This is a genomic window from Pseudobacteroides sp., from assembly GCF_036567765.1.
GTDB lineage: Bacteria > Bacillota > Clostridia > Acetivibrionales > DSM-2933 > Pseudobacteroides.
This window is the reverse complement of sequence record NZ_DATCTU010000118.1, coordinates 1-92323: the sequence shown is the minus strand read 5'-3', so window position 1 is coordinate 92323 and position 92323 is coordinate 1. Positions and strand designations below refer to the sequence as shown.

At 37.1% G+C, this 92323-nt stretch carries 89 protein-coding genes, 2 tRNA genes, 1 other RNA gene, 2 pseudogenes and 1 riboswitch; of the genes and pseudogenes, 10 read left to right on the top strand and 84 right to left on the bottom strand.

Annotated elements, in window-relative coordinates; translation table 11 throughout:
• Positions 1–307: 307 nt before the first annotated feature.
• The 13 genes from VIO64_RS19680 to VIO64_RS19620 form a co-directional block, all read right to left on the bottom strand.
• Positions 308–460 (bottom strand): hypothetical protein, encoded by a 153-nt coding sequence (locus VIO64_RS19680; protein ID WP_331921446.1) that lies wholly within the window; start codon positions 458–460, stop codon positions 308–310.
• A 52-nt stretch (positions 461–512) separates the two neighbouring features.
• Positions 513–1265, bottom strand: coding sequence for a hypothetical protein (locus tag VIO64_RS19675; RefSeq protein WP_331921444.1), 753 nt, complete (start codon positions 1263–1265; stop codon positions 513–515).
• Between the two features lie 123 nt (positions 1266–1388).
• Entirely contained in the window at positions 1389–1514 is a 126-nt protein-coding gene (locus tag VIO64_RS19670) for a hypothetical protein (protein ID WP_331921442.1), read from the bottom strand.
• A gap of 101 nt (positions 1515–1615) precedes the next feature.
• Complete coding sequence (locus VIO64_RS19665) at positions 1616–2713, bottom strand: DUF5991 domain-containing protein (protein WP_331921440.1); 1098 nt, start codon at positions 2711–2713, stop codon at positions 1616–1618.
• Between the two features lie 204 nt (positions 2714–2917).
• On the bottom strand, positions 2918–3547 hold the full coding sequence (locus tag VIO64_RS19660; protein WP_331921438.1) for a WG repeat-containing protein: 630 nt from the start codon (positions 3545–3547) through the stop codon (positions 2918–2920).
• Between the two features lie 117 nt (positions 3548–3664).
• Positions 3665–3964 (bottom strand): hypothetical protein, encoded by a 300-nt coding sequence (locus tag VIO64_RS19655; RefSeq protein WP_331921436.1) that lies wholly within the window; start codon positions 3962–3964, stop codon positions 3665–3667.
• Between the two features lie 167 nt (positions 3965–4131).
• Positions 4132–4701 carry a 2-phosphoglycerate kinase gene (locus tag VIO64_RS19650; protein ID WP_331921434.1) on the bottom strand — a complete coding sequence of 190 codons (570 nt, stop codon included), beginning with the start codon at positions 4699–4701 and terminating at the stop codon, positions 4132–4134.
• A gap of 404 nt (positions 4702–5105) precedes the next feature.
• Positions 5106–5449: RNase P RNA component class A (rnpB, locus tag VIO64_RS19645), an RNA gene on the bottom strand.
• A 58-nt stretch (positions 5450–5507) separates the two neighbouring features.
• Positions 5508–6611: a Nif3-like dinuclear metal center hexameric protein gene (locus tag VIO64_RS19640; protein WP_331921432.1), complete on the bottom strand. Its 1104-nt coding sequence runs from the start codon at positions 6609–6611 to the stop codon at positions 5508–5510.
• A gap of 33 nt (positions 6612–6644) precedes the next feature.
• Positions 6645–7337 (bottom strand): class I SAM-dependent methyltransferase, encoded by a 693-nt coding sequence (locus VIO64_RS19635; protein ID WP_331921430.1) that lies wholly within the window; start codon positions 7335–7337, stop codon positions 6645–6647.
• A 76-nt stretch (positions 7338–7413) separates the two neighbouring features.
• A tRNA-Ile gene (locus VIO64_RS19630) sits at positions 7414–7487 on the bottom strand.
• 6 nt (positions 7488–7493) lie between these two features.
• A tRNA-Asn gene (locus VIO64_RS19625) sits at positions 7494–7566 on the bottom strand.
• A gap of 211 nt (positions 7567–7777) precedes the next feature.
• Entirely contained in the window at positions 7778–8011 is a 234-nt protein-coding gene (locus tag VIO64_RS19620) for a ferritin family protein (RefSeq protein WP_331921428.1), read from the bottom strand.
• 455 nt (positions 8012–8466) lie between these two features.
• On the opposite strand from VIO64_RS19620, the gene VIO64_RS19615 reads away from it, so the two are divergent.
• Positions 8467–8652, top strand: a complete 186-nt coding sequence (locus VIO64_RS19615; protein WP_331921426.1) for a hypothetical protein — start codon at positions 8467–8469, stop codon at positions 8650–8652.
• A gap of 123 nt (positions 8653–8775) precedes the next feature.
• Here VIO64_RS19615 and VIO64_RS19610 read toward each other — a convergent pair whose 3' ends face one another.
• The 5 genes from VIO64_RS19610 to VIO64_RS19590 all read right to left on the bottom strand — a co-directional run bounded on the left by VIO64_RS19610 (position 8776) and on the right by VIO64_RS19590 (position 16094).
• On the bottom strand, positions 8776–10641 hold the full coding sequence (locus VIO64_RS19610; protein ID WP_331921424.1) for a CotH kinase family protein: 1866 nt from the start codon (positions 10639–10641) through the stop codon (positions 8776–8778).
• Positions 10642–11362: 721 nt separating this feature from the next.
• On the bottom strand, positions 11363–12442 hold the full coding sequence (gene rpoD / locus VIO64_RS19605; protein WP_331921422.1) for an RNA polymerase sigma factor RpoD: 1080 nt from the start codon (positions 12440–12442) through the stop codon (positions 11363–11365).
• A gap of 30 nt (positions 12443–12472) precedes the next feature.
• Positions 12473–14284, bottom strand: coding sequence for a DNA primase (dnaG, locus tag VIO64_RS19600; protein WP_331921420.1), 1812 nt, complete (start codon positions 14282–14284; stop codon positions 12473–12475).
• A gap of 273 nt (positions 14285–14557) precedes the next feature.
• The gene (locus VIO64_RS19595; protein ID WP_331921418.1) at positions 14558–15556 is read right to left on the bottom strand and encodes a deoxyguanosinetriphosphate triphosphohydrolase; all 999 of its coding nucleotides are present in this window, start codon (positions 15554–15556) and stop codon (positions 14558–14560) included.
• Positions 15557–15782: 226 nt separating this feature from the next.
• Positions 15783–16094 carry a DUF6514 family protein gene (locus tag VIO64_RS19590; RefSeq protein ID WP_331921416.1) on the bottom strand — a complete coding sequence of 104 codons (312 nt, stop codon included), beginning with the start codon at positions 16092–16094 and terminating at the stop codon, positions 15783–15785.
• 350 nt (positions 16095–16444) lie between these two features.
• On the opposite strand from VIO64_RS19590, the gene VIO64_RS19585 reads away from it, so the two are divergent.
• Complete coding sequence (locus tag VIO64_RS19585) at positions 16445–16717, top strand: hypothetical protein (protein WP_331921414.1); 273 nt, start codon at positions 16445–16447, stop codon at positions 16715–16717.
• A gap of 36 nt (positions 16718–16753) precedes the next feature.
• Here VIO64_RS19585 and panD read toward each other — a convergent pair whose 3' ends face one another.
• From panD to VIO64_RS19510, 16 genes are all read right to left on the bottom strand, one after another.
• Positions 16754–17143 carry an aspartate 1-decarboxylase gene (gene panD / locus VIO64_RS19580; RefSeq protein ID WP_331921412.1) on the bottom strand — a complete coding sequence of 130 codons (390 nt, stop codon included), beginning with the start codon at positions 17141–17143 and terminating at the stop codon, positions 16754–16756.
• A 2-nt stretch (positions 17144–17145) separates the two neighbouring features.
• Positions 17146–17991, bottom strand: coding sequence for a pantoate--beta-alanine ligase (gene panC / locus VIO64_RS19575; RefSeq protein ID WP_331921410.1), 846 nt, complete (start codon positions 17989–17991; stop codon positions 17146–17148).
• On the bottom strand, positions 17991–18833 hold the full coding sequence (gene panB / locus VIO64_RS19570) for a 3-methyl-2-oxobutanoate hydroxymethyltransferase (RefSeq protein WP_331921408.1): 843 nt from the start codon (positions 18831–18833) through the stop codon (positions 17991–17993). Before panB ends, panC begins: the two co-directional genes overlap by 1 nt.
• Positions 18834–19194: 361 nt before the next feature.
• Entirely contained in the window at positions 19195–20142 is a 948-nt protein-coding gene (gene secF / locus VIO64_RS19565; RefSeq protein WP_331921406.1) for a protein translocase subunit SecF, read from the bottom strand.
• The gene (gene secD / locus VIO64_RS19560) at positions 20135–21466 is read right to left on the bottom strand and encodes a protein translocase subunit SecD (protein ID WP_331921404.1); all 1332 of its coding nucleotides are present in this window, start codon (positions 21464–21466) and stop codon (positions 20135–20137) included. Before secD ends, secF begins: the two co-directional genes overlap by 8 nt.
• Before the next feature lie 181 nt (positions 21467–21647).
• Positions 21648–22991 (bottom strand): thioether cross-link-forming SCIFF peptide maturase, encoded by a 1344-nt coding sequence (gene scfB / locus VIO64_RS19555; protein ID WP_331921402.1) that lies wholly within the window; start codon positions 22989–22991, stop codon positions 21648–21650.
• A 137-nt stretch (positions 22992–23128) separates the two neighbouring features.
• On the bottom strand, positions 23129–23269 hold the full coding sequence (gene scfA / locus VIO64_RS19550; RefSeq protein WP_081927002.1) for a six-cysteine ranthipeptide SCIFF: 141 nt from the start codon (positions 23267–23269) through the stop codon (positions 23129–23131).
• 174 nt (positions 23270–23443) lie between these two features.
• On the bottom strand, positions 23444–23737 hold the full coding sequence (gene tnpB, locus VIO64_RS19545) for an IS66 family insertion sequence element accessory protein TnpB (protein WP_331921450.1): 294 nt from the start codon (positions 23735–23737) through the stop codon (positions 23444–23446).
• Between the two features lie 192 nt (positions 23738–23929).
• Complete coding sequence (locus VIO64_RS19540; protein WP_331921397.1) at positions 23930–25051, bottom strand: anti-sigma-I factor RsgI family protein; 1122 nt, start codon at positions 25049–25051, stop codon at positions 23930–23932.
• 2 nt (positions 25052–25053) lie between these two features.
• On the bottom strand, positions 25054–25779 hold the full coding sequence (locus VIO64_RS19535; RefSeq protein ID WP_331921395.1) for a sigma factor: 726 nt from the start codon (positions 25777–25779) through the stop codon (positions 25054–25056).
• A 160-nt stretch (positions 25780–25939) separates the two neighbouring features.
• Positions 25940–26986 carry a copper amine oxidase N-terminal domain-containing protein gene (locus VIO64_RS19530; protein ID WP_331921393.1) on the bottom strand — a complete coding sequence of 349 codons (1047 nt, stop codon included), beginning with the start codon at positions 26984–26986 and terminating at the stop codon, positions 25940–25942.
• A 317-nt stretch (positions 26987–27303) separates the two neighbouring features.
• The gene (locus VIO64_RS19525; protein WP_331921391.1) at positions 27304–27717 is read right to left on the bottom strand and encodes an AI-2E family transporter; all 414 of its coding nucleotides are present in this window, start codon (positions 27715–27717) and stop codon (positions 27304–27306) included.
• Positions 27718–27882, bottom strand: a complete 165-nt coding sequence (gene tnpA, locus VIO64_RS23165) for an IS66 family insertion sequence element accessory protein TnpA (protein WP_414705316.1) — start codon at positions 27880–27882, stop codon at positions 27718–27720.
• Positions 27883–28358: 476 nt separating this feature from the next.
• On the bottom strand, positions 28359–29123 hold the full coding sequence (locus tag VIO64_RS19520; protein ID WP_331921389.1) for a MerR family transcriptional regulator: 765 nt from the start codon (positions 29121–29123) through the stop codon (positions 28359–28361).
• A 258-nt stretch (positions 29124–29381) separates the two neighbouring features.
• Positions 29382–30125 (bottom strand): ABC transporter permease, encoded by a 744-nt coding sequence (locus tag VIO64_RS19515; RefSeq protein WP_331921387.1) that lies wholly within the window; start codon positions 30123–30125, stop codon positions 29382–29384.
• Positions 30112–30846 (bottom strand): ABC transporter ATP-binding protein, encoded by a 735-nt coding sequence (locus VIO64_RS19510; protein ID WP_331921385.1) that lies wholly within the window; start codon positions 30844–30846, stop codon positions 30112–30114. The genes VIO64_RS19515 and VIO64_RS19510 overlap by 14 nt, the downstream gene beginning before the upstream one ends.
• Before the next feature lie 413 nt (positions 30847–31259).
• Here VIO64_RS19510 and VIO64_RS19505 point away from each other — a divergent pair, with 413 nt between their 5' ends.
• The gene (locus VIO64_RS19505; protein WP_331921383.1) at positions 31260–31421 is read left to right on the top strand and encodes a hypothetical protein; all 162 of its coding nucleotides are present in this window, start codon (positions 31260–31262) and stop codon (positions 31419–31421) included.
• Entirely contained in the window at positions 31349–31660 is a 312-nt protein-coding gene (locus VIO64_RS19500) for a transposase (protein ID WP_331921449.1), read from the top strand. Before VIO64_RS19505 ends, VIO64_RS19500 begins: the two co-directional genes overlap by 73 nt.
• A gap of 498 nt (positions 31661–32158) precedes the next feature.
• Here the strand turns inward: VIO64_RS19500 and VIO64_RS19495 are convergent, their stop codons facing one another.
• The 40 genes and pseudogenes from VIO64_RS19495 to VIO64_RS19305 all read right to left on the bottom strand — a co-directional run bounded on the left by VIO64_RS19495 (position 32159) and on the right by VIO64_RS19305 (position 76057).
• Entirely contained in the window at positions 32159–33466 is a 1308-nt protein-coding gene (locus tag VIO64_RS19495) for a bifunctional lysine ketoglutarate reductase /saccharopine dehydrogenase family protein (RefSeq protein ID WP_331921381.1), read from the bottom strand.
• 75 nt (positions 33467–33541) lie between these two features.
• A complete protein-coding gene (locus tag VIO64_RS19490) occupies positions 33542–34864 on the bottom strand; it encodes a saccharopine dehydrogenase C-terminal domain-containing protein (RefSeq protein ID WP_331921379.1) in 1323 nt (440 codons plus the stop codon).
• Positions 34865–34941: 77 nt separating this feature from the next.
• Positions 34942–36399: a B12-binding domain-containing radical SAM protein gene (locus tag VIO64_RS19485; protein ID WP_331921377.1), complete on the bottom strand. Its 1458-nt coding sequence runs from the start codon at positions 36397–36399 to the stop codon at positions 34942–34944.
• A 193-nt stretch (positions 36400–36592) separates the two neighbouring features.
• Entirely contained in the window at positions 36593–37744 is a 1152-nt protein-coding gene (locus tag VIO64_RS19480; RefSeq protein ID WP_331921375.1) for a hypothetical protein, read from the bottom strand.
• Positions 37745–37930: 186 nt separating this feature from the next.
• Positions 37931–39112 carry a nucleotide disphospho-sugar-binding domain-containing protein gene (locus VIO64_RS19475; RefSeq protein ID WP_331921373.1) on the bottom strand — a complete coding sequence of 394 codons (1182 nt, stop codon included), beginning with the start codon at positions 39110–39112 and terminating at the stop codon, positions 37931–37933.
• A 48-nt stretch (positions 39113–39160) separates the two neighbouring features.
• Positions 39161–40588: a radical SAM protein gene (locus tag VIO64_RS19470; protein ID WP_331921371.1), complete on the bottom strand. Its 1428-nt coding sequence runs from the start codon at positions 40586–40588 to the stop codon at positions 39161–39163.
• A gap of 318 nt (positions 40589–40906) precedes the next feature.
• Positions 40907–41761 carry an FkbM family methyltransferase gene (locus tag VIO64_RS19465; protein ID WP_331921369.1) on the bottom strand — a complete coding sequence of 285 codons (855 nt, stop codon included), beginning with the start codon at positions 41759–41761 and terminating at the stop codon, positions 40907–40909.
• Between the two features lie 108 nt (positions 41762–41869).
• Positions 41870–43498, bottom strand: coding sequence for a B12-binding domain-containing radical SAM protein (locus VIO64_RS19460; protein ID WP_331921448.1), 1629 nt, complete (start codon positions 43496–43498; stop codon positions 41870–41872).
• A gap of 131 nt (positions 43499–43629) precedes the next feature.
• Positions 43630–44322, bottom strand: a complete 693-nt coding sequence (locus tag VIO64_RS19455; RefSeq protein WP_331921367.1) for a hypothetical protein — start codon at positions 44320–44322, stop codon at positions 43630–43632.
• A 68-nt stretch (positions 44323–44390) separates the two neighbouring features.
• Complete coding sequence (locus VIO64_RS19450) at positions 44391–45095, bottom strand: RibD family protein (RefSeq protein WP_331921365.1); 705 nt, start codon at positions 45093–45095, stop codon at positions 44391–44393.
• A 37-nt stretch (positions 45096–45132) separates the two neighbouring features.
• Entirely contained in the window at positions 45133–46293 is a 1161-nt protein-coding gene (locus VIO64_RS19445) for an FAD-binding oxidoreductase (protein ID WP_331921363.1), read from the bottom strand.
• A gap of 171 nt (positions 46294–46464) precedes the next feature.
• Entirely contained in the window at positions 46465–47670 is a 1206-nt protein-coding gene (locus VIO64_RS19440) for an electron transfer flavoprotein subunit alpha (protein WP_331921361.1), read from the bottom strand.
• Between the two features lie 18 nt (positions 47671–47688).
• Positions 47689–48483 carry an electron transfer flavoprotein subunit beta/FixA family protein gene (locus VIO64_RS19435; RefSeq protein WP_331921359.1) on the bottom strand — a complete coding sequence of 265 codons (795 nt, stop codon included), beginning with the start codon at positions 48481–48483 and terminating at the stop codon, positions 47689–47691.
• A gap of 15 nt (positions 48484–48498) precedes the next feature.
• Positions 48499–48672: a hypothetical protein gene (locus tag VIO64_RS19430; RefSeq protein WP_331921357.1), complete on the bottom strand. Its 174-nt coding sequence runs from the start codon at positions 48670–48672 to the stop codon at positions 48499–48501.
• A gap of 116 nt (positions 48673–48788) precedes the next feature.
• The gene (locus VIO64_RS19425; protein WP_331921355.1) at positions 48789–48917 is read right to left on the bottom strand and encodes a hypothetical protein; all 129 of its coding nucleotides are present in this window, start codon (positions 48915–48917) and stop codon (positions 48789–48791) included.
• Between the two features lie 36 nt (positions 48918–48953).
• Positions 48954–50099, bottom strand: coding sequence for a DegT/DnrJ/EryC1/StrS family aminotransferase (locus VIO64_RS19420; RefSeq protein ID WP_331921353.1), 1146 nt, complete (start codon positions 50097–50099; stop codon positions 48954–48956).
• A 46-nt stretch (positions 50100–50145) separates the two neighbouring features.
• The gene (locus VIO64_RS19415; RefSeq protein WP_331921351.1) at positions 50146–51375 is read right to left on the bottom strand and encodes a thioester reductase domain-containing protein; all 1230 of its coding nucleotides are present in this window, start codon (positions 51373–51375) and stop codon (positions 50146–50148) included.
• 38 nt (positions 51376–51413) lie between these two features.
• Complete coding sequence (locus VIO64_RS19410) at positions 51414–52553, bottom strand: DegT/DnrJ/EryC1/StrS family aminotransferase (protein ID WP_331921349.1); 1140 nt, start codon at positions 52551–52553, stop codon at positions 51414–51416.
• 37 nt (positions 52554–52590) lie between these two features.
• Complete coding sequence (locus tag VIO64_RS19405; protein WP_331921347.1) at positions 52591–52854, bottom strand: phosphopantetheine-binding protein; 264 nt, start codon at positions 52852–52854, stop codon at positions 52591–52593.
• A gap of 132 nt (positions 52855–52986) precedes the next feature.
• Complete coding sequence (gene uvrA, locus VIO64_RS19400; protein ID WP_331921345.1) at positions 52987–55575, bottom strand: excinuclease ABC subunit UvrA; 2589 nt, start codon at positions 55573–55575, stop codon at positions 52987–52989.
• Between the two features lie 16 nt (positions 55576–55591).
• Complete coding sequence (locus VIO64_RS19395; RefSeq protein ID WP_331921343.1) at positions 55592–57361, bottom strand: hypothetical protein; 1770 nt, start codon at positions 57359–57361, stop codon at positions 55592–55594.
• Positions 57362–57383: 22 nt separating this feature from the next.
• Positions 57384–57662 carry an acyl carrier protein gene (locus tag VIO64_RS19390; RefSeq protein WP_331921341.1) on the bottom strand — a complete coding sequence of 93 codons (279 nt, stop codon included), beginning with the start codon at positions 57660–57662 and terminating at the stop codon, positions 57384–57386.
• Between the two features lie 61 nt (positions 57663–57723).
• Positions 57724–59535, bottom strand: a complete 1812-nt coding sequence (locus tag VIO64_RS19385; RefSeq protein ID WP_331921339.1) for a hypothetical protein — start codon at positions 59533–59535, stop codon at positions 57724–57726.
• 17 nt (positions 59536–59552) lie between these two features.
• The gene (locus tag VIO64_RS19380) at positions 59553–59825 is read right to left on the bottom strand and encodes a hypothetical protein (RefSeq protein ID WP_331921337.1); all 273 of its coding nucleotides are present in this window, start codon (positions 59823–59825) and stop codon (positions 59553–59555) included.
• 24 nt (positions 59826–59849) lie between these two features.
• Positions 59850–61019 (bottom strand): peptidase U32 family protein, encoded by a 1170-nt coding sequence (locus VIO64_RS19375; protein WP_331921335.1) that lies wholly within the window; start codon positions 61017–61019, stop codon positions 59850–59852.
• A gap of 27 nt (positions 61020–61046) precedes the next feature.
• Entirely contained in the window at positions 61047–61913 is an 867-nt protein-coding gene (locus VIO64_RS19370) for an FkbM family methyltransferase (RefSeq protein WP_331921333.1), read from the bottom strand.
• Between the two features lie 22 nt (positions 61914–61935).
• Positions 61936–62178, bottom strand: a pseudogene (locus VIO64_RS19365) (HesA/MoeB/ThiF family protein); the annotation flags it as partial.
• A gap of 171 nt (positions 62179–62349) precedes the next feature.
• Positions 62350–63249, bottom strand: coding sequence for an NAD(P)-dependent oxidoreductase (locus VIO64_RS19360; RefSeq protein WP_331921331.1), 900 nt, complete (start codon positions 63247–63249; stop codon positions 62350–62352).
• Positions 63246–64730, bottom strand: a complete 1485-nt coding sequence (locus VIO64_RS19355) for a class I adenylate-forming enzyme family protein (protein WP_331921329.1) — start codon at positions 64728–64730, stop codon at positions 63246–63248. The genes VIO64_RS19360 and VIO64_RS19355 overlap by 4 nt, the downstream gene beginning before the upstream one ends.
• A gap of 22 nt (positions 64731–64752) precedes the next feature.
• The gene (locus tag VIO64_RS19350; protein ID WP_331921327.1) at positions 64753–65511 is read right to left on the bottom strand and encodes a hypothetical protein; all 759 of its coding nucleotides are present in this window, start codon (positions 65509–65511) and stop codon (positions 64753–64755) included.
• 92 nt (positions 65512–65603) lie between these two features.
• Complete coding sequence (locus VIO64_RS19345; RefSeq protein WP_331921325.1) at positions 65604–66398, bottom strand: B12-binding domain-containing radical SAM protein; 795 nt, start codon at positions 66396–66398, stop codon at positions 65604–65606.
• A 41-nt stretch (positions 66399–66439) separates the two neighbouring features.
• Positions 66440–68071, bottom strand: coding sequence for a B12-binding domain-containing radical SAM protein (locus VIO64_RS19340; protein ID WP_331921323.1), 1632 nt, complete (start codon positions 68069–68071; stop codon positions 66440–66442).
• A 24-nt stretch (positions 68072–68095) separates the two neighbouring features.
• Entirely contained in the window at positions 68096–69682 is a 1587-nt protein-coding gene (locus VIO64_RS19335) for a B12-binding domain-containing radical SAM protein (protein WP_331921321.1), read from the bottom strand.
• Between the two features lie 59 nt (positions 69683–69741).
• Positions 69742–71217 carry a class I adenylate-forming enzyme family protein gene (locus tag VIO64_RS19330; RefSeq protein WP_331921319.1) on the bottom strand — a complete coding sequence of 492 codons (1476 nt, stop codon included), beginning with the start codon at positions 71215–71217 and terminating at the stop codon, positions 69742–69744.
• Positions 71218–71254: 37 nt separating this feature from the next.
• Positions 71255–71392, bottom strand: a complete 138-nt coding sequence (locus VIO64_RS23160; protein WP_414705317.1) for an ABC-2 family transporter protein — start codon at positions 71390–71392, stop codon at positions 71255–71257.
• A 108-nt stretch (positions 71393–71500) separates the two neighbouring features.
• Positions 71501–72622, bottom strand: coding sequence for a DegT/DnrJ/EryC1/StrS family aminotransferase (locus tag VIO64_RS19325; protein ID WP_331921317.1), 1122 nt, complete (start codon positions 72620–72622; stop codon positions 71501–71503).
• A 38-nt stretch (positions 72623–72660) separates the two neighbouring features.
• Positions 72661–73584: a hypothetical protein gene (locus VIO64_RS19320; RefSeq protein WP_331921315.1), complete on the bottom strand. Its 924-nt coding sequence runs from the start codon at positions 73582–73584 to the stop codon at positions 72661–72663.
• Positions 73585–73628: 44 nt separating this feature from the next.
• The gene (locus VIO64_RS19315) at positions 73629–74330 is read right to left on the bottom strand and encodes a hypothetical protein (protein WP_331921313.1); all 702 of its coding nucleotides are present in this window, start codon (positions 74328–74330) and stop codon (positions 73629–73631) included.
• Positions 74331–74438: 108 nt separating this feature from the next.
• Entirely contained in the window at positions 74439–74966 is a 528-nt protein-coding gene (gene loaP / locus VIO64_RS19310) for an antiterminator LoaP (RefSeq protein ID WP_331921311.1), read from the bottom strand.
• Between the two features lie 890 nt (positions 74967–75856).
• On the bottom strand, positions 75857–76057 hold the full coding sequence (locus VIO64_RS19305) for a hypothetical protein (protein WP_331921309.1): 201 nt from the start codon (positions 76055–76057) through the stop codon (positions 75857–75859).
• Between the two features lie 721 nt (positions 76058–76778).
• Here VIO64_RS19305 and VIO64_RS19300 point away from each other — a divergent pair.
• Positions 76779–77405, top strand: a pseudogene (locus tag VIO64_RS19300) (transposase).
• Positions 77406–77721: 316 nt separating this feature from the next.
• Here VIO64_RS19300 and VIO64_RS19295 read toward each other — a convergent pair.
• The 5 genes from VIO64_RS19295 to VIO64_RS19275 form a co-directional block, all read right to left on the bottom strand.
• Positions 77722–78159 (bottom strand): TIGR04086 family membrane protein, encoded by a 438-nt coding sequence (locus VIO64_RS19295; protein WP_331921307.1) that lies wholly within the window; start codon positions 78157–78159, stop codon positions 77722–77724.
• Between the two features lie 65 nt (positions 78160–78224).
• A complete protein-coding gene (yajC, locus tag VIO64_RS19290) occupies positions 78225–78497 on the bottom strand; it encodes a preprotein translocase subunit YajC (protein WP_331921305.1) in 273 nt (90 codons plus the stop codon).
• A 39-nt stretch (positions 78498–78536) separates the two neighbouring features.
• Positions 78537–79661, bottom strand: coding sequence for a tRNA guanosine(34) transglycosylase Tgt (gene tgt, locus VIO64_RS19285; protein ID WP_331921303.1), 1125 nt, complete (start codon positions 79659–79661; stop codon positions 78537–78539).
• Positions 79662–79709: 48 nt separating this feature from the next.
• Positions 79710–80735 carry a tRNA preQ1(34) S-adenosylmethionine ribosyltransferase-isomerase QueA gene (queA, locus tag VIO64_RS19280; RefSeq protein ID WP_331921301.1) on the bottom strand — a complete coding sequence of 342 codons (1026 nt, stop codon included), beginning with the start codon at positions 80733–80735 and terminating at the stop codon, positions 79710–79712.
• 130 nt (positions 80736–80865) lie between these two features.
• A complete protein-coding gene (locus VIO64_RS19275; RefSeq protein WP_331921299.1) occupies positions 80866–82590 on the bottom strand; it encodes a SpoIID/LytB domain-containing protein in 1725 nt (574 codons plus the stop codon).
• Positions 82591–82816: 226 nt separating this feature from the next.
• Positions 82817–82990: riboswitch (Lysine riboswitch) on the top strand.
• Positions 82991–83159: 169 nt separating this feature from the next.
• Here VIO64_RS19275 and VIO64_RS19270 point away from each other — a divergent pair.
• From VIO64_RS19270 to VIO64_RS19255, 4 genes are read left to right on the top strand one after another with little or no spacing between them, the layout of a single operon-like run.
• Positions 83160–84158, top strand: coding sequence for an aspartate-semialdehyde dehydrogenase (locus tag VIO64_RS19270; protein ID WP_331921297.1), 999 nt, complete (start codon positions 83160–83162; stop codon positions 84156–84158).
• A 31-nt stretch (positions 84159–84189) separates the two neighbouring features.
• The gene (gene dapA, locus VIO64_RS19265) at positions 84190–85068 is read left to right on the top strand and encodes a 4-hydroxy-tetrahydrodipicolinate synthase (RefSeq protein WP_331921295.1); all 879 of its coding nucleotides are present in this window, start codon (positions 84190–84192) and stop codon (positions 85066–85068) included.
• Between the two features lie 20 nt (positions 85069–85088).
• Positions 85089–85850, top strand: a complete 762-nt coding sequence (gene dapB, locus VIO64_RS19260) for a 4-hydroxy-tetrahydrodipicolinate reductase (protein ID WP_331921293.1) — start codon at positions 85089–85091, stop codon at positions 85848–85850.
• A gap of 49 nt (positions 85851–85899) precedes the next feature.
• Entirely contained in the window at positions 85900–86373 is a 474-nt protein-coding gene (locus tag VIO64_RS19255) for an ACT domain-containing protein (RefSeq protein WP_331921291.1), read from the top strand.
• 90 nt (positions 86374–86463) lie between these two features.
• On the opposite strand, the gene VIO64_RS19250 is transcribed toward VIO64_RS19255, so the two are convergent.
• From VIO64_RS19250 to VIO64_RS19240, 3 genes are all read right to left on the bottom strand, one after another.
• Complete coding sequence (locus tag VIO64_RS19250) at positions 86464–87402, bottom strand: dipeptidase (RefSeq protein ID WP_331921289.1); 939 nt, start codon at positions 87400–87402, stop codon at positions 86464–86466.
• A gap of 176 nt (positions 87403–87578) precedes the next feature.
• Positions 87579–87722, bottom strand: a complete 144-nt coding sequence (locus VIO64_RS19245) for a hypothetical protein (protein ID WP_331921287.1) — start codon at positions 87720–87722, stop codon at positions 87579–87581.
• A 13-nt stretch (positions 87723–87735) separates the two neighbouring features.
• Complete coding sequence (locus VIO64_RS19240; RefSeq protein ID WP_331921285.1) at positions 87736–88221, bottom strand: hypothetical protein; 486 nt, start codon at positions 88219–88221, stop codon at positions 87736–87738.
• Between the two features lie 76 nt (positions 88222–88297).
• Between VIO64_RS19240 and VIO64_RS19235 the strand changes: the two genes are divergently transcribed.
• Positions 88298–89206: an AraC family transcriptional regulator gene (locus VIO64_RS19235; RefSeq protein ID WP_331921283.1), complete on the top strand. Its 909-nt coding sequence runs from the start codon at positions 88298–88300 to the stop codon at positions 89204–89206.
• Positions 89207–89303: 97 nt separating this feature from the next.
• Here the strand turns inward: VIO64_RS19235 and VIO64_RS19230 are convergent, their stop codons facing one another.
• Both VIO64_RS19230 and VIO64_RS19225 read right to left on the bottom strand, forming a co-directional pair.
• Positions 89304–89951 (bottom strand): GDSL-type esterase/lipase family protein, encoded by a 648-nt coding sequence (locus VIO64_RS19230; protein ID WP_331921281.1) that lies wholly within the window; start codon positions 89949–89951, stop codon positions 89304–89306.
• Between the two features lie 233 nt (positions 89952–90184).
• On the bottom strand, positions 90185–92323 hold a 2139-nt coding region (locus tag VIO64_RS19225; RefSeq protein ID WP_331921279.1), incomplete at its 5' end, for a glycosyl hydrolase family 8.

The window sequence follows — 92323 nt, the reverse complement described above, 5'->3', positions numbered from 1 at the left end:
CATGCCCTTTTTTATTTGCTCTGTCGTAACAATATACTTTTTTCAAAGTTCAATAAGGTTTTTTACCTTGTTTTTTATGAATCAAACCTGAATTTTTGTTTTCAAGCCAATTACCAGTTACTTTTCGAAACTATACTAATTATAAATATTTAGATAATAGTGTTAGAACAGGTGACTTCGCACTCGTCTATCCATTAGACTTATTCGAAATCAAATTTACTTTTGAGTTCGGAATTTTAAAAAACACACTTATAAACTTTTTAAAAGTTTATAAGTGTGTTATCACAAATTGCAGGCTAACTTGTATTTACAATAAATAGCACACATATCCAGGTTGTTTAGGATTTTCCTCATCAGGCCCAAACTCTATTGGATCTCTACCCATGACTATTAAATTCTTATTATCATTTGCAACACCAATAATTACTTTTTCTCCAAAAGGAGCACCTGAACAAGACAATTGATCAAGCTCTTAACTTCAATTTTAATCCCTCAAATGATTCTATCATTATCTATTGGCTGCTTTGTTCAAATCTATAATCACTGATTAGAACAAAGGTTACTTCATTCATCTCGTTTATTAAAAAGGTTAGGACAAAAACATCTGTATCCTTTGCAGAAGCTGGTTTTTTTCTGTACTCCTGAACATCCAGTGATACCATTTTGTTATTCTCTCTTTTTGCATAATAAGTAAGAAATTTATCGTCGCCAGACTTGATTTCAATCCCTTGACCATATGCTTTCTTAATATCTTCAATTCCATCCTTTAAACCAATGAAACGTTTTGTATAATATTGATTTGAATTTTTTGTAAACTTTTCTATGTAAAAAGCAGCAACTTTATTATTTCTGAAATAGACCTTGAGTCCATTATAGTTAAGGAATTCCTCATTATATTCATTTTTCAATGGTTTACCAAGAATTTGCTCGAGACCTTTTCTTGTTATCCCCATTTTTATTTCTTTTTTGTTTTTAGCAGCATAAACATTAAAATCATTGGAATCAAATTCAATTTGAGTATCCTGTGGTGACAGAAAATTATCATCAATATATGTGATGGTAGATTCAGCAGGCGAATCTACTATTATCTCAGTTGAAGACGTTTTTATTCTAGTTGGATTTGGGGTTGGGGTTATGGCAGAAGCTGAAGTATTTGTGTTTTGTGTTTTTGAAGGTTCCTTATTTCCACATCCTGCTAAAGTCACTATAAGTATTCCTACAGCTAGTGTTAGGGTAATTATTTTTGATGTTTCACGGAGTAACATATAAGCATCATCCTTTCTTTAAATCTCACAGTAGCATAATGACAAAAAAATTGCTTACAGGGGCAAATAGCTCAAACTATATATAGAGATTGATTCTTCTTCGTTAATTACTCTGCTATGATGTCATTCATAAAAACATTCATTTAGTACTTTTATACTATTGCTGTTCATTGCATCCATAAAATCCATCTTTAACAAGGTTTCTTTTGGTATTTCAATAATTCCATCATCATACCTCATAGAATTCAAAGCAGTTTTATATCTTCCCGACCCTTATAGATGTTTTCACCTGCCTTCCTTGTCACATAACAGTCTGAAACTATTACATATTGACCATTTGGCAATTTACACTATGGCATAAACTCAAAATAAGGACTTCCAGACTTTTTATTGTTTTTATCAATCGCTTCAATCTTTCCCCAGAAAGTATCCAAATCGGACCCACTTTTTTCAAAACTTAATAGGATGTCTCCAACTTCGTAAGGCTCAAATCTGTTGTCAGGCAAATACTTATCAAACCTCAGCTTTATTGAATTTTTATTACCATCAACTTTTGCCCTTAATCTTTCAATTGTTTGAAATCCATCGATACTTATATCAGCATAATAATTTCCCTCTTCTTTGAATATTGAAATTCCATAAATCATGTTTTGGTCTGGAGGGACAAACTCTGAAAACGAATAACCCCCAACCCATGTTTCTAACGAGGATACATCCGACTTTTGTGCAATAGGTGTAACATTAATTAATTGTATCTCAATTGAATCTCTTTCAGCACCATATCCACTTCGATAATTTATCAATCCTTTATCTTTCTCCCAAGCAAACGATTCATAATATCCTGTTTCAACCAAATTATTAAAAGAGTAATATTCCCTCTTATCTCCATCTGCTTTCAGATAGTGGTGCCATCCAGGCTCATCATCGCTTAAAGTATCTTTAATTTCTGTATCCTGACAAACAATAATGCTATCATTTGCAATTTCTTTATTGCTTTTAAACTTGTTTAGATTTTCTTCAGTTGGCTCTATTTTATATATTTTATCTTTCTTAACATAAAAATACCCTAAAATCAAACGCTCCTTAGGAACACCATCTATTGAATCAAGTTTAAATTCATATATTCTTCCACTATTTCCAGATGTCACTTCATTAATATAAAGTTTTATTTCTTTTTCAACTGATTCGCCAAATAAAAACCTTCCATTATAATTCAACTCCGATACACTATCTTTAAAGAAAAACGCGTTATCTACATTTTCTTTATCAGTATTGTTATACTTTATATTATCAGAATCTGCCTTTTTAGTATTCAACTCACTTTGTTCTTCTCCTAATCCACTTGGATTAGTATATGGCTGGGATAAATTTGAAGAATCATTTGTTTTTCTACACCCTGAAGCAACTATCAATCCAAGCATTAAAATAAAAATCAGTATTTTTTTCATATAACCCCACTATAAAAAATTCGTAATTTTATAATTCATCTCAAGATAGCAATAAGTACTCCTCGACAAGACATACGACATCCATCTTTCATTATTAGCACCTATCGATATGCTCAATTTTATATCCATCAAGATATTCTTTTAGGTCACAGACCATATTTGCAGGATATGAAGCATTTCTAACAAACACCACCTTCATTGGACTTACTTCGACGGTTTCCAAACCCAATTGCCATTTATGTTGATATAACCATACTTACCGTCTATTTTGACTACTGAAAGGTCATCCTCACCTGTAAAACAATTGGCAGAATCAAATATAGGCTCAAAAATAAACTTCCCAGACCTATCAATAAACCCAAATTTCCCGCCTAATTTAACCCTTGCAAGTTTGTCCCAGAATCTTGACACCTGTTCAAAAACAGGCTCTATAACAGCAGTCCCAGAGCAGTTGATGTATCCCCATTTACTCTCTTTAAATTCAGCACCTGCCAATCCATTAACAAAACTATCTACATTGATATATATAGGATTAATTACTACTTTTCCGTTTTTACTTATAAACCCCCACTTATCATCAATTAAAAATGCAGCAAGTCCTTCTTTAGAAAATAATTTCAAATCATCATATAGTGCCTCAACAACAATATTTCCCATTCTATCAATGCAACCTAATTTTTTATTTGAAATATAAAATGTGTAATCCTCATCATCACAAAAATCACATGCACCTTCATATTTAGGCTCAATAATAATTTCCCCTGTTCCATTTATATATCCAGTTTTCCCATCCATTCTGAAAGAATATAACCTTTCTTTAATAGTCTCATTCATAACTCTTACCCCCTTTCTTACTTATTCCTCCTGAATCTAAGACCGGTAACAATTTTGCACATTTAAACTGTTTAAAAATTATACTCAACAATAATCCATGGAAGCCAAAGTACTGGTTCAGCACTTACAGTGTCCTATACCCACAAGGAGTAAGCCCTGAACGTTATAAAGAAAATTCAAATAGAACTCCCTGGCCGATTTTAAATTATTAAAAACATGGGGAAAACCAAAATCCCAAGAGTTGGTTTTGTCATTCATCCATTCTATTAGATTATTAAAAGTAGTGTTTGGAATGTTCAAACTCTGCATATATTTATCTTTTTCTGAAGTGCTCCAAACGGAAGATATATCAGGGTAAATGCCACATATGCAGCTACTTGCTGATAGAATAGTCTCAGGCATTATTTGATTATTCATGTATTCTGCCCTCTGCGTAGGTTTAACAATATAATATCCACCTAAATGATACTCACTAATGTACATTTTAGCCCTCACCTTCTCCTTTCTTCTCGTTGCGACTTCATCCTTTTTGATATTAATATTTATATATACATCAAACTCCTTGTTGAACTTCCACAGCCTTACTATGTATGAAGCCGCTTAGATTCTATCTCTTTATCTATCCATCTATATATTTTGTACATTTCTTTCTCATATTTATCGTTGATTTCAAAGAATTTTGCATTATTATTCCAACAGAGCTCTTTAAGTCGTGAATGGAGTGCTATAAAATTATCTTGGTTCATATAGTCATCACAAATTCTTTGTTCTATCTTACTCATATGTTCGACGATTCCCGAAATAAAGTTCTTCTCAATATAATACTTTGAAAATCCTATATATAAAGAAATTATTTGCTTTAAATAATCAGGGTCAAAATCGCATATTTGTTCTGGAGGTAAATAACACCCCTCTATAATAATATGTTGTCCATTCTCTATATTGGTCATAATAATGCCCTTTATAACTGGCCAAAGTTTATTTGTAATTTCATTATCGCTGTCAGTAGCAGAAAAATCGCAATATTTATTTCCCCGAATTAATCCCATTTTTATATGGTCTATCGACAAATACGGAATCTTATACTTTTCAAGTAATCTCTGAGCCATTACTGTCTTTCCAGTACAACTAACGCCACCTATTAAAATAACCACTGTTGTCTCCTTAAGTTTTATAAATGGACTATATTAAATATATTACCATATTTGAGCACCAATATTGGAATTATACTATTCATAAATTCTTTTTTTGTATAAAATATCCTGCCAAACTACCTCATTATAATATTTTTTGTTTATTTATATCCATTCTGGCATGCTTAGGTGTAAATCATAGAAAAATCATAGTAAGAATCGCATTACTTATTATAAGTATAATGCTAGCATTGTTTTTACTGTGTCTCTTGTATGCATTATCAGAAATTAGTGGTTCTCATGTCCATTAAAGACCTGGCTGATACTCACAGGAGGCATAATCAAGATGATCACACCATATTACACCCCAATTTCTAGACATACACAAAAACACCCGCCATGTAAGCGAGTGTTCTTGATATATTTGAATGAGTAAGTCTATAAGCCGGGTTCTGTATTTGATGATCATCTATCTAGGCCGTACATTTCTGTACAACTCAAGCCACCTCTCGGGACTGGCGGGCAACCAATATGTCCCTATACGGTGTTGCTCCAGATGGGGTTTACATAGACCGACAAGTCGCCATGTCGCTGGTAAGCTCTTACCTCACCTTTCCACCCTTACCTCATAAATGAGGCGGTATATCTCTGTTGCACTTTCCTTGAAGTCACCTTCACCGGGAGTTACCCGGCACCCTGCCCTATGGAGCCCGGACTTTCCTCGTGTAAGACCTTTCGGCACTTTACACGCGATCATCTGGCTTACTCATATTAAATTTTGAATTTATAAACAACACTATATATACTAATATCTTAATTCAAAAAAGTCAAGTAACTTTAATTGGGTCCTTTTCCACTTTGCTAGGATATATTGATATACTTGAAAACTTATCAGTAAGTACACGGCTTAGTTCATCAACAATAATTCTTTCGGTTGCGAAATGTCCTGCATCAATAACACACAAGCCCAACTCGGAAATATCAAGTGCTGTGTGGTATTTAACATCCCCAGTCACAAGTATATCCAGTCTTTTTAGTGATGATATTACGGCTTCATCAAAACTTCCACAGAAAACCCCAACCTTTTTAATTTTTTCACTTGTGTTGCCTATAACCCTTAAGTTTTGTATATTCAGGCTATTCTTTACACCGGAAATGAATTCGTCCAGACTTACTGCCTGTTCCAATTCACCAACCTTACCGAAGCCATATTCTTTACCTCCCTGAACTAGAGCGTATATATCGTATGCAGGTTCTTCATAAGGATGGGCTGCAAGCATTGAATCTATAACCTTGTTTAAAAGCTCTTCTTTTACGATTGTTTCTACCCTGTATTCGCTGACTTTTTCCAGTTGACCGGTACTGCCGATAAAAGGATCACTGCCCTCCAGAGGCCTGAAAGCACCTGTACCCTCCAAAGTAAAAGAGCAGTCGCTGTAATTGCCTATCCATCCCGCTCCAGCTCCAGTCATGGCACCTGTCACCTTTTCACCGTATTCACAAGGAACAAAGACCACAATTTTAAATAGTCTTTCCTTTTTGTGAGTCTTAAGGTTTTTGATGTTCTTTAACCCCAGTGATTTTGCAAGTGTGAGATTTAGCCCGTTGTCCGCAAAATCAAGGTTTGTGTGAGCACTAAAAACGCAAATATCTTCCTTGATAAGTTTGTAGATCAATTCTCCCTTTGGCTCCTCAGCAATTATTCTTTTTATTCCCTTAAATAAAAATGGATGGTGGGATATGATCATATCTGCTTTAAGGCTTATTGCTTCCTGTACAACACTTTTAGTTATATCAAGGCATATCAGTATTTTCTCTATTTTTTTGCTTTTACTGCCTAGCATAAGACCCACATTGTCCCAATCTTCACTCAAATTCGGTGGTGCCAGTTCCTCCATAAAGCTTATTATGTCTTTACAAATGGTACTCATAAGTATATTGCCTCCCTTAGGTATGTAATAATACTATTTCAGCCTCGATACAAGCTTTTCAAACCCCTCCAGCAAGTATTGGTAATGCTCCCTTAATACTGCCTTATCAGGCTCCAGATTATCCATTTCCTTTACTATTTTGCCAAAGGTCCATATTTTCTTCTCTATGAAGGTCTTTAGAAGAGGATCGTTTCTCTCAAAAAGCTTCTCTCCAAAATGGTAGTAAACCTCATCCCTGGTAGAAGGTTTTCCAGTCCATTTTGTGGTAATAACATTATATATCTTTTCTCCCTCATTTGTAAGCTCTTCGTCTTGGATTTCAAAGCCGTTTTCATAAAGCCACTTTCGTAAGCACTCAGCTTCGTTCATTGGTTGAAGCACTATATTATCACAATTCTTAACCTTACTAATACCGTCACTTATAATCCTGCTTATAAGGTAACCGCCCATTCCGGCGATAATTACTACATTTGCCTCATTTTCCTCTATTGGATCAAGACCGTCACCCAATCTGGCATCTATAAATTTTGATAGCCCAAAATAGCCTATATGCTTTTTGGCAGCCATAATAGGGCCCGGTTTGACATCACATGCTATTGCCTTTTTGCATATGTTGTTTTCTACAAGATAAATGGGAATGTATGCATGATCGGTACCCACATCACACACCGTATCGCATTTGACTGTTTTTGATGCTATGAGCTTCAGTCTGCCTTTTAATTCCATATAACTCCACCGATACATAAAATAAATTTTCTCTACAAAATAAAATAAGAAGCTTTTACAAGCTTCTTATTTTTAGTGGGCCTTCAGGGACTCGAACCCCGGACCAACCGGTTATGAGCCGGTTGCTCTAACCAACTGAGCTAAAGGCCCGTTTAGCTCCTCAAGTAGGACTCGAACCTACGACCCTGCGGTTAACAGCCGCATGCTCTACCGACTGAGCTATTGAGGAATGTTATCGCGTCATGTCTCAGACACGTATTATATTATAATCACGGATAGGTCTCAGGTCAAGACGCATTTAGCTCATATTTGAGGATTACTTACTTTTATATCCCTAATGCTTAATATTACTTTAAATTTCTACTCTATTCTTGCTATTTCTAAAATGTGAATTTTAATCTAATTGACGTCTTTTCTTCATATTTGCATGTACTCTATTTTTACTGGTTATCGCCGTGGTTTTCATAGTTTAGCATGAGCTCTCTGAGCTTGGTAGCATGCATTCCCTCATCTTCAGCAAACTTCTTGAAAACCTCTTTTATTTCTTCATCCTCAATCCTTTTTGAATACATTTCAAAATCCCTAACCATCTCTTTTGAGTTTTCCCAAGCCCTTAAAAGTCTATCATAGGTAGTCATTTCCACTTCATTTTTGTTTTCGCTGCTAAATCCCATATTTAATCTCCTTTTATCAAAAGTGTTTTAGTCAGTATTTTTCTTTATTTTTACCTGGATATTAATAAAATATTCTGTATTATTAAATGAATATCTATTTTAGTTTTTTACATAAAATGAATAATACCCAAGAAAACTTTACATCTAAATCCACCCATTGACAAAGTACGTAATTTTGTATTATCACAATATTGTGGTTATAAATATCCTTTTTAACGGTTCTTAAGGATATTACCTATCATTTCACTTGATAATACTAGTATTATAGAAAAACTCTAATTTTTTCCCTTAACTATATTAAAAGTGTTAATTATCTTAGATTTACGGCAGACAAATGTAATAGAATTATCACTTTTAATATAATTATCCAGCTGAGTTAGCCTTTTCAAGTTTGGCAGAATTTCACAAGCGGTACCCATAGTTTTTCACTTCGTGGTTGTTCAAATAACTCCAACATGGCCAGAGTCGACTTAAAAATCGGCGGAGTTACAAAGGGTACCTTCTATTTCGGCGGGAATTATCCCGCTGTATATACAATAAACAATGTCAGCCATGGAACTGGAAATCAAGAGATCCAGCTCGTTTGTACATCTGATAATGGACAGTGGGATGTTTACTTGGATTATTTGGAGATCAAGTAAAATCCAAATCAATTGTATGAAGTACAAACTATAATACCTTAGACACAAAAATCCCGGCGGTATTTACTCCGTCGGGATTTTTGTTGATGTCTAGTTTGTCATGAGACACTAAAAAAGACTTAATTAATTGCTTGCTACCTTACCAAATTTTGTTGCGATAATGACTACATCCAGCATATTTATAGCTCCATCCTTACTCAAATCATATGCAAGTTTATATTTCTCGCTTCCGGTTATTGAGTTGAAGGAAGTTGCAATAAGTATGATATCGGCCATATTTACCGTTCCGTCATTGTTAAGGTCTTCCGGTAATGAAGACGTTGTTGGAGTAGACGTAGGCTTTTGAGTTGGAGTAGGTGTAGGAGCCTTTGTCGCAACCGGAACAGGTGATATGGAAACTGTCTTAAGGTAATTTGTAACCTCTGTTTGTCTTGTCTTAACATGGCTTATAATAGCGGTACATGCTGTATTAAACGCACTTTCCCCTCCAGAAAGAAGAGTTGTATCGCTGGTCTCTCCTTCAGGCCCAATAATATATGGTTTTATTAAAGTTTGGTAGGCCTGTACCTTTGCAGAGATTTTATCAGGAATAAGGCAAGTATTCAAAGACTGCTGCATTTCATAATGGTACACATTTTTATAAATAGGGTCATCCATAAGCCTTCTAATCAAAGGCCACTTGTCTGTAACTTCATTTAATGATAAAGTGGCAGTTCTTCCCCCCATCATGCTTTGAGACATGGAAAGATTATGATCCCATGTGATCCATATTAATCCAGCATTATTTAACACATCATTGTACAGATAATAGTTATGTGCCATTTGTCCATAGCAATCCCAGTTTACAATAGCAGTATTGATTGCCAGCCATTTTAGAAAGCTTCTTGAATTAAAATTCTTTTCGAGGTTTGCTCTCCATACTGCAGCGTCGGTTTTTGTTGCAAATAACGCCTGGTGAGCTCCCCTCACATCGCTCCAGTCAGCTGCCTCTTTATTGTTTTTCTTAACAAAGGCTTCCTGCCTGAAGGGAGATGACCAGTCAGCACCAGTACCCTCAGGCTTGTAACAGTTTCCGCTGTCATCTCCAAACTGTACCTTTAACATGGCATCAGAAACATCCTCAGTCATTGTATAGAGTCCCCAATACTTAGGTCCGCTTCCTGTGTCAATAAATACTCTGCAAAAAGAACTTTTTGCTGCCGGTACACCGCCGTCTCTAAAAATTTCACCTGTAAGCTTTTCTTTCATAAAGGAATTGTCGTTCCAATTGTTACCAAATGTCATGCATGAGAATCCGTAAAAATGCTGGTCATCTATTTCTGGATTCTGAGCTTCATATTCATCGAAGTTTAGTCTGAATGGAAGCTTGGTTTTACTTTTCAAGTTTACAAGAGAACTGTTGCCCTTATACCTGAAGCCTACATTCCACCATGTTTTTCCTTCAAAATTAACTGTAGAAGGTACATAGATAGGTTCTCTTGTAGAGTTCAAGGTTATGTTCTGCAAGTCAGCCCTGATTTTCTGATAATCGGATGAACTTATTTTTATATCCATTCTTAAAACTTTATCGTCCGGAAATAAAAGCTTATAGTCGGGATCGGCACTTTTTGAATGGGTTTTTTCCGTCCAACCCTGAGGTCTTCCAATAAATACCCTTTTCTTTTTTGTGTCGGTGTTACCAGCTGCATCTTTAACTGTCAGCGTAACATTATAATCATCTACTATAGAAAATGAATGAGTTACGGTGACCCCGGTAGCTTTTGTCCCATCCTTAAAATCCCACTCGTAGCTCACTATTGCCCCCTCCGCATCACTTGAAGTCGATGCATCAAAGGTGATAGCTTGATTTAGTGCAGGCGTAACATTTGAAATTTCAAATTTTGCCTGCGGCGGATTGGTATCTGCAGCATAATTCACAGAAAAGATGCTACTAGCAATAACAGTTGAAATAATAAAAGGAATAATAAGCTTGCTTTTTCTCTTTAACATAACATAAACCCCATAGTAATATTTACAATACTAATACCCCAAAATAAATTATCTATTATTGACAAAACTTTTAAAATAAACCTCCTTTACTTGTATTTTATAAGTCTATAGCATTTATAAATGTCTAGGAAATTATGGTGTATTCTACGCCACAATTTCTCATGACAACGTCAAAGTTGATTGCCTTTTATAAAGTTTACTTTTATAAATTGTGCAATTATGTGTTTTATATTTAAAAATTTATTCTTAATCTGCATAAAGTCTTGAATTGCATTCAAATTTCATTTTAATATCCTTCACAATGCGTTTATCAAACAATAAGGCTTTATCCGTAATGCAAACAAAGCATAGTGATGGGAAGCCTGTCCCTGTATAACATATAGCAGCTCCATACTATTGTGTCAGTGCCTGGCAGGATAGCCCAAACAATGTATAAAACAGTGCATGGGAATAGTGCTCCCAAAATCTATAATTTCATGCCTTTCATAAAATAAGTAACTGTTTCTATACTAAAGGTGTTAATACTCACTTTTAATATATATGTGCAAATGACCTCTACTATAGATTAAAAAGTAAAGGTCATTTTTTGTACCATATTTAATGAATTTTAATCAAAATTTTCTTCTATTGTATTATAAACGCACTATAATTTCTTAGACATAAACAAAATCATGAAATGATTTTGTTTATGTCTAAGAAAAAAACTCGATTTTTATCGAGTTTAATCCAAATAGTCTTTTAATTTTTTGCTTCTGCTCGGATGCCTTAGCTTTCTTAAGGCCTTAGCTTCAATCTGACGTATTCTTTCCCTAGTAACGTTAAACTCTTTCCCTACTTCTTCAAGGGTGCGGGCTCTGCCGTCATCCAGACCGAAACGAAGTCTTAGTACCTTTTCTTCCCTGGCTGTGAGTGTATCCAGGACATCTATAAGCTGCTCTTTCAATAAAGTAAAGGCTGCAGCTTCAGCAGGTGCAGGAGCATCATCATCAGGTATAAAGTCTCCTAAGTGGCTGTCTTCTTCTTCACCTATAGGTGTTTCCAAAGAAACAGGCTCTTGAGATATCTTCATAATTTCTCTTACCTTGTCGACAGACATTCCCATTTCTTTTGCTATTTCTTCAGGTGCAGGCTCTCTTCCAAGCTCCTGGAGAAGCTGCCTCGATACCCTTATAAGCTTGTTTATGGTTTCAACCATATGAACAGGTATTCTTATGGTACGTGCCTGATCCGCAATAGCTCTTGTTATAGCTTGTCTTATCCACCATGTGGCGTAGGTACTGAACTTATAACCCTTGGTATAATCAAACTTTTCAACTGCTTTAATAAGCCCCAGATTACCCTCCTGGATCAAATCCAGAAACAGCATACCTCTTCCCACATATCTTTTGGCTATGCTTACAACAAGCCTCAGGTTTGCTTCGGCTAATCGGCGTTTTGCTTCTGCCTCTCCTTTTTCCATCCTTCTGGCAAGATCAATTTCTTCATCTGCCGAAAGTAGAGGAACCTTACCTATTTCTTTAAGATACATCCTTACAGGGTCATCTATGCTTATACCCTCAGGTATTGAAATATCAAGATCCTCTTCGGTCAATTGAATGTCTTCTATCTCAGCGTCTATATCCCCAACAACATCTATACCTACATTTTCTAATGTTTCATATATTTTTTCTATCTGATCAGGCTCAAGATCAATTTCTTCGAATGCATCCATGATTTCCTTGTATGTCAGCATTCCTTTTGCCTTACCCCTGTCGACCAACTCTTTTAATACTGTTTTCCTGCTCTCATTGTTTGGTTTCAACAGTTACCCTCCCTTCAACACAACTCATATTTAAAGGCTTTTTTGCTTCAGTAACAACAGCTTTAATTCCTCTTTTAATTTTTCAACATCTCCTTCTATTAAATCGTTTTTACCGCTTAGCAGTTCCAAAATTTCTTTACGTCTTTTTTCAAGTTTGATAAGATCAATCTTTTTTAATATATCTAAAACAGCCTTTCTATTGTCTTCAAAATTGCATTCTTCTTGAATTATTCTTGAATACTCATTTGCTGCCTCTGTCCCTATTACACTAAATAGCTCTGCAGCTACAATGCCCTTATTATTCTCAAGCTTATCCAACACAATTGAAGCAATTTGCCTGTTTTCCTCTACGAAATAATCCCTGCTTATTCTGTCTTTAATAAATCTATAAACACTGTTGTCAATTGAAAAGAGCATTATTAGCATTCTTTCCAAATGTACAAGCTTTCCCAAATCTTTATTGTCACTATTATTAACGCTTTTGTTATCTTTAAAACCTTTTATATCAATTATTGGTTTTTTTATTTCACCTTTAGGCTTGGTTCTCTTCATAACTTCGGCATATAGAGATTCCTCCGTTATACCATATTCTTTAGAAAGCTTTTTAATATTTATTTCTCTTTCAAGCCTATTGTCAACTTTTGTGAGCACATCTGCAGTTCTATTTAAAAATTTTAATTTACCTTCTGTGGTTTCCACATCCACCTGACTCTTTAAAAACTTAATCTTGTACTCAATTAGAGACAGTGAGCCTTCAATAAGCTTTCTAAAGGCGACCTGGCCATTTTTTTTGATGAACTCGTCCGGATCTTTTCCATCCGGAATTGTCAAGACTTTAACATTGCATCCAATATCGTTCAACAGGTCAAGACCTCGCATCGCTGCTGATTGACCGGCCATATCCGCATCATAACAGATAATTATCTCTTCAGCATATTTCTTTAAAATTCTGCCCTGACTTTCCGTAAGTGCTGTACCAAGAGAAGCTACTGTATTTATTATGCCATTCTGGTGTAAAGATATTACATCCATATATCCCTCAACTATAAGGAGGGTATTGTCACCTGAATTTTTAGCATAGTTTAATGCATACAGACTTCTTCCCTTATTATAAACTACGGTTTCAGGAGAGTTCATATACTTAGGCTCTTTATAACCCATATTATCGGTTTTTGCATCATCTATAATTCTTCCGCCAAAACCTATCACATTTCCTCTTAAATCAAATATCGGGAAAATAACCCTTCCTCTGAACCTGTCGAAATAACCGCCGTTTTTATTTGGAATCAATAAGCCGCTTTCTTTTAAAGCTTCACTAGAAAACCCCAAATTGCTTAAATGTTTGTGCAATAAGTCCCAATCATCTAGGGAATAACCGATTCCAAACTTTCTAATTGTACTTTCACTAATTTTTCGGTTATTTAAATACTTTAATGCTTTCTCGCCTTTTGGTGAATTCAATTGCTGATGAAAAAAACGAGCTGTTTCGACATTAATCTTTAAAATTTCCTGTTTAATTTTAACGATCCTTTTTTCTTCTTCACTATCACCTTCCGGTAACTGTATTCTAGCCCTATCAGCCAGTAGCTTGACTGCTTCTATAAAATCAAGGTTTTCAGCGTTCATTATAAAATGAAATACATTTCCGCCTTTGCCGCATCCAAAGCATCTGAACATCTGCCTTGAGGGCGTTACACTAAATGAAGGCGTTTTTTCCTTATGGAAAGGACACAATCCGAAAAGATACTGACCCTTTCGCTCCAATCTAACGTATTCACCTATTACATCAACTATATCATTATTAATTCTTATTTCTTCTATCTGTTCATCGCTTAAACGCATATTACAACCTCAACAACCATATATACCATATATAAAAAACACTAATTTTTCAAGTCCTAATTTAATAAAAAGTCTTATTTATAAGTATTTCTTCGACATATTTATAAATATTCCTTCTTTTTTTCATTATTTTATATATTTTAATTTAAATATATTTTTTCTTTATTTTTACAATCGTATACCTTTCATCCAAATTTATTTATAAAATATTAAAGTTTGGCCCCCTTAATCTTTATTCCACTAAATAACAATAACCACTGGGAGCTCATATAATTAAAATCTCCAGGACTCAGGAATGAATATGTCATGGAATTTTTTTACTGCGTATCTATCCGTCATACCTGCCACATAGTCGCATACAACTCTGTCAATACCGTATTTATCAAGCCATTTTGCCGTTTCTTTGGGTATAAGCTCAGGTGTTTTTACAAGATAACGATATAACTCAGCTACAATATTCTGTGCTTTGATTTCGTCCTTCTTAACAATGGACCCGACATAAACATTATCAAACATATATTGCCTCAGTTCATCCTTTGCCTTTTGAAATTCATCGCTCATTGAAATCCTGTCTTTGTTGGTGCTGTTTTCTATTATATTTATAATCATATTGTTAATTCTCTTGCTTGAGCTTTTTCCTAAAACCTTGACACATTCCTTAGGAAGCATATCCTCCATAAGCACCTTTCCCCGTATAGCATCCTCTATGTCATGATTTATATATGCGATCCTGTCTGCAAATTTGACCAACTGGCCTTCTAATGTGGAGGCTACATTTTTACCGGTATGATTCCTAATGCCGTCCCGAACCTCCCATGTAAGGTTGAGACCATCTTCTCGCTCCAAAATATCAACAACCCTAAGGCTTTGCTCATTATGCTTAAATCCATGTGGACAAACCCTGTCCAAAACCATTTCACCTGAGTGCCCGAAGGGTGTGTGCCCAAGATCGTGTCCTAATGCTATAGCCTCAGTGAGGTCCTCATTAAGCCTCAAGCTTCTTGCCAGTGTACGTGCTATCTGGGAAACCTCAAGGGTATGGGTAAGCCTTGTTCTGTAATGATCACCTTCGGGTGATATGAAAACCTGTGTCTTATGCTTTAGTCTTCTAAATGCCTTACTGTATACAATCCTGTCTCTATCCCTCTGAAAATCTGTCCTTACAGTACATTTGGGCTCTTCCTTTTCACGGCCCCTTGACTTACAGCTTTTTGTAGCAAACTCAGATAAAAACTTATCCTCAAAGGATTCGTAATCCTCGCGAATTGACATAAAACACATCTCCTCTTTAAGGTATATTGTGTACAGCTGTAATATGATCAATAAAAATTATTATATACTATACCATTTTATGCTTTGAAATTCAAGTTATTTGCCATTTTGCTACGGTTTTAGAGACATTAAAAAACGGCCCCTCACTCAGGACCGTTTGTTGTGCTCAATATTTAATCGATATGTAAGTAGATTAAAAGACTTTTACTTTTAATGTAGATTAATATCATACTCCGATGAGATCATCCAAGACAAATGGCATACCTACAGGTGTTACTGAGTTTTTTACCATTTTATCAAGTATAATATTGACACTGTCTACACTCGTTGATAGATTTCTAACAAATTCAGATTCAATGTTCACTTCTTCTGTCTTTTTAATAATTTCAATTCCGTAAACCTTTTGCCCATAAGCTGCATCCGATCCTGAACTTTCACTTTCCAATAAATAATACTCTATTTCCATACCCTTATTTATTTCTTCATTTGTATTATCAGTGTTAATGTTGATTTTCCTCTGCAAATATTTTTTAATCATTTGTGTTCCTCCTTTGTAAAATATGTACCATGTATAACTACAATTAATAAAACCACTAAATAAATTATATATCATTCCTAATATTTTTTAAACAAAAACATTTCGCTCAAAAGCCTCTTATTTCAACACTTTACGCCTAATCACATATAAAAATTCGACAAAAAATATTAATTCGTCAAAACTCCTATTTCCAGTGATAATAATAATTTACATTAATAAAATACAATATTATGCCGATAAAGTATCATAACTTTTATTAATTACGTTTTATATTAGGAAAATATTAATCATTGAAGGGCCTTTAGATATTATGTTAACATAAAGTAGATATTTCATTTGGGGGTCATACAATGTACTTTAATTTGACAAAAAACATAAAAAAAATAATTTCTGAATTTAATAATTTAGGAAAATATACTAAAACACTTTTAAAGGTAGGTTCCATAGTATCCTTTATTTTACTTATTCTAGGTGCTTTGCTTGTAATAGTAAACCACTTTTTTATGAGCAAAGATCTTTTTTATGAACTTGTTGCTAGAACATTAGTCAAAAACAGCTTCACAATATTGGCAGAGGCAATAATCGGAAGCTTGGTTTTGGACTACTTATTTAAAAAATCTTAAGTTCTTTTAAGTCATATTTACCAGCAGTTATTATGACTAAGGCTGGTAAATATGACCATGTTCTTCTTCTCCCTTTATTTCTTTAACATTATTATTCTCATCCACAAAAATGATTTTTGGAGTAAATTCTGCCGCTTCTTTTCTGTCAAACATGCCATATGAAATTATTATCACGATATCGCCTGGGTGTACAAGCCTTGCGGCAGCACCATTTAGACATATCATTCCGCTTCCCCGTTCACCTGGTATTACATATGTCTCGAATCTTTGACCGTTGTTGTTATTTACTATCTGAACCTTCTCATTTTTCATAAGATCGGCAGAGTCCATAAGATCTTCATCTATTGTTATGCTTCCTACATAATCCAGATTTGCCTCAGTTACCTTTGCACGGTGTATTTTTGATTTCATCAAAGTAATAAACATTTTTACACCTCCACTACTACATTATCTATCAACCTAGTTTTACCGAACCTTACAGCTAATGCTATCAGTACCTTTCCATTTATCATTTCCACTTCTTCCAAGTTTTCTGCATCTGTAATTTCTACATAGTCAATTTCCGCAAAATCTACTGTAGATATTCTTTCAGATATATACTTTATCAATTTGGAAGCATCTCTCTCCCCGTTTTTTATAAGTTCCTTCGCCTCAAACAGTGATTTTGATAAAATTACTGCCGCTTTTCGTTCTCCAGTTGACAGGTATGAATTTCTTGAGCTCATTGCAAGCCCGTCATATTCCCTTATAATAGGGCATATAACAACCTCCAGGTTCATGTTGAGGTCCCTTACCATCTTTTTTATTACAATTACCTGCTGGGCGTCTTTCTGTCCAAAATAAGCCTTGTCCGGTTCAACTATATTAAAAAGCTTTGCCACAACGGTTGTTACTCCTTTAAAATGTCCGGGACGTGTTTTACCGCATAGTACCCCTGTTATATCCTCCACCTCTATATAAGTCTTATAACTGTCAGGGTACATCTCTTCTCTTGTGGGTGCAAATATTATGTCAACACCAGCTTCTTCTGCCATTTTGCTATCTCTTGCCATATCCCTCGGATACTTTTCGAAGTCTTCGTTGGGCCCGAACTGAGTGGGATTAACAAAAATACTCATAATTGTAAAATCGTTTTCATCCTTTGAAGCCTTAACCAATGAGATATGCCCCTCATGAAGGTAACCCATTGTGGGAACAAAGCCTATTATTTTGCCAGACAGTTTCTGCGATCTTATAACAGCTTTCAAATCACTGATTTTTTCTATAACTCTCATTAAAATTCTCTCCTTATTATGTCTATTACCTCGTCATCAATTTTAAACGAATTGCCTGTTGTTGGAAACAACTTACTTTGTACATCATTTATATAGTCTTTTGCTGACTGCTCTATAAGATCGCCTACATTAGCGTATTTTTTAACATGCTTTGGCGAAAAATCCCTGAACAATCCTACAGCATCGTGGGTTACAATGACCTGACCGTCACATTCCATTCCTGATCCTATACCGATGGTGGGAATGCTTAATTTTTCACTTATGAAGGCTGCAAGTTTCATCGGAATACACTCCAATACTACAGCAAATGCACCTGCCTCCTGGACAGCCAAAGCGTCCCTAATAATCTTTCTTGCTCCTTCAATGGTCTTGCCCTGTACCTTGTGGCCTCCGAATATATTTATAGACTGGGGCGTATAACCCAAATGTCCCATAACCGGGATACCGGCCCTTGTAATTGCTCTGATTTCATCTTTAAATTCTTCCCCGCCTTCAAGTTTAACAGCCCTACAGCCGCCTTCCATTACCAGTCTTGCAGCATTTCGTACGCTGTCACCTACGCCGGTATGGTACGAAGTAAAAGGCATATCCCCAACAACCATTGCATGTCTTGTTCCTCGCACAACCGCTTTTATATGGTGAATCATATCCTCCATTGTAACTTTTGTGGTGTCCTGATACCCAAGCACCACCATTCCAAGAGAATCACCGACCAGTATACAGTCAATCCCCGCCTCATCAAGTATCTTGGCTGTAGGATAGTCATATGCGGTTAGAACTGTTATTTTTCTTCTGTCTTTTTTGGACCTTATAAAGTCTGCTGTAGTAAAATTGTTATCCATAGTATATCTCCTGTATATTTTTACAAACTAAAAGCCATTCCTAAAAAGAGAATGGCCAAATAAACGTTATTTAAAATTTGACCTGTCTCCGTCCCTAAGGGCTCAAAGCAGTTTGTAAAAATTAAGATTATTTATCCCGTGCAGTTCATTTGTATATTAAAAGTATAACTATTACACTTTTAATATAGATACCGCCGAATATAGTAATAACAATAACACAAATATTAAATTATGACAAGGTTATAAGAACAAAATAAATCAGAATTTAGGATACGCCATGATTTCCCAGACATTAAAAAATGCCGATCATAGGATCGGCATTTTTATACTTTAAAATTTTTTTAGGTTATTTTCAACACAACTATGCATTTGAAACAGTTGGCTGCTTTGCTTTATACTGCTTCCACATTACCCATAATGGGCTTGCTATAAATATAGATGAATAGCAACCGCTTGCTATACCAACTAATAGAGGGAATGTAAATTCTTTTACTGAAGCAATGTCGTAGTATGCAGCAAAACCATAAACTGTTGCTATACTGATTAAAACTGTCAATACTGTGTTGATTGATCTTCCAAGTGTCTGTATAATACTCTTGTTAACAAGTTCTGCAATAGGCACTTTTCTCATAAGTTTGGTGTTTTCTCTTATTCTGTCATATATTATGATTGTATCACACATTGAGTAGCCGAGTATTGTCAATATGGCAGCAATAAATGACTCATTCACAGGTATATTGAATATTGTATATACCGCGATCATTACTGCAGCATCATGCAGCAAACCTACTACACCGAATACCCCAGCCGACGGTCCTGACATAGTTCTGAATCTGAACCACAGATACAAAATTATAAGTATGCATACTATGGCCGCAGCTTTCATAGCATTACCCAATAACTCCTGACCAATAAATGCAGATACATTTCTTATTTCAGGCTGAGTATCCTTTTTAACCTTGAAATTCTTTTTTATAGCATCAAGAGTTTTTGAAACCTCTTGGCTGGATAAATTCTGTGACTTCTCAGCTACGTTTAAAACCAGCATGTGTATCTTTTCCTTAGTGGTCGGATTAGTCATTTCCGACTTTTGTGCAGATACTTTTTTATTTATTGCCTTTGAAACTTCACTAGCTGCCTTTTCGGTATCAAACTTGTTGTCTTCCATTTGTAATGAGACTATAGCTCCGCCTTCAAACTGAATATCAAGGTTGAAGCCTCCATGTACAAAATAACCGATAATACCTGCGATAAATATTAAAATGGATAATCCGAAAAATATAAACCTTTTTCCATATAAATCAATCATTCTGTTCTTTCACTCCTTTCACACCGTAAAGCCATCTGTGCTTTGCAATATTCATGCCGGCTACCGACTTCAGCATTATTCTTGAAGCAGTTACGGCTGTAAGGAAGTTAAGAATAACTCCAACGATGAGTGTATATGCAAATGACTTAATAGGCCCTGTACCAAAGTAAAGAAGTACAACAGCTGAAATCAAGGTAGTTATATTACTGTCTAAAACTGCACTGAATGCTCTTTTAAAACCTAAATCAATTGCCGAACGTAATGTTTTACCGTTTCTAAGCTCTTCCTTAACCCTCTCGAATATGATAACGTTAGCATCAACACCCATACCTATTGAAAGGATAAGACCTGCAATACCAGGTAATGACATAGTGATGTTAAACCATGAAATAAACAGTATCTGTATTACAGTATGTCCTAAAAGAGCTACACAAGCAAGTATTCCTGGCAACCTGTAGAATAAAAGCATGAAAAGGCAAACCAGTAAAAATGCCACAATACCTGATGTAACACCTACGCTAAGAGCATTTGATCCAAGTATAGGGCTTATGGAGCTTGTACTTTCAGCAACAAGCTTAAATGGCATAGCACCTGACTGTATGTCCTGAGCAAGCCTTACAGCATCTTCGAGAGAATCCTGACCCTCTATGACACATTCTCCATTGGTTATAGCCACTCTAACATTCGGTGCAGACAAAAGCATTTCGTCCATATAAATACCGATTCTTTTGTTTATTAGCCTAGCTGTAGCTTCTGCAAACTTCTTTGTTCCTTCACTATCTAAAACAAGTGCAACATCGTGGCCGCCAGTCTGTGGATTTTGCTGATACTTTGCACTTTTAACGTTTTTACCTTCTAATATCGGATCGCCACTTACAGGAACTACCGGACCAGTTGCGGACTTGGTTTCGTCTATTTCTCTGAATGTAAGCAATGCCATTTTACCAAGGTCATCTATCGTACTTCCTGGATCTTCAATTGTTGTACCCTTTTTCAAAGGAATCTGAACGGTAATTCTTTTCTTGACCTGATCTACTGCAACAACTCTGTCCATGACACCTTTGGCATCAAGCCTGTGCTCAATTACTGATTTGGCTTGTTTGAGTTCTTCAGTCTTTGCTGCATACGTTTTTCCATCTTTGTCCTTTGGTGCTAATACTGCATCAATACCACCCTTTAAATCCGCAGCTTGACGTATGTCGTAAGCACTTGGTATTGTTCCTATATTAGGAATCTCAGTACCCTTAGGATTAAAAGCTAAAAAGGTCAATATTGCTATTACAGCAACAACTGTAAAGAACTTGACCGCGTCCTTACCTCTCATCTGTAAAATTCCCCCTTTTAAACTTGTCCGCATGACGATATTATATAATTTAAAAAGCACGCTCGTCAATACTTTTTGAGTTATTCGACCATGTAATTATAGGATTTACAAAAGTTTCTAGCATATTTTAACTTTCATAAGTTAACTATCATAGGAATATATCTTTCTTAACATTAAAACTTTAAATCTGAGTTTTGATCCAGAGTGCACATTCCACTCTCTTTTTCTCAAGCTCACAACCTATCTTATAAGGTAGATTGATATCACCGTTAAACTGGTATGCATTGGCAGCACATCCTCCGCTGCAATAGAATTTTGCCCAGCAATTCTTACAATCGTCCTTTGTATACACATTGGACTTCATAAACTGCTTCTGGGTATCTTTGAATATGTTTTCATCGTATACATTGCCCATTTTGAATTCTTCCATCCCGACAAACTGGTGGCAAGGATAAATATCCCCCTCAGGAGTTATAGACATATACTCATGTCCTGAACCGCACCCTCTTAATCTTTTTGCGATGCAAGGTCCCTGCTCCAAGTCTATCATAAAGTGGAAAAAGTTAAACCAATTACCGTCCTTACCGCGTTTTACATATTCATAAGCAAGTTTTTCATATTGATCATAAAGAGTATCAAGGTCCTCTTCACGTATATCATAACCGGTATCCTTTGCTGCAACCACTGGTTCAACCGATATCTGCTTAAAGCCTTCATCCGCAAGATGAAGCACATCATTGGAAAAATCCAGATTTTCTCTGGTAAATGTACCTCTGACGTAGTAGTTATCTTGGTTTCTTGAATCAGCCATGTCCTTTATCTTGCCGATAATGTCCTTGTATGAGCCGGTTCCGTCTACCTTGTACCTCATCCTGTCGTTTGTTTCTTCCCTGCCATCAATACTTAAAACTATGTTTTGAATATTATTATTGATAAACTCCTTATGTTCTTCCTTCAGCAGCAATGCATTTGTAGTAAGTGTAAATTTGAAATTCTTGTTATGTTTGGAAGCAATACTCTTGGCATACTCAACTATTTCCTTAATGGTATTAAAATTCATCATCGGCTCTCCGCCAAAGAAATCCAACTCAAGATTTCTCCTGCTGCCTGATTCTCTTATTAGAAAGTCTATGGCTTTTTTACCGGTTTCAGGGCTCATCATTGATCTCTTTCCCCCAAAATCACCGGTAGAAGCAAAGCAATACTTGCATCTTAAGTTGCAGTCATGAGAAATATGAATGCACAATGCTTTAACTACAGGCTCCTTATCCCAGAGAGGTATATATTCCTCGTATATGTCAGGAGAGTACAAAAGCTCCTTTTTGCAAAGTTCATCTATTTCATTAATGGCTTCCCTTATATCTTCCTTCGGATATTTTGAGGACAGCTTGTCCACAATTTCTTCTGTGGAAAAATCCCTGTAATAGTCAAGTACATCGTATGATATGTCATCAAATACATGAACAGATCCGCTGTTCACATCAGAGACAATATTAGTTCCAAACATTTTAAACCTGTGAATCATAAAAATAAATTCAACCCCCGCCCAAACTTTTCTCTCACCTTTACATTCAAAAAGTGGAAAGTGAGATAATATATCACCTTCCACTTAAACTGAACATACCGATGTCTCTAAATCATAAATAATCGGCCTGCTGTGTACTATTGTTTTTGACAGCTTTGATTAGCTACTGTGCAGGATGTCTTGCATGCAGATTGGCATGAAGTCTGACATTCTCCACAACCGCCATTTTTAACACTGTCTTTTAGGTTAGAACCGTTAAGCGTTTTAATGTGTTTCATCAGTTTTCCTCCTATGACTTTTTTACTCTTTTGTATTCTAACACATTTTAATTTTGTTGAGAAGTTTTTTTTATAATTGTTTTCATTTTATTATTCTTTTAATCTTCATCATAGTTCTTTAGGAGCACGTATGATATTGTCGCATTTGCTATCCGCACAGCCATATACATATACCTAATGTTCCTCCCTTTCAACGCGTGCTGGGACAAACCTGAGATAGCTGGTTTTTTCTTTTGTAATAACTTTAAGTAATTTACCGCATTCACTGCAGATTCTTTCTTCATCAGAAAGTTTATGTTCAATATGTAACCATCGAAGTTCTTTAATAGATACTTGCGTTACATCAGATGCAGTCATGGGCCATCGAAAATCTCCTTTATCCAGTCGCTTCATTAAAAGCCATAGACCTGTCCCATCCCACTGAATTATTTTTATAAGGTTATGATTTCTATTACAAAATACAAACAGACACTTTATATATCATGGGATTATTTAGCTTTGAATCACATAAATTATGGTAGTTTTTGTGTGTAGAATTTTAAAACACTGAGCACTTTTTGTATGCGGTTTTGCCTCCGAGAGAAGACATGCCTACAGGGTAAGTTCGTCTTCCTAGGTGGGTTCAGGAAATTTATGTGTGTCAGTGGAACCATTATCATCCTAGTCATTATCATCATCTATCTGGGTAAGTTCGTCTTCTTCCTGGGTCAATTCGGAAGATTTGCCTGTGTCAGTGGAACTATTTTTATCCTGGTCATTATCATCACCTATCTGAACAGGTTCGTTTTCTTCCGGATCATCATTGTCATCAATTGGTTCAGATGGCTCATCTGTATCAGTTGGATCATTTCCGTTTAAATTATTAGCGTCAGGCGTATGAATGTACTTTCCTTTCTCAGGAGTAGATGTATTTGTATTGTTAGTTATATTACCGTTTGTGCCATTCGGGGGAATGGTGTTTTTACTTTCATATGAATTTGTAACTGAATTATTGTAGCCGTTACTATTTCCACCTGTTTGAGGTTGATTTATTTCACTGTTTCTATTTGATTTAAATTTATTTTCCAAACTGAGCAAATCCTTCAATGTTTTATTTTTTGTCTCATCTAGTGTAATATTTATTCCCCTATCCTTTAATTCTTTATATATCCTGTACTTATTTATAGAAATTGAAAATTTATGTGCCTCTTCAATAATTTCTTCTTTTCCGGTAAATACATTTATGGTTGCAGAAGTATAATGACTGGAGAGGGATTCATTTATAGTATTTTCAACTTCAATTTCCTTGATTTTATTGAATTTTTGAAGCGGTATGATTGTTGTTGTAATTAAATTGGCCTCATGCTGTTTTAAATAGTTTTGCTCAATGCATTCAGCTATAATAAGCTCCATGGTTTCCTTATAGTTTTTATTTTTATAATTGATGTTTTTTATAACATTATCTCCATCGGTATTAAGAGAAGTTAATTCGGTAATAATAAGGTCTTTGCTTATATGCACCTCTATGCTCGGATTGATATCCATTGCTATAAGATATGCAGATTGGGAATTCCCGGTATGAAAAAGTCCAAACAAGGAAACTACTAAAGCAAGCATGCAAGCTACAGCTGCAATTTTTACAAATCTTATTTTTGGTGTGTTTTGTTCGGAATACTCAAAGTTTTCTCCGATTAAAGGAATCTGTTTTTGAGAGCAGCAGACATTTTTAAATGAGCCATCAATTGTATTTAATAAAACAACCTGATTATTTTTTACTTTTACAACAACCCATGTTTTTTCCAATGTCAACCACTCCTTTCTGATTTATTGCTTATATAAGTTAATAAATGTGTCCACTCGGGATGCAGCGAAATGATGATTAATGTAATCAGGTATTTACGGTGTCGCTCTATTGTTTTTACGGAATAGCCGGTTTTCTTCACAAACAAGGCTGCAGGGAACCTCTTTTTCTTTATCAGTTCATCAATTAAATTCTTGTCTTTCAGAAAATTTTCTACCATTCCATCGATCATAATTTTTGTATCCTTGTGTTTCGGTGAAAAAGATTCCAGTTCTTCAAATACAATATCATAGTGGGAGATTTCCTCTTCTAATTCTAATATCTCTTGTACAAGGTCACTGTTTTGAACTTTTTCCTCATAATATTGAATTGATTTTTCTATTTCTATTGCTGTCAAATTTGAGTCTTCACTATTTGAAATATAGTCCAAGGATAAATACTGCTCACCTTTTTGGTTTTGATGAAAAAAATTTATTAAATTCCGATTAATTATAAAATACGCATAACTGAGGAATGCCCGGCCTTTTGATGATTCATAAGTGTCAATTGCCTTATTGAAAGCTAGCAGTCCGATACTGGACTCTTCATCACTCCAAGTAATAAATCTTTTGCATATGTGACTTACAATATTGATAATGTAGGGCTTATATTGATTTATTATTTGTTGGCGTACAAGCTCATTTCCATTTGCTACTTCTAATATTTTCTGATTTATTTGTGAGTCATCCATAAGTTCACCTCTAATAAAAAGTCTAATTTTATTTTCGGCAAATCAGTTATATTTCTTTACCTGTAGCAGAAATTAGCGAAAATACATTTAGAGGTTGACATTTTCAGTGTTTTAAGAAAGCATCCACCAATATTCCCGGTGGATGCTTTCTTAACTTAAATTAATAAATAACAACTGTCTGTGATACCGGTTCCCAGTTTACGGTAGAACCATATGCCTCACTTATAAAGCGCACCGGTATAAGGGTTCGGCCGTCGATAATTTCAGCAGGAACATCAAGCTTGACTGAGTTGTTATTGATATAAGCAATCTCCTCACCGATAACTAATTTTATCTCCATATTATCTTTTTTAAGAGTTATTGTTTTTTCTTCTGCATTCCATTCTACCTGAGATTTAAGTGATTCGGCAATTGCACGGATAGGGACCAGGGTCCGGCCCTCTTGAATCAATGGTTTTACATCATAGTTTACCATTTCACCGTTGACAAAAGTTCTAATACCTTTTTCTCCTTTTTTATCTAAATCCTCACCAAGCTTCTTATATGCTTTTAAGTCCTGGAAATTAGACTTGATAGCTTGTTTTTGCACCTCAATGGCTCTTTCCAGTTCTCCTACCTTATCATACAAATCCGAAAGTTTCTGTAATGAATTGTATAGGTCGTTAAAACTCTCTTTCTGAGTTTCAATATTATCATACATTGTATCCGCATATAATTCCAGGTCATCATCAGTCATATTTGCAGTTTCTTTATTTTCAGTAATTTTGACCAGGGCTTTTAAAATATCGTCCATCGATATATTCTTGCCCTTAAGTAATGCTATAACGTCTTTGGGCTGCTCTGCAGCTTTGCCATAAACAGCATCAGTTACATTACGCAGTGTTTGTTCGTCTATTTCATCTTCGTCTTCATCATCTTCTTCATCATCGTCATCCTTATATACGCTGCCGGTAACACTTTCATCTTCGTCATCATCTTCATCATCGTTATATACACTGCCGGTAACAGTTTCGTCTTCATCCTCGTCTTCATCCTCGTCCTCATCCTCGTCCTCATCATCAATGTTTAACTTCGTTTTATCTGCTGTGTTCTTCTGATGATCAGAAACAAGTGTACTTTTGGATGGTAAATTGATTGCTGCAGATGGTATTACCCAAACTAAACCAAACATAAGAATTACAATTATTGATAATATTTTTTTTATCATGGTAGATTTCTCCTTTCATAATTACAAATTTTCTAGGCTAATAAAATTAGTTACAAGGTAGACAATTTTACTCATTATAAAAGCAGTAACTGTCAAGCTTTCGTGATACTTATAGTTTTTTGCCACCACCTTTCAATGGTTTTACCTTTATAGCGGATATTTCTTTTCACTTATCTATACAAGGGCAATTAAATTTTTAAGGGGGATTTTATAGAAATTGAAACACTTTTTATAGCGAAATGCTGAAGAAAGGTCTTCCTTTGTTTGATGTTAATTTACACAATCGGCATAACGATGAGGATGCGGGGAGGGTCTCCCTATATTTTCCCGCTCCTCCATATCTTCAAAATACGTATTCCGCCTGCGGCAACAACCTTGAATGCTGCACATGTCGGAACAGCAATAAGCATGCCTATAAAGCCATACAGCGACCCTGCAGCCAGGAAAAGTGCGATACTTGTCGAAAGGCCTACAAAGCAAGCCGGGACAACTCCTATGACAGCACCGAACATAGGTATAAATGATGTTATCACTACAAAAAAAGAAAGAATAAAAGAATACTTGAATCCGATAATTAAATACCCTATATAAGACAGTACTCCCAAGATTAACGCAATGAGTGCCTGCCCTGTTATATATGTGGAAAGCGTTTTATTGGTATCCTTGACGATATCCATAATCGCATTTTTATATTTTACCAGTCTCTTTGCATAGGGAAATAAGCTGCTCATTTATTTTTCCGGAGAACAGTGCAACCAGTAGTAATATGATTTGATTTTTACATTGTTCTGTTCGCACCAACCGACAACCGTCATACTACTGGATTGGCACGCCTGGACTATCTGGGTCCACTGCTTGAGCCGGAATTCAGTTTTAGCATCTGTTATTTTATCCACTTTGGGATAGCCTCCTTTGTGGCTTTAGACTTTTCAGACAGCATCTTAAGAATAAAAAATTCTTTGGAACAAGCTTTAGTGCCATACTAATCCAGATATATTCCGCCCTTATACTGTTCTGTCTTCTAAGGATTATCCGTTTGCCATACGGAGTTGGGAGAATAATTGGGATGTATTAAGCCCATTCTACAAGTTTCCAGAAGAAATCAGGAAAATCATCTATACTACTTATACCGAAAAAGTAATTATGCCGATATTTTATGAAATCCCAGAAAATAAAAGGATACCAGAAAAAATATTGGCATAGTTTTTTTATATAATGTATCTTCATCTTAAAGGAGCCGTTGACACAAAGCTCGGTCGAAGAAATCGAATGATTATGATACTCGGTTATGATGCCGGATTGCGTGCTAGTGAACTTATAAATTTGACGGTATCATCTCTTCACTTAGATGCAGAATTCTTTTATTTTCCCCCTACTTTTCAGATAGTGTTGAAGCAGTATTCCGTTCTAACATGTCTTTAAGTTTTATTATTAAATCTATGGAATTTTTCTCTAATTTTAACAAAGTTGAAATCCATCGATCAGTAGCACTTTTTAAATCTTCTTCATGTGAAGAAAAAGCCACTGCTATTATACTATCCAAATTACCATCTTCAACATATTTTATCATACGTAGTATAGACATCATGCTATAGTTGGCCATTCTTAGGGTTCTAATTACCTTTAACATGGTAATTTCTTTTGGACCATACACTCTATTATTTTGGGCATCATGAGGTATTATTATCAAGTTATTTCGTTCCCAGTTTCTAAGAGTATCAATAGAAATATTTAAAAATTTTGCTACTTCTCTTCTCTTTCGAAAAACAATATCATCCGTATTTATATTTCCACTAATCCACTTTTGTATCATATTCAGTGCATCTAAAGCTTTTGCATACTCAATTTTGATATATTCTAAATATTCATAAGCTTTGTCTAATGCTTCATTTAACTTTTCATTTGCAGCTGTTTTGATTATATCAACTGTTTTATCTCGTATTTCTCCTTCCATGAATTCACCACTAAATGCAATTCTTATTAGTTGAACCTGCTCCAAATGCCTATTTGTATAAAGACGATAACCATTTTCACCTCGTGGTACTAGCGGCAACAAACCATACTTTTCATAAAGGCGTATAGTATTTGGATGAACACCCACTGCTTCGGCAATTTGTGAAGTTTTTAAATATTTCATTACAGTCAATCTCCTACTGTATTATCATTTAGAAGCAAATAATTATAACATATATTGTCAACTTAAAATAGTACCCATCGCTTATCAAGATTAGGACCATTCCATATTCTTACTGCAAATCCTATAATGTTCGAGAAATATTTATAGTTAATTATGAACCTTGAAAAGTTGGTAATTATGGATTACAGTTATCAAGTTTACACGAAACTTAGCTACTGAATAGTCCCCCTAACCCCTACATTAAGATTTAAAGAATTCTCACTCCCATTTAAAAAACCGAATGGATATGATGATACAAACTACAGCAAACATAGCCATCAAGCAGACTTGAAAAAACACGTTATTTAGTGGCAAGTTCAAGGATACTGCCTTTAGTAGTTTAATTCCTTGTGTAAGCGGTAAAAAATCCATTATCTTTTGTGCACCAGTTGGCATAATCTCATAGGGGATTGTTGCACCTGAAAACAAAATCATCGGAAAATAAATCAGTGTGCAGAGCAAGTTAGCTGTTTTTATGTTGGGAGACACGCTGGAAAGCATCATTCCAATCCCATAAATTGCAATAAGCACAAGGCCGTACGCAAGCAAAAACATCCCAAGGGATCCTGCCATTTTATATTGGAACAGTAGGGCACATATCGTATAAACACACAAGAGTGAAATAAGTGAAATTACAAGGTTAATGACACATTGCACAAGCAAAATAATAGCAGGACTTACTGGTGTTACCTGAAACCGCTTCAATATCTTTTTATGCCTGTAATCGGCAATTACAAGTGGAAATCCCATTAAGCCAGTAGCACATATACCAATTGAAGAAAGTGCACCAAAAGATTGTTGCATAAAGGAGTAATTCGCACCTTCATAAGCGGGCTTATTCCCATTAATAAATCCCAATATTACTGCAACAACAATTGGCATTAAAACTCCAAAAAATATAGTATCCATTCCACGTAAAACTAACTTGCTTTCTGTTTTAATAATTGCATTAAAAGCTTTCATTGTAATTAACCTCCTCATCTGTATACCAAAGATAGGCATCCTCCAAATTATCGCAAGGACTGTTCTTAATTACATTGGGAACCGTATCCATAACCACTATATTCCCATGCTTCAATATGCATATTCTATCGCATAAAGTTTGTACCTCATCCATGTAGTGCGAAGTAAGCACAATAGTTAATCCCCTCTTTTTTAGTTGTTCAAGATGTTTCCAGATATCACGACGTGCTTTTGAATCAAGGCCTGTTGTTAACTCGTCTAAAAATACCAGTTCGGGATTAGGGATTAATGCAAGAAGTACAGATAACCTCTGCCTTTCTCCGCCTGAAAGATCATTTACCATCCGGTTTTGCATATCAAATAGCCCAAACAGTTTTAAAAGATCATTCCAATCTTTTGCATTTTCATAAAGTGAATAGGCAACCTGACAAGCTTCTTTTACAGTAATTTTGTCTTGATAATTAGTTTGCTGGAATTGAACACCTACCTTTTGGAATAGCTTTTTTCTGTCTGACACAGGATTGTATCCAAGGATTTCAACTGTTCCGGCATCCATCTTTTTTATGCCCAATATACATTCTATTGTTGTGGTTTTGCCAGCTCCATTTGCCCCCAACAGGCCGAAAAATTCACCTTTTTCCACAATGGCACTAAAACCGTTGACGGCGGTTTTAGTATCGTATTTTTTTGTAAGCCCAGTTATTGTTAAACTATTCTTCATTGCATACCCTCCATTTTGTTGATAAAAATAGCCTTGTGCATAACTCAAATCCATTGATATAATTAGATTTGATGCACGTAAAATTTTCTTATCACTCAATATATGATAGGATTTCCTTCCATAAATGCCGAATTAAGTATTTGCAACAATCCAAATTCATCAAGAACAGAAGGAACCCCTATGCATCAACAATTAATAATGAACATAATTGGACCTATTTACACCTCAATCCAAAGTCGATCTTTGCACCAAAACATTCGACACTCTTGACCTTACAGAATTTCCTGACGAAGTTAATTCAAGCACTTCAGGCCTCGAAGGTTTTTCACGGCATGCTCTTTTCAGAGCCTTTATTGTCATGAAGTGCGAGAAGTTTTCTGAGATTACCCAAACATAAATGGTTTACTAAAGTTATGCAGTCTCATATAAAAACTCTTGTTTCTTTAGGCTTTATTGACGGTAGTTTTGTATCACTTGATTCTACTTCCATTGAAACCAATACATCAGAACTGCCAGCAATGCTAACAATGAGAAAAAGTATGAGTTCTACCTGGGATGCAAAAATCATATCCTAATTGATGCTATTTCATACTTGCCTATTTCCGAAGTAACTACTACAGCTAACGTCGCAGACAGAGAGATGGCCATACATCTACTCGAAGGAACTCATTCAAGGCTTTCCCTTGATGAAACTTTTTTCATTGCCGACAAAGGTTATGATATCAAGGATATTTACAATTATGTCTACTCTTTAAGAACTGAATCTATACGCTACAATTCCAGATGGAAAAATCTTAATACTGACAAAGCTTGAGTTCGTAATATGTCAGCAATAGAGAACTTGAATACCATAGGTCACATTTGCCTGCTGGCTGTTGCAGTAGCTGCCGTAAAGTCTGGAAAACAGATTGTTTGAAATCACTTAAAAGTTTTAAGCGTTCTGCCTGATTTCTTAATCCTTACAGCTGATATACCGGGCATTACTATGCCTTTTTCTTAGTCATTCTGCCTGTTTATTCGGTTTGGATTGAGTTGTCAATGTTCGTTTCTTCAATTTTTCATTTATTCCAAGGTTTTTCACCTTAAAATCATTAATTATGCACATTCCTGTTGATAAAAAGAGTATAACACCAGGCAGAAGCCTGGTGTTATAGTGGAGGGTTTGTAATTTTGTTAATTTTTTTATCTTATTCAATTATGGTGATACTATTCTATAGAAACTGTAGTATCATAGTGTAAGCAATTAGTATTAACCTTTACTCTGCATTTTGAGAAAAGCACAAGGTGCTTAGGGGAATATAAAATATTACTTTTAGTAAATAAATTTCTTTAGGTATTCATACTCTGGTGTCAATTCTCCCTTGTACACAATTACCGCCTTTTTTATCTCTGGACATAATCCAGACTGTTCAAGTGAATTTTGATAATTTGCCTCAATAATATTAGGTAAGAACTTTTTCAGCCTATTACTAAAAAATGTTGATGAATCATAAGGAAGTTCTGCTGGTAGATTATCCACCGCAAGCATTACGATTCCATCCCCTCTCCACCCATCAGTAATTTCCCGAGTTATAGGATCGACTAAGTAAGCCGGATGGTCAATACTTGTGTACTTCACATTGCATTCTATAGCACCATTGGCATCGCATGATATATCTGCAATTCCGCATAGCTTAGGTCTTTCATTTTTTTCATAAAGCTTTTTTAATCCATTCCAGGTTACAAAATTGGGATAAGCTTTATCCCAGTATACTCCATTGATAATTACAGTTAAAAACGGTAAATAATTATCAAAAACATTTACGTAGTTTTCAGGATGCTTATAGTACTCTTGTAAATCAAAGGGCTTACCAAATTTTTTCTTGACAAGGTCCTCTTCTCTAAATTCACAAAAATAGATTGTATTGCACTCCCCATAACAGTCCTCAGCAATATTGCTTAACTCATTAGGCTTAATCATTTTTACATTCAAGCAATCCAATATTTCTTTTGCTCCAGAAGCCACATTTCCATAACCAAGGATTCCTATTACCAGTGGAGAAATTGCTTTGTCAATACCTTCTCGTTTTATAATATTAGCAATTTGTACTATGCTTTCTTTTGCTTCATTAAGTGACTTGTATTGAGTTGACTGTTTACACTTTATAAAAGGTGTATGAATACCCTGGTGCTCCCAATATTCTCCCAATAACCATAGAATGTCCAATGTCCCGGCATCACCGGCAAATCTTCCAAAATATATAAGCCTCCGGTTATTTTCATCCACAATTCTTTCATAATCTATCAAGGTTGAACCACTATCCATGATCTTTTTTAATAGAGGCATACCTCCGCTTTGCCCCTTTATGGTATGAGAAAAAAATAAATATACCTTATCATTTAACAGCTTGTGTTCTGGTATTTCCTTAATCCCTATGATAATATCTCCAGCGTTGATATCGTCGCAAGTTATGGCTCCCTGTGCTTTGTACTCTTTGTCAGAAAAACATCGAATACTGGAGGTTTGAACATAGGCTGTCGATTTTGTTTTATCTATGACTTCTTTTAAATCCACTGGAATTACTGGTGTTCGTTTTTCCCATATATTCTTGTCCTCAGCCCTAATAACAATAGAGTTCATAAGTATCTTCCTCTCTTCAAAAAACTTTTTTCGTACATCCTCCAGATTATGATGTAGGTATTATTTTAACTGTCTCTAAATATCAACATATCGTTCTACAACGTTTATATTCAGCCTATTTAGTTCTTCTAAGACTGGTTCATATATTTGAGGATGTATAGGTATCTGTATCCCAGTTAAACCAATTTTCTTTTCAAGAATTAGTTTTACTGCAATTGCAGCAGGTAAACTAACAGTATATGCTGTCGCACTGTCACCAAAAGGATCTCCCTTCGAAACCAGCGTTGACAATATTTTTTGCCTGGTTTTGCCTGGATATTCCGCAATTATCTCTTGATGAAGAATAAGCATGTCCTTTTCGTCTTCCTCGTAATTCAAATGGTTTTGCAAAACATGTCCAAACATTTCAAAAACACTAGTATTTCCCAATGGAAGCAACTCATCAGAAATTAATCCTAGCCACTCCAATTTTTTAATTGTTAAAGAGTATTCGGGAATATTAAGAAAACAAGAAATATCCCTTAGTAAGTTCTTTCCATCACTCTTTATAAGTTTTGCTAAAACCTGGCGAGGGCTATTTGTCTTAAAGTCAAAGCAAATCTCCCGATCTAGGAGTCCTAGCTTTTTGAAATAATGCCACGTTTCGCAAAAACCTATATGCCTTAAAGAACCACGAAAAATACTCTCCGCAGAGTGGATACCATACAAATCAATATAGTGTGTTGCATCCCGGTTGACAAAGGCCTCAAAAAACCCAACACCCGGTATACTTTTCAAAAAATACTCTTCAAACAGGTTTTTCTCCGAAATATCAATAATTTGATTGTTTTCCATGTAACGCCCATCATTTAGTGCAACAAGTAAGAATCCGATAGGACTCCATGAAAACTTATATCCTATAGGGTTATTATTTGATTCATATGCGGGCAGACTTGTGCCGTATGAATAAAAACTTACCACTTTTCCATTATCACTATGTATCTTATCAATGGCTTTCATTGCAATCATATGGTCAACTCCTGGATCAACCCCAATTTCTTTTAAAAACAACAATCCTCTCTTTTTAACTTCACTTTCCAAAGCTCTTAATCCCGGTTTTACATAAGAAGTCGTAACTAGATTTTTGTTATATTCAATACACACTCTAGCAACCTTTTCATGCATCATCCATGGTAGCAAGCTAACTACAACATCACACTTCTGTACCAGCTTTGCGAGTTCAGAAGTGTTGTCTACATCCAATTCCAGTGCAGTTCCATTGGGATGCTTCTCGATGATCTTCTCTGTTTTTGTCAGTACTTTATCTGCTAAAATTACTGAGAATTCCTTATGATTAAGCAAATATCTAACAAGGGGCCTAGCTACAAGTCCGGCACCCAACACCAGGATTTTCTTCATTCCAACCACCTCATTATGTTTATTTTTTTCTTACCAAAATATTATATAAATTCAAATAATCGCACCTAGAAGGAAACTTAAAATCCTCCTTCAGTTATTGCACTTAGGACATTGATATCAAGCTTTTGCTCTCCAAAATCCCTCATATATCGTTTAGCATATATATCCGTGATTTTCCTAAGTCCTTCCAAATAGTACTCATAAATTTCCTCAGAAAATAGTGTTGAAAGGTCGTAAGGTGGATGATTTTCTCCCCTATACTGCGTCCAGTTTGTGTTCTTGATTTTAATGCCATATTTCTCTTTGTTATTCCACATTTCCGAGCCCGGAAATGGTATTACACACCTATATTCGGCCATATCAATAATACCTTCTTCCAAGAGGTCTTCTATCATACCAATAGTTAGTTCCGCTGTTTGCCTAGTCTCCCCTGGCAAACCTGCCAGGAAATAGCATTGAGTATTTATCCCGTATCGTTTTGTTAGCTCACATATTTCCCTGACTTTTTCAATTCGCAAACCTTTTTTTGCAGTGTTCAAAATAGTCTGAGAAGCACTTTCCACACCATATTGAATTTCTGTGCAGTTATGAAACCTTGCAATATTTTTAATGATGTTTTCATCAGTACTCTCTACTCTTGCCTGAAAACCTAGTATAATGTCCAACTCCAGAGAATTAATTCTTTCCAGCAATCTGAAAGCCCTATTTTTATTGAAGAAAAAGTTTTCATCTCCGAGGTAAAAATACCGGGTCCCAAGATTATGATAGAAATATTTGATTTCGGCAATTATGGAATCTTCGGTAATCTCTGAAAAGTTTTTAGTATTAATATCCACACAAAATATACATTTGCCTCCACAACCTAACGATGTAAAAACCCTAGCCGCCGGTAAATATTTTATATTTAAAAGATCATTGGCGGGCCTTGGGTAATTGGGGATGCCAGCCATACAAATTGGACTTTCGTACATTATTCCATTGTCTTTATAGCATATCCCCATCATATTTGAAGAATTGAGTACAAGGTTTACAAAAGGACTTTCACCCTTTCCCCTAATTATATAATCAAAATCATCAGCAAGCTCATCTAAGAGCTTCCCTTCGCATCCATTTGCATGTGCACCTCCAATAACCGTAGTAGATTTGGGTCTTACGCTTTTAATTAACTGAGCATAATGAATGGCAGTTGGTATACTGCACGTCGGTGAGCTCAATCCAACAAAATCCGGTTCAAAACTCTCGACCTTTGCTAACACCTTATCTAAAAACTCCCAATCTCTCTTGTCCCCCATCAAATCTACTGAAGGTGCCAAGTATTCAACGGCAATATTATTTTCCCTCAATGCTGATGCAATAGAAAGTAACCCAATATTTTGATTTTCGGTATTTCCGAAATACAGCAATTGTTCTTTGGATAAATTGGGATATGTTAGCTTTGATTTTAGTGCATAATGCCAATTCCAATAATCGACCTCTGTTTGAGTTTGCGTAACTGCTGGTGCAGGTACGGAAATTAGTAATACCTTTTTATCCATACTAATATCTCCTCGTAATTCCTATTAGTAAATAATGCAACACATAAAAACCTATAATTTAGTAGATTATAGGTAGCTTTAAATAAAGCTATGTATTCCGCCCTAACCGATTTTTTCGGCCTTTTATACTGAAATAAAATAGACACCTTGACATATTCAATCAAAGCATTCACAAGGTTCCTATAAAGAAATTTTACTGGTTTGCTATAAACTTTCTTTGTTTAGAGACCTTTGAATAGAAAAGTTTACTGAATCTAAGAGCAGAATCAAAGTCCTGGTAAAAGTCCCAATAGGCCCATTTGGGAAATGTGTCTTCAGAATACAATCTGCGGTTATCAGGTATATCAATAAGATCAGTGTCTTTATTGTATACAAAAAATGATATCTTATGATTTTCATCCTCAGCTTCAAGTAAGTGCTTATAATCCTTTCTAATTGTTGTACCGCTCACGCCTTCTTCATATATGCCTACGTTCATAATACAACGTGGAAATGAATGTAGCATTTTTATTATTGAATCAACTGACATATTTGAATCTATTTCGATACTCATATCAATATCAAAATACTGATCTGTAAAATCATAGTTATTTTCTGATATTACAAGCATACTTGCCTTTTTAAATTTCTTTTCAATTTTCTTTAATAGTCCGATAAGTGCTTCATTATCCATTTTTATTGGTGGACGATTATATATTTTATGCAAGACATCATGCTTTGACCCCATGCAGTTCTCGCATCCACTGTGTTTTATCATACATCCACCTTTTGAAGTAATGATCATAGGCAAATTATATTGGTCATTATACTCATAAAGCCTGTCATAGTTTTTATCCTCCATATAATAGGAAGCATCTTTGCTTACATATTTGAGATATGATGGAAACCAATCCAAATCGAACTCTAGGTTTTTATAGTCCCCCTCTGTAAATACATAATCAATTGGATTACTAAATGTGCGACCCACCAAGTTAGGTATTTTATCAATAGGATAATCATTCAGCAACTGATCGATAGGACCTTCATTATCCCCCTGAATATAGTAATCAACATCTGCCCTTACAAATAGTTCTTGGTATTTTAATGCTGAATAAAGGCCCCCAAATAATATTTTGGCATTGCTATTTGTTTTTTTGATATAGTTGACAATAAGAAAAAATTCATATAATTGAATGAACCAATTCAATTCTATGATAAAAAAATCATATTCTGTTACTAATTCTTTTGTAAGCTCAAAACCATAGATGCCTTTTACCTTATCTTTATTTTTACTATACAGCCAACATGCTGGAGCTGAAAAGGAATAGTTATGCATGGTTATTGGAAATACAACTAAAGCATTCATTTTATAAGCCCCCAGTATATTATTTATCCTTAGCATTGATAATGTTATTTTATTACGTGGAGAAGAAATCACTAGTACAAACTTATCAGCTAAATTTTCGAAAACAGCCCTCTCATTATAGCCCTTACTTGCTGTTTTTCAATGATTTTAAGTATGCTACCCCTTGATATAGCAGTATACGCATTTTTAACAATTTTGCACAGCATTTACCAGGATATTTGTGCACTGCTCCGTTCCTCCAAAGCATTTAAGCCTTTCTGAAAGCTGTTTGCTTTTCATTGCATAGGGTCCATTGATAACCTCTTCAACTACACTTCTAAGCCGATTTGGGCGAAAGGCCTGGATCGGTAATTTCTTTGATGCTCCTGTATCTGCAAGTTTTATTGAGTTGTAATCTCTTTCAAAATGCTGTCCAGGAATTGTAATACTCGGCAATCCATATAACAATGTAGTAAGCATGGTGTCTTGCCCCCCATGAAAAATAGCTAGCTTTGTATCTTTCATAATCGCCGCTGTCGGTACATATCGTTCAAATTTAATATTTGGCAAACTCTCCGGCAAAGATTTTAGATTGTAATGGAAGCCACAACCGCAAATCACTCTGAAAGGTAAATCCTTAAATGTTTCAGTGATTGTATCTACATAAAGTTCGGGAGACAATGCTCCCACACTTAAATATATGAATACTTGGGGAAATTCCACCCAGTTTCTATACCAGCTAGGTAATTGAGATTCATTAAAATCCAAATCGAGGATATACCCAACAAAATTAATTCCCTCGATGCCTTGCATCTCTGGCTCCAGTTCAGGCAAAGTGGGGGCCAATTTTATATTGGATCGCATGTAAAATAGCTCGATTACATTTTCAATCTCAAGCAGCTTATACTGTTTAAGATACTTATTAAAGACTTTGACAAGCCGGCCTGTCTGGCTTTTATTGGCAGGGTGCTCTGGATTACATGGCCAGCTTGCTATCATAACCGATGGAATACCTGCAATTTGAGCTGAAATTGCTGCACTTGGCCTGGCCTCAGCAAAAATCACATCCGGCTTGAAATCACGTATAGCTTCCAATTCTGCAATAATGGATGCTTGAACAAAGTCTTCATCTGCCATCCCCGTCCACTCAACAAAATCAACTGTACTGTTGATAACTGAAATACTACCATTCGGTACAGGTGTCGGATACAGATATACCTTAAAGCCACTTCGTGATATGAATTCGCCCAGCTTATCCCCCATTACAAAGCAGACTTCACACCCTCGCTTAATGAGCATACGTGCAATACCTATGGATTTTGTAACTGAACCTATAGAACCCGAACTTGGGGGACTTGGTAACATCATAACTCTTGTATTTGTAGGCATATAAATATCCTCCCGGCTATCCCAATTTGATCTGAGCATTGATAACATTCATTCTAAAGTATAGACAATCTCTCTACTTTCATTGTAACGTTTCTTATCAACTATTTTTCTTCTATATTTACGGACTGCGGAATCATCCTTTTTCCCTTGGAGAGAAAAATACATATTGATTGTTTCATCCGATATACCCCAGAAATCCTTCATAATTAAAGAAGTGTGCACAAGGCTTTCTTCTCCATCCTTAAATAATCCATACTCATGCAGTTTTCCTTTCACTTGCTCATATATCTCCGTTCCCAAATATGGAACATTGATATTGATTACATAATTCTCTGCCTTTAATTCCTTAAAGAAATACCACATGTTTCTATAGTCTTCATCCGTGAACCCGGGACACCCTAAAAGTACATAGGCTGTCTTTTCAATCCGGTACTCTGATGCTAATGCAAAAGCTGCCTGAACTTCCTTTAAGCTTGTTCCCTTTTTAACCACATTTAACATGTCTTGGTTACCCATTTCAACCCCAAACTTCAAATGCCTGCAGCCTGAATGTTTCATTTTCTCAACAATTTCTCTATTTGTTGCCGTATCAACTCTAGCTTCAGCCCACCAATTAAACTCAGGGTAATCTTCCTTTAGTGCTATTAAACGGTTAAACATCTCTGTTGTACGCGGCCCCAAACCCGGAGAAAAAATCATATCGGTAAAATAAAATCCTTTAACCCCTATTTTTTCTATTCTATATCGTAACTCACGTATAAAGCGCTCCGGCAACATGGTGGATACATTATAGCCTCTAAGTGTGGGCTGCTGGCAAAAAGTGCACCTTCCGGGACATCCCCTCATAGACATGATATAATCCCAGTCTTCGGCTTTTGCTGGATGGTACAGGTATTCCCCGGTTAGTATTGGAAGTGCGTCCATATCCTTACACCAACTGATAGGAACTTTTCCTTTTAAGTCTCCTTCTACTATTTCTGCTGCAAACTCTTCTCCTTCTCCTGTAATCACAACATCCAAGTCTTTCAAATCGCGTTCCTTAGCATATTTGAGTAAGTGCCCATAGCCTACACAGGTAATTTGACTTCCAAGGTCTTCCTTAATCCTCTTCGCAAGATAAGAGCAGGATTGTGTGCTTCCAATTTCTACTGTAGGCATCAAAACATCACTCGCACCTAGAAAAACAACATCTGGCCTAAAGTCCTCCAATATTTTTATCACTTCTTCAAAAGATTGATGGCCATTCTTGTATCTTTCATCAAATAACCAGCTATTTAATGTCATGCTCAGTCGTTCTGCATAATCATGGGAATCATCGGCATAATCACCATTAATAAATATAACTTCATGACCCCTTCGATATAGTACTTCTGCCATATAGTGCATTGCTGGGGTAATCCTATTATTTTTTGATTCAATTAATCTATAAAAAGGGGGTACCACACATGCAACTCGTTTTCTTTCCCTCATATACATTTACGCTTCACCTTCCTCTATAAACTCTATTTATCATCAAATATCTCACTAAATCTTAGCTTTTCATATTTCAATCAGAGAACCTTATACCTACATGCCTCAAATAAACATAAAAATGTCAGTCATTAGTTGACCAACTAAAGATGCACCTTTTCTCAATTTTTATTGACTTTATATATCGCACTAATAATCTTATTTTGCATTGTAGTAAATATGCATCTGATGCTTTTAGGGATACACATACATCAGAATGGTTTAAATTTAGTGCCCCTTAACAGAATTCATTTCTGCTATGAGGCACTAACAATAAAGCTTCGTTCATCTTCTCGCGTAGATTAAAACAAAGGACATGCTTTTTATGCTTTCTTGTTGCTCTTCTATCCGTATATTGTGATAGCCATTAATCCCCAATAAGTTCTTTAGCTCGGACAACTTACCTCCACCTAATGGCAATTTCACAACGATTTGTTTAATTCTATTCCAATCACTATTATCTAAACCCGAGAAAACATCAAATTCACTACCACCTACATCCACTTTGAGTAAATCAATTTGTTGAATCTGGTTTTCCCTGATTATTTCTGATAATGTTTTTACAGTGCACTCAACTTTTATTTCCTTAAATAGGGTTTTTAATTCTAAAATCGCACGCATTCTCTTTAAACGGATATTTTTATCAGATCCAGCATTACCGAAACCATCAAATGTTTCAGAAATGCTTTGGTTATTGTTTTCCAAGTCATTGAGTACCTGTGCTATCTCCAGGTCTATATACTTAGAATCATAGGTTGACAAGCACGGAGCGTTGGGATAGTAGGTAAATGATACTACCCCTGATTGGTTGGAAACCCCAAAAGGAAAAGCAATCAAGTTTTCAGGGTTATATAATTCAATATTTTGTTTGAGCATCTTATAGATTTCTGGAATCGGCTCATAGATAAATATTCGGACATTTCCCTTACAACGGTCATACACCGCGAGAGAAAACAATCCAATATTAGCCCCAATATCAAGCACTGTATCTCCCTCTTTTACTGTAATGCCGTACTTAAAATACTCCTCGTACTCTAAAAGAATTGAGGACATATCCCAGTCCTCTTCATATTGCGGTAAATAAGTAATTTTTGTTCCATTTAGAAATAACTTATCTGAAAAAGAGCCTGTTTGCCCCATTAAGAATCCCTCCATATGCAACTATATATAGTACACTAATGATCTTACTTGCAAGAAGTATACTTGCGTCACAATGTAAGATTTTTATTGCAATTTATATAGATACCGTTAGGTCACTCTAATAAGAGACAAAAGCTTTGTATCTATCTTTGCAAGGTTCTTTCCAAACCGGATCCTTTCCATTCTGATTTTGGCTAACGTTTCTGCCATGTACTCTGCACTTACATATTCTTTACTGATTGTTTTAGCCGCATAGTAATCCCAATTTGCTTCTGCAAGGTCGATCAATGCCCTATTCCATAAAGAAACTTTTATATTCATGCCAACTAAGATATCATCCAGATTTTTCTGATGTTCCTTTAGCAAATTCATTGCACTGGTACCTGAAAGCTTAAAGAACCTTTTTAAATGCGAAAGCTTATCACTATAATAACGTTCGAAAACAACATACTCATTAAAAAAATTTGATTCCTGCTGGAGGCTTCCTATATATTCATTCAGGAAGCATACCAATTTCTCTATCCTTTTATCTTGATATCTGTATCCAAAATCTTCGTAGAATTTGGCTCCTTCTTTCAGCAAGCCATCCTTTTTGACTTTTTCATAAAGTATGCTTCCCTTATATAGATTGACTGAGCTAAAATGCCTAAAGAAACGGGCATATTGATATTTCTCAAGAAAATCTGCATTTTCTCGAAGCCCTTCAAAGGTAGAGTAGGGGTTGAAATTTATAAATCCGATTTCAGGATAAATATCATATTTCCCAAAAAACTCTAATGACCTTATATTATCCTCTACAGAAATCCCTTTACCTAATACCTTTAAATCATAATTATTAGCCGCTTCGGTACCTACATACACTTCACACATCCCTGACTCTATCAATAATTTCATAAGCTCATCACTGGCTTTTTTATAGAACCCAGCCCGACAAAATACAAAGTATGAAATCACCAATCCTCTTTTAATAATTTCCTTTGCAAATTCCGTCATTCGCTCTTCATTAAACCCAGGATCCTCAAAAGTAGCATCTACAATCCAGAATTGGCTTCTTCCCAATTCTTTATGTAAGGACTCGATTTCATCAACAGCTCTTTTTACGCTTTCTGCCCGCCAGTGGTAGTGATCGCCTTTCTTCCAAAAGTCATTGCCGCAACAGAAAAAGCAATTTCTCATGCAACCACGAGTCGAGGATATGAGGGTAATATTCCAATTATTTTTAAGCAGCAGGTCTCTGCTGGGAAAGGGTAGTTCATCAAGGTTTTCCACATACTGGTGCCTTTCATTTAATATGATTCTGTTTTTCTCTGCGTCCCGGTATGCCAACCCCTGAATTTCCCATATATCTTTCCCCTCGCTGAGATTGTTGGCAAGTTCCAGAAACGCAAGTTCACCTTCACCTCTTATGGCAAAGTCTATACTCGGTTCATCGATCAACATTTCCATAGCATGGTATGTAGGAGCATATCCACCTATACAAATATAAGCATCTGGCAACACCTTCTTTAAATCCTGGCATATTTTATACACAAGCTCAACAGTTTGGTTATACACTGTAATTCCTATGATTTCAGGCTTAAACTCCAAAATCTCGGAATAATCTTCGCTTCCGCCTATAACAGAAGTCAATTTGACGTCATAACCGTTCTCCCTTAACACTGCTGTAATATAGCAGACCCCCAAATCCTCTACTGCAAACTCCGGGGTAAGCAGCGGAGCAATCATAGCGACTGTCATTTTCCTCACGATGTAATTTCCTCCTTCACGAATCATTTTGTTTTACCTCATGACCTTTATCTTGCATCTAAGCCTCTCAGAATGGCATCTTCAAATTGCATCTTCGGTAGTTTGTAATTTCCTTCTATACATTATTGAATGGAGGATTTTGGTGCTATTCCATAGCGTGCCCCTAAGAAGCTTGCAGAAAATTGCGGCATCCAACCATGAACATTAAATGACGCGTTTCTATCAAAACCTGCAATCAGCATTCCCGATCTGTCATATCTACCACGTGGAATCCAAATCCAATATTCTGAGTCAGGAGTTTTTCCTGTCAGATATCTTATGCGGGCAATAAACACCAAGTATCTCTCAAGACTAAAATGCATCTTTTTCTCATCTTCAAATTGATGGCAGAGCTCTATTCCCGATTTATTCATATAACTTGGTGTCAAACTCATACTCACTTTAAACCAACAATCTTCTTGCTCAATTGCTGGGGTAACTAATGGATCATGCAATGCCCAGCTTTTGATATGGAACAATTCACCGAACTCCTCACGCGAAATACCTTTAGGTACACAGAGTATCGTTTCTTGGTTTTGTTGTGCCTCTAAAATTTCCTCTGCTGTAAAAGGACAAGGTGAAAGCTCCAGTTTTTTTCCAATGATCGATTCGATTCCTGCATTTCTATACCATGTTTCCATTTCTTCACGTATAAATTCCGGATCTGTATCATCAATTGATTGCCTCACATATCTTCTTAAATCTGAAGGACTTATCACTTTTTGGCTCAACAGATTATCAACAAGAGATAATATGCTTTGTTTTGTATTCTCCATAATCCACGACTCCTTATTTATACAAATATCTAAATTTATACTCTTTTACAAAATTTTTAGGATACTCCTTAAACAGCCTCTTCTCCTTTTCTTTCTAGCCCATACCGTATCCAGATCAGATTCTCTCTGACTTTTCTGGTCTCAATAAGCTTTAGTTTCATGACACCTTCAGCCGAAACAAGGTCTTTTGCACAAAAGATAGAACGTGGTGTTTCTCCTCCAATAAGAAGAGGATATATCAGAACACTTACCTCATTCACCAATCCTTCTCTAAATAAAATTCCATTGAGTGTTCCTCCGCTGTCAACCCGGACTACTTTAGCACCATATTCACTAGCCAGCCTCTCCAATGCTTGGTGGAAATTTACCTTTTCTTCCCCTGTGATCAAATACTTGATTTGAATATCGTCCAAAAACTGAAGATATTCTTTTGGTGTAGACTCAGAGCACAATACTACTACATCCCTCCAATGATTTGTTTCCAACAGCTTATGCCATACTTTTACCTTTCCCCTACTATCTACCACGGCCAGTAATTGCTTTCTATCTTGGGTTTCCTTTTCGGTTCTTGAACGAATTTTTTCCATTTCAGCTTTTACAGTTTCCGTTGCCAATTCATTGTCAAACCATGATAAAATCGTGTTGCTGCTGGAAAGCATAACGTCAGGTTTCCATATTAACGCCAAGAAGTTATAAAGGCCTACATCCGCTTCAAAACAATCCATCCGGCCATCTACGCTCACCGCATTATGTACTACAACATGTGGAAGCAATGGTTTTCCCCCTTTCGAAATTGCAAACAAATAATGATTAAATTTTATAAAACTCTGTGGTCTTTTCACCCGCATTATGAAATCGCTCAATCCGCAGGGATGTAATATCAAGAGTCTTTGCTTTTCCATAGATAATTTCTTCACTCACGAGGAGCCCACAAGCAGGACTATGCATAAATCCATGGCCACTAAAACCTGTAATACAAAACAGTCCTTCAATCCAAGGCATTCTACCTATGATGGGGTGTAAATCAGGGGTCATTTCATAAAACCCGGCCCAGCTTGAAATAATCTTACTGTCCTCAATGCTGGGGATACGTTCAATTAGCTTTTCACAATGTACCATTTCCCAATCAGTATCCACACTTAGATTTAAACTTTCATTCTCTACTTCAGGCTTATGCAGTCCAGACAAAAGACCTTTTCCTTCCTTGTGGAACCCAATACCTTCTGCTGGAAAAATAACTACCGGAAAATCCTCAGATACCCACGGTAGTTCAGACGTAACAAATAATTGTTGCTGAACTGGTTTTACGGGCAAATCAATTTGCATCATTCTACAAATTTGTGCAGATCTTGCACCCGCTGCATTAACCACGATGGGTGTACTGATATTTCCTTTAGAAGTTATAACATGGTCTATCCTGCCGTTACGCACCCCTATGTCCAATACGGATGTATCTACGAGCAATTTAATGCCTAACCTATTGACTGCACTAATATGGGCATTCATGACATTTCCTACATCGATCAAACCATCCATTTGATAGTAAGTCGCAGCTACCACATCTTCAAGGCTTACCCTAGGGATCTTCTCCCTTATATCCTCTACCGTTATCCATTGTGTCTCTATTCCTAACCTATGCTGGATAGTCATTGCAGATTTGAACGCTTCCACATTGTCATTTCCAGTCAAAACAAACATATACCCGCAAGAATTAAGTACAGCTTTACAATCCATTTCATCTCTATAACGGAGAAACATTTCATTACTAAGCTTTGAAAGTAAAATGTTGATCTCCGTAGCAAACTGGTGGCGAAAACCGCCGGCACAACGGCTTGTAGAGTGCCCCCCCGGATAACTGTCACGTTCAAGTACAACAATATTGGAATACCCATTAAGAGCCAGGTGATACGCTGTACTTAGGCCCATAGCTCCACTGCCAATAATCACAACATCTGCAGTTTTGGGAAGCATGACATCACCTCCTTATAAAAAAAACTTCTCAGAAAACTTCGAAAGCCTCCAAGGCCTATCTTTCGGGGTGCATACCCTTACATACTCCACATAGTTATTAAAATATTTTTAGCAATGTATTTCCATATATAATGACTTTAGCATCATTGTGCTATCGATTGAAATGATCGACTATGTTATCGATCCCCATCTTGATTTTAACTCGGTGATTAACGCAGGCAATACTTCCAACACATCACCTACTATACCAAACTTTGCAACTTTGAATATCGGTGCCTCTGGATCATTATTTATTGCTATCACCGTTTCTGAGGAAGTCATCCCTGCTAGATGCTGTATAGCACCTGAAATGCCACACGCAAAGTATACTTTGGGCCTAACTGTCTTACCTGTCTGCCCAACCTGATGGGAATATCCTATCCACCCTGCATCAACTATAGACCGCGAAGCTCCAACAACTCCTCCAAGCACCCTCGCTAAATCTTTAACCAGACCCAAATTTTGATAGCTGCCCAGACCTCTTCCAGCTGATACTATAACATCAGCCTCTTTTAAATTAGTCATTTCAATACGCCTGGTAATGCTGTCAATGGTTTTTAGCTTTACTTCACAGGGTACTTTTACAACAGGTCTGAGGATGCTGCCTTTTCTGGCTCTATCTGGTTCTAGTGCCTTCATTGCTTTTGGTCTTACTGTTGCCATTTGGGGCCTACGATTTGGGCAAATGATAGTTGCCATAATATTACCTCCAAAGGCAGGTCTGATCTGAAGAAGCATATTCCTTTCCGAATCAATCTCAAGGGAGGTACAATCAGCCGTAAGGCCTGTATTTAATTTTGAGGCAGCTCTGGGTGCCAGTGATTTTCCATAAACAGTAGCACCTATAAGTACAATTTCAGGCTTGTACATACGAACTAACTGTACAAAAACATCTGTATGAATTTCATCATTAAAGCACTTTAGAGAAGGATGTTCAACTTCATATACCGTATCCGCACCATATTCAATGAGGGTTTTAGCTGCTTCCCCAGTGTCTTCGCCCATAATGATTGCTGAAAGGCTGACACCTAGTGAATCTGCAAGTTGCCTGCCTGAGCCTAAAAGCTCCAAGGTAACATCTGCAATGGTGCCGGCTTTGTACTCACTTAATACCCATACCCCTTTATATGCCAGCATATCCGTCAAGGCTTCAACTCCAGTTTCAGCCTCAATACGTCCAATTGCACCAAATTTGCATGAATACATACACATACTACATGAAGTACATCTGTCTATGATAAAAGCCTTATTTTCTTTAAATCTTATTGCTCCCGAAGGGCACTTTTTCATGCATAATTTACAACCAACACATTTTTCAATATTTATACTCATGCTCATAAATAATTCCCACCTCAATTATTTGCATTCATCAAAACAAAGAGGCAATACCCTATCAGCGAGCCTCTTTACCTGTTCTTCCAGAGTACCATTGATTATTTCACATCCATAGTCATGCTCAGGTATAAATGTATTGACCACCTGCGTTGCAGAACCTTTTAAGCCACATAAATCTTTGTCTGCCTCTAAATCTTCAGCATTCCAAACTTTTATGACTGTTTCCTTTGCTCTTTTCATTCCTTTTAATGTTGGGTTTCTTGGTTCATTGATCTCCTTCACAACAGTAAGCAAAGCAGGAAGTTGCATTTCCACAATATCAAAACCATCCTCAGTTAGCCTCTGGCAGCTCAAGCGGCCTTTGCTTATCTCTTCAATCCTTCTCACACATGTAGTATGTGGAATCCCTAGTTTTTCAGCAAGACTTGGCCCTACTTGTGCAGTGTCTCCGTCTATAGCCTGATTCCCGCATATTACCAAATCATAGGCTCCAATTTTTTCAATGCCTAAGGATAGTGTATATGCAGTAGCAAGACTATCAGCACCTGCAAATGCTTTATCACTTAAAAGTATAGCTTCATCAGCTCCCAGGGCAATCATCTTCTTTAAAATCTCTGCAACCGAAGGTATTCCCATACTGATCACTGTCACTTTTCCATCTGATTTTTCCTTGATTCTTAAAGCTTCTTCTACTGCATACATATCAAAGGGATTTATAATAGCTTCCATTCCTTCACGGATTATTGTTTTGGTTTCATTGTCTATCTTAATTTCATTTGTAGCGGGAACCTGCTTTACACAAACTATAACATTCAAATCCCATACACCTCGTTATTGTGGAATCCAGACTAACTTGAAGTAATATTTTCCAATCCTATACTCATTAGCGATCTGTTTTTCTATTATCATCTCAACCTTTTGGGCCAGATCCCATAAGTTATCAGTAATAAAAAACTCACGTATTGGAAGCTCTATATTAAAGGTAATGTTTATCTGCAGCTTCAAAGAGTCCTTTTTGAGTATCTATACAAATCCTATGAGGTAAATATGAAGGCAGCCTTTATTATAAAAGCTGCACACATATTATAAGCTGTACCGGCTGGATACAATTTATGAAGAAACTACATCCGCTGCTGGGGATAGGCTAGTGGCAAATACTGTTCTCTATCTACCGGCTGAATAGTGGGCAGTTGTCTTTGTATTTGTACAAGACTTTTAACAACATCCCAGTATGATGATGGTGTTGTCATTTGTCCACCTCCTTAACTCATCTATGGATAACTTAATTAGATTAGCCCTTTCTTTCTCATATTTACTACATCCCGTATACCAGTAACCATCTCTTCTATATCTGCCTCTGTATAGCGTGGAGACATTGGTAAAGCAATTGCCCTTGCTGCCATTTCCTCCGTGATTGGACACTCACCTTCACCATGCCCCAGTTCTTTATATGGAGGCAAACAATTCACTGTAGGATAATAGGATATTGCCATGATTCTTCTCTTTTTCCACAGGTATCTCATTAGCTCGTTTTTGGTCATTCCTAATCTTTTTTCATCGACTAATAAATTGTAAAGGTGGTAGACATGGTAAACATCGGAGATTTCGTAAGGGGTGGATAAGCCATCAATATCACGAATAAATTCGTTTATGTAATATGAGAGCCTGCGTCTTGTCTCCGTATGTGTTTTGATTCTATCCAGCTGGACCAGTCCCACTGCTGCCTGGATTTCTGTCATTCTGTTGCTTACCCCGATATACAGCCCGGCTCCGTGTCCACGCAGCTTTTTTAATTTTTCAGCCCATTCCTTATTATTTGTAACGACCATACCTCCTTCACCCAAAGTACATATATTCTTTGCCTGATGAAAGCTGTAAATTACATAATCGCCAAACTCACCGAGCCCTTTCCCCTTATACATTGCCCCTGGGGCGTGAGCAGCGTCTTGGACCAACAATAATCCATGCCTTCTTGCAATATCTACAATGGGGTCCATATCGCAGGGCTGTCCACACATATGGACAATAATGATCGCTTTAGTTTTAGAAGTAATCTTCTCTTCCAGCTTTTCTACATCAATGTTAAATGTCCTAGGATTTGACTCAGCAAAAACAATCTTTGCTCCTTCCCTGACAAAGATATTCGCAGTGGCAGACATAGCCATGGCGGGTACTATGATTTCATCTCCTTCTTTGATGTCCATCATGATTGCTACTAGATGTGCAGCCCCACCCCACGAGTTTGTAGCAACACCATAACTTGCCCCTACAAAAGTTGAAAATCTGCTTTCGTATTCTCTTACTCTTTTATTGTTTGTGGGTGCCCATTCATTCAATACCTCTAACATTGCCTGTGCTTCTTCTACGCCGTACATGGAACCATAAGAATGAGGTAAATCCCACTTATTTTCTTCTAATCTCGGTGATAACAAATGATCACTCCTTTCAAAACAACGGTAGATATCCTAGCCCATAAGATCACGTTTGTTGCTCTATGGTATTCGGTGTATCGAAATAACCTATGGCTTTAAAATAATCAAAATAAATATCTAATAATTTCTGGTCTACAGGAGGGCATACAATTCCAGAACCTTTTAAGGCTTCGCGAGTATTACCGTCATCATAATATACCCCTGCAAAAACATCTCCCGACTGTGGCTCCATGGGTGCCATAGAATAGGCAGCCCTTTCGCTTGTTTTTCGTACCTTTTGCTTCATTCTCCCGAGCCATTCTTCATAGGTGCATAATTCAACTGCATAACCTTGCCTTTTAATGCAATCAATCACCTGCACATGCGGAAAGGATTCACGGTTAAATAAGTGAAAGTTTTTCCCTATGATCTTGCTGCGTCTTGCAATATGAACGATGACCTTGCAGGTGTAGTCTACAGGAATAAAATCTATCAATGCACCCACATCAGGCCATTTACCGATGGGTATGGATGCCTTGACCGTCCTCCAAAAGAAGTCATTGGTCTGGCAGGCCCCTGTTTTACTATGACCGGAGATTCTCCCCACCCTATAAATATTTACCTGAACTCCTCGGGATCTTGCTGATTTTATATGGCGTTCCGATACCCTTTTTGTCTGTAGATATCCTAATCCTAATAGCTTCAATTCCCTAGGCATTTTGTCCCCTGTTGTATCCGTGCTTTCTTTCAGGCTTGGGAAGCTGTCTTCATAAACAATCGTACTGTTTTCTATATCCTTTAAAGAAAAAACATTCATGCTTGATGTATAATGGACTGGCTTTACCTTTTTTAGAGTTGCCAGGCGAAGGATTTCATCCGTCCCTCCTACATTCGTCGGTTCCAATGCTTCATAAGAGTAAATGAAATTTACATATGCCCCAACATGATAAATACTATCTATTTTTCCTGCAAGCGTATTGAATTGATCGTCGGATAATCCCAAATTAGGCTTTGCCAAATCACCGACCAAAACCTCAATTCTTGAGATGTACGCGTCCTTCCACAGGTAATAATACTTCATCGTTTCTATAAGCCTCTGCTGGGCCTTCATGTTCCTTTTTGGGCGTACCAGGCAATATATCTTGGAGTCTGTCTGCTCCAGAAGTTCCTGAAGCAAAAAAGCACCCAGAAATCCAGTTGCTCCTGTCAAAAAAATTCCTTCTTCTTTTTTCACATAAAACCAATTCTTGATAAATGAAACACACGCTTTCTTTATCTCTGAACCAATTGAACTCATAAAGTCTCCTTTCATAACCTGTTGCAGCCAACAGAAAATCATTTCTTACAGAGCTTTACTACATCTATAATACCTTCTGCCAGTTCATCCATATCTGATTCGGTAAAACGTGGGGAAATCGGAAGAGAAACCAGCCTTGATGAGATATCTTCCGCTACTGGACATTCACCTTCACCATGTCCTAAAGCTTTATATGCTGGCAGGCAATTTACAGTAGGATAATATTGAGTGCCTACCAAAATTCTCTTCTTTGTCCAAAGCTTTTTAATGAACTCTCCCCTGTCCAACCCCAGTACTTCGGGCTCGATAATTACATTATAAATATGGTACACATGGTAAACATCCGGCATTTCATAGGGCACAATCATACCTTCAATTTCAGCTATCCGGGTATTCATATAATACGCTAGCCTTCTCCGAATCGAATTGTTTGATTCCAGCCTATCCATCTGTATAGCTCCAACAGCACCCTGAACATCAGTCATTCTACTGCTTATCCCTATGTAAAGTCCTGTCCCGTGCCCACGGAGCCTCTTCATTTTTTCAACCCATTCCTTATTGTTTGTTACTAGCATACCTCCTTCTCCCAAGGTAGATATGTTTTTAGCCTGGTGAAAACTATAAATGACAAAGTCACTTAGCTTACCTAATTTTTTACCTTTGTATAACGTACCCGGAGCATGGGCAGCATCCTGAATCACTGTCAAGTTATGATGTCTTGCAATTTCCAAAATAGGATCCATATCGCAAGGCTGACCACACATATGGACAACCACGATGGCTCTTGTCCTTGGCGTGATCAGTTCTTCCAATTTGGTCGGGTCAATATTGAATGTTCTAGGATCTACATCAGCAAATACAATCTTTGCTCCTTCCCGATGGAATATATTAGCGGAAGCTTGGAATGTAAGTGCTGGCACAATAAACTCATCACCTTTTTTAATATCCATTAAAATAGCCAAAAGATGTGCGGCTCCAACCCATGAATTTGCTGCAATACCGTATTTACCACCTACATATTCAGAAAACTTACTCTCAAATTCACGTACTTTTTTGTTGTTGGTAGGAGCCCACTCATTTAATACTTCAATGATTGCCTGGGATTCCTCTATGCCATAGACAGTCCCATAAAATTGAGCCAACTCCCATTTATTATCTAGCATCCTTGGTGATTGCAAAGTATCCCCTCCCTTGTAAAAAAAGTTTACTGCAGTACTAACCTGCTAATATTGATTCAATTGCAGTTTGTAATGCTTTTGGTGAAGCAAAAATTTCTGGAGACAACATAGAATCAGGAATTTGTATTTGGAATTCCTCTTCCATATCAAGTAGCAAATAAATGGCTTTAAATGAGTCCAATCCCAATTCATCCAAAGATGCCTCCATAGAAAATTCTTTTTCCTTGTTTGATGGATCAATATAATTTTTAAGAACTGAAACAACCTTCTCCTTAACCTGTTCTGAAGAAAAATTAGTCATACTCGAATCCTCCCTATAATTTTTATTATTGTTTAAAAAATAATTCCAGAGCGATGAAAGCGTTTACTGGAAAACGCTTTCATCGCTCTGGAATTTAAAACCTCATAAAATTTAATGTATATGTTCTAAGACTTATATCCCTAAAATCGGCCGTATTTGTTGACCTGTTATTGATTGTTCCATAAGAGCTACTTGTTCCGGAGTCCCTTCTGCAATGATTCTACCTCCTGCATCCCCTCCTTCTGGACCAAAATCGATAATCCAGTTGGCCATGGCTATAACATCCACATTATGCTCAATGACAACAACCGAATTCCCTGCGTTCACTAATCGCACTAATAGAGAGATCAGCTTTAAAACATCATGGGGATGTAATCCAGTGGTTGGCTCATCTAGCAAATACAATGTATGACCCTTTCCTTTTTTGCCCAACTCCTTGGCAAGCTTAATTCGTTGAGCTTCACCTCCAGATAATGTATTGGCCGGTTGACCAAGCTGTAAATAACCAAGGCCAACGTCATCCATCAACGATAATTTTTCGCTTACCGCTTTTACATCATCAAAAAGAGGACTAGCTTCAGCAATGGTCATATTTAAAATATCATTGATATCATACCCTTTATATTTTACTCCAAGGACTTCACGTTTGAACCGCCTACCATGGCATACAGGACACCGGACTTGCACATCTGGCAGGAATTGCATAGATACGGTCAATACACCTGCACCTTGGCATCTTTCACAGCGTCCTCCAGCCACGTTGAAAGAAAAGTGCTTTGCTTGCAGCTTACTATTCTTGGCTGCCTGCAATCCGGCAAAAACATTACGTATGGGGGTAAAAATATCTGTATACGTTGCAGCATTTGAACGGGCAGTTCTTCCTATAGGTGATTGGTCTATGGTGATGATATCATCAATATGTTCCATGCCGACAATCCTATCATGCTCTCCAGGAACTTCATCCCCTTTGCCCAGATATTGCCTAACTGCAGGGTCTAAAATATCCAATAGCATCGAAGATTTACCCGACCCTGATACACCCGTTATTGCAACAAGCGTATCTAGGGGTATTTTTGCATCAACATTTTTTAGATTGTGGCAGTTTGCTCCACTGATGGAAATAAACCTTCCTGTTCCTTTTCTACGATCATGAGGTATAGAAACTGCCTCAATTCCTGCAAGATGCAGCCCAGTGACAGATTCCTTGCATAGGGCAACTTCATCAGGCTTTCCTGCTGCCATAACTTGTCCACCATTTTTGCCAGCCCCAGGCCCTATGTCAATGATATAATCTGCCGCTCTCATCATCTCTATATCATGTTCTATCACAAGCACTGTATTGCCCATATCCCTTAATTGTCTCAATACATTGACCAGCCTACCGGTATCACGTGCATGTAATCCGGTAGTGGGCTCATCCAGCACATATAGTACTCCTGTAAGCCCTGATCCTAATAGCATGGCCAGCCTTAGCCTCTGTGCTTCTCCGGCAGACAGGGTAGGTGCAGAACGCTCCAGTGTAAGGTAGCCTACACCTACATCGATCAAACGCTTTATCCTTTCGGAAATATCATCTACAATAGGCTTCACAATCTTTAAGCCTTCCGTAAGTATATCCTCCGATAGACTTCCTATCCATTGGCTTAACTCACTTAGCGACATCTTATTCACTTCCGTGATGGATCTGCCATTTACTATGACTCTACGGCTTTCTTCACGCAGCCTTTCCCCATTACAAACATGGCATACCTGCTGGACGAGCATCTTCTCCATCTTTTCACGGTAGCCCGCGTCACTGGCACGTTCTCCATACCTCCGCAGGACATTGGTTACTACACCTTCAAATTTTCCTTTTCCGACGGAGTCGGGTGGCTGGATATTAGGAAAATGCCTACAAAATTGTGGACTCAGTACACCATAAAATAAAAGATCTCTTTGGATCTTTCCCAACTCTTTGACGGGTATCTTGGTGTCAAAAGTGAAACCATAATGTTTAGCTGCAGCCTCAAAAGTTGCCGTATACATCTTTATGTAATGGATGTCCCAACCTAAGACTGCATTATCTTCAATACTGCGGTCTTCATCAATCAGTGCGGATATATTTGCACTGTTTATAACTCCCAGTCCACTACAGCTTGGACAAGCACCTTCCGGTTTATTAAATGAAAAATTTGATGCTGTCAACTCCGGTATTTTTTCTTGACAGTGGGGACATGTAGCAGTGATTCCATAATCACCCGGCTTACCAGCACTTTTTCCTTCATCTTCATTTACGACAAGCCCACTTCCCTCAAAGTCTCCGTCCCAGGTTTCCATATCATCATTGTCGCTTTGGTCAAATTCTGGCTCAATCATTTTTGTGCATTTAGGGCATTGTCTTTTACCTAACTTCGCAAACAACAACCTGATAAATGCATAAATATCTGTTACTGTACCTACTGTTGAGCGAGGATTTCTGTTGGTCAGGTGCTGATCAATACTGATTGAAGGAGATAGTCCGGATATTGAATCCACTTTGGGCTTGCTGATAAAATCCGTTGCCATTCCCATAGATTCCATGTACTGCCTCTGGCACTCTTTTTGCAGGGTATCAAAGGCAAGGGTCGATTTTCCCGAACCAGATAATCCTGTGAGAACAACCAGCTTGTTTTTGGGTATACTCAGGGAAATGTTTTTTAAGTTATTTTCTCTTGCCCCTTTAATTGTAATAAATTCATGCATTTTAAATCACTCCTTGTCAATTTACTAGTAGCATCAACCACGAAGGCTCCATTTGGCTTATTGCTTTCGACATAGGATAATAACTATATTTATTATCAAAAGCTAGAATGATCTTCCCTTTAGGCGTGGATACCTCCTTCTCGTTTTCAATATCCCAAAATTTCCAAATACCTTCGGCTAGCCAACCACAATAATAGCATTTGCTGGTAATTAATACAAGTCCTTCTTTATTATCTCTCAGCACGAACCAAGTATACATGAAAAGTGCAAGAGATTTATAATCCCCTCTTTTATTTCGAATCACTTGATCAGCAGTCATAATCCTATCTGCTTCCACAAAAATAGATTCTTTCTTATATTCTTTTAGCACTGTTATTAAATGGTCAAAATTCGAACACCCTTTTACAAATTCCTGCATGAGGGGGCTTTGCAATGACCATACTGCATAAGTTTCAGGCTTAGGTACATAAAGCGTCTGGTAGCCATACTTTGCCCATGTATAAGAAGACTCCGGATATTCATTGCTCGCTTTTAGGATATACTCTTTTATTTTCCTACTCAATAATATTGGCTCATGGATATTTAGCAAACTGGGTAGATCAGACTCTGGCTTAAAAATAGAAGCTAAACCCGAATCCTTCACTTCATCAGGAAATCTGAAATTCGGAATATTTTTAATAAACCAGTCCGAGAGCTGTTTCTGCATTGCTTCAGGTATATTGGTTAGCCCTAAAGATGTCCATATCCATCGATCGTTATATACTTTCGTTACTCTTGTATTATGGTAGAGAGTTTTATCCGTAAGTTCTACCAGTTTATCTGAGCTAAGCAAATATACCTGGGAATCTATGCTCACCAGGACCACATCCTGATTATTCATTCGGAGTTGGTATAAGTCCCCAAACTTAAAACCACCCAAACGTAATATGGCAAAATACAATGACATGACCGGTGAACAATTTCCGATTATGATCCCATCATCATTCCTTGAACTGACCATTTCATCAATCCCATACCAGGGGGCTAAATACTTACTAGCCCATGTATTATCACGGTCTGGGCGGACTAATCTAATAAATATCCGATCCCTTGATGCATTATACAAGTTAGCTAACATTTGCAGCTTGTTACTGTCGAAAATTTGTGATGCCAGTTGCAAAGTATTCATGGACATCATATTCACTAACAAAGCAGCACATTCGATCATGGGGTGAGCCTCCCGGAAACGTATATTTCTAGGAATTGCTCTGGCATATACTAAAGGGGATAGTGGATCTTTGGCTTCCCTAACAAGATTTATAAAGCTCTCATTTTCCCACCAAATTTCATTATCTGCTTCGCTTTTTACTGTCAAGTCGAAAGGCTTATGGCCTTTGATCCAATCCGTCTCAAAGGAAGCTGGAACTTTTTCAAGCCATGTGATTCGCCAGTCGCCTAACTTATGGATGAATTCTATGGTATACCGGTGTAGTTCTTTGACAGGATTAAATTTTTCATACTCCAACTGCAAATAGCAGTCAACTATAACATTTGTAAAATTGCTTACAATAGAATGTGTTTTAATGCTTACATTATAAGCATTAGGGTTTAGAATATACCCTTCAAACCAAATTCTTTGAGCTTCATTTGCAATATCATCCTCAGAATAAATTGTCTTAGTCCATAAGTCGCAATCACCATTTCTTAGAGCCATTTCCAGCCTTCCTATCACCTGCTTAACAATATGCTCACGATGAACCGCCAACTCATCCGCTACAATATCGGGTATTTTTTCTTCTATTTTCATATTCATACCTCAGATCAATAGATTATGGAACCGTTATATCGGGAGAAATAGAACTTTCAATAAAATCTATTGCTTTATCAATAGCGTCCAACATTTGTATTGCAAAATCATCATCTTCTATAATGACGCCAAATTTTTGTTCTATCTTTACAATAATCTGTAAGCCCATTAATGAATCGATATGCAACCTTCCCGTGAGTCCCGGCCCCTCTTTGAAACTATCCTCTGTGATTTCCCTTCCTAAAACTGCACTAAAAATTTCACGGAGCTTTTCTTTAATTTCCTCTCGTTTTTCATTCATAAAATACATCCTTTCCTAAACAACATAATTTTGCAATACTATCATCTTGAGTTGCTTTAATTTATACAACAGCCTCTAACCATGCCGGGTGCTTTCCAAACTTTTTCCCCTTAGGCTTAAAGCAATTTTCATCATCAAATGCCAATATCACATTTCCTTCTATTTCGGAAACCGGGATTAGTTTTTCTGAATCAATCACAATATACTTTTCTAAAGCTTTACGTAAAGCAACATAGCTTCTTTCGGGTGTGATGATAACACCGCCTTCGTCTGCTAAATTCGCAGATTTGGCAGTTGTAAATAAAAATACCGCTTTATCTTTATGCCCGCCGGTTTTATTACGAAAAACCTGATCTGCGGTCATGATTCTATCTGCTTCCTCAAATATTGATTCACTATGAAGACTCTCAGCCATCCACGTAAGAATTTGTTCTAATGAGTCGCATCCTTTTGAAAATCCCTGGAGTTCCAATGAGTTCATAGCCCAAAGGATATAAGCTTGGGGCTGGTTTACCAATAATGTCTGGTACGAATATTTTGCCCATGTAAAGGGAGATGCAGGATATTTACGGCTCATCTCAAAAACATATTTTCGTACTGCCCAGTTTAGTTCCTCGGCAGTAGGGTATTCATTTACAGTTGGGCAGCTTTCAACATCTAAAGGCAAAACATTTGCCTTTTCATCCGCCTTTGGCATTGAAAAAATCGGTATGCCATTTTTAAAAAATTGCTGCACCTCCTGCAATAAGTCATCCGGCATATTTGTCTGGCCTTCCCCATCCAGGAAAAATGCTGGTGTAACAACTCTGGTAACATCTGTGTCTCCGTATAGCCTTTTTGAGCTCATAGGCATAATCTCATTGATGCTTATAATATAGTAGCTTTTAGGCAGCTTAAGTATCGTCAAATAGTGAAAGGGTTGGATTACTACAAAAATATCTGTGGGGTTCATGCCACTAAGCCGCAAAAGTGAAGTGTAGAACGATGCCATATCTACGCAACTGATCTCTGCCTTTTCACAGGATTTCATCAGATGAAAGGTCTCATCAATATTATAAAGGGGAACCAGCGACAATTCCCTTGCTGGAAAATAGGTAGAATCCTCCTTTTTTACCTCTGAATAAGTCTTTGTCAAAAGAGCTTCTTGTCCAAAATGGTTAATCTTCTTCACACTTGCAGCCATATTTCCGCCTTTTAATATGAACGCCAATCTGGCGGCCTTATATGACATCATATCAGACAATACAGTGGCACTGTCTATTTCAGGATGTGTATTTCTAAACCTCACGGATTTTGGAATCGCCCGGGCATAAATACTTGCTTTCAGACATTCCTCTGATTCACAGCTTATATCCGCCAGTTCATTTTCTTCCCACCATTTCCGATTCAAATATTCCTTGGACTTTGAAGCGTACAAATGCTCTTTGATACGACCTTCCTGTAGCAGCTCCCCTTGGACTAACATAGGGTCATCTTTCCACGCTGGATGATCCAGGCTTATCTGAACCTCGGTTATCTTTACGGATCTTTCACTACTGTTGTGCTGCACCTTCATGGTGAAAAATGCAGTTTCAGATTCATGAACTTCATAAATCATTTCAAATTTAACCTTACATGTAAAACAATCACTGCATTCCTTTTCCAGGCTCTCAATGTCAAAGTTACACTTGGCAGGCTGTGCCACTTTTACGGCATATCCCGAAAACCATCTGCGCATATAGTAATCACTTACAATATCAAGGGTAAACCATTTCATAAAAAGCTCAATATCTCCTAAGACAAATGCATTTGTCATTGCTGTTCCCATAAGAACTACCAGATTTTGAATACCTTCTTTATCATCAACCTTCATTGCCATATGTTCACTATTCACAATGAACCTCCAAAATATTATTTTTTAATACTTTCCATCCACTCTTTGCTATCTGTCAAGCTAAGTTTATTGGATATATACGAACTCAACACCCTTGCACTAGAAAACAATCCATGAAATACATATTTGTCATCGATCTCAACCTGAAACTTTTTTTCTATCTGTGCCAGAACTCTTAATATTTGGATGGAACTCAGCTCAACAGTGTCCTCAAAATCAAGACTCGATATTTTGGCTTCATTTGATATTAAATTTAGGATAAATGCATCCACATCTTTCATCTGAAACATGCTTATATACCTCACATAATTTATTTACTCAGCTATTCCACGGGTTACCATTTGCTCAACCAAATCATCGATATCCTGCAGTGCCCTTTTAATACCGTCCGGATAAGGAAAGCTAACAACCCTTTCTGCAACTTTATTACAATATTGGCATTTATCACAGGATGTGGATTTACAATCCTTAGACTTAAAATAATTTATAAACCCTTCCAATCCCTCATTTTTAATATTGACTTCTAAAAGAGCAAAGGCTTTTAAAAGTTTACGCATATTTTTATATTCATCAGTCAATTTTGGATGACTTGCCTGCAATGGACTATTGGCTTGCCTTCTATTCATTCCTATACACAGATTAAGAATTTCTGCCAGATTTCCTTCAAACCTTCTATTATGATAGGCTTCAGCTACTTTGGCCAACCAGGAGGTTGGACTGCTTCTATCCGATAATTTAAACTTATCAATTCCAATCTCTTCATAATGCAAGAGATCTTCCGGCCTTATCCAACAAGTCTTTATAAGCTCCGCAGGATCCGTAAACCTCAAGTGGTTACACTTTAAAATGCTGAAATCCAGTTGACCCTCCGATGACGGGTTGTCTCTTTGAGAGGCATGGCTTACAAAGTTACAATGGTAAAACTGATAGGGGCACTGGTATAAACAAGCTTGATTTGCAAGCAATTGAATCTCACACTTTACACTCTGTTTCATTTCTTTTAACAGTTGGAAACTCCTGTTTACATTTTCCCTTACCGTAATTTCATCTACACCGATTTCATCATAATATTTCGCTCTCTGAACACTTTCTACTGTTACGAAAGAAGAGAGGCTAATTTTTAAATTGTGATGTCTTTTCTTACTAATTTCAATAATATATGGATTTGCAAGGGTAATCCAATCTACACCCATTTCCATCAGCCAATCCAAGTGCTCCACAATGTCCTTATATTTGGAACTTGTGTATTCCTTATTGCCCATACACGAACTATTCATTACATAGTTAAATTCAATCCCGTATGAGTGAGCTTTATCCACTGCTTTTTCAATATCTGTCTGATGAACATCCGGAAGAGTAAAGGAACTTCTCCCCCCTCCGGTTACACTTTTGCTTTGAGCACCAAATATATTTACAACAGATTTTATGTCCCTTAACCTATCAATGAGTTCCAGATCTCCATTATATGCGACGGAAAGCCTCACTAAAAACAACTCCTCTCATAGAGCATCTTACTTCTTTGCATAAACTATAAAGTATGCTAGTCCTTTATTTACAACAGGTGCTTGTTCTTCTGCGATGACACTTGTAAATCCTTTTTTATGAAGAAGGTCTTTTAGAATTTCAAGCCTTTCACCTCCAAGAGGCACTTCTGTAACTACTTGTCTGATCTTTTGCCAATCTCTATCCTCAATGCCTTCAAAAACATCCATTTCGCTGCCATTTACATCCACCTTCAGCAAATCAATTTTCTCAATTGTATTTTCCTTCATAAAATCGGATAGCGTCTTGACTTGGCATTGGACATGCAGTTCCTGAAAGACAGTTTTGAGCCCTAAAACTGCACGCATTTTGTTAAAGCGGCTTTTATCTTTATCCTCGGTAATTTCTTGCTTATTTGCATTAACAAAAAACTCTGGCAATGCCTCTGCGTTACTTTCTATATTATTTAACATCTGCTCCAGGCCTACTTTCATATATTCAGGGTAGTGAGTGGAAAGCCCTGGTGCATTAGGATAATGAGTAAAGCTAAGTGTTCCTGTTTTATTTGAAATACCAAAGGGATACGCCTTAAGTTTATTCGTATCGTAGCACGAAAAGTTTTTCTCCAAATCATCAAAGGTTGGAGGAATCGGCTCGAATGAATGTACACATACATTCCCTTTACAGCGGTCATAAACTGTTAAAGCAAATAGACCAATATTTGCTCCTATGTCTAACACAACGGATGCTTCACTTACATCGATCCCGTGCCTAAAATACTCTAGGACATGCTGGAATTGCGAAGGTACTTCCCATTCTCCGCCTACACCAGGAAAACTCGAAACTACAGTACCATTAGGAAGTACTTTTTCAGCACACGTACATGGATTATCCATAAAGACACTCTCCTTCTACTATTTATCTTACCCTGCAGCGATGCTTCACAATTTGAATGTCAGGATTTGATGCCAATAATTTTTCACTGGCAGAATCAACCTTCTTTCTACCTATATCATTGGTAAAATGAAGTATTTGCCTTTGGAGTTTGGAAACTCCTACCTCGTCAAAATCCGCTACACCAATAGTCTCTACTCCAGCAGCTGCAAGGTAGAATAATGCTGGTGATCCCAGACCACCAGCACCGATAACCAGAACTTTTGTATTCGTTAATTTTTATTGACCATCATATCCAAATTGATCCATAATAATTTGTCTTGAATATCTTTTGTTCTGATCTTGATTTAGTATCATACTCCACCATTGATTATTTTTACAATTTACTTCAATTTTCAAAGGATCCACCTCCTAAATATATTTTTCGTTCATTGACAGCTACTCATTGAGCACTGATAAGAACTTTATACCTTCTTTATACGTCGGGAATATCAGCTCATAATCAAGAGCCTTTTTGATTTTTTCTCCTGACATCCTTAGAGATAGGGCACGCAATCCATGAATACTTAATTTGATCCTATGGTCCATATTATCTAACGAAATCCACCTTGGCGGTGCACTCCCCGTTATTTCAGCTAGTTTGGTATAAAAATCCACCTGTCGTACAGGCTGATCATCTGTTACGTTATAGGCTTGGCCTGCAGCCAATTTGAAGGGTGCAAGCCTTAAAACATTGAGTACATCCTTAATATGAATTCTAGAATTAAAGTTTGTTCCATCTCCAAGAAGAATAGTATTTTGAGGGGATCCACTCTTTAGGAAATTATATTGTGCAGGCCCGTATACTTCAGCAATCCGCAAAATTATTCCTGGAAATCCGTTTTGTTTGTGATATTTCATTACCTGCTGTTCCATTTTTAATGTAATATCTCCAAAGGGGTGAGTAGGTCTTGGTTCACGATTCTCTTTGATTATTTCGTCCCCACAATCACCATAAACAGCTCCATTACTTGCAATCACACAAGCCTTAATGCCGCACTCTACAAAATTTTCCAGCAATCTTCTTGTACCTTCAATATAAAGTTCTTCCATTTTTTTAATGGATGAAAAATGCCCCCCTGCCAAATGATATATCATTGATATATCCTCACCGACTCCATCCAAAGTTTCTGGTTTTAGAAGATCACCTTCCCAAACCTTTAGCCCCAGTTTCACCAAGTGTTTGACATTTTCTCTTTCATCAGGAAGAATCATTCCCCTTACCTGCATTCCATCCTTCAAAAGACCCTCGGCAAGCCGGCTCCCTATATATCCTGCACATCCGGTTACCAGTATCATTCCCAACCCCCGTTAGCATGAAAAGTCCTCACTTTTTTACCATAACGGCTTTTAGGTAGTTCTTTAACAAACTCAATGTGACGAGGCAGCTTATAATGATTCAGCTTTTTACTGCAAAAGTCAAGTATTTCATCCGTACTAAGATTTGTGCAATCATCATTAAGGACTATTTTTGAAGCAATGCATTCCCCAAGGTGCTCGTCCGCCTTACTATAGACCACCACTTCTGAAATAGCCGCAATTTCCGCTATAACTTCCTCAACCTCTCCAGGATTTACTAAGTGCCCGCTTACATTAATGGTCTCGGATGCACGCCCATGCAACGTTAGATACCCCTCACTATCAAAGGCACCTAAATCACCGGTTCTAATTCCCTGCGGGCTAAACACTATTTCCTGCAACTCAAGCTTATTGTAGTAGCCAGCAGCCAGATGTGATCCTGCAACGTAAATCTCACCTATTTCACCAGGATTTGCCTCACGGCCTTCCCCATTAACAATTATTAGCTCTACCCCCTGAAGCGGCCTTCCAACCGAGCTACGCACCTTTATGATGTCCTCAGCATCGTTATATGTAACAGCTCCACCCTCTGAAGAACAGTAAATGGAGCGGATTGGGATACTCGTCAATGAATAAAATTTTTCAAAAATATGAGCTTCCATAAACGCTGAGCTTGTAAGACATAGGCGAATGTTATTCCAGGCATCTTCCTGCCTTACACTCATTGCCGTTGTTATGATGTCATACATGTATGGGACTGCAAAGAAAACAGTTACTTTTTTATCAACTATCTTTCTCAATAACTTACCTGGAATCGGATTTTTTACAGTGATTAGAGCCGCCCCTTTAGAAAGGGCCGGAAGTACAGCAGTCGCAATCGTGGCTGGCAGCATGGGTGAAAGAGGTGTAAAAAAAACATCTTCTTCCGAAAGATTGATTTTTTCAGCTAGTGATATTACATTTTCTTTCATCGCCTGATGGTCGAAAACAACGCATTTGGGTAATCCTGTTGTTCCTGATGTATAGAAAAATAAGGCTGCATCTTCAGGAATTCTGCTGCTTGACATGCTTTTTACCTGGATATAAGTCCACGTTGGTTGGATGTGAGAAGGCAGTTTATTTACTACCTGTGTTTCTGCAATACCGCATATGGAAGAAGCAATGATAAACTCACATTGGCTTTCTTTTGCTGCACGCTCCAATTCTAAAGCTGTAGCAGTAGCTTCCATGGGAATTGGTATGCAGTTTAATTTCCATAATGCAATCCAAACAGCAATAAAGTCAATGTGGCTATCTATGGCAAGCAGCACCCGATTTTTGAATTTGATACCTATAGACTCCATCTCCATTGACCAGCAGATGGTTTTTTCCTTCAATTCCTTATATGTAGCTGTAGTATTCTCATAGTCAATAGCTATACGATCTGCATATTTGTTAAAAGATTCTTCAATGATTTCAAGTAAGCTAGCGTTAATCATCATCTCTTATAACTCCCCTCATAAATCAAATTAAAACAACCTTTTTGCGTCCAAACTGCATACGAAACCTTACCCAGTTTCTTTCCAACTCCTGATAGTTTGTAAGCCCCAATTCATCCCATTCCTTGATCAAGGCATCTTTTTGTGATTGTAGTGTGTTTGATTCCACAGCCTCCAATAACCTCATAAATATCTCGTATTGTTTACTCCCCACAACCTTACGGGTATTTTTATACAATTCCTGATAGGCTTGCATTTCATCTTCTATGACTCTCATCTCTTCGTATTGGTCTTTCCAAACGTCATATAGTATACACTCCAGTTTGACTTTCTCAATACTTTCTGTATAAGACCGGATACTGCCCAAATCACCGATTTCTTGTAATACTTTATGTACCTTACCAACACGTCCGTCTTGAAAAGCATACAAAAGCTGATATCCTCTATGCTCAGGTCCCAATAACAATCCATCCCGGACAATATTAGGGAGTATCCTGGAATCCGGCCACAAATATAATTCCGACCACCAATTCTGAGGCTGATATGCCATGTCCATTTCCAACAGGAAGTTTGCATTTGTTTTCAATTCTTCAAAGCTTGTGTAGGGGTGGAACATGATTAGAAAACCAAATACATTGATATAATTCCGAGTAAATAAGTTGTTTGCCCTATAGTTGTCTTCTATTGTCGCCCTCTTGTTAAGAACTTCAAGAGAGTACGGTGTACTGGCCTCGAAGCCCACCGCTGCTTGATATAGCCCTACCTTCTTCATACGCTGAATCAAAGGTTCATCCGCTTCTGACCATGATTCTGCCCGGGTTAGTATACCAAATGGAACTCTGATATCGTTCTCTTCAAATAGTTCAACAATCCTTTTTAACCTGGTTTTTTCAATGGGGTCCGGGTCTTCAAAGGATCATCCACGATCCTGTATACCAGGCGTTTCCCTGGAAAAGCCTCTTGCAGGTATTTTACTTCTCCTACTACACTTTCTGGAGACCTGCCACGCCATCCCTTCTCACTCAAGTTATCAAATACCCTGTTGGTTATACAAAACCCACACTTTCCCATACACCCTCTTGAGGTTGATATGGCGGCGAACACGCATTTGGAAGTTGTATGCTTTTCTAATAACACATCCAGGGCGGGATAAGGCAGCTCGTCAAGATTTTCAATCAGTTCCCTGTCTTCGTTTCGATGAATCACACCATCTTTTCTGTAAAAAGTCCCCTTGCACCCCTCAAGGCTTTGACCATTTTTTAGGCGGTTGCATAGGTCTACCATTGTCAGCTCGCCTTCGCCAAATGCAATAATATCGATGGCAGGCTCTGTATTCAGGATATGTGCACCATACAATGTGGCAGTATGCCCTCCAAGGACAATCTTAATATTCGGGTTCATTGCTTTAACCTTCCGTGTAAAAGCAAAAATAGAGTTCTCCTTTTCACGGTAAAAATGTATGCCAATCATATCGGGATTAAGCAATAGTATATGCTCTAAAACCTCTCCCACAGACTCTTTCTCAAAAATCAGATCCCATACATTAAAATTCGCTTTCCTGAGTACCGATGTCAGATAGTGAAGACCTAATGTATATTTGTATAGTGTCTCGCTGTATCTCCATTCAAATAGAACCACATTAAATTTTTGACCTTCATGTTTTCTATCCATATATATGACCTCACTTTTATAAATAAAACTTCTACCACCGATTAATTCAACCTTACCTTTTTTCTCCCTATCTGCAATCGGTTTTGAAGCCACATTTTTTCAAGCTCACCTTGTTTTTCACTAAAAACCTGATCCCATGCCTCAACAATCCAACTGTTAGAGTTAAACCTGCCTTGTTTTATAATGCTAACGGCCTCCAAGAATAATTCCCTTTGCCTGTTCCCCAATTCTTTATAGAGCGACAAGACCTTGCTTTTATATGTATCCATCTCATCCTTAATCACTTGCATTTCTTGCATTCTTCCACTCCATGCATTATAGACATCAAAGTCCATATCTACCTTAAGCATTGAACTTCGAATATTCCTAAAACTAGTCAGCTCTTTGACTTCATGGATGACAGCTTGCATCTTGGTCACTCTTCCATCTTCATATCCATATTTATATGAGTACCCTTCAGAATCAGTACCTAAAAGCAGTCCGCTGCTTACAACATGACTAAAAAGCCTCGTGTCAGGATATAAAGTGACTTCATGAGTCCATACATCGGGATATGGAGACATTCCGATTTCATCTAAAAATATAGCACTTTCTTCAAGGTTCTCCATGGTTATGAAGGGGTGGAATAATATTAAATATCCATACGGCTGAACCCCGTTCCGCTCAAACAATTTGCTTACCTGTTTATTTTCCTGGCACAAGGCTTTCCGTGTAAAATCTCTAATAGCGTAGGGCTTAATGCTCTCATCCAGTCCAAGCGAAATTTTATATAATCCTGCTTTTTTCATCTCAATGATCAAATCTTCATCCTCAGAACTCCATGATTCGGCCCTGGTAAAAAATGAAAATGCAATATTTAAGTGCCGCTCCCCTATTAATTGAATAATTCTCCTTAGTCGTTTTTTAGTCTTTGGATCCGGATCCTCAAAAGCACTATCCACAAATTTTACAATCATCTGCTTATTAGAGAACTTTAAGGATGCCTGTTCAAGTTCATCCACTATTTTCTCCGGAGACATTCCTCTCCACTGTTTCTTTCCCTTTTCCTCATAAACCCTGTTAATAACACAGAAGTAACAGTTTCCTGTACATCCTCTCGCCGTAGAAATAGCATACTGCACAAACCAACTGGATGGATCTTTCGAGTCTTCGAAAACACTACTGTCCGGTAATATCGCCGTATCAAGATCCTTAATAAATCCCCTGGGCTGATTCCGAAAAATCGTATCGCCTTCACGGTATATAATCCCTTGACAGTCTGAGAGACTTTGATTATTTTGTATCCTCTCACAAAGCTCAATAAATGTCAGTTCCCCTTCCCCACTAACCACGATATCTATGGAAGGTTCCTGTTTTAGGATCAGGGCACCATATAATGTCGCTGTATGTCCCCCTATCGCTATTTTTATCTGGGGCTTTTTTTCCTTTAATTTTCTTGCAATTTCAAATGTGGGCACAGAGGTTTCACTGTAAAACTTAATTCCCACAATATCTGGATCTGCTGCCAGTATATCTTCACAGGCCTTCTCAATGGAAACTCCTTCAAACAAAAAAGTTTGAGTATTGAACCCTGAATTTTTTAGTGCTGCGTGAATATAATTTAAACCCAGGGAGTACCTTTCCGCACGTTTATATAAACGCCATTCAAGTAAAACAACACTTGGTACTTTCATCGGCAGTTTTTTCCTCCTGTATCCTTAGACTATTCGGATTTTCCTTCTTGCCAATTGCATACGGTTTTGAAACCACTTCTTTTCCAATAATTCCTTTTGTTTTAAAAGTATCTGCTCCCAATCATCAATGATACTCTTTTCTACCTCTTCCAGACGATTGTCCTCTGCCGCTTCAATTAAAGCAATAAATAAGTCATATTGATGATTTCCTACCTCATTGATGATGCTTCTAAATTCAGACTGATACCCCTCTACCAATGGCTGAATGTCTTTAAATTCTTCGTATAAGTTTTTCCAGACCTCATATAATTCAAATTCCTGAGAGACTTTATCCAAGAGAAGCTGAAAAGCAATAAAACTGCTTAAGTTTTTTATCCTCTCCATTATTTTACACAGCTTTCCAACACGTCCATCTTTAAATGCGTAGGAATAAGCATATCCATCTTCATCCGTCCCAAGTAGTAGACCATCTTGTGTAATTCTTTGAAACAATCGTGTATCGGGGTAGACATAAACCGCATGAGGCCATACTTCAGGACGATGGGTCATTCCTTCTTCCTTTAAAAACCTGGCAGTCTCTCTTAAATCCATCAATGCTGCATAGGGATGGAACATGATCAAAAAGCCATACACAGAAATTCCCTTGCTTTTAAAAAGATTGCAGGCTCGTATGTTGTCTTCAATGGTTGCACGCTTACCAAAAATCTTTAGGGAATTGTGCGAGCCGCTTTCAAGACCGATAGATATACAATACAGCCCCAAGTTTTTCATTCTTGCAATAAGCTCTTCGTCCCTTTCTGACCATGACTCTGCCCTGGTCAAAAAGGAAAAGGCCATTTTTATACCGTGCTGCTCTATCAAATCCATCATTTTTCGTACTCGCTCTTTATTCTGAGGTTCTGGGTCTTCAAAAGCTCCGTCTATAAAATTAACAATCAGCCGCTTTCCATGAAAAGAATTTTTAATATTAATAATTTCATCCACTACATTCTCAGGTGATCTTCCTCTCCATTGGGGGTACCCCCGAACTCTACTAACTCTATGTTCAACACAAAACTCACAGTTTCCCAAGCATCCCCTAGAAGAAGAAATAGTAACAAATATATATGGCTGATCTTCAGCCGTCATATCCTTCATAACGTCCATCACTGGAAAAGGCAAGCTGTCGAGGTCTTCAACCAATCCTCTTGAATCATTTCTAAAGATGCAGCCGTTTTCCCTGTAGAATATCCCTTTACAACCTTCAAGACTGCTACCTTCCTGAATTCTGTTACAAAGCTCCACTACGGTCATTTCGCCTTCTCCGCAAACTACGATATCTATATAGGGATTGGTTTCCAATACTTTTCCAGCATATAAAGATGCGGTATGCCCACCAGTAAATATTTTTAACTGGGGACTTTTTTCTTTCAGTCTCCTGGTTAAGTCAAACATTGTATCCCAAGTTTCCCTGAAAATCGGAATTCCCACTACATCCGGTTTTTGCAGTAATATGCTTTTAGCAACCTGATCTACTGGTTTTCCCTCATATACTGATACATGAACACAATGCCCTTCATACCTTAGTGATGAAGCGATATATTGTATCCCCAAAGATCCCCATTTATACAAAGATTTGTTAGATCTCCATTCTGCTAATGTAATATTTATAGTTTTCACCTCTTTTCTGTTCAGATTATTTCCTCAACCAGCCTACGGATTTTGCCATAACGGCTTTTGGGAAGCTCTTCTACAACATCAATCCTGCTGGGCACCTTGTAATGAAAAAGTACTTTCTTACAGTGCTGTATTAAATCCTCGATATGTACATACTGACCATTTTTTATAACAATTTTTCCTATAATTGATTCCCCTACCATTGGGTCATTTTCTGCAGTGATCAGGGCTTCGGCAACTCCTGGAAACGAGAGAAGGATGCCTTCCACTTCCTGTGGATTTACCAAATATCCTCCTACGTTAATCGTTTCAGATAGTCTGCCTGTTATATATAAATTCCCTTCCTCGTCAAAATACCCCATGTCTCCGGTATACACCCATCCATTGCGATAAACCTTTTCTTCGAGCTCTGGTCGATTAAAGTATCCCTTTGAGAGATGGGTACCTGAAACAATAATCTGCCCTTCCTGTAAAGGCAATAGTTGTTTGTCTTCTGCATCAATTACCTTGATCTTAACTCCTTTTTGAGGTTTCCCAACAGATCTACAAAGTTTTTCAGGGTCATCAGATGAATTAAAGGTACAGTACATCGCTTCGGATGTGCAGAATATAGACCTAATTGGAATATGAGATAATTCATAAAATTCATCAAACGTTTGCTTGGTTAGAAACGCAGAAGTGGAAAGACATAGCCTTAAATTTTCCCAATCTGAGAACTCCCTTACTTTAATTGCATCAATCAACAAATTGTAAAAGTAGGGTACCGCAAAAAATACGGTTGCCCTTGTCCTTGTCAGCAATTTTAGTATAAGCCCAGGAATAGGCTCGTCAGGCATCACAAGGGTGGCTCCCTTCGTTAGGGTTGGAAGAATAACAGTAAACATTGTTGCTGGGAGTGTAGGGGTTAGAGGTGTTAGTACAACATCCTTCTCTGTCATTATATACGCATCAAATAGTGAGTCTACGGTGGCCATAGATGCGTCATGATCATAGATAACACACTTCGGCGTGCCTGTTGTCCCTGATGTGTAAACATAAAAGGCATTGTCTGGCATGTGCTCAAGGGTTTCTTTCAGATTCATCTTTGCGATAATCCATTCTGGATGAATATCAAAGCTATGCCTTCTAGAATCAATAGAAAGTGCTTGCACATGCTCACTATTTTCACTGCATACCCAGTGGGCTTTTGACGAAAGTATGGCACACTCAAGTTCGGAAGAACTCACTGTAGGTTCTAAAGGTACCGGAATGCATTTCATCTTCCACAAAGAAAACCAGATAGCAATAAAATCATATCGGTGATCCGTTACCAAAAGTACCCTATCCCCAGGTTTCACCCCTATGGATATAAAGTTATTAGTCCAAGTAATTACTCTATTTAGTAAAGCCTCATAGCTCACTTCTTCCTCAGACAAAACTAATGCTAGCTTTGCAGGCATTTGTCTACAAATTTCTTCAAATATCTCATATAAAGATTCCTTCTTGTACATCTACACCCCTCCAGACTACTTTTAATACCTTTTATGTTTAACTTGACGCACTGGAATATTTTTTGATACTCGTTTTAAAAAACAAAGTTGCTGCTAAAAACAGCAGCACTGCAAACAAGCATCCCAAAGCAATCTCTGGTATGCTCACCTGGTTTACCAATGCCTCCGCAGGAATGTAAGTGCAGCAGTTAAGCCAACCTCTTTTATCGGTACACGGTATGTTTTTTTAAAACCCCTCTACACAAATTTCAGAAATCATAAAATACCCCTTGTATACCAAATGTTAGGTTTTTGTTTCATTTAATACAGAAGCTAGAGTTCTTACGACTTTCTCTACTTGATCCAGCGTTAAACTAGGATAAATCGGTAAGCAAATATGACGCTCACAGACATCATCTGCGTTAGGAAAATTGCCCTCAAAACCAGCCTCTTTTGCCACAGGCTGCTTATGCAAAGGGATTCCATATACCTCTCCTTGTAATCCAATGCCTCTATCTTTTATCGCTTGTTTCACAGCATCACGGCTTACCCCCTTGGGCAATAGTACTATATACTTGTACCAACTACTCCTGCTTGAAGGAAGTACTATCTTCAAATCAGGAAGCAATTCCTTCATGAGATCGTTATACTTATTTGCCAATTTTTCTCTTGCAGTAATAATTTCATCTAACCGTTCAAGCTGTGCTAAAGCAATAGCAGCGGTGATATCACTCATTCTCCAATTTGAACCAAGGAGAGTATTATTCGTTACCCAGGCATTAGGTTTTCCATGATTCCTATATAACCGTGCTTTTTCAGCTAGATTATCATCATTCGTAACAATAATTCCGCCTTCACCGCTAGTAATGATCTTGGTCGCGAAGAAAGAGTAACTTCCTGCAATTCCAAATCCGCCTGCAAAGCAATTATTAAAAGCACTTCCATGAGCATGAGCAGCATCCTCAAAAAGCCAAATCCCCTGCTCAGCACACCATTTTTTAATTTCATTAATTTCAGGGGTTATGATCCCTCCGATGTGGACTATAATAACCCCTGCCGTATCTTTAGTAACTCTATTTTTCAATTCTTTCAAGCTTATAGATAATGTCTTTGGGTCAGAATCTACAAGGTGCACTTTACCACCTGCGAACAACACACCTGTAGCTGTAGCCATAAATGTATTTGTAGGAACCAGAACTTCCTTACCAACTACCCCCAGTATTCTCATGGCAATTTCAATAGCACTTGTACCGGAGTTAACAGCGATTGCATGCTTAACCCTCGTATATGCAGCAAACTTCTCTTCAAGTTCCTGAACATTACGTCCTTGGCTTATTTCTCCTCTTTTTAAGGATTCATTTATTCTATCTAATATCCACTTTCTTTCTTCTTCACTAAAAGCTATTTTCAACGGTGCTATTTCCATAAGAACCTCCTTATACTCTCCAACAATTATCGCCTACATTACCAATCATAAACAAGCACTCTACCTTTATAGGTGTTTTCCTTAATTGACTTGTAAGTTTCCTGTACTGTTTCTGCATGTATATGTTGTGCAATTAGGTCTCTAAAGTAGAGACCTCCATTGCTAATCAAATCCAAAGCTGCTTGCTGAACATCGTAGGACACCCATGGATATCTTTCTTGCTTTATATCTTCTTGTGGTACATCAATAAAGTTAGCATGATCCAATGAAGAATTTTCTCTTATATCATCAATCCATGGTGATGCAGAAAAAACAAAAACATCCTTGACTTTCTTAGCCATCTCCTTGGGCATTTGCTCTCCATTTTCGATAACAGCTTCCCCTCCATTTTCCAGGAGTAGTTCAGCTTTCATATCCGCATGATCGATATATATGCTCGGATGTATTCCTTCACAGCCTAATAGCTTCAAAAAAACAGTGCCTATAATATTGCACCCTAAAAAAATAATAGATCCTTTTTCAGGATCATCTAAGTTTGAATATAATTTTAACGCGGTACATAAAGCAGGAAGAAACAGTACATCAACCTTGTCCACATCGTTTGGAACCGCTTTAAACAAAACCGCCCTCATTTCCTGGTAATCCGATGCTTTTATACTTATATATTTACTATACTGAGCAGGCAAAAGTACTGTCTTCCCTTTCTCAGCAAAACTACAGCAACTCCCGACTTCTTCCACAACTCCAACGCTTGTATAACCAAAATGACCAGGTATATTGCTAAAAGAAGCGAGATCCTTTAAACACGATAAATCATTTCGAGTACCTGTTAAAGAAAAAAGGATTCTAATGAGTGCACCATCCTCAGGTACCTTTTCATTAAATATTTGAATATCCATCCTAGGGCTGCCGTTTTCTACAAGGATTTTTATATTTTCACGAGAATATAGTAAAGACTCCATATATCATTTCTCACTATTATAAAATTTCTTTAATACTTGATTATCTATATATATAAGTGATCTGGTATGATGACATAGCGGCCCCCGACTTGTGGGGTATGAAAGTTAGGCATCCAACCGTGAACAGAAAATTTAGACTTTGAATCAAATCCGGCAACAAGCATTGCTTTTCCCTCATATCTTCCATGAGTTATCCATGTCTTCAACTTAAGATCTGGAGTTTGCCCATGTAAATAGCGCATACGTGCAACAAAAGCCATATAGCGCTCAAGGCTCATCCCAAGCTTTCCTTCTTTTTCATAAATTCTCTTAATTTCGTTTCCTGGCTTGTCTGTATGCTCAGGGGTCAAAGTATTTTTCGCCTTAAACCAAAAATCTTCTATCTCCGTTGTTTGTCCTACCAGCTCATCCTCCAAAGCCCAACTTGATAAATTGAATAGCATTCCTAACTGTTTACGACTTATGCCCTTTGGTACACAAAGAATGATTTCATTATTTTCATACGCTTCCTGTATTTCCTGGCGTGTAAAATACGGTAGCTTCAAGCTGAATTTCTCTTTAATTAATTCTTCGATCCCAAGCGTTCTATACCAACTTTCCATTTCCTGACGTAAGTATTCAGGCTCTGTTGTATTGATCTCTTGAGGAATAAATTTCCTTAAATCCTGTGCACTAATCAGTTTATCCATTAGCATAGCATTTACTGTTTCTAGTGCATGCTCTCTCAATAAAACATTTGTTGACATTTTTGCACCCACCTTTTATATATTTGTACGCTTATTAAAAACAAGACACTGTATCTTACAAGTAAACACTAATATTACAATGTCTTGTTTTTAATAGCTAAAAGTAAATTATATATGCGACCTCTCCACAATTTCTAAAGGTACACTAACCTGCTTAATATGGCCTAAAAACTCTACTTCGATCCATGCCAGCCTTTTATGCCTATTGATTTTTTTAATGATACTCTCATACCCTTTGAGAGGTCCACTTGTTACATATATTCTATCGCCTTTGATAATGCCACTAGATAACTCAACACAATAGTTTTCGTTACATAGGTTAAGAAGCATCCGCTTTTCAGATTCCCTAATCGCAATTTCTTTATCACAGTATTTTAATACTCGAACAATATCATTTGAATTATAAATTATAGTGCTTATACTGTTTATGAACTCCTGTACAGATACTTCAGATTCAATAAACACATATCCTGGAAACAATGGCTTCAATTCTTTATTTACTGTTCCTAAAGACCTGAATATTTGCTCATGTAGTGGCACGAATGGCTGAAATAAATTGCCATTTAGCTGTTTTCCTAAAATTTGTTTTACCTTTTGTTCCTGACCTGTTAGTACAAAAAGTACATACCAATACATCTTCAATACCTCACAACTAATTCATTACGATTGGCATAACTTCGCCCATTTACTTACTCAATTCAATAAGCTACCACAACTTTACTTTATGTTCCTTATCATTACCTCACAGTTCGCACAGCTTCGCCCTTTCGCTTATTTTGCAAGATAAGTTACAATGATTTTTACAGTATATTCCTCATCATTAGCTAACGTGACCCACCAGCGATTAGCATCCAACGAGTGCATATTATGCAATTACGATACTTAACATTTACTTAATACCGTGTTTACTTTTAACATAAATGTAGTATAATATAAAATAGCAAAGCAAAATAGCATAAAGCTATTGTGTTGCTAGCCCATAAATCATCCGTTTCCGCCAAGAAGTTGTATGATTTATGGGTTTTGATTTATATCTTTCCATGCAAATATCTGATTAACTAAAATTGCTAATATACAATAATCCAAGCTTAAACTTTGCATAATTATGTTAACAAAAACAAAAAGGCCTTACCTAACAAAACAAACATCTGTAAGGAAGCCTTATCTATTAAAATCAAAGCCATATATATATATATATATATATATTCAACAAACGACTCAGTGAATAAGAAATTTCCCCACAATTCCCATTTAATCTAATATTATTTGAATATATCTAACATTTCCCTTTTTATCTAATATTTTTACTTACTATACATTATAAACAAGCATGTACACTTTGTCAATTTCTTTTTCTGCTACAAGTTATTGGAATATGTTAATTTTTGACTATGATGATCTTTAGTTTTATGGTATTGTTATTATATGCATGGAGGCATTGCATTAAGGCCAAGTTCGGGTATTTGACAGTTGATTAAAGAAAAATCACCATAAGCCTTGATAGTGACTTATTTTTTTGTCAAACTTTATAATTTTATCTTTCCAGGCTCCTCCTGCCAATTATATTTTGCCTCAGAAATTCCATAATCCAGTTTAATCAATGCCTCTAGCATTTCACTAAAAGCATCCCATATCCCTGTAGCAAAAAGCGTTTCATCAAAGTCATCAGTTTGTATTTCTGCTTTCATCCACCTGAATTCAATTATATCAAATGTAATATCAAACACTTTTTTCTCCTGTTTTACTAAGAAATCTTTAATTCACAACTCCAATAAAAAGTCTACTCCACACTCTATCTCTTAAGCCCCCTAATCACCTTGGACAGTTTCGGAATAAACAAGTAAAATAGAAATTGTTAAGAGGGGTTACATAATTAGGAAAAAAGTTTATGAAAAAGAATTTATAGATCAAATAGTAAAAGAAGCTATTGAAACAGGAAATGCAAGTATAGTAGCTAGAAAACACGAAATTACCCACATTTAGACCATGTAATCTTTTAACTATCGAAAATAGTCGTCTGCAATTTTAGTGAGTTCAGGCTAGCATAGCATCCATGAATTAAGTGAACTAATATATGTCATCACAAGGTACAAAAATCAAATTTTTAGCTTCTTCAATTAGACCTACATGCCAATAATGGCACCAACAATGGATGAAACATAGCTGAAAAGCCGGTAAATATATTATGAGGCAAAAGCAAGAGAACGAATTTTACTGGAGCTATAAAGCCCGTGAATTAGACGGTTCCGGGCAATCTCTATGCACCACGGATTGTAGCGTACCGAAAGGTAAAAGCACGAAGAATAGATTATAAGCTAGAAGATTGCCCAGCTTAGCCTTAATAAAATATTGTAGATATGTGGAACTATGACAGCTGATATTATTGAAATTGCATCAGGTAGCACGGGCATTAGTTAAGTTCAATAGCTCAAAAAACAAATATCTTACATGCCAATCGAAGAGTTGGCTGATTTCATCAACAAAAAAGGTAAAGGCCGTTTCGAAAAACCTGAAGAAGTTGCAACTGCTATCCAAAAAGCAGCAAGAAGTTCATATCGTCTTCCAAAGACAGTTACGGACTCTGTAAATCAGGTTCTTGCTGTATCTTTTTTAGCTATAAAAGCTTATAAGGGTCAGCTTAAAATCTTTGATAAAGCAATAGAGGAACAGGTCAAACTTATTCCTAATACACTGATTTCAATCAAAGGAATTGGTCCTGTTTACTCTGCTGGAATAATAGCAGAAATTGGCGATATTCATCGTTTCAAGGATCAAGCTGCATTGGATAAATTTGCGGGTATTGCCTAGTCAAAACATCAGTCAGGTAATTTTACGGCTGCACATACTAACTTGATTAAATTCGGTAATAGGTATTTACGCTATTACATCATGGAAGCTACTAACAAAGTGAGATTGCACGATCACGAGTTAAAACGCTTCTATAAGCTCAAGTACAGCCAAACCCCAAAGACGCCACACAAGAGAGCACTTGCATTAACTGCCAGAAAATTTGTCCGTATTGTCTATGCTCTGATTCATAGCAATCGGCTTTATACGCCACCAAAAGGAAAGTAATTTCCAATTGGCTATTCCACTTCCTACTAAATTTTACATAAAGCTTTGGTAGGCTTATTAGGGAGTTGATCTTTTGCGTCTTTTTTACTAAAATTATAAGTTTTCAGTCATAGTATTTTCCAATTTTCTCTTGACACTTTACCGCTGGACTTTTAAGAACTATTTTAAGGGGATTGGGGTAAAAATGATACTGAATATTTGTAGCTATTAAGCTTTTTATCTATAGTTTAAACAAAAGAACAAACACTTCTTCCACTATTATAGTGTTTGTTCCATCAAAACCATATCAAATATTAACTAATCTAGAATTTATGAATTATGCCTTTGCCCTTTTTCTGCTTCTGTTGTACTTTAAATTAACTCCGATTATTCCGCCTATTGAGCCTGAAAGTATGCCTATTGCAATCATGGTTACCGTCTGCCTTGTAATTGAAAAGTCCCTAAATGAAATACTGCTAAGAATATAAAGTACAAGCATATAAATAGTCCCTACTATCGCTCCATTAATCCATCCCTTTTTATTAATTTTACTTGTTGCGGTGGAGCCGGCAACTATTATGCTTATTACTGTAGTTATTATTACTGATGTTGAGACATACTTTTCCGGAAAATCTGTGTAAGTCAGTGCTAATGAGAAGGCAGCAAAAAAAGGTATTGTTATAAGAAATGAAATTACAATACCTTTAATTATTGACACTAAAGTCATGTGCTCGTTTAAGGTTTCCCTTATATTTTGCCTGCTAATCCTTGACATAATGTACCTCCAAATTTTGAGCCTATAATAATTTATTTGAAAGCACATTATATTAGAACAGTTTTTTAGATTTCAGTTGGTTTAACAACTTCCTTAACGGCCCATCTCAAAATCACTATTTCTGTTTTCTTGATACCTGTTTCGATGGTAATTTCATCATCCTTGATGTTTATTATCCTTGCGGCAATACCTCCAATTGTAATGATGTTGTCACCTACATTCAATGCTCCCAGCATTTCTTTGATCTTTTTGTCCCTTTTCTTTTGCGGCAATATAATCATAAAGTAAAAAACCGCAATAACAGGAACAAACATTAGTAAACTTGAAAAAGCTTCCATTTTAAACCTCCTTGAATATTTTATGTCTTTATATTGTTTCTATTTTTTTGTGTAACCAAAAGTCTCAAAAAACTCATTTCTGAAGTCTCGCAGCCTGTCATCCATAATTGCCTTTCTCACATTTTCCATGAGCTTTAAAAGGAATCTCAGGTTGTGCCAGGTCGTAAGCCTTATTCCCAGCACCTCTCCCGCTTTTAGAAGGTGTCTTATATATGCCCTTGAAAAGTTCCTGCAGGCATAACAATCACATTCCGGGTCCATTGGCGAAAAATCTCTGGAGTATTTTGCATCCCTAATAATCATTTTGCCACCCGATGTAAGAACTGTACCGTTTCTTCCTATCCTTGTGGGCAAAACGCAGTCAAACATGTCTATCCCCCTTAGGGATCCTTCTATAAGATAGTCAGGGCTTCCAACACCCATCAGGTACCTTGGCTTATCTTCGGGAAGAAGCGGAACTGTACAATCCAGCATGTCATACATGTCCTGTGCAGGCTCGCCGACGCTTAAGCCGCCAATTGCATAGCCGGGAAAGTCTAACTCCAGAAGCTCTCTTGCACTCTGCTCCCTTAATTCCTTATAAATTCCACCTTGAACTATTCCGAATAGTGCCTGCTTATCGGTATTTTTGTGGGCTTCCTTACATCGTTTAGCCCATCTGGTTGTCCTTTCCAATGAGTTTTTTGCATAGTCAAACTCACAGGGATAGGGTATACATTCGTCAAAAGCCATTATAATATCTGCCCCAAGGTCATTTTGTATCTCTATTGCTTTTTCAGGAGTAATAAAGTGCCTGGAACCGTCAATATGGGACTTGAAAGTGACTCCTTCTTCCTTAATATCCCTCAGATCGCTTAAGCTGAACACCTGGAACCCTCCACTGTCTGTCAGTATGGGTCTCTTCCAGTTCATGAAGCCGTGAAGTCCTCCTGCTTCCTTTACAATATCCTCACCGGGTCTCATATAAAGATGATATGTGTTGCTTAGTATTATCTGTGCATTTATTCCCATAAGCTCATCAGGTGACATGCCCTTAACCGTTGCCTGAGTTCCTACAGGCATAAACGCAGGAGTATCAAATGAACCATGGGGAGTGTGTACCTTTCCTAACCGTGCACCTGTCTGGCCGCACTTTTTTATCAATTCGTATCTAACTGCTGACATATAACACCGCCTAAAATTAAAATCCTTTAATAAGAATAAACAAAATCATTATAAAATCATCATAGCATCGCCAAAGCTAAAAAAACGGTACTTCTCTCTTATTGCCTCATTATAAGCATTCAATACATTTTCTCTTCCGGCAAAGGCACTTATAAGCATAATAAGAGTAGATTCGGGAAGATGGAAATTTGTTATTATACTGTCAACCACCTTGAAACTATACCCAGGGTATATAAAAATACTGGTGTTTCCGCTTCCTGGAGCCACCCTACCCTTTTCATCACCAACAGTCTCTAAAACTCTGACACTGGTTGTACCAACGGCTATTACCTTTTTCCCACTTAGTCTGGCATTGTTTATTACATTACAGGCATTATCGCTAATAGTGTAAAATTCGGAATGCATATAGTGTTCAGTTATATTTTCCACTTTTACAGGCCTGAAGGTTCCTAACCCCACATGGAGAGTGACATAAACAATATTTACACCCATATCAACAAGTTCTTCCAGCAGTTCCCTGGTAAAATGCAAGCCTGCCGTAGGAGCTGCTGCAGAACCTTTATTCTTTGAATACACTGTCTGATACCGCTCTTTGTCATCAAGCCTTCTTGTTATATAAGGAGGCAGTGGCATTAGACCTATCTTGTCTAATATATGCTCAAATATTCCCTCATATTCAAATCTGACCAACCTATTTCCCTGCTCAACAATATCTATTACCTCAGCCTTCAGGATACCTCCGCCAAAGCTAAACCTTCTGTCGATCTGTGCCTTTCGCCCCGGCTTTAATATAACTTCCCAGACATCACCGTTTACTCTTTTCAAAAGAACAAACTCAATAGGTGATCCGGTACCTTCCTTTTCACCATAAAGTCTCGCAGGGATAACTCTTGTATCGTTTAAAACAAGGCAATCTCCTTCACTTAAGTAATCCTTGACATTTTTAAATATTTTGTGCTGGGTTTTACCTGAATTCCTATCAAGAACCAAAAGTTTTGACATATCTCTGTCCAATATAGGCTCCTGTGCTATCAATTCTTCAGGTAAATCATAATAAAAGTCCTTAACCTTCATACTTATCCTTTTCTTTATGAATAATCTTTTTCAGGGTTGCAAAACCACTTTGTGATATTGTTCTAATAGAAATATAACCCATATGAATTTAAATAATACATTAATTTGCTAATGTTTACAAGAGGGCATTTTATTCAATAACCGTGCCTTGGAAATAATGTGTCAGAATCTGGTCATATTTATACCCTGCCTTTGCCATGCCCATTGCACCGTTCTGGCTCATTCCCACTGCATGCCCCCAGCCTTTTCCTACAAACTTGTAACTTTGAGGAGCAGCCGATACTGTCTTTTTAACTCCATCTGCACCAATTACAGTGACACCTCCGTTTTTTACGGCCAAATCCTTAAGACCTCCGGCTGTCATAACCTTTTTTGATGCAAGCTGTGTTTGTACTATGGTGTTATCGGACTTTTTAAAAGGAACCACCGCATCACTAACAATGGTATACCACTGGCTGTTAAAGCCGAAAACAGTCCTGCAACCGTCAAGTTTGTATGTCCTTTGGCCTTTTGTACCGCTTATAACAAGCTCTGTTACCCTTCCTGCATCAGAAGTCTTGGTAATGGCTACGCCTGTTATATCCCCCAGATCATATCCTCTTCCTGACATTATTTCTTTAATCTTGCTTGCTGTCAAAGTGACCTCCCAATTGTAGTTGTAGGATTTTCCCGATTCGTATTTATCCTCTACACTCTTCAAATATGGAATGTCGCTTCCCCATACATTTTTTACATCCTCTGTACGTCCGCCGCTCGAGCTGAAATAGAAGACCTCGGCTAACTTGCCCTGATAAGTAAGCTTCTTGCCTGCTGTGTCATCTACAGCCTTGTTTGTTGTTGCATATTCACCGGCAAAACCTTTGTAAACCTGACATGAAGTTGTTGTACATAGGTTAAAAAAGTGCTTTTTATGTTTTGACATAGTACCCAGCATGTAAGTCCTTGCAGATACAGCCTGAGCCTTTAAGGCCTCAGGATCAGAGCTTGACCCAATCTCAGCAGGCACAACCCCATATAGGTACTGCTCAGGCGGAAGTATATTAATAAGGGTCATATCGCTTCCGGTAATCCTTCTAACCTCAAGGTCCCCTCTGTATCTCAATGTGTTGTTGTTATCTATTTTAAATATATATGGATTGTTTTCCTGGTTTGGTTTTATCTGAAGAATATTTATGTCACTTCCAATTACAAGGACAGTTTCTCCTGAAGGATTGGCCACAACTATTCTGTTTGGTGCCTGCAATACAGGTGTTAGGGCATATCCAGGAAGAAGCTGCTTAAAAACGCTGTCAATATCCGCTTGAGCAGAGCTTTGATCGATATAAAATCCGGACCATACCTGCCATGTATCCACATAAGCCAGGTATGCAGCAAGTCCTGTTGATTTAATAACGTTTAAAGCCTCTTTTGCAGAGTTTTGATCATTATAGGAATCCCCTATCTGAATATGTATCGGCCCAAGTTTTTCACCTTCGGGAATGCTCTTATCTATAGGCTTGTATTCCGTAAGCTTGCCGTTCTTCATTGATAAGTAAGCATCTTTCCTAATAGTGACAAGCCCATTAGAAGGCTCCATGTAAATTGGAGTAAAAACATCATTACTGCAACTTCCTATTGTAAGTCCCTTTTCGGCACTTACAGTAAAATTGGAAATTGCGGTTGACTCATAATACAACCCTATTCTTACCTTGTCCGGAACAGTTATTCCTGCACTACTTGTGCTATAACCGAAATATGTATTTGAAATGATTAAGGTTATGATAACTATAGCAATCTTAATTCTTCTTAAGGACAATTCCTTGAATTTGTAATGCTTAAAATAATTAAAGCTTCTTGAAACAGCCTTATTAAACATTATTGAATTTCCTCCGTTTATCTTTTGTAATTTGATCTTACTAAGTAACTTTATACTAATCGTCAACAATATTATTGTAATACATATAATAATATTGTGCCAATCAAATTTTTAGAAGAAATAAAACTGTAATATAACAAAAATCTTTAATCTTTAAATATTAATTCACAATTGACAACGTATCATCATAATGATATTATAAATAAAAATATCTAATAGAGTTTAATAGTACAGTAGAGGTTGCATTTTTTAATAGTAGACCCGCAGAAATCCGGGGGATTTGTGAAGCAGGCCGAAAGGAAAAAATGCCGAAGGAATAGTCTTCCCCGAAGCTATATCCTGGTTGTGCAGTTAATAGCTGCATAACTGTCATCAGTGATGATGGAGCGCTATCTGTTCTTGAGTTTAAGACGATTCCACTTGGTTTTAGTTTTAATAAAAAGAACTGCTGGTGCTTATATGACCGGCTTTTTTATTGGAAACAATTCCAATCTGAAATTATTATCTGCAAAGGCCGGTCTAAAGCAAAATTCACTTAAGAATACTATATTTTTTAGGAGGGTATATTAATGAAAAAAGTTAAATTAGCGGTATGCGGTGCAACAGGAATGGTTGGAAGAACATTTTTAAAGGTTCTTGAAGAAAGGAATTTACCTATTGAAGAAATATATTTCTTCTCTTCTGCAAGATCTGCAGGATCAACAGTAACATTCAACGGAAAGAATTACACTGTTGAAGAGCTTACAGAAACATCCTTTGACAGGGGTATTGATATCGCCCTGTTTTCAGCGGGAGGAAGCACCAGTGAAAAATTCTCACCTATCGCTGCTGCAAAGGGCTGCGTAGTTGTTGACAACAGCAGTGCCTGGAGAATGGATCCTACAGTTCCCCTCGTAGTACCTGAAGTAAATTCACATGATATCCAATGGAACAAAGGAATTATAGCAAACCCCAACTGTTCAACAATTCAGGCTGTGGTTGCATTAAAGCCTTTACATGATAAATATAAGATTAAAAGAATTGTATACACTACATTCCAGGCAGTTTCGGGAGCAGGTATGAAAGGTTATGCCGATCTTGAGGAAGGCCTTAAGGGAGAGGCACCTAAAAAGTTCCCTCATCCTATAGCAAACAATGTTTTGCCTCACATAGATGTATTTTTGGAGAACGGGTACACTAAAGAAGAAGAAAAAATGATTAAAGAAACAAAGAAAATCATGGGTGATCAAAATCTCAAGATCACTGCTACTACAGTTAGGGTTCCTGTTTTTAACGGTCACAGCGAATCAATAAACGTTGAATTTGAAAAGCCTTATGACTTAAATGAGCTTAAAGAAGTGCTAAGAAATGCACCTGGAGTTATCGTTCAGGATGATCCGGCAAACAATGTATATCCACTCCCTATCTATGCATCTGGTAAGGATGAAACCTTCATAGGAAGAATCCGTCGTGATGAAAGCGTTGAAAGTGGAGTAAATCTTTGGGTTGTTGCAGACAACATAAGAAAAGGTGCGGCTACAAATGCAGTTCAGATCGCACAGGAGCTTATAAAAATGTGGAGTAAGTAAGCGTGAGCAAATAGTAAAGGAAGGTATTGTTATGACAAAACCAATTTTCACAGGATCAGGAGTTGCAATTGTTACACCTTTTACAGATGATGGAATTGATTTTAACAAACTTGGTGAGCTTATTGACTATCAGATAAGGGAAGGCACCGATGCCTTAGTCATTTGCGGAACAACAGGCGAAGCTTCAACCATGCCTGATGAAGAGCATAAAGCTGCAATCAAATTTGCTGTTGAAAAGGTAAACAAAAGAGTTCCTGTCATTGCAGGCACTGGAAGCAACGATACTCGACATGCCATAGAGCTCAGCAAGTATGCGGAAGAAGTTGGTGCGGATGCCATTCTTAGCGTTACTCCATATTACAACAAGACTTCCCAGAGAGGCCTTGTAGAGCACTTTAAGGCTATTGCGAACAGTATAAAAATACCTGTTATATTATATAATGTTCCTTCAAGAACCAACCTCAATATATGCCCTGAAACAGTTAAAGCTCTTTCAGAAATTGATAATATTGTGGCTATAAAGGAATGTAATATTAACCAGGTTGGGGATATCATAAACCTCTGCGGAGATAAGATTACCGTATATTCAGGCAACGATGATCTCGTTGTTCCGCTTCTTTCACTGGGAGGAAAAGGTGTTATTTCGGTAATGGCAAACATCATTCCTAAAGATACTCATGATATGGTAGCAAAATACCTGTCTGGGGATGTTGAGGGCAGTAAAAATCTACAACTAAAGACTCTTAACCTGATAAAGGCACTTTTCGTTGATGTAAGCCCTATTCCTGTAAAAGCAGCAATGAACCTTATGGGTATGAATGTTGGAAGCTGCAGAATGCCGCTTGTAGACATGTCCGATAAGAACCTTGATATTCTTAAAAACAGCATGAAGGAGTACGGTTTACTATAATTTAAGGATGTGATTTTCCAATGATAAATATTTTAATGAGCGGCTGTAACGGTAAGATGGGCCAGGTTATTTCAAGGCTCGCAGCTGAAAGGGAAGAATTAAGAATAGCCGCAGGATATGATAAATACACTAAAATCAGTAATCCATACCCTGTTTTTGACGATCTGGGTAAATGTGATATTAAAGTTGACGTTATTATCGACTTTTCCAACCCTGATGCACTTGATGGAATTTTAAGCTATTCTCTGAAGAATAAAGTTCCGTTGATTGTTGCAACTACAGGATTGTCAACAAGCCAGGTAAACAAACTTAAAGATGCATCTCATGTGGTGCCGGTTTTCTTTTCTGCAAACATGTCATTAGGCGTAAACCTTTTAATGGACCTTGTCAAAAAGGCCGCAAAAGTGCTGGAATATAATTTTGACATTGAAATAATAGAAAAGCACCACAATCAGAAAATCGATGCACCAAGCGGTACTGCTCTGGCTATTGCAGATGAAATTAATTCTGCACTTTCCGAAAAGCAGGAGTATGTATATGACAGGCACTCCCGCCGCAAAAAGAGAAGCAAGAAAGAGATCGGTATTCATGCTGTTAGAGGAGGTACTATTGTTGGTGACCACTCAGTAATTTTTGCAGGAACTGACGAAATTATTGAAATCAACCATATAGCAACCTCAAAGGAAATATTTGCTACCGGGGCACTCAGTGCAGCCAGATTTTTATACAACAAAAAACCCGGTTTATACAATATGAATGACCTTATAAGTGAAGCAAACTAAGGTATGATTAATAATATTAACACTTTTAATATGCTAAGGAGGGGTTATAATGACTGGAAAGCCCGTAACTGATATTAGTGTAACATATAATGTAGCCTTGGTTACTGTTGACAACCTGCCTGTTGATATGAAGCTGGTTTCCGATATTTTCAATTCCATCGCCGGGCAGAACATCAACATTGACATGATAAATCAAGCTCCGCCATACAGGGGAAGTGTGAATATTTCTTTTACTCTTCCGTCTGATGACCTGGTCCGGGCTATTAGTACATTAAACACCTTCAAAAAAAGTGCACCAGGCTTAAAAATAGAAGTTGATGCTCAGAACACCAAGCTTTCGGTTTTCGGTGAAAGGATGAAAAACATACCTGGTGTTGCCGCCAAGCTATTTACAATACTTGCCGAAAATGGTATCGATATTAAGCTGGTAACAACCTCGGAGGTTGATATCTCGTACCTTATCTACGAGAAGGATGTTGATACGGCCTTATCATCCATAAAGCAGGAATTTGGCCTAGAATAAATATTATCCTTAAATATTGTTTATGATAAAAGTGATTTTACTGTAAATTAACAAATTTTACAGTAAAATCACTTTTAAATTTTATGTTGTCTAGGAAATTATGGTATCCTTAATAACCCTTAAAAAGTTCAATCCAGCAATTTTTTCAATGTCTTCACTCTTATAATTAAGTCTCACCAGTTCGTTTAGCACCTTTCCCATATCTTGGATACCATTTACCCCTTCAGGCACCGATTCAATGCCGTCAAAATCACTTCCAAATCCCACATGATTGACTCCTACAAGTGAGCATATATATTCGATATGTCTCACAATATCGTTCAAGGAAGCACTACCATTATCCTTAAGAAATCTGGGGTAGAAGTTTATTCCCGCTACTCCCCCATTATCTTTTATTGCATTAAGCTGTTCATCTGTAAGGTTCCTTGCATGAGTGCATAATTTTTTGGCATTGGAATGAGATGCAATAAGAGGCTTTTTTGTAAGCTCTATACAATCCCAGAAGCCTTTTTCTGAAATGTGTGATACATCAACAATCATTCCAAGCCTGTTCATTTCTACAATAAGTTTCTTGCCAAAGGGCGTTAATCCTCCGCCCGAACTACCGTCTAACACCCCATCCGCTATTTCGTTTCTATAATTCCATGTAAGGCAGACACTCCTGACACCAAGCTTATAAAACATTCTAAGAGCGGCCAGATCGCCTTGCAATGCATCCCCTCCCTCTATTGAGAGAATTGCAGCAACTTTTTTTGCATTTATGGCCTTCATTACTTCGTCATAATTTGTACAAAGGCTGATGCAAGTGTTATTATCAATCTCCTCATAAAACCTGTCGATAATCTGGACTGCCCTTTTCATAGCATATGCCTGACCAAAAGACGGGTCTATAAAAGCAGCAAAGAATTGGACATATTGTCCTGCATTGATCATACGCTCCATGTCTATATGACATTTATTGGTATGTAGACTCTCCCCTGTTTCCATTATTTTTGTGATTGTATCGCAATGTGCATCTACAATGATCATTTTAGTAATCCTTTCTAAGTTAAAAGTGTTATTTATCTTACATTTTTTAATATTTAATAAAATAGATTTCTCTCTATAAAGGTAAAACACTTTAAATACTTAGGACTTAAAGTGTTTTATCTTTACTCATTATTTATATTATATTAATTAGGAGCATATGAAAAGATATATATAAATTATTCAAACATTGATGCTGCATAGGCACGACCTACTGAGCCTGTGTCGGTTGCACCCTTCTTAAGGGCAACATACCCCTGTCCCGCTTCACCAATAACAGTGTGTACCGTAATATAGTCAGTTCCCCCTGCTGATTTTACCATGGAGGTTATCTGGTTACCCATTGCTGGAGTGGGGGGGTTCTCCAAAAAGGTTTCCTAGATATGGTGCCGGATAGCCTGTAGCAAAGTTTCTTATAGGTTCAACCAATGGAACCATCTTAAGCTGAGTGCTGTTTGGGTCAAATGGAGGCACCTTCAAACTTCCCAATGACAGCTTTAGGTTGTTATAAGGCTGTGCAGTAGTTTTTACAGGATTGGCCGACGCACCTACCCCAAGACTTTGTCCTGTGCCGATAATTCCATTCCGATCATAAGTTGTGGTGCTGGGTGTAGGCCTTGGAGTTACCGTTGGCGTATTAGTTGTTGTCGGTGTATTTGTATTATTTATTATTAATTTAAATTTCCCTGCGATAATCAATACGACTAACATATTGATTGCACCATCATCATTTAAATCATAAGCAGCAACGTATTTGCCGTCTCCTGTAACCGAGTTAAAAGCACCCGCAATCAAAATAACATCAGACATGTTTACTACCATATCACCATTTAGATTAAATAAATTATTTTATTATTTCAAAATCTTGTGCTAATATTTTATTAGGGGGATTTGTTTTATGGGGATAGTGCTAAAAAAAGTTAATGTTAAAAACGAAGAGATAGCACCAAAGGTGCTTACAGCCGCGTTATTTTATGAGGGTGCTGATATGCCGGAAGGATACCGCCTCCCTGAACGTTATGTATTTGATTATGAATTCGAACTGATAGTTTATGGCAATGGCTCCCAGATTATTGATGATAAACTTTACAAAGTAAAACAGGGAGATATATTATTCAGGAAACCAGGACAATATACTCAAGGTATAATGCCTTACAGCTGTTATCTTATATGTGTGGATATACTTAGTAATACAGGTAAAAATCCTGACAGCTATTATGTTTATAACAAGCAGGATTATCAAAACTATTGTATAAATCCCATACTTGAAAAAATACCCACATTGTTCCATCCTTTTAATATGGAAAAAAGTCTATATATTTTTGATTCCATATTAAAAGAATTTGTTACGCCCTCTCCTGCTTCTGATTTGTTTCTCAAAGCAAATATATTGAATCTAATGTACTATCTTTACCAGGACTCCACAGAGTCCTTCGTTAGTAACTCTATGTATTTGTCTCCCCATTATTGTACAATAAAAAAAGTTATTGAATACATAAATAATAATTTAGAGAAAAAAATTGTTTTGAATGACTTATCTAGAGTTGCAAATATAAGCCCTCACCATTTTCATAAAATTTTTACAGGAACTGTGGGCATTACACCTAATGAATTTATAATAAGATGCAGATTGGATAAAGCAAAAAAGCTCCTTACAAGAACATGCTATTCCATAGCCGAAATCTCCGAACTGTGCGGATTTGAGAACTCACCTTACTTTAGTTACGTATTCAAAAAGTATAATAGCCTAACTCCTCTTGAATTTAAAAAGAAACATAGCTATAATCCGCTTACATTAAGTGAATAATTTGCTATTTGCCATTCATTAAATAATGGAGTAACTATAGTACAATTTGCACTACAATTACTCCATTGAAATTTTGTTCATTATGCTTAAAGTAAACTTAAAAATATTCCTTTATAATAGGGCTTATTCTATCTCCCCATATTTTATATCCTGGCTCAATCAAGTGTAATCCATCATCCATCAACGATCTATCCACCCTGTTGTTTTCTATTATGTATTCTTTTCCTATATCTAAAAATATTAGATTTCGGGTTTTAGCCATTTTGAAAAGTTCAGCATTTATTTCAGTTACTATACTTATATAATCATTACATGCATCATCAGGATCTCTCGGTAAAAGACCCATTAAAATTATCTTTGAGTGTGGCAATTTCTGCTGTATAACATCTACCAATCCTTCTACTCCCTGGTACACCTCATCTATATTATAATTGGGTAAATTATTTGTTCCAATAAGTAAAACAACAATCTTGGGTTGTATGTCTTCTAGCTCTCCATTTAAAAGCCGCCATTTAAGGTTTTGTATCATATCCATTCCAACACCGAAATTGGCCGGGTTATACTTTGAAAAATATGAATCCCACAATAGGTTTTGTGGTTGTTCTAACCATCTTCTGGTTATTGAATCTCCTATAAATAACAACCCAATTTTATTTTGCTGCTTAAAGTTCAGAAAATATTCATGCCTTTCAATATGATGCTCATCAAACCTTTGAATGGAATCATTAATGTCCGGTTTAGTCATTTTTTTGCCTCCAATAGAAGAATATTTTATTCATTTAATTTTAATTTATTGCTGCAAAAAAAGCAAACTGCGATTTCTCACGACATAAAATTAGGGACAGATTGATGTTAATCACTCTGCCCCATTTTATTATGTCAAAGAAATTAGGGTATTCTACGCCACAATTTCTCACGACAACGACCAAGGTTGCAAAATCACTTCGTGATTTTGTTATGCCTAAGATTTAACGCTTTTTAGTTAGGTACATATGAATATGCTTTGTTGTCACTTGGATTAGGAACTGTAACACCCTTTCTCTTGAACAATTCACTTAAAGTTACAAATTCATATCCCTGACTCTGAAGAGTAGGAATTATTATATCAAGAGCTTCAGGAGTCGGATGTGGATCAGGCTGATTGTCATGCATCAGAGCAATCATACCGTCTCTAGCTCCTTTTATTATATCGTTAGCTCTCTGCTGGGCAGTTGAAGATTGACTCCAGTCATTACAAGTAACACCCTGTACAAATGTAAGATCAATAGCATCGTACATGGTTTGGCTATAAGCAAGGTTAGGTGCACGGAAGAACTTAGGTGTTACACCTGCATACTGCTGAATAGCAGCACTTGTCCTGCTTATATAGTCTTTAATCTGCGTTGAGGACATGCTATTCATACTTGAATAATCCCATGAATGGTTTCCTATTTCATGTCCGGAATTAACAACTCTTTTAATAATAGCACTTGTGCCGCTGCTTATATTTTGTCCAATCATCATAAATGTAGCAGGAACTTTATATTTGTCAAGTTTGTCAAGTACTCTGGCTGTCTTTGTGTTATCCGGTCCGTCATCAAATGTCAAAGCAATAAGCTTTGCATTAGGGTTAACAGTTGGTGAAGGTACGCTTGTTGGTGTTGATGTTGGAGTTGATGTTGGAGCTGATGTTGATGATGAAGGAGTAACTGTCTTTCCGAAATTAATCGCAATAACAAGAACATCCGCCATGTTTATAGCACCGTCATTATTGAGGTCATAGTTTGCAACATATTTTGCATCGCCACGAACTGCATTAAATGAAGTTGCCATAATTATAACATCCGCCATGTTTACAACACCGTCATTATTGATGTCTCCTGAAGTTGATGGTCCGGAAGAATTTTTGGTTGGTGTTGGAGTGTTGCTTGGCTCAGTGCTTGGTGAAGAGGATGACATAGGTGCTCCCCAAATCTTGAAGTTACCGCTGGCATGAAGTAAACCAAACATGAAGAGGCAACCGTCATAATACCTGTATTGTCCGCTTGGTGCAGATAGCTTCCACAGGTCCTCAACAAAATCATATGCTTGAGCTTTTGTTGCTGCTAGACTTCCAACAGCATTCATGGCTACAAGTCCAGGTGAGTGGTCGGTATTGAGTTGTGTACCGTCAAGTTTGAAACATCCTCCATAGGTTGTACGACCCTTGCTGACAAAGAAATCCTGAATTCTGTCGGCATAGGTTTTTGCCCATGGATCTTTTGCAAACCATGCATAGTCAAAGGCACTATTATTTATAGTACGCCAAGCATCGTAACGGAAGTCAACATGCTCAGGACCCCATGATACATTTTTTGGAGTTCCGTCGAAATTCGCATAATCAGGTGCTAGGCCTGTTGTTGGATGAGTTGTCTTTTTGAAAAATTCTCTGCTTGTTGTTGCAACCTTTTTCCATGTTTCCCTGTCTCTTTCAGGTCCCCATAAAGCAAACAGTTCATAAAAACCAGGGAGATGGTATGATGGATCGGTGAAGTCATAGTTGCCCGAAGTAGGACAGAAAACTACTTGGTTTGAGTTTTTATTTATAAGGTTGTAGCCTTGTCCGTCATCAGACTGGTGAAGCATTGCATCCAATATTGCATTAGCTTCGGCTTGATAGTTGAAAATTCCTGTACCGTTGCCCCAACGTTTAGCAGCAAACAAGAGTGACATTGCAAAATATTCATCTCCGTCGGAAGCAGGGGTTCTATCTATTATTGATCCATCCGGACGTAATTGCCAGGCAAAAAATCCTTTTAGATCCGCACTTGTATGTTGCATATATGTCTTTGCCCATTTCCACAACTTATCAAACTCTGTCTTCTTATCCATTTGTACGCAGTGCATCATTCCGTAGGACTGACCTTCACTACGGATATCATTATTATTGACGTCCAGGATATACGCCATATCGGAGCCTACTTCGTACATGATCTTGTGGTTGCTGTCGCCGTGAAATAGTGATTGAAACTCTTTTTCCAATTTTGCTTTGATTTCTGCATCGGTTTTTCCTATTTCGGCAAACAGATTCCTGTATACCCCGGATTCATATGCTCCCACTGAAGGAACAACAGGTGTTGCAGCATTAGCTGTTACACC

Bases quoted from the DNA above. Each gene is read 5' to 3' on its own strand.
- VIO64_RS19535 (WP_331921395.1), bottom strand. From the start codon at position 25,779: ATGGATGACTCACAAATAAATCAGAAAATATTAGAAGTAGCAAATGGA.
- VIO64_RS19520 (WP_331921389.1), bottom strand. From the start codon at position 29,123: ATGAAATATTTAAAAACTTCACAAATTGCCGAAGCAGTGGGTGTTCAT.
- dapA (WP_331921295.1), top strand. From the start codon at position 84,190: ATGACAAAACCAATTTTCACAGGATCAGGAGTTGCAATTGTTACACCT.
- VIO64_RS19585 (WP_331921414.1), top strand. From the start codon at position 16,445: ATGTACTTTAATTTGACAAAAAACATAAAAAAAATAATTTCTGAATTT.
- VIO64_RS19660 (WP_331921438.1), bottom strand. From the start codon at position 3,547: ATGAATGAGACTATTAAAGAAAGGTTATATTCTTTCAGAATGGATGGG.
- tgt (WP_331921303.1), bottom strand. From the start codon at position 79,661: ATGTCAGCAGTTAGATACGAATTGATAAAAAAGTGCGGCCAGACAGGT.
- VIO64_RS19255 (WP_331921291.1), top strand. From the start codon at position 85,900: ATGACTGGAAAGCCCGTAACTGATATTAGTGTAACATATAATGTAGCC.
- VIO64_RS19475 (WP_331921373.1), bottom strand. From the start codon at position 39,112: ATGCCTACAAATACAAGAGTTATGATGTTACCAAGTCCCCCAAGTTCG.
- VIO64_RS19235 (WP_331921283.1), top strand. From the start codon at position 88,298: ATGGGGATAGTGCTAAAAAAAGTTAATGTTAAAAACGAAGAGATAGCA.
- VIO64_RS19425 (WP_331921355.1), bottom strand. From the start codon at position 48,917: ATGACAACACCATCATCATACTGGGATGTTGTTAAAAGTCTTGTACAA.
- VIO64_RS19380 (WP_331921337.1), bottom strand. From the start codon at position 59,825: ATGTTTCAGATGAAAGATGTGGATGCATTTATCCTAAATTTAATATCA.
- VIO64_RS19240 (WP_331921285.1), bottom strand. From the start codon at position 88,221: ATGGTAGTAAACATGTCTGATGTTATTTTGATTGCGGGTGCTTTTAAC.
- VIO64_RS19530 (WP_331921393.1), bottom strand. From the start codon at position 26,986: ATGATAAAAAAAATATTATCAATAATTGTAATTCTTATGTTTGGTTTA.
- VIO64_RS19635 (WP_331921430.1), bottom strand. From the start codon at position 7,337: ATGGAATTAAAAGGCAGACTGAAGCTCATAGCATCAAAAACAGTCAAA.
- VIO64_RS19495 (WP_331921381.1), bottom strand. From the start codon at position 33,466: ATGAACTCTATTGTTATTAGGGCTGAGGACAAGAATATATGGGAAAAA.
- VIO64_RS19295 (WP_331921307.1), bottom strand. From the start codon at position 78,159: ATGTCAAGGATTAGCAGGCAAAATATAAGGGAAACCTTAAACGAGCAC.
- secF (WP_331921406.1), bottom strand. From the start codon at position 20,142: ATGATTGATTTATATGGAAAAAGGTTTATATTTTTCGGATTATCCATT.
- VIO64_RS19675 (WP_331921444.1), bottom strand. From the start codon at position 1,265: ATGTTACTCCGTGAAACATCAAAAATAATTACCCTAACACTAGCTGTA.
- VIO64_RS19440 (WP_331921361.1), bottom strand. From the start codon at position 47,670: ATGAGCATGAGTATAAATATTGAAAAATGTGTTGGTTGTAAATTATGC.
- VIO64_RS19505 (WP_331921383.1), top strand. From the start codon at position 31,260: ATGCAGTCTCATATAAAAACTCTTGTTTCTTTAGGCTTTATTGACGGT.
- VIO64_RS19615 (WP_331921426.1), top strand. From the start codon at position 8,467: ATGGCCAGAGTCGACTTAAAAATCGGCGGAGTTACAAAGGGTACCTTC.
- VIO64_RS19320 (WP_331921315.1), bottom strand. From the start codon at position 73,584: ATGGAGTCTTTACTATATTCTCGTGAAAATATAAAAATCCTTGTAGAA.
- VIO64_RS19620 (WP_331921428.1), bottom strand. From the start codon at position 8,011: ATGGGATTTAGCAGCGAAAACAAAAATGAAGTGGAAATGACTACCTAT.
- VIO64_RS19510 (WP_331921385.1), bottom strand. From the start codon at position 30,846: ATGAAGAATAGTTTAACAATAACTGGGCTTACAAAAAAATACGATACT.
- VIO64_RS19330 (WP_331921319.1), bottom strand. From the start codon at position 71,217: ATGTACAAGAAGGAATCTTTATATGAGATATTTGAAGAAATTTGTAGA.
- VIO64_RS19465 (WP_331921369.1), bottom strand. From the start codon at position 41,761: ATGGGGCAAACAGGCTCTTTTTCAGATAAGTTATTTCTAAATGGAACA.
- panD (WP_331921412.1), bottom strand. From the start codon at position 17,143: ATGTTTATTACTTTGATGAAATCAAAAATACACCGTGCAAAGGTAACT.
- VIO64_RS19665 (WP_331921440.1), bottom strand. From the start codon at position 2,713: ATGAAAAAAATACTGATTTTTATTTTAATGCTTGGATTGATAGTTGCT.
- panB (WP_331921408.1), bottom strand. From the start codon at position 18,833: ATGGATAACAATTTTACTACAGCAGACTTTATAAGGTCCAAAAAAGAC.
- scfB (WP_331921402.1), bottom strand. From the start codon at position 22,991: ATGATTCACAGGTTTAAAATGTTTGGAACTAATATTGTCTCTGATGTG.
- secD (WP_331921404.1), bottom strand. From the start codon at position 21,466: ATGAGAGGTAAGGACGCGGTCAAGTTCTTTACAGTTGTTGCTGTAATA.
- VIO64_RS19245 (WP_331921287.1), bottom strand. From the start codon at position 87,722: ATGGTAAAATCAGCAGGGGGAACTGACTATATTACGGTACACACTGTT.
- VIO64_RS19325 (WP_331921317.1), bottom strand. From the start codon at position 72,622: ATGGAAATAGCACCGTTGAAAATAGCTTTTAGTGAAGAAGAAAGAAAG.
- dapB (WP_331921293.1), top strand. From the start codon at position 85,089: ATGATAAATATTTTAATGAGCGGCTGTAACGGTAAGATGGGCCAGGTT.
- VIO64_RS19455 (WP_331921367.1), bottom strand. From the start codon at position 44,322: ATGGAGAATACAAAACAAAGCATATTATCTCTTGTTGATAATCTGTTG.
- yajC (WP_331921305.1), bottom strand. From the start codon at position 78,497: ATGGAAGCTTTTTCAAGTTTACTAATGTTTGTTCCTGTTATTGCGGTT.
- VIO64_RS19395 (WP_331921343.1), bottom strand. From the start codon at position 57,361: ATGAAAATAGAAGAAAAAATACCCGATATTGTAGCGGATGAGTTGGCG.
- VIO64_RS19590 (WP_331921416.1), bottom strand. From the start codon at position 16,094: ATGATTAAAAAATATTTGCAGAGGAAAATCAACATTAACACTGATAAT.
- VIO64_RS19655 (WP_331921436.1), bottom strand. From the start codon at position 3,964: ATGAATAATCAAATAATGCCTGAGACTATTCTATCAGCAAGTAGCTGC.
- dnaG (WP_331921420.1), bottom strand. From the start codon at position 14,284: ATGCGTTTAAGCGATGAACAGATAGAAGAAATAAGAATTAATAATGAT.
- VIO64_RS19485 (WP_331921377.1), bottom strand. From the start codon at position 36,399: ATGGATAAAAAGGTATTACTAATTTCCGTACCTGCACCAGCAGTTACG.
- VIO64_RS19230 (WP_331921281.1), bottom strand. From the start codon at position 89,951: ATGACTAAACCGGACATTAATGATTCCATTCAAAGGTTTGATGAGCAT.
- VIO64_RS19360 (WP_331921331.1), bottom strand. From the start codon at position 63,249: ATGATACTGGTAACCGGATGTGCAGGATATATAGGGAGCCGGCTTGCC.
- VIO64_RS19415 (WP_331921351.1), bottom strand. From the start codon at position 51,375: ATGAGTTCAATTGGTTCAGAGATAAAGAAAGCGTGTGTTTCATTTATC.
- VIO64_RS19355 (WP_331921329.1), bottom strand. From the start codon at position 64,730: ATGATGATTAACGCTAGCTTACTTGAAATCATTGAAGAATCTTTTAAC.
- VIO64_RS19515 (WP_331921387.1), bottom strand. From the start codon at position 30,125: ATGAAAGCTTTTAATGCAATTATTAAAACAGAAAGCAAGTTAGTTTTA.
- VIO64_RS19610 (WP_331921424.1), bottom strand. From the start codon at position 10,641: ATGTTAAAGAGAAAAAGCAAGCTTATTATTCCTTTTATTATTTCAACT.
- VIO64_RS19470 (WP_331921371.1), bottom strand. From the start codon at position 40,588: ATGTATATGAGGGAAAGAAAACGAGTTGCATGTGTGGTACCCCCTTTT.
- scfA (WP_081927002.1), bottom strand. From the start codon at position 23,269: ATGAAACACATTAAAACGCTTAACGGTTCTAACCTAAAAGACAGTGTT.
- VIO64_RS19490 (WP_331921379.1), bottom strand. From the start codon at position 34,864: ATGAAGAAAATCCTGGTGTTGGGTGCCGGACTTGTAGCTAGGCCCCTT.
- VIO64_RS19390 (WP_331921341.1), bottom strand. From the start codon at position 57,662: ATGAATGAAAAACGAGAGGAAATTAAAGAAAAGCTCCGTGAAATTTTT.
- VIO64_RS19445 (WP_331921363.1), bottom strand. From the start codon at position 46,293: ATGCTTCCCAAAACTGCAGATGTTGTGATTATTGGCAGTGGAGCTATG.
- VIO64_RS19525 (WP_331921391.1), bottom strand. From the start codon at position 27,717: ATGAGCAGCTTATTTCCCTATGCAAAGAGACTGGTAAAATATAAAAAT.
- VIO64_RS19370 (WP_331921333.1), bottom strand. From the start codon at position 61,913: ATGGATAATCCATGTACGTGTGCTGAAAAAGTACTTCCTAATGGTACT.
- VIO64_RS19345 (WP_331921325.1), bottom strand. From the start codon at position 66,398: ATGGATAGAAAACATGAAGGTCAAAAATTTAATGTGGTTCTATTTGAA.
- VIO64_RS19340 (WP_331921323.1), bottom strand. From the start codon at position 68,071: ATGAAAGTACCAAGTGTTGTTTTACTTGAATGGCGTTTATATAAACGT.
- VIO64_RS19595 (WP_331921418.1), bottom strand. From the start codon at position 15,556: ATGTCAATTCGCGAGGATTACGAATCCTTTGAGGATAAGTTTTTATCT.
- uvrA (WP_331921345.1), bottom strand. From the start codon at position 55,575: ATGCATGAATTTATTACAATTAAAGGGGCAAGAGAAAATAACTTAAAA.
- VIO64_RS19480 (WP_331921375.1), bottom strand. From the start codon at position 37,744: ATGAATGCTTTAGTTGTATTTCCAATAACCATGCATAACTATTCCTTT.
- VIO64_RS19405 (WP_331921347.1), bottom strand. From the start codon at position 52,854: ATGACTAATTTTTCTTCAGAACAGGTTAAGGAGAAGGTTGTTTCAGTT.
- VIO64_RS19460 (WP_331921448.1), bottom strand. From the start codon at position 43,498: ATGACAGTCGCTATGATTGCTCCGCTGCTTACCCCGGAGTTTGCAGTA.
- VIO64_RS19275 (WP_331921299.1), bottom strand. From the start codon at position 82,590: ATGTTTAATAAGGCTGTTTCAAGAAGCTTTAATTATTTTAAGCATTAC.
- queA (WP_331921301.1), bottom strand. From the start codon at position 80,735: ATGAAGGTTAAGGACTTTTATTATGATTTACCTGAAGAATTGATAGCA.
- loaP (WP_331921311.1), bottom strand. From the start codon at position 74,966: ATGTATTGGTATGTACTTTTTGTACTAACAGGTCAGGAACAAAAGGTA.
- panC (WP_331921410.1), bottom strand. From the start codon at position 17,991: ATGAGAGTTATAGAAAAAATCAGTGATTTGAAAGCTGTTATAAGATCG.
- VIO64_RS19640 (WP_331921432.1), bottom strand. From the start codon at position 6,611: ATGAGTACCATTTGTAAAGACATAATAAGCTTTATGGAGGAACTGGCA.
- VIO64_RS19315 (WP_331921313.1), bottom strand. From the start codon at position 74,330: ATGTCAACAAATGTTTTATTGAGAGAGCATGCACTAGAAACAGTAAAT.
- VIO64_RS19270 (WP_331921297.1), top strand. From the start codon at position 83,160: ATGAAAAAAGTTAAATTAGCGGTATGCGGTGCAACAGGAATGGTTGGA.
- VIO64_RS19250 (WP_331921289.1), bottom strand. From the start codon at position 87,402: ATGATCATTGTAGATGCACATTGCGATACAATCACAAAAATAATGGAA.